The organism is Actinoallomurus rhizosphaericola, assembly GCF_024055675.1.
Lineage (GTDB): Bacteria > Actinomycetota > Actinomycetes > Streptosporangiales > Streptosporangiaceae > Actinoallomurus > Actinoallomurus soli.
Map to the genome: position 1 here is coordinate 1 of NZ_JAMXMW010000011.1, position 115,343 is coordinate 115,343.

General features: G+C 72.3%; 93 protein-coding genes, 2 tRNA genes and 1 pseudogene (1 of these 96 running past the window's edge). 47 read left to right on the plus strand and 49 right to left on the minus strand.

The window, feature by feature from the left end; all coding sequences use genetic code 11:
• From NE234_RS23620 to NE234_RS23635, 4 genes and pseudogenes are all read left to right on the plus strand, one after another.
• Positions 1-796 (plus strand): annotated as a pseudogene (locus tag NE234_RS23620) (hypothetical protein); the annotation flags it as partial.
• Positions 797-997: 201 nt separating this feature from the next.
• Entirely contained in the window at positions 998-2,233 is a 1,236-nt protein-coding gene (locus NE234_RS23625; protein WP_252782689.1) for an NAD(P)/FAD-dependent oxidoreductase, read from the plus strand.
• A gap of 23 nt (positions 2,234-2,256) precedes the next feature.
• Positions 2,257-3,117: an RNA polymerase sigma factor SigJ gene (sigJ, locus tag NE234_RS23630; RefSeq protein ID WP_252782690.1), complete on the plus strand. Its 861-nt coding sequence runs from the start codon at positions 2,257-2,259 to the stop codon at positions 3,115-3,117.
• Between the two features lie 87 nt (positions 3,118-3,204).
• On the plus strand, positions 3,205-3,645 hold the full coding sequence (locus NE234_RS23635; RefSeq protein ID WP_252782691.1) for a carboxymuconolactone decarboxylase family protein: 441 nt from the start codon (positions 3,205-3,207) through the stop codon (positions 3,643-3,645).
• Between the two features lie 54 nt (positions 3,646-3,699).
• On the opposite strand, the gene NE234_RS23640 is transcribed toward NE234_RS23635, so the two are convergent.
• Positions 3,700-4,968, minus strand: a complete 1,269-nt coding sequence (locus NE234_RS23640) for an ABC transporter ATP-binding protein (RefSeq protein ID WP_252782692.1) — start codon at positions 4,966-4,968, stop codon at positions 3,700-3,702.
• 316 nt (positions 4,969-5,284) lie between these two features.
• On the opposite strand from NE234_RS23640, the gene dnaG reads away from it, so the two are divergent.
• From dnaG to NE234_RS23675, 7 genes are all read left to right on the plus strand, one after another.
• Entirely contained in the window at positions 5,285-7,171 is a 1,887-nt protein-coding gene (dnaG, locus tag NE234_RS23645; protein ID WP_252782693.1) for a DNA primase, read from the plus strand.
• A gap of 71 nt (positions 7,172-7,242) precedes the next feature.
• Positions 7,243-8,385, plus strand: coding sequence for an RNA polymerase sigma factor RpoD (rpoD, locus tag NE234_RS23650; protein ID WP_252783085.1), 1,143 nt, complete (start codon positions 7,243-7,245; stop codon positions 8,383-8,385).
• A 246-nt stretch (positions 8,386-8,631) separates the two neighbouring features.
• Complete coding sequence (gene efeO / locus NE234_RS23655) at positions 8,632-9,759, plus strand: iron uptake system protein EfeO (RefSeq protein WP_252782694.1); 1,128 nt, start codon at positions 8,632-8,634, stop codon at positions 9,757-9,759.
• Positions 9,756-10,985: an iron uptake transporter deferrochelatase/peroxidase subunit gene (gene efeB, locus NE234_RS23660; protein ID WP_252782695.1), complete on the plus strand. Its 1,230-nt coding sequence runs from the start codon at positions 9,756-9,758 to the stop codon at positions 10,983-10,985. The genes efeO and efeB overlap by 4 nt, the downstream gene beginning before the upstream one ends.
• Before the next feature lie 162 nt (positions 10,986-11,147).
• Positions 11,148-12,434 carry an MGH1-like glycoside hydrolase domain-containing protein gene (locus NE234_RS23665; RefSeq protein WP_252782696.1) on the plus strand — a complete coding sequence of 429 codons (1,287 nt, stop codon included), beginning with the start codon at positions 11,148-11,150 and terminating at the stop codon, positions 12,432-12,434.
• 11 nt (positions 12,435-12,445) lie between these two features.
• Complete coding sequence (locus NE234_RS23670) at positions 12,446-12,910, plus strand: hypothetical protein (RefSeq protein WP_252782697.1); 465 nt, start codon at positions 12,446-12,448, stop codon at positions 12,908-12,910.
• Between the two features lie 112 nt (positions 12,911-13,022).
• Positions 13,023-13,481 carry a hypothetical protein gene (locus NE234_RS23675; protein WP_252782698.1) on the plus strand — a complete coding sequence of 153 codons (459 nt, stop codon included), beginning with the start codon at positions 13,023-13,025 and terminating at the stop codon, positions 13,479-13,481.
• Between the two features lie 148 nt (positions 13,482-13,629).
• Here the strand turns inward: NE234_RS23675 and NE234_RS23680 are convergent, their stop codons facing one another.
• Positions 13,630-13,953 (minus strand): YtxH domain-containing protein, encoded by a 324-nt coding sequence (locus tag NE234_RS23680; RefSeq protein ID WP_252782699.1) that lies wholly within the window; start codon positions 13,951-13,953, stop codon positions 13,630-13,632.
• Positions 13,954-14,088: 135 nt separating this feature from the next.
• Here NE234_RS23680 and NE234_RS23685 point away from each other — a divergent pair.
• Positions 14,089-14,164, plus strand: a tRNA-Asn gene (locus NE234_RS23685).
• 147 nt (positions 14,165-14,311) lie between these two features.
• Entirely contained in the window at positions 14,312-14,818 is a 507-nt protein-coding gene (locus NE234_RS23690; protein WP_252782700.1) for a hypothetical protein, read from the plus strand.
• On the opposite strand, the gene NE234_RS23695 is transcribed toward NE234_RS23690, so the two are convergent.
• The gene (locus tag NE234_RS23695; RefSeq protein ID WP_252782701.1) at positions 14,772-17,873 is read right to left on the minus strand and encodes an AfsR/SARP family transcriptional regulator; all 3,102 of its coding nucleotides are present in this window, start codon (positions 17,871-17,873) and stop codon (positions 14,772-14,774) included. The genes NE234_RS23690 and NE234_RS23695 overlap by 47 nt on opposite strands.
• A 332-nt stretch (positions 17,874-18,205) precedes the next feature.
• Between NE234_RS23695 and sigE the strand changes: the two genes are divergently transcribed.
• Positions 18,206-18,823: an RNA polymerase sigma factor SigE gene (sigE, locus tag NE234_RS23700; protein WP_252782702.1), complete on the plus strand. Its 618-nt coding sequence runs from the start codon at positions 18,206-18,208 to the stop codon at positions 18,821-18,823.
• Positions 18,824-18,844: 21 nt separating this feature from the next.
• On the opposite strand, the gene NE234_RS23705 is transcribed toward sigE, so the two are convergent.
• Together NE234_RS23705 and NE234_RS23710 are read right to left on the minus strand one after the other, a co-directional pair.
• Entirely contained in the window at positions 18,845-20,017 is a 1,173-nt protein-coding gene (locus NE234_RS23705) for a sulfite oxidase (RefSeq protein ID WP_252782703.1), read from the minus strand.
• A gap of 437 nt (positions 20,018-20,454) precedes the next feature.
• A complete protein-coding gene (locus tag NE234_RS23710) occupies positions 20,455-21,618 on the minus strand; it encodes a MalY/PatB family protein (RefSeq protein WP_252782704.1) in 1,164 nt (387 codons plus the stop codon).
• A gap of 82 nt (positions 21,619-21,700) precedes the next feature.
• Here NE234_RS23710 and NE234_RS23715 point away from each other — a divergent pair, with 82 nt between their 5' ends.
• Complete coding sequence (locus tag NE234_RS23715; protein ID WP_252782705.1) at positions 21,701-23,086, plus strand: FAD-binding oxidoreductase; 1,386 nt, start codon at positions 21,701-21,703, stop codon at positions 23,084-23,086.
• A gap of 594 nt (positions 23,087-23,680) precedes the next feature.
• Here the strand turns inward: NE234_RS23715 and NE234_RS23720 are convergent.
• The 4 genes from NE234_RS23720 to NE234_RS23735 form a co-directional block, all read right to left on the minus strand.
• Positions 23,681-26,365 (minus strand): FAD-dependent oxidoreductase, encoded by a 2,685-nt coding sequence (locus NE234_RS23720; protein WP_252782706.1) that lies wholly within the window; start codon positions 26,363-26,365, stop codon positions 23,681-23,683.
• Positions 26,362-27,519, minus strand: a complete 1,158-nt coding sequence (locus NE234_RS23725; protein ID WP_252782707.1) for an alpha/beta fold hydrolase — start codon at positions 27,517-27,519, stop codon at positions 26,362-26,364. The genes NE234_RS23720 and NE234_RS23725 overlap by 4 nt, the downstream gene beginning before the upstream one ends.
• A 91-nt stretch (positions 27,520-27,610) precedes the next feature.
• Complete coding sequence (locus NE234_RS23730) at positions 27,611-30,514, minus strand: helix-turn-helix transcriptional regulator (protein WP_252782708.1); 2,904 nt, start codon at positions 30,512-30,514, stop codon at positions 27,611-27,613.
• A 183-nt stretch (positions 30,515-30,697) separates the two neighbouring features.
• Entirely contained in the window at positions 30,698-31,237 is a 540-nt protein-coding gene (locus NE234_RS23735; protein WP_252782709.1) for an ATP-binding protein, read from the minus strand.
• A gap of 609 nt (positions 31,238-31,846) precedes the next feature.
• Here NE234_RS23735 and NE234_RS23740 point away from each other — a divergent pair.
• Together NE234_RS23740 and NE234_RS23745 are read left to right on the plus strand one after the other, a co-directional pair.
• Positions 31,847-32,746 (plus strand): TNT domain-containing protein, encoded by a 900-nt coding sequence (locus NE234_RS23740; RefSeq protein WP_252782710.1) that lies wholly within the window; start codon positions 31,847-31,849, stop codon positions 32,744-32,746.
• 4 nt (positions 32,747-32,750) lie between these two features.
• Positions 32,751-33,161: a hypothetical protein gene (locus NE234_RS23745; protein ID WP_252782711.1), complete on the plus strand. Its 411-nt coding sequence runs from the start codon at positions 32,751-32,753 to the stop codon at positions 33,159-33,161.
• Here NE234_RS23745 and NE234_RS23750 read toward each other — a convergent pair.
• On the minus strand, positions 33,140-33,817 hold the full coding sequence (locus tag NE234_RS23750; RefSeq protein ID WP_252782712.1) for a response regulator: 678 nt from the start codon (positions 33,815-33,817) through the stop codon (positions 33,140-33,142). The two genes, NE234_RS23745 and NE234_RS23750, sit on opposite strands and share 22 nt — an antisense overlap.
• A complete protein-coding gene (locus tag NE234_RS23755; protein WP_252782713.1) occupies positions 33,814-35,439 on the minus strand; it encodes a sensor histidine kinase in 1,626 nt (541 codons plus the stop codon). Before NE234_RS23755 ends, NE234_RS23750 begins: the two co-directional genes overlap by 4 nt.
• Before the next feature lie 133 nt (positions 35,440-35,572).
• Here NE234_RS23755 and NE234_RS23760 point away from each other — a divergent pair, with 133 nt between their 5' ends.
• Entirely contained in the window at positions 35,573-36,964 is a 1,392-nt protein-coding gene (locus NE234_RS23760; RefSeq protein WP_252782714.1) for a cation:dicarboxylate symporter family transporter, read from the plus strand.
• A gap of 100 nt (positions 36,965-37,064) precedes the next feature.
• Positions 37,065-37,138 (plus strand) — tRNA-Ile (locus NE234_RS23765).
• Between the two features lie 95 nt (positions 37,139-37,233).
• Here the strand turns inward: NE234_RS23765 and NE234_RS23770 are convergent.
• Together NE234_RS23770 and NE234_RS23775 are read right to left on the minus strand one after the other, a co-directional pair.
• Positions 37,234-38,094 (minus strand): LLM class flavin-dependent oxidoreductase, encoded by an 861-nt coding sequence (locus NE234_RS23770; RefSeq protein ID WP_252782715.1) that lies wholly within the window; start codon positions 38,092-38,094, stop codon positions 37,234-37,236.
• A 74-nt stretch (positions 38,095-38,168) separates the two neighbouring features.
• Positions 38,169-39,098, minus strand: a complete 930-nt coding sequence (locus NE234_RS23775) for an alpha/beta hydrolase family protein (RefSeq protein WP_252782716.1) — start codon at positions 39,096-39,098, stop codon at positions 38,169-38,171.
• Between the two features lie 155 nt (positions 39,099-39,253).
• On the opposite strand from NE234_RS23775, the gene NE234_RS23780 reads away from it, so the two are divergent.
• On the plus strand, positions 39,254-39,841 hold the full coding sequence (locus NE234_RS23780) for a TetR/AcrR family transcriptional regulator (RefSeq protein ID WP_252782717.1): 588 nt from the start codon (positions 39,254-39,256) through the stop codon (positions 39,839-39,841).
• 98 nt (positions 39,842-39,939) lie between these two features.
• Here the strand turns inward: NE234_RS23780 and NE234_RS23785 are convergent, their stop codons facing one another.
• Positions 39,940-40,590, minus strand: coding sequence for a choice-of-anchor C family protein (locus tag NE234_RS23785; RefSeq protein WP_252782718.1), 651 nt, complete (start codon positions 40,588-40,590; stop codon positions 39,940-39,942).
• Between the two features lie 527 nt (positions 40,591-41,117).
• Between NE234_RS23785 and NE234_RS23790 the strand changes: the two genes are divergently transcribed.
• Complete coding sequence (locus NE234_RS23790) at positions 41,118-42,023, plus strand: helix-turn-helix domain-containing protein (protein ID WP_252782719.1); 906 nt, start codon at positions 41,118-41,120, stop codon at positions 42,021-42,023.
• A gap of 19 nt (positions 42,024-42,042) precedes the next feature.
• Here NE234_RS23790 and NE234_RS23795 read toward each other — a convergent pair whose 3' ends face one another.
• Positions 42,043-42,891 (minus strand): helix-turn-helix domain-containing protein, encoded by an 849-nt coding sequence (locus NE234_RS23795; protein WP_252782720.1) that lies wholly within the window; start codon positions 42,889-42,891, stop codon positions 42,043-42,045.
• Between the two features lie 194 nt (positions 42,892-43,085).
• On the minus strand, positions 43,086-43,934 hold the full coding sequence (locus tag NE234_RS23800; RefSeq protein WP_252782721.1) for a siderophore-interacting protein: 849 nt from the start codon (positions 43,932-43,934) through the stop codon (positions 43,086-43,088).
• 190 nt (positions 43,935-44,124) lie between these two features.
• Here NE234_RS23800 and NE234_RS23805 point away from each other — a divergent pair, with 190 nt between their 5' ends.
• The gene (locus tag NE234_RS23805; protein WP_252782722.1) at positions 44,125-44,622 is read left to right on the plus strand and encodes a PH domain-containing protein; all 498 of its coding nucleotides are present in this window, start codon (positions 44,125-44,127) and stop codon (positions 44,620-44,622) included.
• 62 nt (positions 44,623-44,684) lie between these two features.
• Positions 44,685-46,172 carry a PH domain-containing protein gene (locus NE234_RS23810; RefSeq protein WP_252782723.1) on the plus strand — a complete coding sequence of 496 codons (1,488 nt, stop codon included), beginning with the start codon at positions 44,685-44,687 and terminating at the stop codon, positions 46,170-46,172.
• Between the two features lie 100 nt (positions 46,173-46,272).
• On the opposite strand, the gene NE234_RS23815 is transcribed toward NE234_RS23810, so the two are convergent.
• Positions 46,273-47,430, minus strand: coding sequence for an MFS transporter (locus tag NE234_RS23815; RefSeq protein ID WP_252782724.1), 1,158 nt, complete (start codon positions 47,428-47,430; stop codon positions 46,273-46,275).
• Between the two features lie 43 nt (positions 47,431-47,473).
• The gene (locus NE234_RS23820; RefSeq protein ID WP_252782725.1) at positions 47,474-49,042 is read right to left on the minus strand and encodes an amino acid permease; all 1,569 of its coding nucleotides are present in this window, start codon (positions 49,040-49,042) and stop codon (positions 47,474-47,476) included.
• Positions 49,043-49,280: 238 nt separating this feature from the next.
• On the opposite strand from NE234_RS23820, the gene ggt reads away from it, so the two are divergent.
• The 3 genes from ggt (at position 49,281) to NE234_RS23835 (ending at position 52,437) form a co-directional block, all read left to right on the plus strand.
• A complete protein-coding gene (gene ggt, locus NE234_RS23825; protein WP_252782726.1) occupies positions 49,281-51,101 on the plus strand; it encodes a gamma-glutamyltransferase in 1,821 nt (606 codons plus the stop codon).
• 66 nt (positions 51,102-51,167) lie between these two features.
• Complete coding sequence (gene cutA / locus NE234_RS23830; protein ID WP_252782727.1) at positions 51,168-51,491, plus strand: divalent-cation tolerance protein CutA; 324 nt, start codon at positions 51,168-51,170, stop codon at positions 51,489-51,491.
• Positions 51,492-51,597: 106 nt separating this feature from the next.
• On the plus strand, positions 51,598-52,437 hold the full coding sequence (locus tag NE234_RS23835; RefSeq protein ID WP_252782728.1) for an oxygenase MpaB family protein: 840 nt from the start codon (positions 51,598-51,600) through the stop codon (positions 52,435-52,437).
• Positions 52,438-52,494: 57 nt separating this feature from the next.
• Here NE234_RS23835 and NE234_RS23840 read toward each other — a convergent pair whose 3' ends face one another.
• The 5 genes from NE234_RS23840 to NE234_RS23860 all read right to left on the minus strand — a co-directional run bounded on the left by NE234_RS23840 (position 52,495) and on the right by NE234_RS23860 (position 57,971).
• Positions 52,495-53,067 (minus strand): histidine phosphatase family protein, encoded by a 573-nt coding sequence (locus NE234_RS23840; protein ID WP_252782729.1) that lies wholly within the window; start codon positions 53,065-53,067, stop codon positions 52,495-52,497.
• A gap of 71 nt (positions 53,068-53,138) precedes the next feature.
• Positions 53,139-54,254, minus strand: coding sequence for an alanine dehydrogenase (gene ald / locus NE234_RS23845; RefSeq protein WP_252782730.1), 1,116 nt, complete (start codon positions 54,252-54,254; stop codon positions 53,139-53,141).
• A 100-nt stretch (positions 54,255-54,354) separates the two neighbouring features.
• A complete protein-coding gene (locus tag NE234_RS23850) occupies positions 54,355-55,830 on the minus strand; it encodes a potassium/proton antiporter (RefSeq protein WP_252782731.1) in 1,476 nt (491 codons plus the stop codon).
• Positions 55,831-55,896: 66 nt separating this feature from the next.
• Positions 55,897-56,526 carry an FMN-binding negative transcriptional regulator gene (locus tag NE234_RS23855; protein WP_252782732.1) on the minus strand — a complete coding sequence of 210 codons (630 nt, stop codon included), beginning with the start codon at positions 56,524-56,526 and terminating at the stop codon, positions 55,897-55,899.
• Between the two features lie 17 nt (positions 56,527-56,543).
• A complete protein-coding gene (locus NE234_RS23860; RefSeq protein WP_252782733.1) occupies positions 56,544-57,971 on the minus strand; it encodes an NCS2 family permease in 1,428 nt (475 codons plus the stop codon).
• A gap of 600 nt (positions 57,972-58,571) precedes the next feature.
• On the opposite strand from NE234_RS23860, the gene NE234_RS23865 reads away from it, so the two are divergent.
• The 4 genes from NE234_RS23865 (at position 58,572) to NE234_RS23880 (ending at position 63,804) form a co-directional block, all read left to right on the plus strand.
• Entirely contained in the window at positions 58,572-59,870 is a 1,299-nt protein-coding gene (locus NE234_RS23865) for a helix-turn-helix domain-containing protein (protein WP_308206918.1), read from the plus strand.
• 347 nt (positions 59,871-60,217) lie between these two features.
• Entirely contained in the window at positions 60,218-62,245 is a 2,028-nt protein-coding gene (locus NE234_RS23870) for a cytochrome c oxidase assembly protein (protein WP_252782735.1), read from the plus strand.
• Positions 62,246-62,356: 111 nt separating this feature from the next.
• A complete protein-coding gene (locus NE234_RS45445; protein WP_252782736.1) occupies positions 62,357-62,935 on the plus strand; it encodes a retropepsin-like aspartic protease in 579 nt (192 codons plus the stop codon).
• A gap of 68 nt (positions 62,936-63,003) precedes the next feature.
• Positions 63,004-63,804, plus strand: coding sequence for an SDR family NAD(P)-dependent oxidoreductase (locus NE234_RS23880; protein WP_252782737.1), 801 nt, complete (start codon positions 63,004-63,006; stop codon positions 63,802-63,804).
• Between the two features lie 89 nt (positions 63,805-63,893).
• Here the strand turns inward: NE234_RS23880 and NE234_RS23885 are convergent, their stop codons facing one another.
• The 5 genes from NE234_RS23885 to map all read right to left on the minus strand — a co-directional run bounded on the left by NE234_RS23885 (position 63,894) and on the right by map (position 69,309).
• A complete protein-coding gene (locus NE234_RS23885; RefSeq protein ID WP_252782738.1) occupies positions 63,894-64,943 on the minus strand; it encodes a S1C family serine protease in 1,050 nt (349 codons plus the stop codon).
• Positions 64,944-65,133: 190 nt separating this feature from the next.
• Complete coding sequence (locus NE234_RS23890) at positions 65,134-65,871, minus strand: metal-dependent hydrolase (protein ID WP_252782739.1); 738 nt, start codon at positions 65,869-65,871, stop codon at positions 65,134-65,136.
• A gap of 179 nt (positions 65,872-66,050) precedes the next feature.
• Positions 66,051-67,304 (minus strand): cytochrome P450 family protein, encoded by a 1,254-nt coding sequence (locus NE234_RS45450; protein ID WP_252782740.1) that lies wholly within the window; start codon positions 67,302-67,304, stop codon positions 66,051-66,053.
• A 147-nt stretch (positions 67,305-67,451) separates the two neighbouring features.
• Positions 67,452-68,429 (minus strand): DNA polymerase ligase N-terminal domain-containing protein, encoded by a 978-nt coding sequence (locus NE234_RS45455; protein ID WP_252782741.1) that lies wholly within the window; start codon positions 68,427-68,429, stop codon positions 67,452-67,454.
• 31 nt (positions 68,430-68,460) lie between these two features.
• A complete protein-coding gene (gene map, locus NE234_RS23905; protein WP_252782742.1) occupies positions 68,461-69,309 on the minus strand; it encodes a type I methionyl aminopeptidase in 849 nt (282 codons plus the stop codon).
• 58 nt (positions 69,310-69,367) lie between these two features.
• On the opposite strand from map, the gene NE234_RS23910 reads away from it, so the two are divergent.
• The gene (locus tag NE234_RS23910; protein ID WP_252782743.1) at positions 69,368-69,544 is read left to right on the plus strand and encodes a hypothetical protein; all 177 of its coding nucleotides are present in this window, start codon (positions 69,368-69,370) and stop codon (positions 69,542-69,544) included.
• A gap of 14 nt (positions 69,545-69,558) precedes the next feature.
• Here NE234_RS23910 and NE234_RS23915 read toward each other — a convergent pair whose 3' ends face one another.
• Positions 69,559-70,143 (minus strand): hypothetical protein, encoded by a 585-nt coding sequence (locus NE234_RS23915; RefSeq protein WP_252782744.1) that lies wholly within the window; start codon positions 70,141-70,143, stop codon positions 69,559-69,561.
• 77 nt (positions 70,144-70,220) lie between these two features.
• Here NE234_RS23915 and ppgK point away from each other — a divergent pair, with 77 nt between their 5' ends.
• The 4 genes from ppgK to NE234_RS23935 are packed head-to-tail and all read left to right on the plus strand — an operon-like array spanning position 70,221 to position 73,446.
• Complete coding sequence (gene ppgK / locus NE234_RS23920; protein ID WP_252782745.1) at positions 70,221-70,970, plus strand: polyphosphate--glucose phosphotransferase; 750 nt, start codon at positions 70,221-70,223, stop codon at positions 70,968-70,970.
• A 24-nt stretch (positions 70,971-70,994) separates the two neighbouring features.
• A complete protein-coding gene (gene npdG, locus NE234_RS23925) occupies positions 70,995-71,675 on the plus strand; it encodes an NADPH-dependent F420 reductase (RefSeq protein WP_252782746.1) in 681 nt (226 codons plus the stop codon).
• Complete coding sequence (locus tag NE234_RS23930) at positions 71,672-72,634, plus strand: ketopantoate reductase family protein (protein WP_252782747.1); 963 nt, start codon at positions 71,672-71,674, stop codon at positions 72,632-72,634. Before npdG ends, NE234_RS23930 begins: the two co-directional genes overlap by 4 nt.
• The gene (locus NE234_RS23935; protein WP_252782748.1) at positions 72,631-73,446 is read left to right on the plus strand and encodes a helical backbone metal receptor; all 816 of its coding nucleotides are present in this window, start codon (positions 72,631-72,633) and stop codon (positions 73,444-73,446) included. The genes NE234_RS23930 and NE234_RS23935 overlap by 4 nt, the downstream gene beginning before the upstream one ends.
• Positions 73,447-73,488: 42 nt before the next feature.
• Here NE234_RS23935 and NE234_RS23940 read toward each other — a convergent pair whose 3' ends face one another.
• From NE234_RS23940 to NE234_RS23965, 6 genes are all read right to left on the minus strand, one after another.
• Positions 73,489-74,358: an SCO6745 family protein gene (locus tag NE234_RS23940; RefSeq protein ID WP_252782749.1), complete on the minus strand. Its 870-nt coding sequence runs from the start codon at positions 74,356-74,358 to the stop codon at positions 73,489-73,491.
• Between the two features lie 145 nt (positions 74,359-74,503).
• Positions 74,504-75,076: a hypothetical protein gene (locus tag NE234_RS23945; protein WP_252782750.1), complete on the minus strand. Its 573-nt coding sequence runs from the start codon at positions 75,074-75,076 to the stop codon at positions 74,504-74,506.
• 126 nt (positions 75,077-75,202) lie between these two features.
• The gene (locus NE234_RS23950) at positions 75,203-76,138 is read right to left on the minus strand and encodes an asparaginase domain-containing protein (RefSeq protein WP_252782751.1); all 936 of its coding nucleotides are present in this window, start codon (positions 76,136-76,138) and stop codon (positions 75,203-75,205) included.
• 365 nt (positions 76,139-76,503) lie between these two features.
• Positions 76,504-78,573 carry an ATP-binding SpoIIE family protein phosphatase gene (locus tag NE234_RS23955; RefSeq protein WP_252782752.1) on the minus strand — a complete coding sequence of 690 codons (2,070 nt, stop codon included), beginning with the start codon at positions 78,571-78,573 and terminating at the stop codon, positions 76,504-76,506.
• An 89-nt stretch (positions 78,574-78,662) separates the two neighbouring features.
• Positions 78,663-79,271 (minus strand): TetR/AcrR family transcriptional regulator, encoded by a 609-nt coding sequence (locus NE234_RS23960; protein WP_252782753.1) that lies wholly within the window; start codon positions 79,269-79,271, stop codon positions 78,663-78,665.
• A 14-nt stretch (positions 79,272-79,285) separates the two neighbouring features.
• Positions 79,286-80,845: an MFS transporter gene (locus NE234_RS23965; RefSeq protein WP_252782754.1), complete on the minus strand. Its 1,560-nt coding sequence runs from the start codon at positions 80,843-80,845 to the stop codon at positions 79,286-79,288.
• A gap of 197 nt (positions 80,846-81,042) precedes the next feature.
• Here NE234_RS23965 and panB point away from each other — a divergent pair, with 197 nt between their 5' ends.
• Positions 81,043-81,885 (plus strand): 3-methyl-2-oxobutanoate hydroxymethyltransferase, encoded by an 843-nt coding sequence (gene panB, locus NE234_RS23970; protein WP_252782755.1) that lies wholly within the window; start codon positions 81,043-81,045, stop codon positions 81,883-81,885.
• A gap of 106 nt (positions 81,886-81,991) precedes the next feature.
• On the opposite strand, the gene NE234_RS23975 is transcribed toward panB, so the two are convergent.
• The 3 genes from NE234_RS23975 to NE234_RS23985 all read right to left on the minus strand — a co-directional run bounded on the left by NE234_RS23975 (position 81,992) and on the right by NE234_RS23985 (position 86,257).
• Entirely contained in the window at positions 81,992-82,927 is a 936-nt protein-coding gene (locus tag NE234_RS23975) for a DMT family transporter (protein WP_252782756.1), read from the minus strand.
• A 208-nt stretch (positions 82,928-83,135) separates the two neighbouring features.
• Positions 83,136-84,980, minus strand: a complete 1,845-nt coding sequence (locus NE234_RS23980) for an NAD+ synthase (RefSeq protein WP_252782757.1) — start codon at positions 84,978-84,980, stop codon at positions 83,136-83,138.
• 59 nt (positions 84,981-85,039) lie between these two features.
• On the minus strand, positions 85,040-86,257 hold the full coding sequence (locus tag NE234_RS23985) for an MFS transporter (RefSeq protein WP_252782759.1): 1,218 nt from the start codon (positions 86,255-86,257) through the stop codon (positions 85,040-85,042).
• Between the two features lie 273 nt (positions 86,258-86,530).
• On the opposite strand from NE234_RS23985, the gene NE234_RS23990 reads away from it, so the two are divergent.
• On the plus strand, positions 86,531-87,925 hold the full coding sequence (locus NE234_RS23990; RefSeq protein ID WP_252782761.1) for a glycoside hydrolase family 16 protein: 1,395 nt from the start codon (positions 86,531-86,533) through the stop codon (positions 87,923-87,925).
• Positions 87,926-88,113: 188 nt separating this feature from the next.
• On the opposite strand, the gene NE234_RS23995 is transcribed toward NE234_RS23990, so the two are convergent.
• The gene (locus NE234_RS23995) at positions 88,114-89,343 is read right to left on the minus strand and encodes an MDR family MFS transporter (protein WP_252782762.1); all 1,230 of its coding nucleotides are present in this window, start codon (positions 89,341-89,343) and stop codon (positions 88,114-88,116) included.
• Between the two features lie 69 nt (positions 89,344-89,412).
• Here NE234_RS23995 and NE234_RS24000 point away from each other — a divergent pair, with 69 nt between their 5' ends.
• The 6 genes from NE234_RS24000 (at position 89,413) to NE234_RS24025 (ending at position 95,507) form a co-directional block, all read left to right on the plus strand.
• The gene (locus tag NE234_RS24000; RefSeq protein WP_252782764.1) at positions 89,413-90,456 is read left to right on the plus strand and encodes a DUF5937 family protein; all 1,044 of its coding nucleotides are present in this window, start codon (positions 89,413-89,415) and stop codon (positions 90,454-90,456) included.
• An 80-nt stretch (positions 90,457-90,536) separates the two neighbouring features.
• Positions 90,537-91,376: an ABC transporter substrate-binding protein gene (locus NE234_RS24005; RefSeq protein ID WP_252782765.1), complete on the plus strand. Its 840-nt coding sequence runs from the start codon at positions 90,537-90,539 to the stop codon at positions 91,374-91,376.
• 95 nt (positions 91,377-91,471) lie between these two features.
• Positions 91,472-92,998 (plus strand): penicillin-binding transpeptidase domain-containing protein, encoded by a 1,527-nt coding sequence (locus NE234_RS24010; protein ID WP_252782767.1) that lies wholly within the window; start codon positions 91,472-91,474, stop codon positions 92,996-92,998.
• Positions 92,999-93,072: 74 nt separating this feature from the next.
• Positions 93,073-93,882, plus strand: a complete 810-nt coding sequence (locus NE234_RS24015; protein WP_252782770.1) for an ABC transporter substrate-binding protein — start codon at positions 93,073-93,075, stop codon at positions 93,880-93,882.
• Positions 93,883-93,912: 30 nt separating this feature from the next.
• Positions 93,913-94,734, plus strand: coding sequence for an amino acid ABC transporter permease (locus NE234_RS24020; protein ID WP_252782772.1), 822 nt, complete (start codon positions 93,913-93,915; stop codon positions 94,732-94,734).
• The gene (locus tag NE234_RS24025) at positions 94,731-95,507 is read left to right on the plus strand and encodes an amino acid ABC transporter ATP-binding protein (protein ID WP_308206919.1); all 777 of its coding nucleotides are present in this window, start codon (positions 94,731-94,733) and stop codon (positions 95,505-95,507) included. The genes NE234_RS24020 and NE234_RS24025 overlap by 4 nt, the downstream gene beginning before the upstream one ends.
• Positions 95,508-95,598: 91 nt before the next feature.
• On the opposite strand, the gene NE234_RS24030 is transcribed toward NE234_RS24025, so the two are convergent.
• The gene (locus NE234_RS24030) at positions 95,599-97,050 is read right to left on the minus strand and encodes an alkaline phosphatase family protein (protein ID WP_252782773.1); all 1,452 of its coding nucleotides are present in this window, start codon (positions 97,048-97,050) and stop codon (positions 95,599-95,601) included.
• Between the two features lie 418 nt (positions 97,051-97,468).
• Here NE234_RS24030 and NE234_RS24035 point away from each other — a divergent pair, with 418 nt between their 5' ends.
• Positions 97,469-98,830 (plus strand): glutamine synthetase family protein, encoded by a 1,362-nt coding sequence (locus NE234_RS24035; RefSeq protein ID WP_252782775.1) that lies wholly within the window; start codon positions 97,469-97,471, stop codon positions 98,828-98,830.
• Here the strand turns inward: NE234_RS24035 and NE234_RS24040 are convergent.
• On the minus strand, positions 98,812-99,381 hold the full coding sequence (locus NE234_RS24040) for a TetR/AcrR family transcriptional regulator (protein ID WP_252782777.1): 570 nt from the start codon (positions 99,379-99,381) through the stop codon (positions 98,812-98,814). The genes NE234_RS24035 and NE234_RS24040 overlap by 19 nt on opposite strands.
• Before the next feature lie 120 nt (positions 99,382-99,501).
• Between NE234_RS24040 and NE234_RS24045 the strand changes: the two genes are divergently transcribed.
• Complete coding sequence (locus NE234_RS24045) at positions 99,502-101,088, plus strand: MDR family MFS transporter (protein ID WP_406567058.1); 1,587 nt, start codon at positions 99,502-99,504, stop codon at positions 101,086-101,088.
• A 77-nt stretch (positions 101,089-101,165) separates the two neighbouring features.
• Here NE234_RS24045 and NE234_RS24050 read toward each other — a convergent pair whose 3' ends face one another.
• From NE234_RS24050 to NE234_RS24060, 3 genes are all read right to left on the minus strand, one after another.
• Positions 101,166-101,747, minus strand: a complete 582-nt coding sequence (locus NE234_RS24050) for a hypothetical protein (RefSeq protein ID WP_252782781.1) — start codon at positions 101,745-101,747, stop codon at positions 101,166-101,168.
• Positions 101,748-101,755: 8 nt separating this feature from the next.
• A complete protein-coding gene (locus NE234_RS24055) occupies positions 101,756-105,532 on the minus strand; it encodes a DUF6531 domain-containing protein (protein ID WP_252782782.1) in 3,777 nt (1,258 codons plus the stop codon).
• A 152-nt stretch (positions 105,533-105,684) separates the two neighbouring features.
• On the minus strand, positions 105,685-107,031 hold the full coding sequence (locus NE234_RS24060) for an FG-GAP-like repeat-containing protein (protein ID WP_252782784.1): 1,347 nt from the start codon (positions 107,029-107,031) through the stop codon (positions 105,685-105,687).
• 181 nt (positions 107,032-107,212) lie between these two features.
• Between NE234_RS24060 and NE234_RS24065 the strand changes: the two genes are divergently transcribed.
• Entirely contained in the window at positions 107,213-110,212 is a 3,000-nt protein-coding gene (locus NE234_RS24065; protein ID WP_406567059.1) for a bifunctional [glutamine synthetase] adenylyltransferase/[glutamine synthetase]-adenylyl-L-tyrosine phosphorylase, read from the plus strand.
• Between the two features lie 161 nt (positions 110,213-110,373).
• Positions 110,374-111,894 carry a N,N-dimethylformamidase beta subunit family domain-containing protein gene (locus tag NE234_RS24070; RefSeq protein WP_308206925.1) on the plus strand — a complete coding sequence of 507 codons (1,521 nt, stop codon included), beginning with the start codon at positions 110,374-110,376 and terminating at the stop codon, positions 111,892-111,894.
• A 30-nt stretch (positions 111,895-111,924) separates the two neighbouring features.
• On the opposite strand, the gene NE234_RS24075 is transcribed toward NE234_RS24070, so the two are convergent.
• The 5 genes from NE234_RS24075 to NE234_RS46050 all read right to left on the minus strand — a co-directional run.
• Positions 111,925-112,746, minus strand: a complete 822-nt coding sequence (locus NE234_RS24075) for a phosphatase PAP2 family protein (protein WP_252782786.1) — start codon at positions 112,744-112,746, stop codon at positions 111,925-111,927.
• 13 nt (positions 112,747-112,759) lie between these two features.
• A complete protein-coding gene (locus tag NE234_RS24080; protein WP_252782787.1) occupies positions 112,760-113,587 on the minus strand; it encodes a phosphatase PAP2 family protein in 828 nt (275 codons plus the stop codon).
• 311 nt (positions 113,588-113,898) lie between these two features.
• Positions 113,899-114,306, minus strand: a complete 408-nt coding sequence (locus NE234_RS24085; protein ID WP_252782788.1) for an OsmC family protein — start codon at positions 114,304-114,306, stop codon at positions 113,899-113,901.
• Positions 114,307-114,332: 26 nt separating this feature from the next.
• Positions 114,333-114,833, minus strand: coding sequence for an HAD domain-containing protein (locus NE234_RS24090; RefSeq protein ID WP_252782789.1), 501 nt, complete (start codon positions 114,831-114,833; stop codon positions 114,333-114,335).
• Between the two features lie 102 nt (positions 114,834-114,935).
• Positions 114,936-115,343 carry the final stretch of a GNAT family N-acetyltransferase gene (locus NE234_RS46050; RefSeq protein ID WP_406567060.1) on the minus strand. 564 nt of this gene lie beyond the right edge of the window, so only the last 408 of its 972 coding nucleotides appear in the window; its start codon lies off the right edge, out of view; its stop codon occupies positions 114,936-114,938.

Below are 115,343 nucleotides of genomic sequence, written 5' to 3' on the forward strand. Positions count from 1 at the left end.
TGGCCGCGGAGCGAGTGAGGAGGGCGAGCGACCCGTCAGCGGGAGCGAACCCGACGCAGCGAGTGGAGTGGGTGCCGAGGGACGAGGTGGCCGCGGAGCGAGTGAGGAGGGCGAGCGACCCGTCAGCACGAACGGCTCGCGGCTGTGCTTCGAGGCGCAGGTCATGGACTGGGCCGACGACGTCGCCTACTCCGTGCACGACCTGGAGGACGGCCTGCACGCCGGGCACATCCGGCTGGAGCGGCTGGCCGACCCGGCCGAGCGCCGGGCCGTCTGCGAGCTGACCGCCAGGCTCTACTGCGACGCGGAGATCGCCGAACTGGAGGAGCGGTTCACCGAGCTGCTCGCCGAGCCGTACTGGCCGCGCGCCTACGACGGCTCGCTGCGCGCCGCCGCGGCGCTGAAGAACCTCACGAGCGAGCTGATCGGCAGGTTCTGCCGGGCGGCCGAGCACGCCACGCACGACGCGTACGGCACCGGGCCCCTCACGAGGTACGCGGGCGACCTGGTCGTGCCGCGCGGACGGCGGCTGGAGTGCGCCGTGCTCAAGGGGATCGCGGCGCACTACGTGATGGGCCGCGCGGACCACGGCGCGCTGCAGGCCCGCCAGCGCGAGCTCATCGCCGAACTGGCCGACGCGATCGTGCGGGCGGCCCCCCGGGTCCTCGACCCGGTGTTCCGCGGGTTCTACGCCGAGGCCGCCGACGACCGCGCGCGGCTGCGCGTCGTCGTCGACCAGATCGCCTCCCTCACCGACACCTCGGCGCTCGCCTGGCACCGCGAGCTCCTCGGCTGACGGCCGCACACGACGCCGCGACCTCTCTCGGCCGGCCTCGCGGTGTACCGGGATCTCCCTCGGCCGGCGGTGCCGGTCGGCTTCGCGGTGTACCGGGGTCCCCTTCGGTCGGCGGTGCCGGTCGGCTTCGCGCGCCACGCCCCCTGACGCCGGTCGCGCGGAGGATACTGAGGTCACCCTGAGCCGACCGTGGAGGTACGCATGCCCGTCCCCGAGACCTACGTGATCGTCGGTGCGAGCCTGGCCGGCGCGAAGGCCGCCCAGACGCTGCGGGAGGAGGGCTTCACCGGGCGCGTGGTCCTCATCGGCGAGGAGAGCACGCGGCCGTACGAACGACCGCCGCTGACCAAGGGCTTCCTGTCCGGCAAGGACCCCTTCGACACGGCGTACGTCCACGAGGAGTCCTGGTACGCCGACAACGACGTGGAGCTGCGCCTCGGGGTCCGGGCGACCGGGATCGACCGCGCCGCCCACGAGGTCCGGCTCGCCGACGGCGAGCGCGTCGGCTACGACAAGCTGCTCATCACCACGGGCGCCTCCGCCCGGCGGCCCGCGGTTCCCGGCGCCGACCTCGACCACGTCCACTACGTACGGGACGCGTCCGACTCCGAGCGGCTGCGCGCGGCGCTCGAGTCCGGGAACCCGCGCGTCGTGGTGATCGGCGCCGGGTGGATCGGCCTGGAGACGGCCGCCGCCGCCCGCGGGTACGGCAACGAGGTACGGGTGGTCGCGCCGTCCACGCCGCTGCGCCGCTCGCTGGGCACGGAGCTCGGGGAGGTCTTCGCGGCCCTGCACCGCCGGCACGGCGTCGAGTTCGTCACGGGCGAGGTCGCCAAGATCACCGAGTCGTCCGTCGTCACCACCGACGGCGTGGAGACGCCCGCCGACGTCGTCATCGTCGGCGTGGGCGCGGTGCCGAACACCGCGCTTGCGGAGGAGGCGGGCCTGGAGGTGGACGACGGCATCGTCGTCGACGCGTCGCTGCGCACCTCGGACCCGGACGTCTACGCGGCCGGTGACGTCGCGAAGGCGGACCACCCGCTGCTGGGCCGGCGGATCCGGGTCGAGCACTGGGCGAACGCCCTCAACGGCGGTCCCGCCGCGGCGCGCTCGATGCTGGGGCGGCCGGTCGTGTACGACCGCGTCCCGTACTTCTACACGGACCAGTACGAGCTGGGCATGGAGGCCTCCGGCGCCTGGGTCGGCGCCTACGACCAGGTCGTGTACCGGGGGACCGACCCGGCGGCGTACGTCTCGGGCGACACCGGCGAGCTGGAGTTCGTCGCGTTCTGGCTGTCGGGAGGCAAGGTCGTCGGCGGCATGAACGTCAACGTCTGGGACGTCACCGGTGACATCCAGGCGCTGATCCGGTCGGGCCGCCCGGTGGACCCGGCGCGGCTGGCCGACCCGGCGGTACCCCTCGCCGAGCTCCTCTGAGCGCTCCCGGGTACGGTCGGCGCGTGACCGAGGAGGAGTGGGCGGAGCACCGGCCGGCGGTGTTCGGAGTGGCGTACCGGCTGCTCGGCAGCGTCGCCGACGCGGAGGACGTCGTCCAGGACGTCTGGCTGCGCGCGGCGGCCGCCGACCTGTCCGACGTGAAGGACCGGCGTGCGTGGCTGGTGACGGTCGCGGCGCGCCGGTCGTACGACGTCCTCCGCTCCGCCCGGGTCCGCCGGGAGACCTACGTCGGGCCCTGGCTGCCGGAGCCGCTGCTGACCGGCCCGGACGCCGCCCAGCCGGTGCTGGTGGACGAGTCGGTGAGCACCGCGATGCTCCTCGTGATGGAGGAGCTGACGCCGCCGGAGCGGGTCGCGTTCGTCCTGCACGACGTGTTCGAGGTGCCGTTCGGCGAGGTGGCGGGCGTGCTCGGGAACACCCCCGCCGCGAGCCGGCAGCTCGCCTCGCGCGCGCGCCGCCGGGTGGCCGCCGCCAAGGAGCGGCCACGCGCGAGCAGGCCCGAGCGGGAGCGCGTGCTCACCGCCTTCCGCGTCGCGTACGAGACCGGGGACCTGGAGGGGCTGGTGAGGCTCCTGCACCCGGACGCCGTCTACGTCACCGACGGCGGCGGCAAGGTCTCGGCGGCGCGGAAGCTCATCGTCGGCGGCCGTCGCGTGGCCGAGGTGCTGCAGCGCGTCCGCGGCCGCCACGCGCTCGGGCACGCGGTTCCCTGCGAGGTCGGCGGCGAGCCGGCCCTGGCGGTCTTCCGGGACGGTGTGGTCACGGTGATCGACACGTTCGAGTTCGGGGCCGACGGCCGGATCATGGCCGTCCGGCGGGTGCTCAATCCGGACAAGCTGGCGCACGTCACCCTGGCGCCCTGAGATTTCCTCCCGGGAACCCGTCACACCGGGCCGTGCCGTCTCGTCTCCTTGGCGTCAAGGAACCACCCACGGAGAAGGGTCGACACGATGTCGCGCTTGAACGTCGCCGCACTGGCGCCCGAGGTCTACAAGGCGTTCCTCCAGGCGGAGCAGGCGATCCGCAAGGGGCCGCTGAGCGCCACGATCCGCGAGCTCGTCAAGATCCGCGCCTCGCAGATGAACGGCTGCCTCTTCTGCATCGACATGCACACCCACGAGGCGCTCGAACTCGGCGAGAACCTGAACCGGATCATCCAGCTCCCCGCCTGGCGGGAGTCGCGGCTGTACACCGAGGAGGAGCGGGTCGCGCTGGCCTACGCCGAGGCCGCCACCCATGGGCCCGAGGCGGTCTCCGACGAGATCTGGAACGCGGTGACCGAGGCGTTCAAGGAAGAGGAGGCGGCGTTCCTCGTCGCCCAGGTCGCCCAGATCAACCTGTGGAACCGCGTCGCCGGGACCATGCACACCCCGCCCCCGAACCGGGACTGACGCCCTCCCGCCGGGCCGGCGCGCCGTCCACGGGGCGGCGCGCCACCGGGCCGCTCACCGGCGCACGGGGTCGACGCGGCGGCCGTCCTCACCGAACAGCAGCATGCGGTCCGTGTCGACGGCCAGCCGGACGACGTCGCCCGCCGACACGCCGGACCGCGATTCGAGCCGGAACACCACGTCCGACCGGCGGTGATGGCCGTCGTGCTGGACCGGCTGCGGCGTCGGCTCCTCGGCGAAGAGGCCGGCGGTCCGCAGGAGCCGCCGCAGCAGTCCCCGCCCGGCGCCGTGCTCCTGCTCCGGGCCGATCCACGCCGGATCGTTCCCGTACGGGGCCTCGGCGTCGACGTGCGGCAGGCCGGCCTCCGCGTAGGCGAGCCACTCGGAGCCGTGGAACTCCAGCGCCCGTACCCGGCCCGTGATCAGGCCGTCCGGCGCCGGCCGCAGGGCGTCGGCGCGGACGCCGACCGTGATGTACCTGCCGTGGTGCGCCACGAGCGACGGCGACCGGGGGTCGGTCCACGGCAGGACCAGCCGCTGGTTGCCGAGGCCGAGGATGATCCCCTCCTGCTGGTCCGCCCAGACGCCCGTCTTGATCAGGTTGATCGGCGGGGCGCTCAGGAACGCCGCCACGAACATGGTGGCGGGGTCGTCGTACACCTGCTGAGGGGTGCCGACGTCCTGGAGGACGCCCTGGCGCATGATCGCCAGCCGGTCCGCCAGCGTGAGCGCCTCGGTCTGGTCGTGGGTCACATACAGCGTCGTGACGCCGAGGGTGCGGACGAGGGCGCTGATCTCCATGCGGAGTTCGGTGCGCAGGCCCGCGTCCAGGTTCGACAGGGGCTCGTCCATCAGGAAGATGCCGGGTTCGCGGATCAGCGCGCGGCCCATCGCGACGCGCTGGCGCTGGCCGCCGGACAGGGTCGAGGGCAGGCGGTGCAGCGTCTCCTCGATGCCGAGTGCCCGCGACAGTTCGACGATGCGCTCGTGAGAGGCCGGGGAGTCGTCCCCGGAGATCTCCAGCGGGAACGAGATGTTGCCCCGGACGTCACGGTGCGGGTAGAGCGCGCCGTTCTGGAACACCATCGCCAGGTCGCGGTCGCGCGGCGGAAGGTCGTTGGCGTACTTGCCGCCCAGCCACAGCTCGCCGGAGGTGATGTCCTCCAGGCCCGCGACCATGCGCAGCAGGGTCGACTTGCCGCAGCCGGACGGGCCGAGGAGCACGAACAGCTCGCCGTCGGCTACGCGCAGGCTCATGTTCCGTACGGCGTGGAAACCGTCCGGGTAGACCTTGTTCACCGCGTCGAGGACGACTTCGGTCATCGTTCCACCTTGTGTCGCCGGCACGGCCCATGGCGGCCCTCCGTCGCTCGCGCGTGCTCGTCGCGGCCCCCGAACCACTCGATGCCGAGTGACGGCGGCATCCGCCACTGCCGCCGAAGTTGAGTAAGTACACCGCGTCATTCCGTGATTTGTCCAGAGTGCCGGCGCGCTTATCGATCAGGTTCTTTCAGCCCGTTCCGGGCCGTCCGGTACGGCGTGCGCGGCCGGGCCGGGATGGTCCGGATGCGGCCTGCGGTCCGGCCGGGGCTGTCCAGGTACGGCCTGTGGTGTCCGAGGCCCGGACTAGACTGCCGACGTGGCAGGCCGGATCCGCGATGAAGACATCGCCCTCGTACGCGAACGGTCGCCGATCGACGCGGTCGTGGGGGAGTACGTCCAGCTCCGCAACGCCGGCGGCGGCGCGCTCAAGGGCCTCTGTCCGTTCCATGACGAAAAATCGCCGTCTTTCAACGTTTCGAACGGAATGTTCTACTGCTTCGGCTGCGGCGAGGGCGGCGACGCGATCGGCTTCATCCAGAAGATCGAGCACCTGTCGTTCGCCGAGGCGATCGAGCGCCTGGCGGCGAAGGCCGGTGTACAGCTCCGCTACGCCGACAGCGGCTACGTCCCCGGACGGCAGAAGGGCGAGCGCACCCGGCTGCTGGAGGCGCACCGGGCGGCGGCGGAGTTCTTCGCCGAGCAGCTGCTCACCCCGGCGGCCGAGCTCGGCCGCCGCTTCCTGGCCGAGCGCGGCTTCGGCCGGGAGGACGCCGAGCGCTTCGGCGTCGGCTACGCGCCGAACGAGTGGGAGGCGCTCGTCCGGCACCTGCGCGGCCGGGGCTTCACCGACAAGGAGCTCGTCACGGGCGGGCTGGCCAGCCAGGGACGGCGCGGGCCGATCGACCGGTTCCGCGGTCGGCTGATCTGGCCGATCCGCGACCTCACCGGCGACGTCATCGGGTTCGGCGCGCGCCGGCTCGAGGAGCGCGACGACGGCCCCAAGTACCTCAACACCCCCGAGACGCCGCTGTTCAAGAAGGGCTCGGTGCTGTACGGCGCCGACCTGGCGAAGAAGGACATCGCCAAGCGGCGGCAGGCGGTGATCGTCGAGGGCTACACCGACGTCATGGCCTGCCACCTGGCGGGCGTCGGCACCGCGATCGCCACCTGCGGCACCTCCTTCGGCGACGAGCACATCAAGATCCTGCGCCGGCTGCTGCTCGACCAGGACGAGGCCAGCGGTGAGGTGATCTTCACCTTCGACGGCGACGCCGCGGGCCAGAAGGCCGCGCTGCGCGCCTTCGAGACCGAGCACCGGTTCGCCGCCCAGACGTTCGTCGCCGTGCAGCCGGACGGCCTGGACCCGTGCGACCTGCGGCTCCAGCACGGTGACGCGGCAGTGCGCGACCTGGTCGCCGCCCGGGTCCCGCTGTTCCGGTTCGCCATCCAGGCGACGATCGCCAGGTACGACCTCGACACCACCGAGGGCCGGCTCGCCGCGATCGACGCGGCCGCGCCGATCATCGCGGGGATCAGGGACCGGGGCATGCGCGAGCGCTACGCCATCGACCTGGACAAGTGGACCGGCTTCCTCGACGAGCAGTTCGTCCTCCGCCGGGTGCGCGAGCACGCCTCCGGCCGTCCGGGCGAGGGCCGGCGAGGCGACGCGCGCGGGCGGCGGCCCGAGCCGGCCCAGGGGCCGGCCCCGCAGCGCCCGGCGTACGACCCGAACGACCCGGTGGTCCAGGTCGAGCGCGAGACGCTGAAGCTCGCGGTGCAGCGGCCCGCGCTGCTCGGGCCGGCCTTCGACGCGATGCCCGCCGAGGCGCTGACCGTCCCGGGCCACACCGCGGTCCGGTCGCTGATCGCGGAGCTCGGCGGAGTGGCGAGCGCGCGGAGCGGCCCGGAATGGGCCGGGCGGCTGCGGGACGCCGCGCCGAACGACGAGGTCAGGGCCCTGGTCACCGCTCTCGCCGTGGAACCGTTGCGTTTCACCGGAGATCCGGATGACCGATATGCCGCCGCAATGCTGTCCAGATTGCAGGAGATCCAGGTCACGCGGGAGATCGCGAAACTGCAGTCCAAACTCGGACGGCTGAATCCGGTCGAGCACCGCGAGGAGCACAACCGCCTTTTCGGCGACCTGATGGCCCTTGAGCTGCAGAGAAAGGTGTTGCGGGAGCGAGCCATCAGTTCTCTGTGACTGCTGGGACGCAAAAATAGGTCCCCCGGAATACGGGCCCCTTGCCGCACACTGTCACCGTGGGCCCTTCGGTGCTGCCTAGCGAGACGCCATCGGTTGACCAGGTGGCGGACCTCGTCGCACGTGGCAGAGAACGTGGAATAACGGTGGACGACGTCGCCGCCGCGATCGATCGTTCCGACCTGCCGGCGGACTCGGCCGACCGGGTCGTCCGGATGCTCGCGGAGCAGGGGGTGGAGGTTCTCGAGTCCCCGAGCGGACACGAGGACTCAGCGCGAGCTGATGGCGATGACCTCGGGAGGCGGGCGCCGACTAGCGACCTGGTCCGGATCTACCTGCGCGAGATCGGACGCGTACCGCTGCTCACGGCAGAAGAAGAAGTAGAACTCGCGAAATCGATCGAGGCGGGCCTGTTCGCCGAGGAGAAGCTGGCCAAGGCGGCCATCATCGCTCCCGCCGAACGCTCCGACCTCGAACTGCTCGCCCATGACGGAGTACGGGCGAAGCAACGACTGATCGAGGCCAATCTGCGCCTGGTGGTGTCCATCGCCAAGCGTTACGTCGGCCGCGGAATGCTGTTCCTCGATCTGATCCAGGAGGGGAATCTCGGGCTGATCCGTGCGGTCGAGAAATTCGACTACACGAAGGGGTACAAGTTCTCCACCTACGCGACCTGGTGGATCCGCCAGGCGATCACACGGGCGATCGCCGACCAGGCCCGGACCATCCGGATTCCGGTCCACATGGTGGAGACCATCAACAAGCTGGTGCGCGTGCAGCGTCAACTCCACCAGGATCTCGGCAGGGAGCCGACTCCCGACGAGATCGGGGTGGAGATGGGCCTGCCGCCCGACCGGGTGGTCGAGATCCAGCGGGTCGCGCAGGAGCCGGTGTCCCTGCAGTCGCCGATCGGCGAGGAGGACTCCGACCTCGGTGACTTCATCGAGGACGCCGACGCCGTCGTTCCGATGGAGGCGGCGGCGTTCATCCTCCTGCAGGACCAGCTCGGCGGCATCCTGGGGTCGCTGTCGGACCGGGAGCAGCGGATCATCCAGCTGCGCTTCGGCCTGACGGACGGACATCCGCGGACCCTCGAGGAGGTCGGCCGGGAGTTCGGCGTGACGCGGGAGCGCATCCGGCAGATCGAGTCGAAGACCCTGGCGAAGCTGCGGCATCCGACGCGCGCGCAGATGCTCCGCGAGTACCTGGAGTGAGTTCTGCGGGCCGCCCTCTTCCGGCGGGCGGCCCGAACGGTCCCGAGCGGGGCCGGCGTGGTCACGCCGGCCCCGCTTCCGCTTCTCGGCGTGGCGATGTTCACAGGGCGCGGGCCCCGCTCGCGCTTGACGAAGTGAGGTTAGGTAAAGCTAAGTTAGGTACGCCTAAACAGGTGTGCCCGCCTTCGTCCGACCCGCCTTCGTCCGAAAGGGCGCCTGGCCGTCCTTCGCCTCGCTGGAGACCGCATGCGTCCTGTCCACGTGCTCGCCGCCGCGGGCGCCGCCCTCGTCTCGCTGTCCGCGCTCTCGGCGTGCGGGAAGAACGACGACGCGGCCGCCAAGGGCGGATCCGGCGCCATCGAGGTGACGGCCACCGACTCCTCCTGTGAGGTCGGTGCCAAGAGCACGTCGGCGGGAGCGGTGACGTTCAAGGTCACCAACAAGGGCTCGCAGGTGAACGAGCTGGAGATCCTCGCCCCCGACGGCAAGATCGTCAGCGAGCGCGAGAACATCGGGCCCGGCACCGGCGCCGAGGTCACCGTCCAGCTCTCCGCCGGCACGTACAAGGTCATGTGCAGCGCCGGGATGACGGGCAAGGGCCCCTCCCAGGCGCTCACCGTCACCGGCCAGGGCAAGGCGGTCGACCCGCGCCTGGACCAGGCCGTCGCCGCGTACCGGACCTACGTCGCCGCGCAGGTCGACGACACCCTGACCAAGGCGACGAAGTTCGCCGCCGCGGTCAAGGCGGGCGACGTCACGAAGGCCAAGGAGCTGTACGCCCCGTCCCGCGTGGGCTGGGAGCGGATCGAGCCGGTCGCCGAGTCCTTCGGCGACATCGACCCGAAGGTCGACCTGCGCGAGGCGGACCTCAAACAGGGCGACAAGTGGACCGGCTGGCACCAGATCGAGAAGGCGCTGTGGAAGACCGGCTCGCTCCAGGGCGAGGGCCCCTACGCCGACCAGCTCGTCAAGGACCTGCAGACGCTCAAGACCAAGGTCGGCACCGCCGCCATCACCCCCACCTCGATGGCCAACGGCGCCAAGGAGCTGCTCGACGAGGTCGCGACCGGCAAGGTCACCGGTGAGGAGGAGACGTTCTCCCACACCGACCTGGTCGACTTCAAGGCCAACGTCGACGGCGCCCAGAAGGTCTACGAGCTGCTCAAGGCCATCGTCAAGGAGCGGAACCCCGATCTCGCGACCACGCTCGACGACGAGTTCGCCAAGGTGCAGAAGATGCTCACCAAGTACGAGAAGGGCGACGGGTACGTCGCCTACGACACGGTCGGCGCCAAGGACCGCAAGGACCTGTCCGACGAGGTGAACGCGCTCGGCGAGCCGCTGTCGAAGCTCGCGGCGGTGGTGGCCAGGTGACGGCGGGCGTCAGCCGACGCCGGCTGCTCGGCTACTCCGGCGCGACGCTCGCGGCCGGTGCCGCCGCCGGCGCCGGTCTGGTCAGCGTCGCCCAGGCCGGTGCGGACCACGGCTCCGCCGACGACGCGGCCGTCCCCTTCCACGGCGCGCACCAGGCCGGGATCTCCACCCCCGTCCAGGACCGCCTGCACTTCGCGGCGTTCGACGTCATCACCGACGACCGCGACCGCCTGGTCCGGATGCTCAAGGAGTGGACCGCGGCCGCCGCCGCGTTCACCGGCGGCCACCCGTACGGCTCGGCCGCCGGCGGGCTGGGGGAGGCGCCGCCCGACGACACCGGCGAGGCGCTCGGCCTGCCCCCGGCGCGGCTGACCCTGACGATCGGGTTCGGCCCGACCCTGTTCGAGAAGGACGGCAAGGACCGGTTCGGGCTCAAGGCGAAACGGCCGGCCGCCCTGATCGACCTCCCGCACTTCCCCGGCGACGATCTCGACCCGGCCCGCAGCGGCGGCGACCTCTGCGTCCAGGCCTGCGCCGACGATCCGCAGGTCGCCGTGCACGCCATCCGCAACCTCGCCCGCATCGGGTTCGGCGTCGTCTCCGTGCGCTGGTCCCAGCTCGGCTTCGGCAAGACCTCCTCGACGACCCCGGACCGGCAGACGCCGCGGAACATGTTCGGGTTCAAGGACGGCACCCGCAACATCGCGGGCACCGACACCAAGGCGCTCGACGAGCACGTCTGGGCGTCCCCGGCCGACGGGCCGTCCTGGATGGCCGGCGGCTCGTACGTCGTCGCCCGGCGCATCCGCATGCACATCGAGACCTGGGACCGCACCTCGCTCCAGGAGCAGCAGGACACCTTCGGCCGGACCAAGGGGGAGGGCAACGCGTACGGCGCGAAGCGCGAACACGACCCGGTGCCGCTCGACAAGCTGCCCGCCGACTCGCACGTCCGGCTCGCCCACCCCGACGGCAACGGCGGGGTGCGCATCCTGCGGCGCGGCTACTCGTTCACGGACGGCACCGACGGGCTCGGCCGCCTCGACGCGGGCCTGTTCTTCATCGCCTTCCAGCGCGACCCGCGCAAGCAGTTCGTCCCGCTGCAGAGCAAACTGGCCGCCTCCGACCACATGAACGAGTACATCCAGCACGTCGGCTCGGGCATCTGGGCCTGCCCGCCCGGCGTCCGCAAGGGCGGCTACTGGGGCGACGGCCTGTTCTCCTGAGCCCGCCGCCCGAAAACCGCACCCCGGGCTCGCCGCCCGAAAACCGCACCCCGGGCTCGCCGCCTGAGACCGCACCCCGGGCTCGCCGCCTGAGCCGCGGTCCGGCGGAGATGGCCGAGGCCGGGCATCGCCGGGAGCGCCGCGGAGCCGTACGCTGGCTCAATGGGGCCACGGCTCACCGGCGACGAGACGGCCCTCTGGGTGGCCGCCGCCCGCGTGCTGGACGCGAACTGGACCGGCGCGGCCACGGTCCCGTGTCCGGGTCTGTACCCGCACCAGTGGAGCTGGGACTCCGCCTTCATCGGCATCGGCCTCGCCCACCACCGTCCCGACCGGGCCCGGACCGAGTTCCTGTCCCTGTTCCGGGGCCAGTGGGCGACCGGCCTGCTCCCGCACATCGTCTTCAGCGTCACCGAACCACGGGACGCCTACTTCCCCGGCCCCGAGCTGTGGCGCAGCTCCGCGCACTCCGCCGCACCGCGCGGCGTGCACACCTCCGCGCTCACCCAGCCGCCACTGCACGCCCTCGCGGTGCTGCGGATGGTGCAGGCGTCCGACGGCGCGGACCGGGGGTTCCTGACCCCGCTGTACCCCTGTCTCGTCGCCCAGCACGCCTACCTCGCGCGGGACCGTGACATCGGCGGAGGCGGGCTGGCGAGCCTCTGCCACCCGTGGGAGTCCGGGCTCGACGACAGCCCTGCGTGGGACCCGCCGCTGGCCCGGGTCGACCCGCGCGGCAGGACGTACAACGGGGGAGACCACGACCGGTACGTCACGCTGGTGAAGGGGATGCGGGCCGCCGGCTACCGCGCGGAATACCTCCGGGACGAGCATCCCTTCGTCGTCGAGGATCCGCTGTTCAACGCCGTCTACCTGGCCTCCACGCACGCGCTGGCCGAGCTGGCCGCCCTCGCCGGGGCCGACCCGCGCCCGCACCGGGAGGCCGCGGAGCGCATCCACGCCGCCCTCCTGGACCGCCTGTGGGACGAGTCGGCCGGCTGCTTCCGCGCCCGCGACCTGCGGACCGGGCGCCTGATCCCGGAGACGACCGTGGCCGGCTTCGCGCCGCTCATGGACCCGGAGCTGCCGGCGGCCGTCGTGCGCGTGCTGACCGACCTGCTGCTGTCGGCCCGCTTCGCGGGCGCGGCCGGGTACCCGGTCCCGACGTGCGACATCCAGTCGAGAGCGTTCGACCGCGGGGCCTACTGGCGCGGGCCGACCTGGATCAACATCAACTGGCTCCTGTGGTTCGGCGCCTCCGCCCAGGGCCTGGGCGGGATCGCGGACCTGCTGTTCGGCTCCACGGCCCGGCTGGTGCGCCAGTCCGGCTTCCGTGAGTTCTTCGACCCGTTCGACGGCAGCGGCCAGGGCGACCACGACTACAGCTGGTCGGCCGCGCTCCTGCTGGACCTGCTGGCCGCGCGCCGGGGCACCGGCCGGGCGCTGTAGCGTGACATGCCATGCGACTGACGTGGCGGAAGAAGGTGCCGGACGGCGTCGTCCTCGAGCGGGGCGAGCGCGTCCTGGCGATCGGTGGTGAGACGGTCGCGACCGACGCCGCCCTCTATCTCCCCGGAGCCGGCGAGGGCACCCGCCTGCCGTGGGAGCGCGTGGAGCAGGCCACCTGGCAGGAGGGCGTCCTGGTCGTACGGGAGGTCGGCGGCCGGCGGCACACCGTGCCGCTCTCCGAACCGGGATCGGTGCCCGAGGCCGTACGGGAGCGCGTCACCGCCACCGTCGTCGTCAGCACCTACGCCAAGCTCCCCGCCGGAGGGGTGCGGATCGTCGGCCGCCGCCCGCCGCGGGCGGACGGAGAGTTGCGCTGGTCGTTCGTCTTCGACCGTGGCCTCGACCCCGCCGATCCGGGCCTGCTGGCCCAGGCCGAGCAGGCCCTGGAGGAGATCCGCCGCCAGACGGGGCTGTGAGGGCCCACCGCCGCGTCAGGGCCTGTCTCAAAGCCGCGGCAGGAGGACAGCGGGGCTTTGAGACAGGCTCTAAGGTCGTCGGAGGTGTTCGGGCGGTGAGAGGGCGGGTGTGATGGCCGGGTACCACCCCGACGGATCTCGCGCGGGCGCCGCCGGGCGGCTGGTCCTCGGGCTGGTCTTCCTGGCCGCGACGGTGCTCGTGGCGAGCCTCGTCCTGCCGGACCTCGGGCCGAACCTGCGGGCGGCCCGTGGTGACGGCCGGCCCGGCGTGTTCACGGCCGAGCGGCTCGACTGCGCGAAACGGTGCCTGTGGTACGGCACGTTCCGTCCCGACGCGGGGAGCGGCTCCCGCGCGGACGTCTGGCTCGAGGGCGCCCGGCACGGCGACGTCGGGACGGGCGCGGCCGTTCCGGCGGTCGACACCGGAGCCTCACGGTACGTCTTCTCCGCCGGTGGCTCGCCGCACTGGGCGGGGATGATCGGCGGCTCGGCGCTGACGGTGGTGTTCGCCGCCGGGAGCCTCCATCTCGTCGTACGGGGCCTCCGCGGCCTGGTCCGTCGCCGCGGGTGATCCGGCGGCCGCCGGTCGAGACCGGGGTCCGCTCCGACGTGCTCGGTGCCGGCGGGCACGGTCGGCGTGTCGCGGTGCGCGTCGAAGAGTGTTCCGGAGACGAGCGCGCCCGGACCGGCCCTGCCGGCCCGGGCGCGTAATGGGACGGTCAGGTGATGTCGGCGGGCGTGCTGCCGGGAGGGGTGGCCTGGCCGGTCGAGTCGGCGGCGCCCGTGGTCGCGGAGGGCTCGCCCCGGCGCATGCCGGGGACCTTCTCGCTCATCGTCTGGACCTTGCCGCCGAACCTGCTCCGGGCCGACTCGGCGATCTCACCGGCCTGGGCGCGCAGCACGCCGGCGGCCTCCTGCACCCTGGGATTCTCGGCGACACGCCGGGACATCCGTTTGATCTGCTCGTAGCGCTCCTTGCCGGCGCGCGTTCCCAGTACGTACCCGGTCGCCGCTCCGGCGAGGAACACAGCGCGGTGTTTCATGGTCGTACTCCTCTGCTGAGTCGCCGTAGGACATACCCCGATGAGGACGGGCCAGTCGGCGAAACGAGCACGTGCGAAATGCGCTAACCTTATGCGCGATGGGGCGGCCAGTGGTCGGGGTGGCCTCTCGTGTGATCCCCCGTAGCTCAATTGGCAGAGCGTCCGGCTGTTAACCGGCAGGTTACTGGTTCGAGTCCAGTCGGGGGAGCCAGCCGAACGGGCCGGTCTCGACGAGACCGGCCCGTTCGCCGTCTCCGGGGTTCTCCGGACCCGTGGGTTCCGGGCGCACAAGCGATGTGCAAGCGGCGGTTGCGACGCTCTTCGACGCATGTCCCCCTCAACCCCTGGAGGTTGGCAGATGCGTCGTCCTTCCCGGCTCCGGCTGCGCGCCGGAGCCGCACTCGTCCCCGCCGCGTTCCTCATCGCCGCCGGCGTCCCGGCGACCGCCCACGCGGCGCCCGCCCGTACCGCGGCCGCCGCCGCCGTCTCCTCGGCCGGGCAGGTGTCGCCGCTCAGCGCCGGCGACGGCACCCCGGCCGGCGCGGTCCAGTGGATGAAGAACCACGTCGGCAGCACCGCCTGGCAGGGCTACTGCGAGAAGGCCGTGGAGAACGCCTACGGCACGACCGGAGTGTGGGCCTCGGCGATCGCCCACTGGAACGGCGCCCCGCACCACAGCGGCACCAAGCCTCCGGCCGGGTCCTTCGTCTACTGGAACATCAGCTCGTACGGGCACGTCGGCATCGCCGACGGCAACGGCGGCTTCTACTCGACGAGCATCAACGGCAAGATCGGGCACGCGTCGAGCGTCAGCTACTTCAGCCACTACCTCGGCTGGACGCCCGGGGCGGTCCCGCATCGGTGACGGTCACGGGGAGGGAGCCGTCGGCGGGGTCGGCTCCCTCACCGCGCACCGCCGCCAGCCGGGTACGGGTGCGCGCCTCCCACAGCGGCACGTCGAGCCGCCGGAAAAGGGCCAGGGCCTGCTCCAGGCACGCGACCGCCCGTACGGTGTCGCCGCTCGCGTGGGCGGCCTCGCCGAGGGCCCACAGCGTGGACGCCTCGCCGAACAGGTCGCCCTGCTCCCGGAAGGACGCGAGACAGCGGTCCAGGAGGTCGGCCCCGGCCCGCGCGTGCCCCTCGGCCGTCAGCGCCATCGCCAGCAGGCGCAGCGACCTCATCTCGGCGAGACCGTCGCCGAACCGCCGGAACAGCCCGATCGCGCGCGTCGCGTGCCGGCGCGCGGCCGTGAGGTCCGTACGGGAGTGGTAGTGTGTCGCGGCCAGGAAACGCAGGACGTGCGCCTCCCCGTACTCGTCGCCCGCCGAGCGGAACGTCGTCAGCGCCCGGTCCAGGTGGGCGAGTGCGGCGGCCGGGTCGCCCCGGTCGCGGTGGACCAGCCCCAGGTTGAGCAGCCCGTTGGCCCGCCCCGTCAGGTCACCGTGCCGGTCGGCGATCTCCAGGGCCTCCTGGAAGCAGGAGAACGCCTCGTCCAGCCGGTCGCAGATGTGGTGGACGTCACCGAGCGCGCCCAGGGCCCGTGCCGCGCGGACCGGCGCGCCGAGCCGCCGGCTGCCGGTGACGGCGGCGGACAGGTGCGCGGCGGCGTCCCGGTAGCGGTCCTGGGCGGTGGCGAGGAGGCCGAGACCGTAGCGCATCGCCGTCTCTCCCCACCGGTCGTCACAGGCCCGGGCGGCCGCCAGGGCGACCTCGTGGGTGCCGCGCCAGTCGTCCCAGTACCCCCGCAGGTCGAGAAAGCTCAGCAGCGAGGCGGCCAGCCGCCAGGACGGCTCGGCCGCCCCGGCGGACGCCGCGCGGTGCACGGCCGTGGTCAGCGTCTGGCGGTTGGCCTCGAACCACGCGAGCGGCTCCGCCGGCGCCGCCACGGCCGGCGCGGTCGGATCTGATGCGCGAAAACGCAGCACGGCCTGGCTTGAATCCGGGCCGGACGCCCGGGGGTCGGCCCGGCGAGGCTCGGCCTGCTGCGGGTCGGCCTGCTGCGGGTCGGCCTGCTGCGGGTCGGCCTGGCGCGGGCCGGGCGTTCGCGGGTCGGGGAGGCGGAGCCGGCGGCTCGGCAGGGCGTCGTCGGCCGCCTCGGCCAGGTCCAGCAGAGCCCACAGCACCCGGGAGACGGCCGCGTCCCGTACCTCCGGTGGTTCGGAATCGAGGGCCTGCTCGCGGGCGAACAGCCGGACCAGGTCATGGCAGCGGTAGTGCGGCCCGTCGGGGCCGTCCGCGCGGCCGGGGTCCAGCAGGCGGGCGTCGACGAGCGCGTCGATGACGTCCTCGGCCTCGGCGACCGGCCGGTCGAGGAGGGCGGCGACCATCCAGGGCGTGACCTCGGGCAGGTCGAGCAGCCCGATCAGGTGGAACGGCCGCCGGTGCGCGGGCTCCAGGGCGTCCTGGCTCAGCGCGATGCTGGACCGCACCTCCAGGTCCCCGGCCGCCAGGCGGTCGAGCCGCCGGTGCTCGTCCGCGAGCTGGTCGGCCAGCCGCTCCAGGGGCCACTCGGGACGCCCGGCCAGCCGCGCCGCGGCGATCCGTACCGCCAGCGGCAGGTGCCCGCACTGGGCGACGAGCGTGCGCGCGCGGTCCTGTTCCGCCAGGGTCCGCTGCCGGCCGATCACCCCGGCCAGCAGGTCGACCGCCTCATCCGGCGCGAGCACGTCCAGGTCGATCAGCTCGGCGTACTCCAGTCCGATGAGCCGGGCCCGGCTGGTGATGAACGCCGCGCAGCCCGGCGTACCGGGGATCAGGGGCCGTACCTGCGCCTCGTCGACGGCGTTGTCGAGGACGAGCAGGACGCGGCGGCCCGCCAGCCGGTCGCGCAGCAGGGCCGCGCGATCGTCCACGCCGCCCTTGATCCGGCCGCCCCACACGCCGAGCAGGCGCAGGAACCGGTCCAGGGCCACCGCCGGACCCATCGGATGCCCGGTCGTGCCGCCGAGGTCGACGTGGATCCGCCCGTCGGGGTACCGCTCGGCGAGCCGGTGGGCGGCGTGCACGACGAGCGAGGTCTTCCCGACTCCGGCCATGCCCGCGACGGCGCACACGGCGGGGCCGGCGTCCGTGGGCGGGTGGGCGAGCAGCCGCGCCAACTCGGCCTGGCGGCCGACGAAGTGCGGGACGTCGGGCGGCAGCGCGCAGGGGCTGTGCTCCACCCGTGGCGCCGGATCCAGGTCGGGATCGGCGGTCAGCACGGCCTGTTCCAGTCGCTGCAGCCGTGGCCCCGGCTCGATCCCGAGCTCTCGGGAGAGGACGGCCCGCGTGTTCCGGTACGCCTCCAGGGCGTCCGCCCGGCGGCCCGCCCGGTAGAGCGCGAGCATCAGCTGGGCGCGGAACTCCTCCCGGTACGGATGGGCCGCGACGAGCGCCGTCAGCTCGCCGATCAGTTCGAGGTGCCGCCCGAGGCGGAGGTCCGCGTCGACGCGCCGCTCGATGGCGCTCGCCCGCAGCTCGGCCAGCCGGCCGGCCTCCTCCCTCCGGAGGGCGTCGGAGCCGACGTCCGCGAGGGGCTCACCGCGCCACAGCGCGAGGGCCTCGCGCAGCAGTTCGGCCTCCGCGGCCGTGTCGCCGCCCGCCGCCGCACGGGCCGCGTCATCGAGCAGGCGCGTGAAGCGGTGCGCGTCGATCCGGTCGGGGTCGACGCGCAGCAGGTATCCCGCCGGCTCGGTGCGGATGGCCAGGCCGGGGACGGACGCCAGGGCGCGGCGGACCCGCAGGACGTATCCCTGGAGGGTGAGCCGCGCGCTCGCCGGCGGATCGTCCCCCCACACCAGCGCGGCGAGTTCGTCGGTCGGCACGACCCGGTTGGCGCGCAGGACCAAAGCGGTGAGCACCGCGCGCTGCTTGGGCGCGTCGATCGGCACCCGTCGTTCGCCGTCGATCAACTCGAACGGACCGAGAATGCGAATCTCCATCGCCGCTCCCGGGGCGGCCGGCGGGGGACGCCGCCCGCGCCCAGGATGACCGACCCGGCGAAGTTGATCAAGACGGTCCGCTGGGCCGGTTCCTCCCCCCTGAGGATGAGGAGGCCCTCCCCGTCTCCGCCGCGCGGCCGACACCGGAACGCGCGTACACCCATCTGGGGGGCGACGTCGTACGGGCGCCGGACTGCCATGCTGGACAGCGTCGGAGGAAGGGCGGGCCGGAGGGCCGCGGAAGGAGCGATCCCATGGCGGACTTCTCTTACACCGTTCTTACCCCCGACGGGACAGACTTTGACCGCGAACAGTGATATCGGGGGTGACTGGTGAAGGGTGACACGGTGGCGTGGACGCCGCCCAGCTGGGACGACATCGTGCGTGAGCACTCCGCGCGTGTCTACCGCCTCGCCTACCGGCTGACCGGGAACCAGCACGACGCCGAGGACCTCACGCAGGAGGTCTTCGTGCGCGTGTTCCGTTCGCTGTCGAACTACACGCCGGGGACGTTCGAGGGGTGGTTGCACCGCATCACCACGAACCTGTTCCTCGACATGGTCCGCCGTCGGCAGCGCATCCGGTTCGAAGGCCTCGCCGATGACGCGGCCGAGCGGCTGCGGGGCCGCGAGCCGAGCCCCGCGCAGGCGTACGAGGACCGGCACTTCGACGACGACATCCAGACGGCCCTGGACGCCCTCGCGCCGGAGTACCGCGCCGCCGTGGTGCTGTGCGACATCGAGGGACTGTCGTATGAGGAGATCGCCGCGACCCTCGGCGTGAAGATGGGCACGGTTCGCAGCCGCATCCACCGCGGTCGCGCCCAGCTCCGCGACGCGCTCGCCCACCGGGCCCCGGACCCGAAGGTGTCCGAGGAGCGCGCCGCCCGCCGCAAGCCGCGCCGGAGCGCGGGCCGCATGCGCACCAACCCGGCCTGGACGACCCCCTGACCGACCGGCGCGGACCGATCCTCAGATCACCGTGACCGGATGACGCGCGACGGCCCCGAACAGGTAGCCGAACGTGTTGTACGGCGCGACGTCCGGCTGCGCGGTTCCGGTGCGGTCGGTGGCCCGCGCCAGCAGCTCGTACGATCCCGGGCCCGGCGGGCGCCAGGAGATCTCCCAGCGGACCCAGCCGAGGGAGTCGCGGTGCCCATGAGGCGTGGCCTGCCGCCAGACACGGCCGCCGTCGGTGCTGACCTCGACCTGGCGTACGGCCCCTTCGCCGGACCATGAGCGGCCGTGCAGCCGGATCGTGCGCCCGGCGTCGAGCCGCGCGTCCCACGGCAGCTCGAAAGCGCTCTTGAGCACCTGCCGCGTCAGCGGGGCGCTGCCCTCCGGCGGATAGCCGGGGCCGAACATCCGGTAGTAGATGGTGTTCCAGGGGGAGGACAGCGGCGTCTCGGAGACCTCGATGTCGCCGACCCACTTGATCGAGGCGATGCCCACCCAGCCGGGCACCACGAGGCGGACCGGGAATCCATGGTCCGGGGGCAGCGGCCGGCCGTTCATCTCGTAGGCCAGGATGACGTCGTCGAGGGCCTTGGCGACCGGCAGCGGCCTGCGCACCCGCCCGAGGTTCTGTCCGCCGTCGACGAAGTCGGGGTCGAGGCCGCGCGGCATCACGTCCACGGCGCGGTGGGTCAGCCCGGCGCGTTCGAGAACGTGGGCGAGGGGCACCCCGCGCCAGCGGGCGACGCCGACGCCGCCCAGCCGCCACGGCGTGCCCGAGACGGTCTGGTGCTGCTGCGTCGTGTAGAGGCTCCGGCCGTTCCCGGTGCACTCGATGAACGCGTCGATGGTCCGGGCCGGCATCCCGAGCAGGTCCTCGTAGGAGAACGCGACCGGCCGGCCGAGGGTGGGGGAGCCGCGCAGGCCGCTCCCGAACAGGCGGAGCCGCCACGTCCGCACGTCGATCGAGGGGGTGCGGGTGTGGTTGCGGACGAAGAAGCGGTCGGTCGGCGTGAGGTAGCCCTGCCCGCGCATCGCCTCCCAGCGCATCTCGGCGTTCGTGCCGTACACGATGAACAGCTCGGGCGGCAGTGGCTTGACGATCGGCCCGTCGTCGGCGCGGGCGGTGCCGGTGGCCGTGGCGGTGGCCGTGGCGGCCATCGCCGAGCCCAGGCCCAGCCCGGCGGACATGCGAAGAATCGTGCGTCGTGACGGCAGACAGTCGCCTTCTCCGATTACGCCCATGCGCGGCTCCGTTCTCCGATGTTTCCGACCAAGATAGTCAAGAAATCGGATGGGCTCCAGTGCCCGGGCCGTTGCGAGACGGTCGCGATCCCGGTCACCCCGAGGCGCGGCCGCGGCGCCCGCTCAGGCCACACGGTCACCCGGCCGACCCCGCGCCCGCCTCGTCCCGCGCCGGTCTCATCCTGCGCCGTGTCGTCGCGCGCCCGTTTTCGTCGCGCGTTGGCGTCGTCCGGCGCCGGCCTCGTCCCGCGCCGGCCTCGTCCCGCGCCCGCGTCATCGCGGGCCGCCTCAGCGCGCGCGGGCCACGTTTCTTGCCCGCCTCAGCGCGCGCCGGCCACGTCCGGTGCCCGCGTCATCGTGCGCCGCCTCGTCCGGCGCTCGCGTCACCGCGTGCCCGTCCCGTCGAGGGCGGCCGCCATCCGCCGTACGGCCTCGGTGACGCGGTCCGGCGCCGTGCCGAAGTTGAGCCGGGCGAAGCCCCGGCCCACCTCGCCGAACGTCGGACCGGGCGACAGCGCGACCTTGCCGTGCCGCAGGAAGGCCTTGGCGGGGTCGTCGCCGAGACCCAGCGAGCGACAGTCCAGCCAGGCCAGGTACGTGGCCTGAGGCGGCCGGTAGCCGACGCCGGGCAGGTGGGCGGCCAGCAGGTCGCCGAGGAGCCGGCGGTTCAGGTCGAGCCCGGCGAGCAGGTCGGCGAGCCACGGACGGCCGTGGGTGAAGGCCGCCTCCGCGGCGATCACGCCGAACAGGCCCGCGCTCTCGCTCACCTCCTCATGGATCGCGGCGACGTCGGCGCGGGCGTCGGGCCCCGCGACGGCCAGGGCCGCCTTCAGACCGGCGAGGTTCCACGCCTTCGACGCCGAGGCGAGCACGATGGAGCGGGCGGCGGCCGGGGCGTCCAGCGAGGCGAACGGAACGTGCCGCGCGCCCGGATGGGTCAGCGGCGCGTGGATCTCGTCGGCCATGATCCGCACGTCGTACCGGTCGGCGAGATCCGCCACGGCCAGCAACTCGTCGCGGGTGAAGACCCGGCCGGTCGGATTGTGCGGGCTGCACAGCAGGTACGCCCGCGCCCCCGCGGCGAAGTCGCTCTCGAGCCGGTCCAGGTCGATCCGGTATCCGTCCGGGCCGCCGATCAGCGGGTTGGGGACGACCTGGCGGCCGATCCGCTCCAGCCAGTAGAAGAACGGCGGATATCCGGGGGAGTTGACCACGATCCGGTCGCCGGGCGCGGTGATGATCTCCAGGACCTCCTTGATCCCGGACATCACGTCGGGCACCAGGCGCATCGCGTCCGGCTCGGGACGCCAGCCGTAGCGGTCGGCTGCGAAGTCCGCGAACGCCTCCGGCAGCCGGCCCGCGATCGCGTATCCGGTGTCGCCCCGGGCGATCGCCCTGGTGAGCGCCTCGGCGACGGGCTCGGCGAGCGGAGTGTCCATCTCCGCCACCCACATGGGCAGCACGTCGGACGGGTACTCACGCCACTTGACGCTGCGCCGTTCGCGCAGATCGGTCAGCTCGTACGCGGTGAGGGGATTCGCGGGCATGGCACCACCTTCGCTCTCGGTCGTCATCGTCAGTCTGCCCGTCGCCGTTCCCAGAGATCACGCCGGGCGTAGGGTGCGGCATATGACGGCGATTCCGGACGAACTGGCGGTGGAGCTGGACCGGGCACTTCCCGACGGCAGGGTGGTCCGCGACCCGGACGTGGTGGCGTCCTACGCGCACGATGAGGCGGAGTGGGCGCCGTACGGCAGGCCCATCGCGGTCGTACGGCCCCGGGAGACCGCTGAGGTCCGCGAGGTCGTCGCCCGGTGCGCGCGGCTCGGCGTGCCGGTGGTCGCGCGCGGAGCCGGCACCGGCCTGTCCGGCGGCGCCAACGCGATCGACGGCTGCGTCGTGCTGGCGTTCGAGGCGATGAACCGGATCCTCCGGATCGACCCGGACGAGCGGATCGCGGTCGTCCAGCCCGGCGTCGTCAACGACGACCTGCGCAGGGCCTGCGCCGAGCACGGCCTCTGGTACCCGCCGGACCCGGCGAGCGCGCCGTGGTCGACCATCGGCGGCAACGTCGCCACGAACGCGGGCGGGCTGTGCTGCGTGAAGTACGGCGTGACGCGGGACTACGTCCTCGGGCTCGAGGCCGTCGTCGGACGCGGCGACGTCGTACGGCTGGGCCGGCGCACCGCGAAGGGCGTGGCCGGGTACGACCTGACGGGTCTCATGGTCGGCTCGGAGGGCACCCTCGGCGTCATCACCGAGATCACCGTACGGCTCCGGGGCGCCCGCGCGGCCGAGCGCACGATCGTGGGGTACTTCGACTCGCTGGTGGCGGCGGGGGAGGCGGTCAGCGCCGTGACCGCGGCGGGAGTGGTGCCCAGCGCGCTCGAACTGATCGACCGGCACTGCCTGCGCGCCGTCGACGAATGGCGGCACATGGGACTGGCCGACGAGGGCGACGTGCTCCTGCTCGGCCGCACCGACAGCCCCGGTCAGGCGGGTGAGGAGGAGGCCGACGCCATCCTGGCGTGCTTCGCGGCCGCGGGTGCCACGTGGAGCGCGCGCTCCACCGATCCGGAGGAGGCGGAGGCGCTGTTCGCGGCCCGCCGCCTCGCGTACCCGGCGGTCGAGCGGCTCGGTCCGGTCCTCACCGAGGACGTCTGTGTGCCGCGCATGCTGGTGCCGGAGATGCTCGGCCGGATCGAACGGATCGCCGCCGAGCACGACATCCGCATCGCGAACGTCGCGCACGCCGGGGACGGCAACCTCCATCCGTTGATGATCACGTCGCCGGACGACGACGCCGCGCGGGAGCGCGCCCAGGCCGCGTTCGAGCGGATCGTCGACGAGGCGATCGCGCTGGGCGGAACCGTGACGGGCGAGCACGGCGTCGGCCTGCTGAAGCGCCGTGGTATGGCCGAGGAGATCGGGCCGGCCGTGATCGGGATGCACCGCGCGATCAAGCAGGCCCTCGACCCGGCCGGCATCTTCAATCCGGGCAAGATCTTCACCTGAGCCGTTCGCGGGCGACCCGGAGCAAGGGCCCTCGCGCGTGCAACAGGCCCGGGGACACCCTGGAGGGCAGCCGGGATCGGGATGATCGGCCCGGCTTTGAGCTCGTGCCACGCGGCGTTCCCCGAGCGTTATGCCCACCCCGGCCCTCAGACCGGCAACGGAAATCCTCGCCGCCACTTTGACGCGACAATCCGGCCATTTCCACCATCCGAACGGCCGCACCGGCGGCAACGTGTCACCAGTGAAGGCTCCGTCGAGCCGGGGATGCGGCGCGGGCGGCCCCGTCTCCGCTCGCGCCGCACCCGTCTCCATGCCGCCCGGCCCCCGTCCCCCGGCCACCGAGCCCTCGCCCCGGTCTCCGGCCGTCCGGGCCCCCGATCCGGCCACCGGACCCCGGACCCCGGACGCGGCTACCGGCCACCGGGCCCCCGACCTGGTCTCCGGCCACCGGACCTCTCACCCGGCCCGCCCGCCGGTCGGGCCGGGTGAGAGGACGGCGTCCTGTGGCCACGACACGGCGGCGGAATCATGGCGACACTCCCCGTCGCGGGATCCCGTCCGCCGCGTCGTGGGGTCCCTTCGCAGCGCCGGCCGCTAGGCCGGGCTCGGTTCGTTGCCCGCCGCGGCGGCTTCGGAGTCCGTGGCGGCCTGAGCCTCTACGTCGGCCTGGAGGCCTGCGGCGCCGGCCCCGGAGTCCGCGGCGATCTCCGGCACTGCCACGGCATCGAAACCTGCGGCGGCCTGAAGCCCGTCCGCGGCGCTCTTGAGGTCCGCGGCGGCGTGGAGGCCCGCGGCGGCCTGAGCCTCCACGGCGGCCTGGAGCCCGGCGACGACCTCGAGGTTCGCGGTGGCCTGAGACTGCGCGACGGCCTCGACGCCGGCGGCGGTCTGGACGTGGTCTCCGGTGTCCCGTGCGTGTCCGTTCAGCATCTTCGGGCGGTAGACGTCCCACAGCTCGCTCAGGAAGAAGTGGCCGAAGCGCTCCAGGGCGGCGAGGCCGTCGGGCCCCTCCGTGCGGAACGTGGTGAGCTGCCGGGCGAAGTCGTCCAGGCCCAGGCGGAGGATGCCGGCCCCCGCGATGGCGGCGCCGTCCTCCTCGTCTTCCATCACGTGTCCTTCGAAGACGCGGAAGAACAGTGTCGTGGTGTCCGGCCAGACGCGCGTCGCCGCGCGGTGGCGGATGTCCTTCCACCCGGAGAGGGTGCGGGGCCGGCCCGTGGAGTCGGTGAAGTGCAGGCGATACCGCATGAGCTTGCGGTCCGGCGCACTCCCCGGACAGAACAGGTTGAACCAGCCCCGCTGGATCTGACACCGGCCCCCGCAGACAGCGGCGTCGATCCATCCCTCGGCCCGTGCCGTGTGCTCGGGCTCCTCCAGGAAGCGGTTCACGTCGTCGACGGTGATGGTGAGCCGGAACCCGAGTCGGTCCCCGTGCTGCCGGCCCGCCTGCTCCCCCGCCCCGGGAGCGTGCTCACCCTCGGCGTAGAACCCCTTCATCTCCTCGGTGAACGACAGCGACGTGAGCTCCGCGGCACCCCTGCCGACCTGGGGAGCACTCGCCGTGCCGTTCACCGCCCCTCCGACCGGGCGCGTCCCGTGAGCGCGCCCGGCGTTCTCCAGCAACCGCGTGCACATCCGGTCGGACAGCGCCGCGATCGTCAGCGACGGGTTCGGCCCGACCGCGCCGGGCAGCGCCGCCCCGTCCGCGATGTACAGACCGGGGAACCCGTGCACCTCCCCGAACGGATCGCAGACCCCCTCGGCGGGGGTGCGTCCCATCGGCGCCCCGCCCCCCGGGTGCACCGTGATGATGCGCTTGCGGAACCACATCGGGTTGTCGGCGTAGGTCGCGCCGAGCACGGCCGCGATCCGCTTCATCGTGGAACGCAGCCGCATGAAGTACTCCTCGCTCGTCTTGGTCGTCCAGTCGGCGTCCAGCCGCCCGTCGCGCAGGCGCAGCACGCCGTCCGGGACGTCGCGGCCCATGCCGAGCAGCGGCAGCGAGCTGACCGACAGCGCCCCGTCGCCGATCAGCTGGGACAGCTCACCGGACAGGTTGGTGTCCGGCGCGTGAGAGATGAACGAGACGAACCGCTCGAATATCAGGCGGACCACCCGCGAGATCTCGTGCGCGACGTCGGCCTGCTCCACCATCCAGCCGACGAAGTTCGGATAGCCGCCGTCCTCGATGTACGCGCCGCGCCCCGCGCCCGGCACGCCGTCGACCTCGTCGGGGAGCCGGATCGCGCTGGTGATCGTCGGACCCCGGCTGGCGTCGAGCGGCCGGATCCGGTCCCGGTCGGTGGCCCGCAGCAGGAAGGTCAGCAGGTCGCCGTTGCCGGTGAACCGGGTGCCGAGCGCGTCGCTCAGGCCCGGGAACCGCTCCCGGTCGCGCAGCAGCAGGTACGTCGTGCCGTACGCGCCGGCGGCCAGCACCAGGCGATCGCACGAGATGGTCCCCGGCTCCGGACCGCGGTCCTTCGTAAGAGGGTCGTGGCGGACGTAGTCGACCTCGTAGCCGCCCTCCGGGCGCGGCCTGATCCCGCGCACCTCGTGCAGGGTGCGCAGGTCCGCGCCGTGATGCCGGGCGGCCGACAGATAGGTGTGGTCCAGGCTGTTCTTGGCCCCGTCGTTGCAGCCCAGGTAGCACTCGCCGCAGAGGCGGCAGGTGCGGCGTTCCACGCCGTGCAGGTTGCCGAACCGGGGCTCGGCGATGGGCAGCCCGAGCCCGGGCTCGGCCCCCGGCGTCGGTGCGAAGCTGACCGCCAGTGACGGCAGCTGCCAGTCGAGCCCGAGCTCGGCCGCCGCGTCCTGCATCGCGTGGGCCTTCGCGGTGTTCGCGAAGGCGGGGTGGTCCAGCGGGTAGGGCGTGCCCCCGAGCATGCCCTCGACCGCGTCGTAGTGCGGGTCCAGCTCCGCGCGGCTCACCGGCCAGGTCTCGCACCCGCCCCCGGGCAGCGCCTGGTCCTTGACGAACCACTCCTCGTCCTTGCGCAGCAGGACGTTGGCGTAGATCAGCGAACCGCCGCCCAGGCCGCTGGAGACGACGGAGTCGAACCCGCGGAACCCCCACACGTCGTACAGCCCGTACAGCCCCTCGCCCGGGTCCCAGAAGGCGCGGCTCATCTGCGCCGGGGTGCGGGCGAAGGTGCCGGGCGGGTAGTCCTGCCCCCGCTCGAGGAGCACCACCGACAGACCCGCCTCCGCCAGGCGGTAGGCGGCGACGGAGCCGCCGAAGCCGGAACCGACCACGACGACGTCGGCGTGTTCGCTGCTCATGAGACCTCCTTCGTCGGAGGGGCGACCAGGGGCGCTGCGTTCATCGGCTCACTCGCCCGCGAGGCCTGCCGCTTCAGGAAATCGAGGATCTTCGGGAAGACGTCGACGTGGGCGTTCTCGCCGATGAAGGGATCGATGTGGCCGTAGCCGGGGAGGGAGACGAACTCCTGCAGCCCGGGCCGGGCTCGTTCGAGCGCCTCGTGACAGGCGGCGTTCGCCCCGGGGAAGACGCGGTTGACGTCCCCCGACAGCAACAGGACCGGGGTGGTGACCTCGCCGGCCCGTGTCAGGTAGGCGTCGGGCAGGGCGGCGTGGCGTGGGTCGGCCGGGTCGTACTTGACGGCCTGACCGGCCGACACCATCTTGCGGATGTGCCGGAAGTAGTGGACTCCGGTCGGGCCGAGCAGGTCCGCGATTCGCCGATGGGTGACGGGCGAGAGGTTCTCGTGCTGGTACAGGGCCGGATGACCGCTGCCCCACATGAAGCTGATCATGTGGCAGTCGCGGACGTCGCACTCGCGGTGGAAGAGCGACACCAGGCGGGAGAGCATCCAGCCGCGGGTGAGCGGCGGTGCCTCGCCGAAGCGCGAGTCCAGGAACGACAGGCCGATGAGGTACTCCGACAGGCCCGGGCCGGCCGCGAGCTTGCACCGCGACCAGGTGGGCACGCGGGGGACCAGGGAGACGCTGTTGCTCACGAAGCTCGCGACTCCGTCCAGGGCGCCGCCGAAGAGGCTCATCGAGAACGACAGCGACCCGAGGCAGTGCGCGATCACGTGCACCCGCCGGTCGCCCACGTGCCGGCGCAGCTCGCGCAGGGCGGCCGGATGGTCCCAGTCCGCGATGTCGTCGAGCGTGTAGCGATGCGTCTCGGCGTCGTACGGCAGCCGTGAGCTCATGCGGAAGTCGAGCGCCCAGACGTCGGTGAACCCGTTGTCCAGCAGGACGCTCACCAGGTTCCGGTGCTCGGGCATGACGAACATGTCGATGGACGCCGTGAGCCCGTGCAGCAGGAGCACGACGTCGTCGCAGTCGCCGCGCCGGAAGCGCGTCAGGTTGAGACCGAGGCCGTCTTCCGTCGAGAACGGATGCACGGACACGTCGGCGTCGGTCACGCCCTCGAGGGTGTACCGCGCCGGGACACGTCGCTCCATGCCTCTCACCTCCTGCCTCCGGACACACAATGGCAGGCGCGAGGGTGCGCGCGGCATCGTGGTAAACCCTGATTCCGCCCTTACGGGGGGACTAAGGGTTCTGGTTCAGCGCGCTGACGATACCGACCCGGGACGACACTCCGAGCTTGGCGAAGATGTGCGACATGTGCGTCTCGACGGTCCGGATGCTGAGGAACAGGCGCTCGGCGATCTGCTGGTTCGTGCACCCTTCGGCGACGAGCGTCGCCACCTCGAACTCGCGCCGCGACAGTCCGTGCGGACCGCCCGCCCGGCCGGTCGCCCCCGGCACGCGGACGCCGACCCTGCGCTGCGCCTGCACGGCCTGCGCGTGGAGGGTGCGGGCGCCGCACGCGGCGAAGATCTCCGCGGCGGCGCCGAGCTCGGCACGGGCCTGGGTGCGTTCGCCGGCGGCCGTGTAGGCGATGCCGGCGCGGAGCCTCGCCCGTCCGGCGTGGATCCGCATGCCGCCGTTGTCGAGGATGGCGGCCGCGGCCTGGGCCTGCTCGGCGGCCACGTCCGGGGCGGACGCCGTCAGCGCGTGCGCGCGGGCCAGCATGGCGAAGCCGCCGTTCGTCTCCAGGCCGGGCCGGGCGAGCACGTCGGCGCGGTCCGCCCAGGCCATGGCGTCCTGCGTCCGTTCCCGCGTGGCGTCCACGTCGGCCAGCGTCTCGCAGCAGGCCATCAGCGTGCCGGGATCGAGCTGGGGGTCGTCGAAGTCGCCGCAGGCGGCGATGAGCTCCTCCGCGCCCTCGTCCAGGCGCCCGGCGTGGATGAGCGCCATCCCGCGGGCGTACCGGGCCACGGCGGCCCACCACTCCCGGCGGCCGAGGCTCAGGCCGACCAGGTCCTCGCCGAGGCGTACGGCGGACTCGTGGTCGCCGGACCAGGTGGCGGCCAGGCACTGCTGTGTCATCGCGAAGCCGAGCGACTCGTTCGAGCGCAGGAGGCGGGCCACCTCCGCGGCCTCCTCGATGGCGGCGGCCGCCTCCTGCAGCCGCCCGAGCATGGTCAGGGTCTGCGCCTGGCCCGCCGACATGTACGGGAGCAGCGAGCTCTGCCCGGTGTTGCGGGCCACCGTCAGGAAACGACCGAAGTGCTGCAGGGCGTCGGAGTACCGGCCCATCATCAGCTCCAGCCAGCCGAGCCAGATGTGGGTGTCGAGCCAGTCGGCGAGATGGTCGTCCGGCGCCACCGCCATGAGGTCGGCGGCCACCGTCGCGTAGCGCGCGGCGTCGTCGATCAGCCCTGCGGCGTACGCGGGCATCGGGCGTACGGCGGCGACCGCCAGCACCAGGCTGGGCTCCCAGCCGTCGGCGCTCTCCGGCATCAGGTCCAGTACGGCCTGGGCGGCGCGGAAGTCGCTGCGCCTCAGGCTCTCGGTGACCAGCCGTACGCGGAGCTCGACGGCGGCCGGCGCCTGGGTGTCGGGGATCCGCCGGAGCTCGTCGAGGAGGAGCGCGCGTGCCTCATGGGGCCGGTCGAGCTGGCGCTCCATGATGCCGCAGAGCCGGGCCGCGCGGGCACGGCGCGGGAAGTCGTCGGGCGGCAGCAGGCGGAGCAGCTCCCGCGCGGTGTCCTTACCCTCGGCGAGCCGGCCGCTGACCGCCTGCGCCCGCGCGAGCTCCAGCAGCAGCCCCAGTCTCATGTCCGGGTCGTCCGGGCCGAGCCGGAGCGCCTCCTCCAGCCAGTGCGCGGCGGTCGCGGGGGCCTGCGCGGCGACCGAGCGGGCCGCCTCGACGAGTGTCGCGATCGCCGCCTGATCGCCGACTCTCGCGGAACGCTCGACGTGCGGGGCGCGCACCCTCGCCGGGGCACGCAGGTCCGCCAGCCGGGCGGCGATCCGGGCGTGCACGGCGTGCCGCCAGCCCGCCGCCGCGGATTCGTAGGCCGCGTGCCGCACGAGGGGATGCCGGAATCGGAACCGGCCCGGCGCCGACGGCCGTACGACGTCGCGGGCGACCAGTTCGTTGATCGCCTGGAGGGCGAGCTCCTCGGAGGTCTCGGCCGTCACCGCGGCGAAGGCGGGTTCGAACTCGTCGCCGGCGACGGCCGCCGCCCGCGCGACGAGCAGGGCGGTCGCGGACAGACCGCTCAGCTCCATGCCCAGCGCCGCCCGCACGGCCGGGGGCAGCTCGCCGATTCCCGCGGGTTCGCCGGTGCCGTCGGGGGTCCCGGCGCCCGTCTCCATGCGGGCGAGCGCGTCGAGATAGAAGGGGTTCCCGCCGCTGGCCTCGTACAGCGCCCTGCGCCGGGCGTGGTTCACCTTCGGGCCGAGGAGCTCGCCGACCTCCGCCTCGCTGAGCGGATCGACAGGGATCCGCGTCGCGATCTCCATCAGCGCGGCCAGTCTGGGCGAGGACTGGGCCGGCCGGTAGGCCACCGCCACCAGCAGCCGCCCGGGCGGGGGGTGACGGGCCAGGTGGTCGAGCAGCTCGACCGTCGCCTCGTCCGCCCAGTGCACGTCGTCGAGGATCAGCACCAGACCTTCGGGCGCGGCCAGCTCCTCCAGCAGCCGCCGGACGGCGCGGTAGAGGTGGTACCTGCCGGTGGCGGACGCGAACGCGTCGGCGTCGCCGGTCGCGGTGACCGAGAGCGCGGGGAAGATCGTGGCCAGGAGCCCGGCCGCCGGTGCGCCGAGCCGCTCGGGCAGCTCCTTCGCGACCGTCTCCAGGCGGTCGTCCAGCGCGTCGAGCACGGCGCCGAACGGCATCTCCTCGAACTCGGTGGCCCGCCCGGACAGAACGGGCAGCCGGCGCCGGGCGGCCTCGGCGGCCAGCTCCTCGAGCAGCCGTGTCTTTCCCGCACCGGGATCTCCGGCCAGGCCCACGAAGCTGAACGTGCCGTCGGCCGCGTCGTCGAGGAGCGTGGTGAAGCCGTCGAGGACGTCGCGGCGCCCGACCAGGGGTGGGTCGATCTCTCCTGTCATGCCCGCGGTCGACGATGCACCGGTCGAGGCGCCGACACGACGATCCATACCGTGTCCTTGGAGGTGGCGGTGATTCGGCCCTGCTGCGACCCAAGGGGCCGCCACCGGCAGTTTACCGAGGTCGGCCTTTTCGCGTCCTCGCCGGCGTTTCGCACTTCACCTGGTCAACCGCATGTCAGGAAATCGGTAATCAGATTGTTACTCCAATAGGCACGTCGGCGGAAGAAAGCTTCACGCCTGCGGGACGGTGAGGGCGGCCCACACCGCCTTGCCGGCCCTGGGCAGGGGCGTCCAGCCCCACGTGCAGCTGAGGGCCTCGATGACGTGCAGCCCGCGGCCGTTCTCGGCGATGTCGCACGGGTCGCGGACGAGGGGCTCCTGGCGGCTGGCGTCCGCGACGACGCACACGACGAGCGAGCCGTGCCGGACGAGGGTCAGCCTGATCGGCCGGTCGTCGGTGGTCGTGAAACCCGCGGGCAGGCCGTAGCGCAGGGCGTTGGTGACCAGTTCGGAGACGATGACCGTCGCGTCGTCCGCCAGGTCGGCCAGCCCCCAGGCCCGCAGCGTGGCGATGGTGAACTCGCGCGCCATTCCGGGCGCGGCGCCGTTGGCCCGCAGGGGGCACATCGCGTCCTGTGAGTGGCCGAACACCGGACCGTAGGCCGCGAGCCGGGGCAGCACGTAAGCACTGTCGCGCACGCTCGCCGGTGAGGGGGGCTCCTCGGCGAGTTCGTGCCGGGCAGAGGTACAGCTCGTGCGATAGGGGGGCATCTGGCGGCCTCCAGACGACTCGGGCGGGCCGAGTAGGGCTTGATCGGCTATCTTCCCCCGGAGCGCGAGCGGATGCAAGAACTGATGCACAATCAGATGCACGTGCAAATGCGCGTCCCAATCGCACCGTCAGTGCGCTCCCGGCCCACGGCCCGACAGGCCGGACCGGCTGCGGTACGGCCGGAGACGCACGACGGCCACGACGACGCTGCGCCACCCCGGCGACGGCGCGTCCGCAGGCGACCCGGGCTCGCGTCGCCGTCCTCAGATCCCGTAAGAGTGATTCGCGTGACCGTCCTCCTCCCTGCGCGGGCGTCCTTATTCGGACGCGTCCATGGATCGCGCGGCGAACACTGATCGCCGGAATTCGGGGGAATTCGCCGCGAGCCTTTGCCGGTCGATTGCCGCGTGCGGTGATCTTCCATTTGAGGGGCCGGGTAATCACTCATCGGCGAACGACCGCGGACGCGGTCCGGCGGGAATAACCCTCATTCCTGGCATCTGCCGTTTGCAGTGCCGTACGCCGTGAAGAGGCCGTGTCCGGGCCAATGGTCGACTCGCCGAGGTCATTCCCCGGAACAGGGGACCGGTGACGTAATAGGAGAGTCGATGCAGTTCTCGCGACAACCGGCATGGGGCTTCCGCAGGGGGGCGACCGCGGCGGCGACGTTCGGTCTCACGGTCATGCTGGCCGTGAGCGCGGCGCCCGCCGGCGCGGACACCGCGCGTCCCGAAGCGGTGTCACCGAGCGTGCCCTGCGCCTCCGCCGACCCGCTGCACTCGCCCATGGGCACCCTGGCGAACCAGGACGACTGCCCGTCCTCGCCGGTCGCCTCCGTGAGCGGCGGATCGGACGGCGTACCGCCTGTCAGAGCGACGTTCGAATCCGACGACGAAGGGGAGGGGAGCGGCCAGTCGCAACGGATACGCCGCCGCCCGGCGTCTCCCGCCCCGGCCCGCGGGTTCCTATGCGGCCCGCCCTTCGTGAAGGGCAACCCTCTCCTCGGCCCGGTCTTTCTCCCGAGGAAAGGACTCATCGGCTCACTCCTCTTCAACTACATTCGCTACGGGGGGCTGACGCCGGAGCAGTTCCTTGCCAAATATCGGTCCGCCACCGGCTGGATATTCCCGCCGGACGACGGATTCGCCCGGAACAGCCTGGGTCAGCTCCTGCGTTTCCGGGTGACGCTCTTCCCCAAGCAGTACATCGACCGATTCGGTAACGAGTTCGGCCGCTTCCTCGGCGCCGGCGGGACCTGGTTCATCGAGCGCTCGCTTCCGCCGGACAGCCTGAACACCCCGGCGGACGACCCGGCGCACATCTGCAATTACCACCTCTACCGGGTCCTCAAGTCCTTCGACGTGGACGGCGGACCGGCCGCGCCCTGGTTCGAGCAGCCGGGCGGTGGCCTGCAGTACGCCATCAATCCCGCCTACCTGCCCGCCGGGGCGACCGCACCCTTCATCCCGTGGCTGGTGGACAACGGGTACCTGCAGCGGGTCGTCTGACGGCGTGAACCGACGGGAACTCGCGGCGACACTGTCCCGCGCCGGTCTCCGGGAGTACCAGATCCAGGGCGTGCACGAGCCCGACTGGCTCCCGGAGGCCTTCCCCTATCTTCGCGGGGAGGCGGGCCGATGGATCGTCGGGATCTGCGAGCGCGGCACGTACACGCCGATCCGTGACTTCCGCGAGGAGGACACGGCCTGCCGCTTCTTCCAGTCGCTCATGCGGCACGCGACGCCGCCTCCGCCGCCGGCCGGGATCTTCGATGAGGAGGCGCCCGGCCTGCTGAAGAGAATGGAGCGGTGGGGGCGCGTGGCGTGGTCCGAATACCGGCGGGCACGGCGCCGATCAGGCGGCGGCGGTTCCGGCCGCGGCGGATCCGGCCCGCCCGGACCTCATCCGGGTGACCAGCGATAGTGCAGTTCGGGCCGGCCGACCTGGCCGTACCGCGGGGTCCGGGCCGCCCGCCCGCCGTCGACGAGGTACTCCAGATAGCGGCGGGCGGTGATGCGTGACAACCCCGTGGCGGCCGCGACCGCGCCGGCCGTCAGCCCTTCCTCCGCGGTCCGCAGGGCGGCCGTCACGGTCTCCAGCGTCGAGGCGCTCATCCCCTTGGGCAGCGCGGGCCGGTCCGCACTCCGAAGGGTGGCGATCGCCCGATCGACCTCCTGCTGGTCGGCCGCATTGCCGGACCCGGCGACCGTCGCGTGGAAGTGCGCGTAGCGTTCCAGTTTGGCGCGGAGCGTGGCGAAGGTGAACGGCTTGAGGAGGTACTGCACGACGCCGATCGAGACCGCCGCGCGTACGGTGGTCAGGTCACGGGCCGAGGTCACGGCGATCACGTCCGCCAGGTTCCCGGCGGCGCGGAGGCGTCGGCAGAGCTGCAGCCCGTGGCAGTCCGGCAGGTAGAAGTCCAGAAGCAGGAGGTCGACAGACCGGCGGTCCAGCGCCCGGAACGCCTCCGCGCCCGAGTGGACGACGCCCACGACCTCGAAGCCGGGCACCCGCTCGACGTACATCCGATGCGCGTCCGCGGCCACCGGATCGTCCTCGACCACCAGGACGCTGATCACGCCATCGCCTTCCGCGTCAACGGCAGTGTCACGGTGAACACCGCGCCGACCTCCCGGCCCACCTCGATCCTTCCGCCGTGGCGGCCGGTCACCTGGGCGACCAGGGCCAGGCCCAGTCCGCGTCGGGCGGGGCGTGCCCCGTCCTTCGTCGACCAGCCGCGCTCGAAGATCTCCTCCGCCGCCCCCACTTCGACACCGCCGCCCGTGTCGGCGACGCGGAGCAGCAGCCGGTCGCCCGAGACACGGGCGGTGACGAAGACGCGGGGAGCGTCACCACCCGCCTCCATGGCGGCGTCGACGGCGTTGTCGATCAGGTTGCCCAGGATCGTCACCAGGTCCCGGGAGCCGAGCGTTTCGGGGATCGCGGTGTCGTCGATCTCGGTGTCCGGCGTGACGACCAGTTCGACCCCGCGCTCGTTCGCCTGCGCGGCCTTGCCGAGCAGCAGTGCCGCCAGCACCGGCTCCGCGACCGCCCCCACGACCCGGTCCGTGAGGCGCTGGGTCAGCTCCAGTTCGGCCGTGGCGAACCGGATCGCCTCCTCGGGCCGGCCGAGCTCGATGAGCGAGACGACCGTGTGCAGGCGGTTGGCCGCCTCATGGGTCTGGGATCGCAGCGACTCGGCGAATCCGCGCACCGAGTCCAGTTCGCCGCTGAGCGCCTGCAGTTCGGTGTGGTCCCGCAGGGTCACCACGCTGCCGAGGTCGCGCGTGCCCGAGGTGACGGCCGACTTGTTGACCACGACGACGTGCTCCCGGGTCACGTGGATCTCGTCCACGCACGGGCCGCCGGAGGAGAGGGAGGCCCGCAGGCTCTCCGGCAGGGGCAGCTCGTCGACCGCGCGTTCCTCCACGTCCTCCGGCAGGCGGAGCAGTTCCCGGGCGGCGCCGTTGGCGAGGGCGATCCTGGCGTGCGGATCGAGCAGGAGCAGCCCCTCCCGTACGGTGTGCAAGATCGCGTTGTGGTACTCGTACATGCGGCTCAGCTGCGCCGCGTCCATCCCGTGGGTGTGCCGCCGCAACCGCGCGTTGACGAAGTACGTTCCGGCCCCGCCCACCCCGAGCGCGAGCAGCGCGAGCAGGACCAGCGCCAGCAGCTGGTCGCGGACCTGACGGTCGAGGATCCGCACCGTGATTCCCGTGCTGACCAGCGCAGCGACCCGATGCGCCCGGTCGAACACGGGGGCGACGCTCCGCACCGACGGCCCGAGCGTCCCGGTGAACGTCTCGGTGAAGGCGCGGCCGGCCAGCGCCGGCTCGGTGTGGCCGAGGAACGGCCGGCCGATCATCTGGGGGTTGGGATGGGTGTACCGGATGCCGGCCGGGCTCATGATCGTCACGAAGGCCACGCCGGTGTCCCGGCGTATCCGCTCGGCGTACGGTTGCAGGACCCGCGACGGATCCGGGTTCTCGACGGCGGCGACGACGGCGGGCGAGTCCGCGACACTCGCCGCGACGGCCGTCACCTGCCTTCGCGCCGCCTCCTCCGTGCTCTCGGCGGCGTACAGATAAGCGAGCACCGCGCCGCCCGCGACGACCGCGGCGACGACGATGATCTGCATGACGAAGAGCCGGCCGGCCAGGCTCCGATGTCGCCGACCGGCAGGCCGGGAGACCCATCGCATGCACGCAAGTGTGCACTGTGGGTTTCGATGGTGTGAACGGCGACTTCCATGAACGAAATGAACGAAACAGTGACGTGGGCCACGGACCTGCGCATAGTCCTGGCAGATTTCCCCCGCTGAGAAGGAGACGGACATGTCTGCCGAGGCCCAGGGCCGCGCACCCGGACGACGCCGCGAACGGACCCATCTGCTCTACCTCACGGTGATCGCGGCCGTGATCGCCGGCATCGTCGTCGGGCTGGCCGCACCGAAGTTCGCGGTCGAGCTGAAACCGCTGGGAACCGGCTTCGTCAACCTCATCAAGATGATGATCAGCCCGATCATCTTCTGCACGATCGTGCTCGGGGTCGGCTCGGTGGCCAAGGCCGCCAAGGTCGGCGCGGTCGGCGGCCTCGCTCTCGGCTACTTCCTTCTGACGTCCACCGTCGCGCTGGCGATCGGGCTCATCGTCGGCAACCTGCTGCACCCCGGCGCGGGCATGCACCTCACCGCGGCGCTCCGCCAGTCCGGCCACGCGCAGGCGTCCGGGGCGAGTGAGGGAGCGGTCGACTTCCTGCTCGGCGTCATCCCGAAGACCCTGCTGTCGGCCTTCACCGAGGGCCAGGTCCTGCAGACGCTGCTGATCGCGCTGCTCACCGGCTTCGCCCTTCAGTCCATGGGGCGCTCCGGCGTGCCGATCCTCCGCGGCATCGAGCACCTCCAGCGGCTGGTCTTCCGGATCCTGGCGATCGTGATGTGGGCCGCCCCGATCGGGGCGTTCGGCGCGATGGCGGCCGTCGTCGGCGCCACCGGCCTCGACGCGCTCAAGAGTCTCGCCGTGATCATGATCAGCTTCTACCTCACCTGCGCCATCTTCGTCTTCGTCGTCCTCGGCGCGGTGCTCTGGCTCGTGGCGCGGATCAACGTCTTCTCGCTCCTGCGCTACCTCGGCCGCGAGTTCCTGCTGATCGTCTCCACCTCCTCCTCCGAGACCGCGCTGCCGCGCCTCATCGCGAAGATGGAGCACCTCGGCGTCGGCCGGTCCGTCTCCGGCCTCACCGTCTCGACCGGCTACTCCTTCAACCTCGACGGCACGGCCATCTACCTGACGATGGCGTCGCTGTTCATCGCCACCGCGACCGGCGCCCCCATGTCCGTCGGCCAGCAGATCTCACTGCTCGTCTTCATGATCGTGGCCTCCAAGGGCGCCGCCGGTGTCACGGGAGCGGGCCTGGCCACCCTGGCGGGCGGCCTGCAGTCGCACCGGCCCGACCTGGTCGACGGCGTCGGTCTCATCGTCGGCATCGACCGGTTCATGTCGGAGGCCCGCGCCGTCACCAACTTCGCCGGCAACGCGGTCGCGACCGTCGTCATCGGAACGCTGACCAAGGAGTTCGACCGCGAGCGCGCCCGCGAGGTCCTGGCCGGGCGGGCGCCGTTCGACGAGACGACACTCCTGGACGACCGGCGGCCGGCCGAATCCGGCACCGTCTCCCCGCCGGCGGTGTCGGGGGAGACGGCGACGCCCGCGCCGGCGAACGCCTGAGGCCGGCTTCCGCGAAGCGCCCGCGCACCTCGGCTGTGTCCGAGTTGCGCGGGCGTCTGCGGGCAGGCAAGGTAGTGGGGCTTGATATCTCGCTACCCTCGGGGCGGTAGCTCAGCCGGTTAGAGCAGGGGACTCATAATCCCTTGGTCGTGGGTTCGAGTCCCACCCGCCCCACCGATTCAGTCACTGTGCAGAAGCAGCCTGGTGGTGCCGATCGTCACCCTCCGGCCCGGGGATCACTGGTAACTCCCTTTCGGGAAGTATTGGTGTTAGACCGACGCGGTGACGAGTTCGTCGGCGACCCATCGCGCGACACCGGCGGGGTACGGCGCCGGCAGCCCGAGGACGATGTGCCCGAAACCGGCGGCGGCCGCCTCGGCGATCGCCGCCCGGGTCGTCCGGGGCTGCTCGTAGGAGACCGGCAGATGGATCGAGCGGGTGATCGAGGCTGGGTCGCGGCCGATCTCGGCGCAGTAGCGGTCCAGTAGCGCGCTGCGGCGGATGACGTCGTCGATGTCGCCGCCGGGAATGTTCCACAGGTCGGCGTGCTCGGCGACCACGCGCAGCGTCGCGGACGAGCGGCCACCGATCAGGATCGGCGGGTGGGGGCGTTGCGCCGGCTTGGGGTTGCAGAAGGCCCCGGTGAGCCGAACGTGGGCGCCACCGAAGTCGAACGGCTCGGTCTCGGTCCACAACCGCCGGATCACCGTGCACGCCTCGGCGAGGCTCTCCACCGAGTGTGCGAAGTCGTGAAAGGGCAGGCCGTGAGCCTCGTACTCGCGGCGGGCCAGCGGGTGGCCGGGGCGTGAGCCCGCGCCGATGCCGAAGTCGAGCCGCCCGCAGGAGACGACGTCGACCGTCGCGGCGATCTTGGCCAGCATGGCGGGCGGCCGGAAGCGGTTGCTGGTCACGAGCAGGCCGAGACGCAGCCGGCGGGTCTGGGCCGCGAGAGCCGACAGCAGCGTCCAGCCTTCGTAGGCCGGTCCGGCCGGGTCGCCGCCGATCGGCATGAGGTGGTCGAACAGCCACGCGTGCTCGATCTCGGGGATGGCGTCCGCGTCCTGCCAGACCCGCAGGACGTCCTGGTAGCCGACCTGCATGGGGGCGGTCATGATTCCGAAGCTGGGCATGGGGCGGTGAGGTCCTTTCCGTAGGGCGCGGGCCGGCCGCCCGCCGGGGGCGGCCGGCGCGAGTCTTCAGAGCGTCACTTCGATTCGATCCGGCCCAGCGGATCGATGTCGTCCGCCGGCGTGGCGCTCGCCGCCGACCAGCTCGGGTCCTCGGGGCGGAGCGCGCTGCGGAGGTAGGCCAAGGTGAGCCGCTGGATCAGGGCGACCCGTTCGGGGCTCTCGTCCGTGGTCTCCGCGGAGGCGTAGCCGGTGATCCCGCCCAGCGAGTGCTCCGCCCCGAACAGGGTGAGCAGGCTCTTGGGCCCCGGACTCAGGAAGTAGGCGTCCGTGAACCACTCCGGGCCCCGGACACTCAGGGCCGACTGGTCCTTGTCGCCCGCGACCACCAGGGCCGGCGTGGTCATCCCCGTGAAGTCCGGGTTCATGAAGGGGAAGTGCTCGGCGGCGAACGGCGTCAGGTCGGCGCCGCCCGTGCCCGCCGCGGCGAGCAGCACACCTGCCTTGATCCGTGAGTCGGACTCGTCCTCGCCCGGGACGCCCTCGGCGTCGAGGACCCGTGCGCCGAGCAGCATGCTCGCCGTCTGGGCGCCCCAGGAGTGCCCGGCGACGGCGATCCGGTCGCGGTCGAGGCGTCCCGCGAGGCCGGGAAGGGAGGCTTCGACGAGGTCCAGCCGGTCGACGACGCGTGTCAGGTCCTCGACCCGGAAGCGCCAGATCTCCGGGTACCGGGGATCCTCGGGCGTGACGTTCAGCGTCCGCGAGTCGAGGTGGGTGGGCTGAACGACCACGAAACCGTGGGCGGCCCAGAAGTCGGCGAGCGGGGCGTAGCCGTCCAGCGACTGACTGAAGCCGTGCGAGAAGACGATGATCGGCAGTTCGTCGCCGGTCGCCGGGGCCGACACCCGTACCAGCAGGTCATCGCCGCGGCCCGGTGCCGGCAGCACCACCGGGCGTACCGAGATGACGGGAGCGGGCGTGCCGACGACTTCATCGAGGTGGCGCATGAGCGTTTCTCCGTGAGTGATGGCGGGAGTGCCGATGCGGGGCATGGCTGCGAACGGCCGCCCGGCCTGGCATCATGAAAGCGGAACAACGTTCCGCCCTCAACATACGGAACAATGTTCCGTTTTGCAAGGCGAGTGACGGAGGCAACGGCGCAGTGGCCGACATCGGCAGCCGATCAGACACGCGGGCTCCCCGTAAGCGGGCCGACGCCCGGCGCAACGAGGAGACCCTCCTGGAGGCGGCCGCCGCGGCCTTCATCGCCTCCGGGGTCGACGTGCCCGTGCGCGACATCGCGGCCAGGGCCGGCGTCGGCGTCGGCACGATCTACCGCCACTTCCCGACGCGGGCCGATCTCATCGTCGCCGTCTACCGGCACCAGGTCGAGGCGAGCGTCGAGGCGGGCCCGGCACTGCTGGCGGACAGCGACTCACCGTTCACCGCTCTGACGCGGTGGATCGATCTCTTCGTCGACTTCCTGGTGACCAAGCACGGCCTCGCCGAGGCACTGCGGTCCGACGACGCCGCCTTCGCGACCCTGCACGCCTATTTCGTCGACCGCCTCATGCCCGTCTGCGCCGAGCTGCTCGACGCCGCCGCCGAGGCGGGCCAGATCCGTTCCGACATCGGGGCTCTTAACCTGATGCGCGGCGTCGGCAACCTCTGCATCGGCGCGGACACGGACCCGGAGTACGACGCCCGTCGCCTGGTCGGACTCCTCCTCGCCGGACTGCGCCTCCACTGACCGGCGCTCGCCCGGCCGCGTACGGCGAGGCGCCCCGCGGCGGCATTGGAGAAGGCCGCCGCGGGGCGCCGGGTGTCGGAGGTGGCGGAGGACGAAGGTCAGTTGTGGCCGAGGCGGCAGTCCATCGGGTGGGCCGGGGTGACGGAGACGGCGTCGATGACCGGTCCGAAGGCCCCGGCGGTGGAGCTCCCGAACGCGAGGGTCACCGCGGGGCCGAGGGCGCGGAACCTGAACCGCTGCGGGACGTATCCCATGTCCATCCGCGTCTTGCCGGTCGTGTCGAAGGCGAAGCTGCGCTGGCCCGCCGGGCGGTTCACGCCGTGCTGTGTCACCCGCAGGAAGCCCTCCTTGACCGCGGGTCCGCCTTCCGGGTTGCCGGCGAGGGAGAACGTGAGGGTGTAGCAACCCCCGGGGCGGGTCGGGACCGACTGCTCGATCGTGCCGCTCACGTCACCGTCCAGGTCGACGGACTGGTTCCCCTCCGCGGCCTGCCAGAAGCCGGAGCCGACCAGGTCGACGTTCCCGGAGACGACCTTCCAGGCGCCGAGGCGGTCTCCGGTGATGAAGGTCGTGAAGGCGTTCGCGGGGACCACCGGGCTCTCGAAGCCGCCGTTGGAGAAGGACGGCACTTCGGTGCTCCGCGCCTGTGCGGGCCGGGCGGCCGTCACGCAGAGGGCGAGGGCGGCCGCGGCCGGAAGCGCGGTGACCGCGCGCGCGGCGCGCGGGCTGAGGGTCGATGGAAGCATCATCGCTTCTCTCCTGGATGTCGGCTGGTCGTCGGTAGAGGTGCGCGGCGTATCGATTGGCCGGAATGGGCATGGACGCGCCCGATCGAATTCGCCCGTTCACTCACTGTAATTAGGTGATCTTGTTCTGTAGCCGGGTGGACGGGCGTTGGACGGGATATCGGGGCTTCCTTGCCCGTCGTTTACGGCTCCGCGTCCCCGGTGACCCGAGTGGTTCGCGGCGATCGACCGGTTCTGTTTGGCCGGATGTGGCCAGGAGAGGAAGTAATAACCCGCTGTCGGTGAAGCGTCGCGCCGACGGCGCGCCGGCGGCGGCATCACGGGCCGGATTCCGTCACCGCGCAGTTCGCGGGGGCATTCCCGTCCGTATCCCGGTTCTCAGTGATCGCCGCCGGTCACGTACGAATCGGACCGAGTACGTACCGGGCTCGATGTTCTACGCCGTTGCGCCGGAGCGACGCTACTTTGAGGCTTGTATCCGTCACTGCGCGTGGGACACTTGGCGGATTCCGGTGTCCTGAGGGGAGCGCATGATCGGTTCTGCGCCTGATGGCGAGAAGGCCGTGAGCAGCATGTTCGGTCATCATCGTGGTGGGCCGACGGTGCTGCGTATTGTGCTGGGGGCGCAGTTGCGGCGGTTGCGTGAGGCGCGGGGGATCACGTGTGAGGAGGCCGGTGAGGCGATCCGGGCGTCGCATTCGAAGATCAGCCGGATGGAGTTGGGGCGGGTTCGGTTCCGGTCGCGGGATGTGGCGGATCTGCTGAGTTTGTACGGGGTTGCCGATCAGGAGGAGCGGTCGGCGATGCTGGCGTTGGCGGAGCGGGCGAATGAGGCGGGGTGGTGGCATTCGTACTCCGATATTCTGCCGGGCTGGTTTGAGGTGTACATCGGGTTGGAGGAGGCGGCGTCTCGGATCCGTGCGTATGAGGTGCAGTTCGTTCCTGGGTTGTTGCAGACCGAGGATTATGCGCGTGCGGTGACGTTGCTGGGGCATCCGGATGCGCCGGGGCATGAGGTGGAGCGGCGGGTGGGGTTGCGGATGCGGCGTCAGTCGTTGCTGTCGGGGGAGGATCCGCCGCATTTTTGGGCGGTGGTGGATGAGGCGGCGTTGCGGCGGCCGTTGGGTGGGGTCGCGGTGATGCGGCGGCAGTTGGAGCACCTGATCGAGGTGACGGAGTTGCCGCATGTGACGTTGCAGGTGGTGCCGTTTCATCTGGGGGGTCATGCGGCGGCGGGTGGGCCGTTCAGTATTTTGCGGTTCGCGGAGCCGGATCTGCCTGATGTGGTGTATTTGGAGCAGTTGACCAGCGCGTTGTATTTGGACAAGCGTGAGGATGTGGATAATTATCTGGCGGTGATGGAGCGGTTGTGCATCGACGCCGAGCCCGCCACCCGCATCCGCGACACCCTCGGAGCGATCCTCCGCGACCTCTGACCTCCGCGGCCTCCGACTCTCAGAGCTCGCGCATGATCTTGCTGATCAGATCCATGGACTCCTCCGGCGAGGCGCTCTGCACGCACAGGCGCTCCATCGCCGCCGTGTAGTGGTCCATGTCGTCGTCCTTCTCCAGGTACATCGCGCCCGTCAGCTGCTCGATGTAGGCGATGTCGGGGAGTTCCGGCTCGGGGAAGCGCAGGATCGTGAACGCTCCTGCCTCACCGGCGTGACCGCCCACCCGGAACGGCATCACCTGCACCGTGATGTTCTCCCGTCGCGCGGCCTCGTGCAGCGCCCGCAACTGGGCGCGGGTCACCTCCACGCCGCCGATCGGTCGCCACAGCGCCGCCTCGTCGATGACGGCCCACAGGCGAGGCGGGTGCGGCTGATACAGGATCCGCTGCCGGCGCATCCGCAGCTCGACCCGGCGCTCGACCTCGTCCGCCGACGGATCCGACATGCCCTGCATGACGACCGCGCGGGTGTACTCCGGAGTCTGCAGCAGCCCGGGGATGAACTGCACCTCGTAGGTCCGGATGACCTGGGCCGCCTCCTCCAGATCGACGTAGGGGCGGAACCAGGCGGGCATCGCGTTGTTGTACGCCTGCAGCCAGCCGGGCCGGCTGGCCTCCCGTACGACGGTCAGGAGGGCGTCGCGCTCGCCGCGGTCGTCGATGCCGTACAGCTTGAGCAGGGCGACGACGTCGTCCTCGTCGAGACCGGCGCGGCCCTGTTCGAGTCGGCCGATCCGGCTCTCCGTCGCGTTGATGGCCTCGGCGGCCTCCTTGCGGCTCGTCCCGGCCGCCTCCCGCAGGCGGCGGAGCTGTGCTCCCACGATCCTGCGGCGGACGGTGGGCCTGCTCACCGAATGCACCGCCACGGCCACGGGTTCCCACCTCCGATCACCATAATGCGGGCAGAGTCTGCCATCGATGACCACCGGTGAACAGACCTCAGGGCCTACTGAGACCGAAATAGCCTTTGAAATCTTTCCCTTTACGGCGGATCGGTCCAATAGGCCGGTCGTCGGCGGGTGCCCGCGCGGCCTCTCCCGGGCGCTCAGACCGTCGCGGAGGCCTCTTCCTCCTCGATCCGGCGGTTCCAATCCGCCTTGCTCGCCCGCCAGCCCTCGTCGTCCGCGCCGAGGCGCCAGTAGCCGGAGATGGACAGCTGGTCCATGGACAGCCCGCGCTCCAGTCGCAGGTGCCGCCGCAGCCGTTTGACGAATCCCGCCTCACCGTGCACGAACGCGTGGACCTCGCCCGGCGGGAACTCCAGGTCGCGTACGGCCTCGACGAGCGCGTCGCCGACCTCGGCGGTGCCGCGGTGCAGCCAGACGATCCGCGTGTCGCCCGGAGCGTCGAGCGGCACCTCTTCCTCGGCGCCGGCCACCTCGACGAAGACCCGGGCGGTGGCCCCCTCCGTGAGCCGCTCCAGCGAGGCGGCGATGGCCGGGAGGGCGCTCTCGTCACCCACGAGCAGGTGCCAGTCGGCCTTCTCGCTCGGCGCGTACGCCCCGCCGGGCCCCAGGAACAGCACCTCCTCGCCGGGCTTGACCCGGGCGGCCCAGGGGCCGGCCAGACCGTGGTCCCCGTGATACACGAAGTCGATGGTCAGCTCACGGGCCTCCGCGTCCCACGAGCGCACCGTGTACGAGCGCAGCCGCGGCCACTGTTCGCGCGGAAGGTCGCGGTGGACGGCCTCCATGTCGAACGGCTCGGGGTACTCCACGCCGGGCACCGGAAAGAGGATCTTCACGTAGTGGTCGGTGTACTCGCCGGCGGAGAAGCCGGCCAGCTCCTCGCCGCCGATCACGACGCGGATCAGGTGCGGGGTCAGCCGCTCGACGCGCTGGACGCGGCCGTGGTTCACTCGCCGGCCTCGCCGGGCGGGCCTGTCGTTGGTCATGTGACCCTCCTTATTAGGTGAGCCTAACTTTAAGCGGCGGCGCCTCTATCACCTACCCGGCGTGAGCGGGATCACCGTCCGGCGGCTCCGGTGCCGCGGGGCGGCGCACGGCCACAGTGACATCTGTCATCGGAGAATCGGTGATAGCGCGCTCTGTGGCGACGACGGGGGCTCTGCGAGGATCGGCCCTGTGGAGGCAACGGAGGTGCGGCTCAGGCCGCCACGTCACCTGGTCAGCAGGAAGGCCATCGGCTACTGGACCCTGCGCGCGCTGGGCGGCTGGCTGCCCATCCCCGCCGCTCAGGTCATCTGGACGCTCGGCGACGACGGTCACGTTCCATGGCATCTCGCGGGGCTCGTCCTGACCGGGGTGCTCGGCGCGGCGCACGTCATCGTCATGCCCCAGTGGCGGTTCCGCGTGCACCGCTGGGAGGTGACGCCGGAGGCCGTCTACACGCAGTCCGGCTGGTTCGACCAGGAGCGGCGCATCGCCCCGATCTCCCGCATCCAGACCGTCGACAGCGAGCGCGGACCGTTCGAGCAGCTGTTCGGCCTCGCGAACGTCACGGTGACGACGGCCTCGGCGGCCGGTCCGCTGAGGATCCGCGGACTCGACCGGGAAGCGGCGGAGCGGCTCGTCGACCACCTCACCGAGGGCACCTCGGCCGACCGGAGCGACGCGACGTGAGCGAGCAGCGAGCGGATCAAGAGCACAGCGTCTCTGGTCACCCCTCCGTCGAAGGAGGGCACATGAACGCCGAGCCAGGACCGGGGGACTGGCGGCGGCTGTCCACCCGCATGCTCCTCGTCCATCCGGTGCAGGAACTCCTGCGGGCCTGGCCGGTGCTGGTGGGCCTCGTGGTGGCCGGCAGCGCCGGCGGGCACGGGTCCTGGTGGAGCCTGGCGGCCACGGCCGCCGTCATCCTCGGCGGGTTGCTGCGCTGGTTCACGACCTCCTACCGCGTCACCGCCGAACAGGTCCAGGTCCGCAAGGGCCTCCTGCGGCGGCAGGTCCTGACCGTCCCGCGCGACCGGATTCGTACGGTCGACGTCACGGCCCACGCGCTGCACCGCTCTCTCGGCCTGGCCAAGGTCGAGGTGGGCACCGGCCGTACCGACCGCAAGAACGACGGGGTGAAGCTCGACGCCCTGCACACGGCCGAGGCCGCCCGCCTGCGCGATGAGCTCCTGCACCGCGTGGCGGCCTCCGCCACGCGGCCGGCCGAGCGGCCCCGCGAGACGCTTCTGGCCCGGATGCGGCCGGAATGGGTGCGGTACGGCCCGTTCACGCTGACGGGATTCGTCACGGTCGGGGTCGTCGCCGGAGTCGTGTGGCGCTCCCTCAACGAGGCGCACGTCGACCCCAGGCGGATCCGGGCGCTGAGCGCGCTGCTGGACCGGTTCGGGCGGACCTCGCCGGCCGTGGACGTCCTCATCGTCGCCGTCGCGCTCCTGGTGGTCGTGGCGGCGGCCTCCACCCTCGGGTACGTCCTGGCCTTCCACGGCTTCCGGCTCACCCGGGGCGACGCCGGCACCCTTCACGTCACCCGCGGTCTCATCACGACGCGGGCGATCACGATCGAGGAGCGGAGGCTGCGCGGCGTGGAGTTCAGCGAGCCGCTGCTGCTGCGAGCCGTCGGCGGGGCGCGGTGCATCGCCATCACCACCGGGCTGCGCGTCGGGCGCGGCGCCGAGCGCGGCGGGTCGCTGCTGCTGCCGCCCGCACCGCGCGCCGAGGCGCTCCGGGTGGCCGGCGCGGTGCTCCGGGACGACGTCCCGTTCAGCCGGACGCCGACCGGGCACGGCCCACGTGCGACACGCCGCCGCTTCTCCCGTGCCGTCGGCGTCGCCCTCCTCGTCGTGGCCGCCGCTGCCGCCCTGTGGGCCCTCGGCGCGGTGCCCGCGTGGACCTGGCAGGTCGCGTTCGTCCTCGTCCCGCTCGCCGCGCTCGTGGCCGCCGACCGCGCGCGGGCCCTCGGGCACACGGTCGTGAACGGGGCCCTGGTCAGCAGCCGTGGCTCGCTCGTACGGCGCCGGAGCGTGCTGTCCTGCGAGGGGATCATCGGCTGGAACCTGCGACGGTCCTTCTTCCAGCGGCGGAGCGGCCTGGCCACCCTGGTCGCGACGACCGCGGCCGGACGCCAGCGGGTGGAGGTCCAGGACGTTCCGCTGCCGCAGGCCCTCCGGATCGCCGAGGAGGCGCTCCCCGGCCTGCTGACGCCGTTCCTGGAACGCTGAACGCCGGGACGGCGCCGGCTCGGCGCAGGGTGAGGGCCTCTAATGCGACGCGGGGTGACGGCGTCCGGTGCGGGGTGACGGCGCCCGGCGCGGCCGGGCGTCACTGTTCGCGCAGGGCGCCGGCGGGCAGGGCGATGAGGGCGGTCATGACCGCGACGAGCGCGAGCGCGGTCGTCAGCGAGGTCGCCTGCGCCACGAACCCGATGACGGGCGGCGCGATCATCCATCCGCCGTACCCGACCGTCCCGACGGCGGCCACGGCGGTGCCGGGGTCACGGCCGGGGGTACGGCCCGCGGCGCTGAAGGTCAGGGGGACGACCGTCGCCATGCCGAGCCCGAGCAGGACGAAGGCGACGACGACCACCGGCGTGACGGGCACGAGGAGCCCCGCGGCCAGCCCGACGGCGCCGATCACGGCCGCCGCGCGGACCACGCGGGGTGCGCCGAACCGCCCCACGACGCGGTCCCCGACGAGGCGGGCGGCGGCCATGGACAGGGAGAACCCCGCGTAGCCCCACGCGGCGACGCCGGGCGTCGCGTGCGCGGCCGTGCGGAGGTACACCGCGCTCCAGTCGGCCGCGGCGGCCTCCCCGAACAGGCTGCAGAAGGTGATGACGCCGAGGATGAGCAGGGCGCGGTCCGGCCGGGCGAAGACCTTCCCGGCCGCCGTCGGCGGCGCGGGCGTGAGGCGCGTGCCGCACAGGACGCCGACCACCGCGATGACCACACCGACGGTCAGGAGGTGCCCCGGCGCCGCGACGCCCGCCCGCGCGACCAGCCCGGCGCTCGCCGAGCCGATGAGGCCGCCGGCGCTCCACAGGCCGTGCAGGCCCGACATGATCGACCGGCCGTAGCGCTCTTGGACCGTGACACCCTGGGCGTTCATCGCCACGTCGAGGATGCCGCCGGCGGCACCGGACAGGAACAGCGCGGCGAAGATCACCGGCAGGGTCGGCGCGAAGGCGGGGAGCGGCAGGGCGACGGCGACGGCGAGCGTCATGACGCGGGTCAGGGTGCGGCTGTCGACGCGCGCGCTCAGCCACGCGGCGATCGGCATCCCCGAGAGTCCGCCGATCGCCGCGCCCATCAGCGCCAGCCCCAGGCCGGCGGAGGACAGGTGCCGGGCCTCCTTGACCCAGGGGATGCGGGCGGCCCAGCTCCCCGCCGCGATGCCGTGCAGGGCGAACACGCAGGCGACGGCGAGGCGGGCCTGGCGGTCCCGTTGCGTGGGGCCGCCCGAGACGGACGTCGAAGACATCCCACCATGATCACCTACGCGTTCCGGCGGGCGATACCCTCCGTCAACGGCGGTGCCGGCCGGGGTCGCGGACCGGATGGCCGTCGAGGAGATGGCGCAGGCGGCTGTTGGTCCGCCCGTACAGCAGGTAGACGACCAGCCCGAAGGCCATCCAGAGGCCGAAGTACTCCCAGGTGCGCAGGCGCAGGTTGAGCATGAGCCAGCCGACGGCGGCGATGGCCAGGACCGGTGTCACGGGCACGCCGGGCACGCGGAACCCGCGCGGCAGGTCCGGGCGGGCGCGGCGGAGCACCGGCACGCCGGCCGACACGAACAGGAAGGCGAACAGCGTCCCGATCACGATCATCTGCTGGAGCGTGAGGACGCTGACCTTCCCGAACGTCCAGACGTCGACCTGGGACAGCGCGATCGCCGTGCCTCCGACCAGGAGCGCGGCGCGGGTCGGCACCTTGTACCGGCGGCTGAGCACGGCGAGCGGCGCGGGCAGCAGGCCGTCGCGGGCCATCGCGAAGAGCACGCGGGTCTGGGCGACCATGACGACGAGGATGACGGTGGCCAGGCCGATGACCGCGCCCACGTCGATGACCAGGCCCATCCCGTCCGACCCGACGGCGGTGAACGCGTCGGCCAGCGGCGTCGCCGGGTTCAGCCGGCCGTACGGGACCATGCCCACCATCGCGACCGCGACGCCGATGTAGAGGGCGATCGCGATGAGGAGGCTGACGATCATCCCGGCCGGCACCCGGCGGGGGGCGTCCCGTGTCTCCTCCGCGGCCGTGGCGATGAGGTCGAAGCCGAGGTACGCGAAGGCGATCGCGGACGTGGCGGCGAAGATGCCGAACAGGCCGAACGCGTGCGGCGCGCCGCCCGTGACCAGGTCCAGGACGGTCCGGTCGCCGTCGGGGGCGGGCAGGGGCCGGGCGGGCGGCACGAACGGCCTGAGGTTGGCGGGATGGAAGAACAGGAGCCCGCCGGCGATCACCAGGCCGATCGCGATGACCTTCGCCAGCACCATGAACCACAGGGTGTAGAGGCTGAGCCGCGCGCCGCTGGCGACCACCAGTGTCAGCACCGCGAGGAGCAGCAGGGAGAACAGGTCGAACCCCGTCTCGTGCCCCACGACGCCCGCGATCGCCGAGGGGACGTGGACGGCGGAGACGCCGGACAGCGTGCGGACGTCGCCGATCAGCCGGGTCGCGTACAGGGACCAGGCCCGGCCGACGACGGCGGCGGTGAGCTGGAGTTCCAGCAGGAGCGCCCAGCCGATCACCCAGGCCCAGATCTCGCCGAAGGCGACGTAGGCGAACGAGTAGGCGCTGCCCGCCACCGGCATCGTGGACGACAACTCGGCGTAGGAGAGCGCGGACAGCAGGCAGGCGAGGCCCGCGATGACGAAGGAGACGATGACGGCGGGGCCCGCCGTCGTCGCGGCCTGCTCGCCGGCGACCCGGAAGATGCCGGCGCCCACCATCACGCCGAGGCCCAGCACGATCAGGTCGCGCGTCTTGTAGATGAGGGACAGCCGGTGGCGGCCGCCGTAGTGCGGGCCGACGGTCTCCTCGACCGGCAGCCGGCGGAGCACGTTGTTGCGGAACGGTGCCTGGACGCTCAACTCGTGTCGTCCCCCCAAAAAGGTGTCTCGGCCGGTCGAGCCCCCCACCGCCTATGGGTTCTAGGGCACCCAAGGATGTCCGAGTTGATGGTGGATAACAAGGTCACAGCCGTTAAATGGGTTTTCGGAGATACGCGACACTTCGGCCGTGTCCGGCCGATCTCCTGGAACCCCGCGCGGCCGGGTGGCATGGTGGGGGCAAGCGTTCCAAGCGTTCACCGTGGGTCAGGAGAACCGCATGCGCCGCAGACACGCCGTCATCGGGCTCGCCGCCCTCGCCCTGGCGACCCTCACCGTGCCGGCCCAGGCGCGGAGCCTGCCCGGCCACCCCCCGGCCGTCGCTCCGCCCCAGGGCAAGCAGGCGGTCGCGGTCGGATACGGCGGCGCGGTGTCGAGCGTCGACCTGGACGCCACCCGCGCCGGCATCGAGGTGCTGCGGAACGGCGGCAACGCGGTGGACGCGGCCGTCGCCGTCGCCGCCACCCTCGGCGTGACCGAGCCGTACGTCGCCGCGATCGGCGGCGGCGGCTTCTTCACGTACTACGACGCGCGGACGCACAAGGTCTCCACCATCGACGGCCGCGAGACCGGCCCGGCGCGGATGACCAAGGACATCTTCATCGACCCGAAGACCGGCAAGCCGCTGTCGTTCGACGAGGCCGTGACGAGCGGCCTGTCGATCGGCGTCCCCGGCACGCTGGCGACGTGGGACAAGGCGCTGCGCAGCTTCGGCACCCGCCGCCTCGGCACGCTCCTCCAGCCGGCGATCAGGGTGGCCGAGCACGGCTTCACCGTCGACCAGGAGTTCTACGACCAGACCGCGGTCAACGCCGACCGGTTCAAGGACATCGTGCCGACGCGCGAGCTGTTCCTGCCGGGCGGCCGGCCGCCAGCCGTCGGGTCGACGTTCCGCAACCCCGACCTGGCCGACACCTACCGGCAGATCGCCCGGCGCGGCCTCGGCTGGTTCTACGGCGGCGGGCTCGGCGCCGAGATCGCCCAGACGGTGCGCAAGCCGCCCGTCGATCCGAAGGCCACCCGGAACGTACGGCCCGGCGTCATGGAGACCTCGGACCTCGCCGGCTACCACGCCGTGGGCCGCGCCCCCACCCACGTGAACTACCGGGGGCTGGACGTCTACGGCATGGCCCCGCCCTCCTCAGGCGGCTCCACCGTGGGCGAGGCGCTGAACATCATGAAGAACTTCCACTTCAGCGACCCCGTCCAGGCGCTGCACACCTACCTGGAGGCGTCCCGGCTCGCCTACGCCGACCGGAACGCCTACGTCGGCGACCCCGCGTACGTCGACGTGCCGCTGAAGACGCTGCTGTCCGACGGGTTCGCGAGCTCCCGCGCGTGCCTCATCAAGCCCGACGAGGCGGCCACGAGCCCGGTGCCGCCGGGCGACCTCAAGGCGCACGGCTGCGCGGCCCCGCAGGGCAAGGCCCAGAACCTCCCGTACGAGGGGCCGCAGACGACGCACCTGGTCACCGCGGACCGCTGGGGCAACGTCGTCTCGTACACCCTGACGATCGAGCAGTTCGGCGGCAGCGGGATCACCGTGCCGCACCGCGGGTTCCTGCTGAACAACGAGATGACGGACTTCGACTTCACGTCCTCGACCCCGGCGGGCTACCCCGACCCGAACCTGCCCGCGGCGGGCAAGCGGCCGCGCAGCAGCATGGCGCCCACGATCGTGCTGCGGAACGGGCGGCCGTACCTCGCCGTCGGCTCCCCGGGCGGGTCCACCATCATCACCACGGTCCTGCAGATCCTGCTGAACCGCGTGGACCTCGGCATGACGCTGCCGCAGGCGGTGGCGGCGCCGCGCGCCACCCAGCGCAACACGCCGCAGACGTTCGCCGAGCAGGCGTTCATCGACCGGTACGGCGCGGCGCTCAAGGCCAAGGGACACGACCTCGCGTTGTTCCCCGGGCCGCCGGCGGGCGTGATCGGCGCGGCGGCCGGCCTGGAGTTCCTCGGCGGCGGCGTGCTCCAGGCCGTCGCCGAGCCGGTCCGCCGGGGCGGTGGCAGCGCGATGGTGGTCCATCCCAAATGATTACGTGATCGCTGGGCGAGGCCGACGCACGTCAGGGCTACCATCGAGCAGGGGAGGGAGTCGCCCATGGCCGAGGCGTACGTCCAGGTGACGACGACCACCGACTCGCGTCATGAGGCGGCCGAGATCGCCCGGTCCGCGGTCGCCGAGCGCCTCGCCGCGGCCGCCCAGCTCGTCGGCCCCATCGCCAGCACCTACTGGTGGGAGGGCGAGATCGAGTCGGCCGAGGAGTGGATGGTGGTCTTCAAGACCACCGCCGAGCGCTTCGAGGCCCTGGCCGGCCGGATCGCCGAGCAGCACTCCTACGACACCCCGGAGATCATTGCGACCCCCGTCGTCGCGGGGAGCGGTGACTACCTCGCCTGGGTCCGCGAGCAGACCACGATCTGAGGGCACGCCAGGTGTGATCTGTCCGTAATTGGGCAATAATCACTCACTTGCGCCGTGGCGTCTCCCCGCGCCCGTGCTCCGGTCCGGTCTCTCAAGGCGGTGACGGATGAGCGAGGATTACGGGCTGTTCGGCCCCGGATCCGTGACATGGAAGGTGATGGGGGAGCCCGTCCTGATCATCGGTGGCTTCCGCGCGCTCATCCTGCAGGCGCTGCACCCGCCGTCCATGTGGGGTACGGCGCAGAACTCCGAGCTCATGGATCCGCACGCGGCCTGGAGCCGGCTCGGCCGCACGATCGAGTTCGTGCGCGTCCGGACGTACGGCACGCTGGACGAGGTCGAGCGGGCCGGCCGCCGGGTCCGCCGGATCCACTCCCGGCTGACCGGCTTCCATCCCTACACGGGCGAGATCTTCCGCGTCGACGAGCCCGAGAACCTCCTATGGGTGCACATGGGGGAGGTCGACTCCTACCTCGACATCGCGTGGCGCTCCGGAGTCCCCCTGACACCGGAGGAGGCCGACGCGTTCGTCGACGAACAGCGCCGCGCCGGCGCGGTCGTCGGGCTCGACCCTGCCGACATCCCCGCCTCGGTGGCCGAGATGCGGGCCTACTACGCGGAGATCCGCCCGAAGCTCTTCGCATGCAAAGAGGCCAAGCAGGGCCTGCGGCGGCTGTACAACCCGACGGTTCCGCGCCGGATGCTGCCGCTCAAGCTCGCCGCCCCGAGCATCGCGACGCTCGTCGTGGCGACGCTGCCGCGCTGGGCGCGTCGCATGTACGGCCTGCCGGCCACGCCGCTGGAGGACCTGTGGGCCACGACCACGCTGAAGGCGCTGTACCACGGCACCCGCGTCGTCCCCGAGCAGTGGCGTTACTCACCCGACGCCCGCCGCGCACGGCACCTGACCCGCGAGGCGGGCCCGGACATCGCCGCCGTGTCCTGACCCGGCGGGCGTGCGTGGCCGAGGTCGGCGAGTTCGAGATCGCGTATGCCCCTGAATCTAACGGGCGGGGACGTTCCAGGAGCTGATGACGGGACGGTCGTGCTCGGTGCCGAGAGCGGAGACGGTGCCGGTGTCGAGGCGGAACAGGCGGCCGTCCTCCGGCGGCAGGCCCAGCCACCGCGCGGTGAGCACGCGGAGCACGTGTCCGTGCGCGACGAGCGCCACGTCGCCCGTGGCGAGGTGCGGACGGACGCGCTCGATCACCGCGTCGGTCCGCGCGCCGACCTGCCCGGCGGTCTCGCCCTCGGGTACGCCGTCGCTCCACAGGTACCAGCCGGGCCGGTCCTGGCGGATGTCCGGCGTCGTGCGCCCCTCGTACGCGCCGTAGTCCCACTCCCAGAGGCGGTCGTCGACCTCGGTGACGGTCAGCCCGGCCAGCTCCGCCGTCCGGCGGGCGCGCTGCGCGGGGCTGGTCAGGGTGAACGCGATGTCGCGGGCGGCGATCAGCGGGGCGAGCGCCTTGGCCTGCTCCTCGCCGCGCGAGGTCAGGGGGAGGTCCGTACGGCCGGTGTGCCTGCCCGTCCGGCTCCATTCGGTCTCACCATGACGCAGCAGTATCAATTCCCCCATGAGAGCACAATACGGGAGACCTGTGGAACGCTCCCCACCGCCCCGCGGACCGGGGGAGCGTTCCGGGCGGGTCAGACGAGGACGTCGTCCAGCGCGGTCACCTGGAGGCCGTGCGCCTCGGCCACCGGCTCGCTGACCAGGGCGCCGTCGTGGGTGCTGAGGCCGAGCGCCAGGGCGCGGTCGTCGCGCAGCGCGGCGCGCCAGCCCTTGTCGGCGAGCGCGACGGCGTACGGCAGCGTCACGTTCGTCAGCGCGTAGGTCGAGGTGTTCGGCACCGAGCCGGGCATGTTGGCGACGCAGTAGAAGACCGACTCGTGCACCTTGTAGGTCGGGTCGGCGTGCGTCGTCGGGTGGGAGTCCTCGAAGCAGCCGCCCTGGTCGATGGCGATGTCCACGAGCACCGAGCCCGGCTTCATCCGGGACACCAGGTCGTTGGAGACCAGCGTCGGAGCCTTGGCGCCGGGGATCAGCACCGCGCCGATGACCAGGTCGGCGCCGAGCACCTCGCGCTCGATGGCGTACGCGCTGGACACCAGCGTCTTCAGCCGCCCCTGGTAGATCGCGTCGATGTACCGGAGCCGGTCGACGTTGACGTCCATCACCGTGACGTCCGCGCCCATCCCGACGGCGATCTGCGCGGCGTTCAGGCCGGAGACACCGCCGCCGACCACGACCACCCTGGCCGGGGCGACGCCGGGCACGCCGCCCGGGAGGACGCCGCGGCCGCCGTTGAAGCGCATCAGGTTGTACGCGCCGACCTGCGGGGCGAGCCGTCCGGCGACCTCCGACATCGGGGCAAGCAGCGGCAGGGACCGGTTCGGCAGCTGCACGGTCTCGTACGCGATCGAGGTGACGCCGTTCTCCAGGAGCGCGTCCGTGCACGGGCGGGACGCCGCCAGGTGCAGGTAGGTGAAGAGCGTCTGGCCCTTCCGCATCCGGGGGTACTCCTCGGCGATCGGCTCCTTCACCTTCAGGATCAGGTCACCGGCCGCCCACACGTCGTCGGCGCTCTCCAGGATCTTGGCCCCGGCGCCGATGTAGTCCTCGTCCGGGATGGACGAGCCCGCGCCGGCGCCGCGCTCGATCAGGACATCGTGGCCGTGCCGGACCAGCTCATGCACGCCCGCGGGCGTGATCGCCACACGGTATTCATGGTTCTTGATCTCGCGGGGTACGCCGACCTTCACGTTTCCTCCTCATGGTGCTTCCACCCCTAAGGGTGGCCGTGAAAGGCCCACGGTGACCGGCGCAACATGTATCCGCATCGGCAAGCTTGCTGACATCATGTCAGCAGGTCGCGGGGCCTCCCCGGTGCCGGGAGAACACCGCGTCCAGATCGGGGCTGTCCGTGGCGAGGACCAGCACCTCGTCCCCCGCTCGCATCAGCGTGTCCCCGCGCACCGGCACCAGGCGCCCGTCCCGGATCACGAAGCTGATCCAGACGTCCTCACCGCACGGGAGGTCGTCCACGCTCATGCCGTCGGCGGGCGAACCCGCCTGCACCTGGTAGCGGTGCAGGCCCTCGGGCTCCTCCTGGAACCGCACCCCCAGGCTCCACGGCTCGGGCTCGACGACGCGCAGCGGGATCCTGAGGCGGCGGGCCAGACCCGGCACCGAGCCGCCCTGCACGATCACCGAGAACGCCACGACCACGAAGATGATCTCGTACGCGCGCCGGGCCCCGGGCAGGCCCTCCTGCAGGATGAACAGGCCGAGGAGGATCGGAACCGCCCCCTTGAGCCCGGTCCACAGTACGAAGATCCGCTCGTTGCGTCGCAGGCGCACCGGCCACAGCAGCAGGCCGACGAACAGCGGGCGGATGACGAAGGCCAGCGCCACCGCGAGGACCAGGCCGATCCACCACGCGCCGCCGTCGCCCAGGCCCCGCAGGCTGATCGTGAGACCGAGCATGGTGAACGCGACGATCTCCGCGAGGCTCGCCAGCGAGGAATGGAACCGCTCGATCTCCCGCTTGTACGGCGCGCGTTCGTCGCCGAGCACGATCCCGGCGACGAGCACGGCGAGGAAGCCCGAGCCGTGCGCGACCGTCGCCAGCCCGTACACCGCCAGCGCTCCGAACAGGACCCGCAGCGCGTACAGGCCCTCGCTGGGCAGCGGGACGCGCCGCATGAAGGCCAGCAGGAGCATTCCTCCGGCGACGCCGATGACGCCGCCGATGGCCATCTGCTCGACGAAGACGACGGTGACGTGTCCGATCGCCGACACACCGCCGCCCGTGGCGCCCAGGACGGCGACGAGGAGGGCGATGCCGACGGGGTCGTTGGCCCCGGACTCGCCCTCCAGGAGCGTCCCGGTGCGCCCGGCGATCTCCCTGCGGCCCAGGACGGAGAACACCACGGCCGGGTCCGTGGGTGAGAGGGCGGTGCCGAGCAGCATCGCAAGGCGCCAGTCGATGCCGAGCCCGTAGTGGGCGAGCAGGGCGACCGCCGCGCCGGTGACGAGCGTTCCGGCGACACCGATCCAGATCGTCGCGCCGGCCGCGGACCGGAACCTCCGCCGGCCGATGTGCATCCCGCCGTCGAACAGGATCACCGCGAGCGCCACGGTGACGACCTTCTGGATCGTCGGGATCGAGACCGCGCCGAGACGGGGCCACAGGTCCGAGGCGACCGCCGCGCACAGCAGGAAGATGGCCGGCGCGGGGATCCGCGTGCGCTCGCTGAAGCGGTTGGACAGCACCGCCACGGTGCCGACGAGCGCGATCAGCAGGATCGCCAGCCCGAACCTCTCGACGCCTGACACGGCCACTGCCTCTCTAAGGGGATGACAAAGACAGAGCCGACCAGACTTCCCGGCACACCTGAGGTCCTACGTTATCGATACGCGCCGCAACAGGTGACCACGCGCCGCGAGGTCCGCGCGCCCGCCGCGCTCCTCGAGACGGGCGGCGATCGCGTACCGGTGCTCGACCTCCTTGTTGCCGCCGTACTTGAACTTGGCGCGGACGTCGGTGACGGTGAGCTCGATGCCGCGGATGCCGGGCAGCTGCCGCCGGTCCGGGTCGTCCTCGGCGGACACCGGCAGCCGTCCGGAGCCTGGCTCGAAGTGGCCGAGCTGGCGGTTCAGCAGCTCCGCCTTCTCGGCCGGGTCGTCGACGATCCGCACGTCGCAGGCGAGCTGCACGGTCGCGTAGTACGACGTCGGCACGCCGCGGCCGTCCGGCGTCGACGCGCCGGCGTTCCACTCCGACCGTACGTAGGTGTAGTCGTCGACGACGGTGAGCAGCGCACGGGGGTTCTCCTCCAGGGCCGCCCAGACCGGGTTGGGCCGGGCCAGGTGGAGCCACGCGGTCCGTACGCCGTCGAACGTGAAGTGGGTGGGCACGACGATCGGCACGTCGCGCCCGCGCCCGGCGGCGATGAGCTGACCGAAGTCGTGCTCGCCGAGCCAGGCGCGCCACTCGTCCTCGTCGGCCGCGTCCCAGGGATGGATGAGCATGGCTCCACCTCGCTCTGTCAGGAGATGCCGAAGATCTTCTCGATGACGGTGATGCCGAAGTAGGCGACGAAGACCACCGAGATCAGCCACAGCAGCCAGCCGGCCCACCGGCCGCGGGCGGTCTGGATCACGGTGTAGGCGATGACGCCCGCGCCGACGCCGTTGGTGATCGAGTAGGTGAAGGGCATCACCACGATCGCGAGGAACGCCGGGATCGCGATGTCCAGGTCGGACCAGGCGATCTTGGCGACCTGGGTCATCATCAGCGCCCCCACGATCACCAGCGCGGGCGCGGCCGCCTGCGCGGGCACGACGGCCGCGATCGGGGTGAGGAACAGCGTCAGCGCGAACAGGATGCCGGTGACGATGTTGGCCAGGCCGGTCCGGGCGCCCTCGCCGATCCCCGCGGCCGACTCGACGAACACGGTCCCCGCGGAGGAGCTGGTGAGCCCGCCGGTGATCGCGGCCAGGCCGTCCACGGCGAGGATGCGGCCCAGCTTGGGAACCCGTCCCTCCTCGTCGAGCAGTCCGGCCTCCTCGGTCAGGCCGAGGATCGTGCCCATCGCGTCGAAGAAGCCGCTCAGCACGAGGGTGAACAGCAGGACCAGCGCCGTCAGCACGCCGGCCTTGCCGAAGCCGCCGAACAGGTCGACCTTGCCGATCAGCCCGAAGTCCGGGGTCGAGACGAGCTTGGAGGGCAGCTTCGGCACGACCGTGCCCCACGCCTTGGCCGCGATCGTGGCGTTGCTGTTGATGATCACCGCCAGCACCGTCGCCACGGCGATGCTCAGCAGGATCGCCCCGGGGACGCGGCGGACGTACAGCACGATCATCAGCAGCAGGCCGATGACGAACACGAGCACGGGCCAGCCTGCCAGGTGGCCGCCGGTGCCGAGGTTCAGCGGGGTGCCGTCGCCCGGGCTGACGAAGCCGGAGTCGACCATGCCGATCAGCGCGATGAAGGCGCCGATGCCCGCGGCGATGGCGTGCTTGATGGCCAGCGGGATGGCGTTCATGATGCGTTCGCGCAGCCCGGTGACGGCCAGGACGACGATGATGACGCCCTCGAGCACCACGAGGCCCATGGCCTGGGGCCAGGTCATGTGCGGCGCGGCCTGGAAGGCGATGACCGCGTTGATGCCCAGGCCGGACGCCAGGGCCAGCGGCGCGTTGCCGACCAGGCCCATGATGATCGTGGAGATCGCCGCCGCCAGCGCGGTCATCGTCGTGAGCTGGGGGATCGACAGCTTCGCGCCGGTGACGTCCGTGGCCCCGCCGAGGATGATGGGGTTCAGCAGGATGATGTAGGCCATCGCGACGAACGTCGTGACGCCGCCGCGTACCTCGCGTGCGACCGTGCTCCGGCGCGCGGTCAGCTCGAAGAAGCGGTCGAGGGGACCTCCGGAGCGGTCGAGGGGACCTCCGGCCTCCAGCCGCGTCGTCATTCGGGGGCTCCGTTTCGCAGGACTGGGCGTACGGCCTCCGACGAATCGATCGGGCGAGGGGATCGTCAGGGTCTCGGGCCGTAAGGGGGACGGGGGAAGACTAGCCGCCCGGGCGGCGTTCCGGACCACCCGGTATCGATGTAACACATCGGTCGTATGCAGGTAACACGCCCGTCGTGCGGGGGGACGGCGGCGCGCCGGGCGGCACGTGCCGGCGGTGCAGGGGTGTGGTTCCGTGATGGATGGGTATTGGGGTGAATCGCGCTCAGGCTTTGCGGAGATCGGCCGTGAAGCGCGTGTCCGCGCGCGGCGATCCAGGCGCGGTCGGCGCCGCAGGTTTCGAAGTCCGTAAAAAGGTCTTCTGTAAGAAGACGGGGAAAACTATCCTTTCTGGTACAAGTATTGTCAGCGACGGGGGACGGCCGGCATGGGGGCGGCCGGTTCGCCGCTGATGAGAGGCGTGATCGTTGAACTGTCCTGGTTCACGGGGGAACCGCACCCGTGTCGAAGGCCGTGCCGTACGGCCCTTCGTGAGCCGCGACCCGGAGTCGACCACTCCTCCTGATTCTCTGTTGATTGTTTCGGTAAAAGTGGGTCAATGTGGACAGTCACCAATCGCTCGGGCAACGCATCCGCTGGGCACGGATGCGTAAGGGTCTTTCGCAGGCGCAACTGGCCCTCCCCGAGCTGTCCGACAGCTACGTCTCCCTGATCGAGAGCGGCAAGCGCACCCCCACCCCGGAGGTCGTACGGCTCCTGGCACGCAAGCTCGGCTGCTCGGCGTCCTACCTGTCCAGCGGCATCGACGAGGCCACGCAGGACCGGCTGCAGACGACGCTCGACGAGGCGGAGTCCGCGCTACGGGGCGGCCGGGCGGCGGAGGCGCGGGACCGCTTCGCGGAACTGCTGGCCGACCCGGCGCTGACCAGCCTCCCCGAGCCGGCGCGCCGCGCGCACTGGGGCCACGCCCTCGCCCTCGAGGCGGCCGGCGCCATCGAGGAGGCGCTGCGCGAGTTCGCCGCCCTCGGATCGACGCTGTCGCCGGAGTACGACACCGATGAGTGGATCCGGGTCAACGTCGCCGCCGCCCGCTGCCACCGGGACAACGGGAACCTGGCGGAGAGCGCGGCCGTGGCCGAGCGCGCGTTCGCGCGGGTCACCGCGAAACAGGGGCCGTGGAGCGACGAGACGGTCAAGCTCGGCGCCACCCTCGTCGGCGTCTACCTGGAACGCGGCGACCTCGTCAGCGCCCGGCAGCTGACCGAGAGGCTGGTGGAGCACGCCGAGGCGACGGGCAGCCCCGTCGCCCGGATCGCCGCCTACTGGGAGGCCGCCCTGGTGGCCCAGCACAAGGCGGACTTCGGCGCGGCCGTGACGTACGGGGAACGGGCCCTGGCCCTCCTGGGCGAGGTGGCCGACCTGCGCGACGCCAGCCGGCTGCGGGGGGAGTACGCCACCCTGATGCTGCTGGCCCGGCCGCAGGACGCGCGACGCGCCCGCGACGAGCTCGAACGCGCCCTCCACGAGCGCACCGCGACCGGGGCGGCCGACGTCGACATCGCCTGGTGCCTGACCGAGCTCTCCCGCGCGGAGCTGGCGGTGGGCGAGCCGCAGCGGGCCGCCGACCGGGCCCACGAGGCGCTGGAGCTGCTCGGCGACGAGCCCCGGCCGGCCACCGCCGGAGCCCTCATCGCGCTCGCCGAGGCGACCCTGCGGCTGGGCCGTACGGAGGAGGCCACGGCGACACTGGACCGGGCGATGACGTGCCTCCGGGGCATCGGCCCCTCCCGCGAGGCGGCGCAGGGCTGGTTCCGGCTCGCCGAGCTGCTGTCGGACGCCGGCTCCCCGCAGCAGCGGGCCGACGCGTACCGGCAGGCACTGGCCTGCGCGGGCCTCTGAGGTACCGGCAGGCGCCGGCCTGCGCGGGCCTCTGCGGTACCGGCAGGCGCTGACCTGCGCGGGCCTCTGAGAGCGGACGGCCGCCCTGCCCCATACGCCGGTCCGTATCCCCGCGACGCCCTACGGTGAATAAGCTGAGGGGGTCCGGAGAGCGATCCCGGCGAGCGGGCGGGCGGCCGAGGAGGCCGCGTGCCGGTCACGTCGTGCCGGGAGCGATCCGGGATACCTTCCGATCCGGAGAGACCACCGCCTCGCCATGATGAACATCCCGCCCGCGCACCGCTCCGGTGCCGCCGCCCACGCCGGTGCGCCGAGCGCAGCCGTCCTCCTCTCGCGGTCGGTCTCCCGTGCGTAGTCACCGGCCGTACGCCGTCGCGGTGCTCGTCGGGCTCACGAGCCTCGCCGCCCTCCTGATCGCGCTGGTCGCCGGCGGTGCGGTCCGCGAGAAGGTGATCAGCGGGCTGGCCGACGCGGGCACGCTGACCCGCTGGGGCCTGCCGGTCGCCCGCCTGGCCATGGACCTCGGCGGCGCGCTCACCGTGGGGACCCTGCTGTTCGCCGTGACGATGCTGCCCTCGGCGAAGGGCGTCATGGACCCCCAGGCCGTGCGCTACATCCGCGCCACGTCCTGGATCGCCGCGGTCTGGGCGGCCGGCGCCGCCGCGACCCTGCTCTTCACCGTCTCCGACGTCCTCGGCGAGCCGGTCGGGAAGGTGGCCGGCGGCAACGAGCTGTCCAGCTACGTCGGCCAGCTGCCCCAGGGCACCGCGTTGATGATCGTGGTCCTGCTGACCGCGATGATCGCCCTGCTGACCCGGACCGCGGCCACGCTCGGCGGTGCGGCGGGACTGCTCGTCGTCGCCCTCGTCGCGCTGCTGCCGCCGCCGCTCACCGGCCATTCGGCGACCTCGCCCAACCACGAACTGGCGATCAGCGGGCTGGCGATGCACGTCGTCGCGCTCGCGCCCTGGGTGGGCGGCCTGCTGGTGCTCACCTGGCACGCCGTTCACGACGGCGACCATCTCGGCGTGGCCGCACACCGCTTCAGCCGGATGGCGCTGTGGTGCTTCATCGCGGTCGGCGTCAGCGGTGTCGCGAACGCCGTCTCCCGGCTGCCCGACCCCGCCCAGCTGTTCAGCAGCGACTACGGCCGGCTGGTCCTGGTCAAGATGGTGCTGTTCGTCCTCCTCGGCGTCGCCGGGTGGCTGCACCGCGAGCGCACGCTGCCCGCCGTCATGGCGCACAACCCCAAGGGCTACACGCGACCGCCGGTCGGCCGCCCGCCGTGGCCCCTGGTGCGCCTCCTCGCCGCCGAGGCCTTCGTGATGGCCGCCACGATGGGCGTCGCGGTCGCGCTCGCCCGCACCGCCCCTCCGGCGCCGTCCGCCGAGGAGTCGCCGATCCGCAGCCTGCTCGGCTTCGACATGCCGCCGCCGGTCACCCTCGGCCGGCTGGCGACGATGTGGCGGCCGGACCTGTTCTTCGGGGCCCTCGTCGTGGTGATGGGCGGCCTGTACCTCGCCGGGGTCACGCGGCTGCGCCGGCGCGGCGACCGGTGGCCGGTGGGCCGGACCGTCTCCTGGTTCGTCGGCCTGGCCACCGTGGTCGCGGTGACGATGACCGGCGCCGCGACCTACGCGCCGGTGCTGTTCAGCGTGCACATGGTGCAGCACATGACGCTGTCCATGCTCACCCCGATCTTCCTCGTGCTGGGCGCTCCGGTGACGCTCGCGCTGCGCGCGCTGAAGCCGGCCGCGGTCCGCGGCGACCGGGGTCCGCGCGAGTGGCTCGCGGCGATCCTGAAGAGCCGGGGGGCCAAGTTCATCGGCCATCCGGCCGTCGCCACGGTCATCTTCATGGGCAGCACGTACGTGCTGTACTTCACGCCGCTGTTCGGCTACCTCATGCGCGCCCACGTCGGCCACCTGGCGATGCTCGTCCACTTCATGGCCGCGGGCAGCCTCTTCTTCTGGGTGCTCATCGGGGTCGACCCGACGCCGCGCCGGCTGCCGTACATCGCCCGGATCCTCCTGCTGTTCGTCACCATGCCGTTCCATGCCTTCTTCGGCATCGCGCTGATGGAGCTCGGCAAGCCCATCGCGGAGGGCTGGTACAACTCGCTGCACCGGTCGTGGGGGCCGTCGATCCTCGTCGACCAGCAGACCGGCGGCGGGATCGCGTGGGCGTTCGGGGAGATTCCGACGTTCATCGTGCTGCTCGCGATCGTGTTCCAGTGGTTCGTGGCGGACCAGCGCGTGGCACGCCGCCAGGAGCGCCGCGCCGACCGGGCGGCGGCGCGCAAGGAGGACGACGAGCTGGCCGACTACAACGCCTACCTGGCGTCACTGGACAAGCGGGCGCACAGCCAGGAGTGACCGTTTCGCCCGGCGCGCGTCCGTGCCGCCGGGCGTTCGATCCGGCCGGCCGGCCTGCCCGCCTGGCGGCTGCCACGGTTAGCCGGCCTGCCTGCGGGAACGTCCGTCCGTGTGTCCCGCACGATGATCACCAGGCTGCTGTTGGCGGCCCTGCTGCCGCTTGCCGCCGGTTGCGCCGAGACACGCGCCCGGCCGGCCGCCGACCTCACCGTCGGAACGCCCGCCGGGTCCGCCCGCATGCGGACGTCTCCGGTGCGGTCGGCGCCCGTCTCTCCCGGCGTGCCCGACCCGTTCGAGACCGGCAAGAGCTTCTCGCTGCCGATGCGAGTGATCCACAGCGGTGACGGCACCCTCCTCTTCGTCCCGGTGCGGGTCAACGGCACGGGCCCGTACGACTTCGTCCTGGACACGGGATCGTCCAACTCCTCCGTCGATCGCAGCCTCGTCCGGCGGCTGCGGCTGCCGCGCACGGGACAGGAGCACCGCGTCCAGGGGGTGACGGGCAGCGGACTGGTTCCGATCGTCAAGATACGGCGCTGGACGATCGGCGGCGTTCCGCTGCGGGCGACGTCGCTGGCGGTGGTCGACCTCGGCATGGGCGTCGCCGGCCTGCTCGGCTCGGACGAGCTCCGGCACTTCAGCAGCGTCACCCTCGACTTCCAGCACGACCGCATCGACTTCCGGCGTTAGGTGGTGGCCGCGATACCAGGTCGGGCGAGACCTGGCACCGCACCGCCGCCGCGTACCAGGATCGGATCATGACCACCGTACTGATCACCGGATCCACCGCCGGGGTGGGACGGTATCTCGCCGGCCGCCTGGCCGAGCGGGGGATGACCGTTCTGCTGCACGGCCGTGACCAGGGCAAACTGGACAAGCTCGCCGCGGAGACCGGCGGCCGGCCGTACCTCGCCGACCTGTCCTCACTGGCGGAGGTGCGGGACCTGGCGGCCCGGGTCCGCGCCGACCTCGCCGCGGAGGAGGCCGGGCACCCGGAGGGCGCCCGGCTGGACGTCCTGATCAACAACGCCGGCGTCGGCAGCGCCGGGGGCCGCCGGATCACCACGGACGGCCACGAATTGCACTGGGCCGTCAACTACCTCGCGCCCGTCCTCCTCACTCGTCTGCTGCTGCCGGCGCTCGGCCCGGGCTCCCGGATCGTCAACGAGGGCTCGCTCGGCCAGGACGTCATCGACTTCGACGACCTCACGATGGAACGCCGGTACACCGGGACCCTGGCCTACTGCCGCAGCAAACTCGCGCTCGCGGCGTGGAGCTTCGACCTGGCCGCGGAGCTGGACGGCATCGCGGTCAACTGCGTCCACCCGGCGACCTACATGGACACCGCCATGGTCCGGGAGGCGGGCATCACCCCGTGGTCGACGGTGGAGGAGGGCGGTGACGCGGTCCTGCGGCTGGTCACCGACGAGACCGGGACGGGCCTGTTCTTCGACGGCATGACGCGGTCCACGGCGCACCGGGACGCGTACGACCCGAGCGTCCGCCGCCGGCTGCGCGAGGTCACCGACCACGCGCTGGCGGCGGTCGACCGGCCCTGAACGTACGGGCGGAGTGCGAGGCCGGCTGATCCGGACGGTGCGGGGGCACGGCGGAACCCGTCGCCGGCGCCGGGCGTGGCCGCGTCCGGTCAGCCGGGCAGCTCGCCGAGCGTGATCCGGGCGGTGGTCTTGGTGCCGTCGGGGTGCTGGACCACGATCGGGACGACCTGCCCGGGCTTGAGGACGGCGAGGACGTCGGACAGGTCCGAGGTGCTCGGCGTCTTGGTGCCGTTGAGCGACACGATGATGTCGTTGGTGCGGATCCCGGCCTTGTCGGCGGGACCGTCCCTCGTCACCGACACCACGCCGACGCCGACGACGTTGCCCGACAGGTCGGCGACGTCCCGGACGGTCACGCCCAGCGCCGCCCTGCCGGAGTTGGTCACCCGGCCCGACTTGATCAGCTGATCGGCGATCAGCTTGACCGTGTTGCTCGGGATCGCGAATCCGATCCCGGCGGCCGCGCCGCCGATCTGCGGGTCGGTGGCGGCCAGCGCCGGGATGCCGATGACCTCGTTCTGCAGCGTCACGAGCGCGCCACCGCTGTTGCCGGGGTTGATGGGCGCGCTGGTCTGCACGGCCCCGGCGATGGTCGCGCCGGGGAACGCCCCCTCGCGCTGGGAGGAGACCGTACGGCCCACCGCGGAGATGATGCCGCTCGTCACGCTGCCCGACAGGCCGAGCGGGTTGCCCATCGCCAGCACGATCTCGCCCACCGCCACCCGGCTGGAGTCGCCGAACCGCGCGGGCCGCAGCGACGCGCCGTTCACCCGGACGACCGCCAGGTCGTCCGGGGCGTACTGGCCGACGAGCGTCGCGGGAAGCGCCTTCTTCCCCGTCGCCGTCGTCACCGTGAACCGGTTGGCCCCGGCCACGACGTGGGCGTTGGTGATGATGTCACCCTTGTTGTCGTAGACGACCCCGGAACCGAGCCCGGTGTCGGTGTCGATCTGCACGACCGAGGGCAGGACCGTCTTGACGACCCGCTCGTAGTCCTGCTCCAGCCGCAGCCCGGCGGCCTGGCCCGGCGGCCCGGGCGGCGTCGTGGTCGCGGCCGTGTTCGTCTTGTTCGCGTCGCCGCCTCCGCACCCGGCGACCAGGACGAGCGCGGTGATCATGGTGACGCCCCATCGCGTCATGTGTCCCACACCACTGCTCTTCCCAGCCGGTCGGCGGGTGAAGCGGCACGGCGCCCCGAGGTCCGTCATGTCTCCGCCGGGCCGGGGGACGGCCCGCCCGCCGGGCCGGCGGAGGGCCGAGGCGGACGGGCCCGGGGAGGGCTCGGGCCGGGTGGCCGCGCGGGCCGGGTGGCCGCGCGGGCCGGCGAGGTCAGCCGCCGTTGTGCTCGAGCCAGTGCGCCGCGAAGGACCCGGCCGAGGAACGGACGCCGAGGATGACGATGCCGAGCGTGAGCAGGGGCGTGACCACCCACTTCTCCACCGTGCCGTTGGTGCTGCCCACCAGCGGGATCGCGAGGCGCCAGGGGACCGGCCAGAAGACGGGGCAGCCCTGCGGCGTGATGCCGTCGGTGACGACGTGCGCGAGGCAGCCGAGACCCACGGCGAACCCGGCCCACCCCAGCGTGAACCCGTGCGTGCCGAGGCCGGGCCCGGCGAAGTGCATGCCCGCCATGAGGAAGGTCAGGCCGCCGGCGATGGCGGCGTTGAGCAGCGCGTCGAAGTGCTCACGTTCCGGGACGCGGATTCCGATCCCCCGGAGTCCGAGGCCGATGATCAGGAACAGCATCACCCACCACGCCTGGACCAGGTGCTCCGACAGCCAGTCGGCGCCGAGGGCCATGCCGATGCAGAACAGCAGCGAGTGGGTCGCGTGCCGGTGCCCGCCCGACACGACCGCGATGCCCTTGCACAGGGCGCGGGTGACCGGCCCGAACGTGTTGGCGATCGTGCCGTCGTGATGGTCGAGGTCGGGCAGCAGCGCCGCTCCGGCGCAGACGACCGCTCCGGCCGCCATCTGACCGGGGGTCATCCGCATCCCGTAGTCGGCCAGGAACGGCACGGTCCCGAGCCAGGCCGCCGCCCCCGCCAGCGCATGCGTATGGCCCATCATGTGAAGATCACCCGCTTTGTTGCCACGCGCGGACTGTAGCCCGCTTCGGGATTAACGGACGCGCGACGCGCCGGTGCGGTTCCCGCGATCGACGCGAATCCGACCGCCGCCTGAGAGGCCCATGACCCCGTACCCGGAAGGGCCCGGGCACGGGATCGATCCGTGCGGATCACGTGTCAGGCGGGCTCGGGCGCCGGCCGCCCGGCGGGCCGGTCCTCGATCCGCCCGAGGCGCACCGGCAGCGCCATGGGCCCGTGGGTGATGAGGGACGGCGTGTACGGGATGGCGGCGGGGTCCACCGCGAGGCCGAGTTCCGGGAATCGGCCGAACAGCGCCCGCAGGGCGATGCGCGCCTCCAGCCGGGCCAGCGGCGCCCCGATGCAGAAGTGCGGGCCGTGGCCGAACGCCAGGTGCCCGGTCTGCTCACGGGTGATGTCGAACCGGCCGGCGTCGTCGCCGTACCGCGCGGCGTCGGTGCCCAGGTGCGCGTAGCTCACCCAGAGCGCCTCACCGGCGGGGATGTCGACCCCTTCCACGGTCGCGTCCGTCACGGTGTACCGGAAGGGCGATCCGATCACGGAACTGCGGTACCGCAGGGTCTCCTCCACGACCTCCGGCCACAGGTCACGGGAGACGGCCAGCGCCCGCTGCTCCGGGTGGGCGCACAGCGCCACGATCGCGTTGCCCAGCAGGTGGACGGTGGTCTCGTGGCCCGCGATGAGCATCACCCACAGGGCGCTGACCAGCTCGCCGTCCGACAGGCGGTCCTCTTCGTCGTGCGCCCGTACGAGGCCGGTGGTCAGGTCGTCGCCCGGTTGCCGGCGCTTGAGCTCCACCAGCGCGGCGAGGTAGGAGAGCAGCTCCCCGTGGGCCGTGGCCGCCTCCTCGCCCGTGCTCGTGTGCGAGAGGATCGCGACGGTCCAGCCGCGCAGCCGGGCGCGGTCCGGGACGGGCACGCCGTACAGGTCGCAGATGACCGACATCGGCAGCGGTTCGTTGAACGCCGCCACCAGGTCGACCCCGTCACCCGCCTCCGCGATCTCCTCGATGAGCGCGGCGGTGATCTCGGCGATCCGCGGGGCCAGCGCCTCGACCCGCGCGGCGGTGAAGGCCCGCGCGATCAGGCCCCGCAGCCGCCGGTGGTCGGCGCCGTCCTTCACCTGCAGGTGGTCCCCGGAGACGAGCGGCAGCATCGGCCAGTCCGGCGGTACCGCGCCGTCGCGGAGGGCGTTCCAGTGCCGGGGGTCACGGGAGAACACCTTGTTGTCCCGCGCGAGGAGGTCCGCGACCCCGGCGTAACTGTTGACCGCCCACGCCGCCACGCCGCCGGGAAGCTCGATGGGGACGACCGGGCCGGCCTGCCGGAGGCGGTCGTAGGTGTCGAGGATCGGCTCTCCCGGCATGGGGAAGAGAAAGCGGGAACCGCTCACGGAATGCCTCCAGACGCGTGCGTACGACCCGCCGTAGCGTAGAGAGCCGCCGACCCGGAGGTGCGGCGCTCTCCGATCTTCCTCAGAATCGCCGTCGAGGCGGAGGTATCGCGTCCTCGGGCCCGGTCCGGGAGACGGTTCGGGAGGTCACGGCCCCGGGACCGGGATGAGACGCCAGTCGGCCTTCTCCTGCCGGTAGGGGGCGTCGAGACGCTTGGCGACCACGCCCGGCAGCCCCTGCTCGCGCGCCGCCGCGCGTACCGCCTCGCCGTCGTCGAAGCAGGGCGCCGTCTGCCAGCGCGGCCCGGCGAGGCCGAGTCCGTCGAGCAGCTCCCGCCGCCGCCGGTACGGCTCGTCGAGGAGCGTGCGACCGTCCAGATGGAGCAGGTCGAAGACCATGTACGTCTCGCCGCCGTCCACGCCGGCGAGCTCGCCGTCGAGGACGACCCGGTGGGCGGAGATCGTCTCCCCGAGGCCGGACGGGGCCTTGGCGGACCTCCCGTCGCCGTCCTGGGCGCGCATCGTGCCGCGGTCGGAGAAGACGATCAGCCGGCGGCCGCCCCAGGCGAACTCGAAACCGTACGCGTCCGCGCGCCGGGGGAGGCGCTCCCGCCGCTCCGGGCGTACGGGGTCGACGCGCTCGGGCATCGGCGCCGCGTCCGGGTCGACCGGCGGATCCATCCGGTGGATCATCCAGTTCTGACCGTGGGTCGGGAACAGGACGTACCGGCCCGAGACGCGACTCCCGTGCAGGACCACCTTGACCTCGCGGTCGGTCCACTTCTCCGTCTCGTACGTGCCACGGTCCCAGATGGTGACCTGGCCGCCGCCGTACTCGCCCTTCGGGATCTCCCCGGCGAAGGACGCGTACTCCAGCGGATGGTCCTCGGTGTGCACCGCGAGGTGGTTCGTCCGCGGATCGTCCGGCAGGCCCTTGGGCAGCGCCCAGGAGACGAGCACCCCGTCGCGTTCGAGTCGGAAGTCCCAGTGCAGCCGCCGCGCGTGGTGCTCCTGGACGACGAACGTGTCGTCCTCGCCGTGCGGGAGCGGCCCCTCGCCGGGGACCGGCTCCGGCGTGCGGCTCGCGTCGCGCTTCTGGCGGTACGTCCCGAGTCTGTCGGCCACGGCGCGGTACGTACCCGCGAGGAGGTCTATCTCACGGGAGAGTGAGGATCTCCGTGCCGGAGTCCGTGACGAGGATCGTGTGCTCGAACTGCGCGGTGCGCTTGCGGTCCTTGGTGACGACCGTCCACTTGTCCGGCCAGATCTCGTAGTCGATCGTGCCGAGCGTAAGCATCGGCTCGATCGTGAACGTCATGCCCGGCTCGATCACGGTCGTCGCGTGCGGGTCGTCGTAGTGCGGCACGATCAGCCCGGAGTGGAACGTCGTGCCGATGCCGTGCCCGGTGAAGTCGCGCACCACGCCGTAGCCGAACCTCTTGGCGTAGGACTCGATGACCCGGCCGATGACGTTCAGCTGCCGGCCCGGGCGGACCGCCTTGATGCCGCGCATCATCGCCTCGTGCGTGCGCTCCACGAGCAGGCGGGACTCCTCGTCCACCTCGCCGACCAGGAACGTCGCGTCCGTGTCGCCGTGCACGCCGTCCTTGAACGCGGTGATGTCGATGTTGATGATGTCGCCCTCGCGGACGACCGTGTCATCGGGGATGCCGTGGCAGATCACCTCGTTCAGCGAGGTGCACAGCGACTTGGGGAACCCGCGGTACCCCAGCGTCGAGGGGTATGCGCCGTGGTCGAGCATGAACTCGTGCCCGATCCGGTCCAGCTCGTCGGTCGTGACACCCGGCCGGATCTGCTTGCCGACCTCCTCCAGCGCCTGCGCGGCGATCCGCCCGGCCACCCGCATCTTCTCGATGATCTCGGGAGTCTTGACGTCCGGCTCTCCGGTCCGCGGCGTCTTCTTGCCGACGTACTCCGGCCGGGGGATCTCCGCCGGCACCTTGCGCATCGGGGAAACGTGACCGGGCTGGAGTTGCGTCGTCATGCTGTTGGAGTGTAGTCAGCCAGCCGGGGCACAGATGACACCATGATCGGAGGTCGCGATGAGTGACGAGGGCAAGTGGTTCTTCTGTCTCAAGCACCAGCGGGTCGAGCACGGGCCCGGCTGCCCGGACCGGGACCGGATGGGTCCCTACGCCAGTGAGGACGAGGCGGCTCACGCCCTGCAGCGGGCCGCCGAGCGCAACGAGCAGTGGCGCCGCCAGGACGACGACTTCTAGGACCGTCCCGGCCGTCAGGGGACGGTGGGGCCGCTGATGGTCTCCAGGAGGCGGGCCAGGCGGAGGCGCAGGCCGCGTTTGAGCTGGGGCTCTCCGGCGGCGGCGCTGACGAGGTGCTGGGCGGCGTCGAACGACACGAGCCGGTCGTCGGCCGGCACCGTCAGCGCCTCGTGCGCGAGGCCCTCCAGCTCGCGGTCGCCCGTGTCGACCGCGAGGATCGTCGCGCCGACGCGGCGCGCGTCGTCCACCCGCTCCAGCAGCGGCGCGGGCGACTCGTCCTCCTCGGACACGACGATGAGCGTCTCGCCGCGCCGGGCCGCCTCCAGGCGCTCCAGCCCGACCCGCAGGTGCGGCGGAGCGCCCGGCGGGGGCTCCCAGCGCACCAGCGTCGGCGTCAGCTCGGGTAGGCCGCCGAGCCGGCTCTCGTCGTCCAGGTGCGCGGCCAGGTGCCACGGCTCGTCGTCGGGCGGGCCGAAGACGAGCAGGCCGCCCGGCGTCCGGGCGGACGAGCGCAGCGCCCGGGCGAACTCCCGCGTCCGCTCCGGCCAGCCGGTCGTCGCGAGCAGCTCTCGCAGAGCCGCCACCTGACTCGCGTCCATGGCGTCCATCGTGCCGCACGGATCGTGAGATCACGTGCACTTTGTTAGGTGTCGGCGATCTCAGGTAGGTATTGCCCATGGAGATTCTGGGGGTCGACATCGGCGGGTCCGGCATCAAGGGCGCGCCGGTCGACGTGGACAGGGGCGAGTTCACCCGCGACCGGCTGCGCCTTCCCACTCCGGACGGCGCGCAGCCCCGGGACGTGGCGGGGGTCGTCGCGCAGATCGTCTCGCACTTCCGCTGGACGGGGCCGGTGGGCGTGACCTTCCCGGGCGTGGTCGTCGACGGCGTCGTCCGTACGGCGGCCAACCTCGGCGACGCCTGGATCGACCTGGCCGCGCGCGACCTGTTCGCGGAGGCGAGCGGGGTGCCCGTGACGCTGCTCAATGACGCCGACGCGGCGGGAGTCGCGGAGATGACCTTCGGCGTGGGGCGCGGCCGGCCGGGCACGGTGCTCATGCTCACGCTCGGCACCGGGGTCGGCAGCGCCCTGTTCCTCGACGGCAGGCTCGTGCCGAACACCGAGCTCGGGCACATCGAGATCCGCGGCAAGGACGCCGAGCGACGCGCCTCCGCGCACGCCCGTGAGGTCCACGACTGGAGCTGGCACGACTGGGCCAAGCGGCTGGGGGAGTACCTCCAGCGGATCGAGGACCTGCTGTGGCCGTCGCTGATCATCCTGGGCGGCGGCGTCAGCAAGAAGGCCGATCACTTCGTGCCCCTGCTGAAGGACGTCCGGACCCCGGTCGTCCCGGCCGAGCTGCACAACGACGCGGGCATCATCGGCGCCGCCATGGCCGCGGTACCCGGCGCGGGACGGTCCTGAGGACGCCTGGCAGGATCGTCCACTATGAGCACTCAGCACGCGGAGCTGCCCGACGTCAGCGGTCTGTCCATCGGCATCCTGGGCGGCACCGGCGACCAGGGGAAGGGATTGGCGCGCCGGTTCGCCCTCGCCGGCCACGAGGTGATCATCGGGTCGCGTAAGGCCGAACGCGCCCAGCAGGCCGCCGAGAGCCTCGGGCACGGCCTGACCGTCCGGGGCGCGGAGAACGCCGCCGTCGCCCGCGAGGCCGACCTCGTCATCGTGGCCGTGCCGTACGACGGCCACAAGGCTCTCCTGGAGTCCCTCCGCGAGGAACTGGCCGGCAAGATCGTGGTCGACTGCGTCAACCCGCTCGGCTTCGACAAGCGGGGCGCCTACGCGCTGCCCGTCGAGGAGGGCAGCGCCGCCCAGCAGGCCGCGGCCGCCCTGCCCGACAGCACCGTGGTCGCGGCCTTCCACCACGTCTCGGCCGTGACGCTCCTCGACCCGGCCGTCGAGGAGGTCGACCTCGACGTCCTCGTCCTGGGCGACGACCGGGAGGCCACGAACACCGTGCAGGCCCTCGCCGGCCGGATCGGCGGCGTGCGCGGTGTCTACGGCGGGCGGCTCCGCAACGCCTGCCAGGTCGAGGCGCTGACCGCCAACCTGATCTCCATCAACCGGCGCTACAAGGCCCACGCGGGCCTGCGGGTCACCGACGTATGAGATTCGTCGTCTACGGCGCGGGCGCGGTCGGCGGCGTCATCGGAGCCCGGCTCTTCCAGCACGGGCACGACGTGACGCTCATCGCCCGCGGCGCACACTACGAGGCCCTACGCGACCGGGGACTGCGCCTCGACACCCCGGACGAGAGCGTCACCCTGCCGGTCCCGGTGGCCGACCGGCCGTCGAAGGTGACCTTCCGGCCCGATGACGTCGTCCTGCTGGCGATGAAGACGCAGGACACCCTGCCGGCGCTGGCCGAGCTGGCGGCCGTCGCACCGCCGGACGTCGCCGTCGCCTGCGCCCAGAACGGCGTGGAGAACGAACGCCTCGCCCTCCGGCGGTTCCCCCGCGTGTACGGCGTCTGCGTCCTGCTGCCGTCGGCGTTCCTCGAACCCGGCGTCGTCGAGGCCTACGCCGTCGCCAAAACGGGCGGCCTGGACGTCGGCCGGTATCCCGGGGGCGTGGACGGCACGGCGGAGTCCCTCGCGGCGGCCTTCGCGGGCGCGACCTTCGTGTCAGAGGCACGGCCGGACGTCATGCGCTACAAGTACGGCAAACTTCTGATGAACCTGGGCAACGCCGTCGAGGCGGTCATCGGGCCCGGCGAGCGGGGCGCGGACATCGCCCGCCTCGCCCGGGACGAGGGCGAGGCGTGCCTGCGAGCGGCGGGCATCGACGTGCTCGGCGGCGGAGGCTTGCCGTTCCAGACCCGACCGATCCGCGGGCGCGAGCGCGGCGGCGGCTCGTCCTACCAGAGCCTGCGCCGGGGGACCGGCACCATCGAGGCCGACTACCTGAACGGTGAGATCGTCCTCCTGGGCCGAGAACACGGCGTGCCGACCCCGGTCAACGACCTGCTGCGGCGGCTGGCGAACCGGATGGCCCACGAGGGCCTGCAACCCGGCCTGATGACGCCGGAGGAGTTCCTGGCCGCACTGGACGGGCCCGCGCCGGAATGACCGCACGGCCGCGCGGCGCCCCGGTCCGAGCGGACGACCTCGGCGTCCCGTTCGATCCCGTTCGGGACGTCCGCCGCGTGGTGTCCCTCGTGCCGTCCCTCACCGAGGCGATCGCGCGTACGGCCCCGGGCCTGCTGGTGGGCGCCACCGACTGGTGCGTGCAGCCGCCCGGCCTCGGGGTCGCGCGCGTCGGCGGCACGAAGAACCCCGACGTGGGCCGCGTCGTCGAACTCGCCCCGGACCTGGTCGTGGCCAACTTCGAGGAGAACCGCCCGGCCGACCTCGACGCGCTGCGCGCGGCCGGGGTGCCCGTCTGGGTGACCGTGATCCGTACGCTCCCGGAGGCGCTGACGAGCCTCGAACGGATGCTCGCCGCGTGCGGCCAGGACCCGCCCGGGTGGCTCGCCGACGCCCGTACGATGTGGGCGGACGCCCTCGGCCCGCCCCCGCCGCCCGAGGTGACGGCGGTGGTCCCGATCTGGCGGCGGCCCTGGATGGTGCTCGGCCGGGACACCTTCGCCGGCGACCTCCTCGCGCGGCTCGGCGTCGCCAACCTGTACGCCCACGCCGACGAGCGGTATCCGAAGGTCACCGTCGCGGAGATGCTGGGCCGGCGGCCGGACCTGGTCGTCCTGCCGGACGAGCCCTATGCCTTCTCCGCGGCCGACGGGCCCGAGATGTTCCCCGGCGTTCCGGTGGCGCTGGTGAGCGGCCGGCACCTGGAGTGGTACGGGCCGTCGCTCACCGAGGCGCGGCGAGTCCTCGGCGCGACGCTGCCGCGCTCCGGCCCCGCCTCCAGTCCACGGCCATGATCGTACGGGCGGCGGCGAGCGGCATCAGCCTCGCCTCGGACCTCAGCCCTTGCCGAAATGGGCTGCGGGGAAGGCGCCCGCTGCTCTGAGGGCGGTGGTGAAGCGGCCGGCCAGTTCGGTGAGACGGGCGGTGGCATCCGGGCCGAGGTGGTCGTAGGGCGCGGCGTCGAGGCGGTCGGTGAGGGCCTCGACCTCACCCCGCAGGGCTGCGCCGGATCCGGTGAGGTCGCCGGCCTCGTCCAGCAGGCCGCGTTCGCGCAACCGGTCGCGGGCGGTGGTCCACTGCAGGGCGGACCAGCCGCGGGTCCGCATGAACAGCGCCGACGTCGGCGCCTTGCCGGTGGCGTTATGCAGGACCAGCGCCTCGATTCCGGACAGGCCGGCGATCGCCAGGGCGGCGAGGTGACCGTCGCCCCGGTGCTCGCGTAGCAGCGTCGCGGCGTGCCACAGGGCCAGGTGCGGTGCCTCGGGCACCGGGAGGTCGGCGTTGGCTGAGTAGAGCGGCCGGGCCTCTCGACGGCACCCTTGGGCGGCGCGCAGCGCCAGCTCGGCCGCCTCGGCCATCTCCGGGGAAGTGAGGGTCTCCTCCCCGAGCAGCCGCCGCAGTGTTCGGTCCGCGCCGCGCAGCCGGGCCGCCAGCACGGATTCCGGGGTGGTGACGGTCCACGCGGCGGGGATGTACCGCCGCACATGCTCGTGGTTGAAGTTGTAGAACGTGGCCGTGACGGCACCCGCGTCGACCATCCCGAGCGGGGCCGCGCGGCCCGCGTAGTAGGTCATGGGCCCGCGCTCCAGGCCGAGCGCCGCGATCTCGTTCTGGTGCTCCGGCGCGAAGTACACACACGAGTGGAGGGGAGCGAGGACGTCGTGGCAGCGGCGGCCTGCGCTCTCGCGGACGACCGCCAGGCTCACGTCCTGTTCTCCGGCGGGGTCCTGTGGTCGGAGGGGGCCATCGGGGGCGCGGTCCCCCCGCGTGATCGCGTCCCGAAGGCGTGCATGGACCTGATCGGAGAGCATTCCCGATGCGGGCGAGGTGCCGGATGTCTGACTCATGGCCTCAATGATAGGCGATGTCATCGATTATCGGCTCAATAATCGATTTTCGTGCCGCACTCCGGCCCCGCCTCCAGTCCACGGCCATGATCGTCCGGGCGGCGGCGAGCGGCATCAGCCCGGCGCACACCTTCTTCCGCAGCGCGTTCTCGACCTCGTCCTTGTCGGCGGCGGTGCCCCCGCCGGCGTCGTAACGGGGCTCCGGCCACAGGTTGCGCGGATCGCGCGGCGCCCCGCCGAGCTCCAGCGGGATGAGGTGGTCCTCCTCGTAGTCCGCCGGGTTCGTGTCGGCGTAGCCGTACTCGGCGATCTGCCGCACCTTGAGCGCGTTCGTGTACGCGACCGGCGGCCGTACGGTCCTGGTCCACCCGGCCACGCAGATCGTGGAGCCGATGGTCTCCTGCGTGACGTCCGGGTTGACCGCCCCGGGCTGACAGGCCGGATCGGGCAGCGGCAGGTACGCCTGAGAACAGGTCCCCCGGGCGGTGCCCCTGGCGGGGGCGGCCACGGCGGTGGGAACGGCGGTCGCGCCGAGGGCGGCGGTCGCGGACAGGGCGATGACGAAGACACGCGGCATGGGAGTGCCCTTCGGAAGGCGGGGGTTCGCCCCGCCATCCGGGCACTCGTCCCTGACGGCTCGGACCGGTCGTCGGCTGTGGCGTTACGGGGGAGCGGAGATCACTTACCCACGCCCGGACGATCTTCAAAACGCGGCCGGTGGAGGGGGCGTGGCGGTGCTTCCCTCCAGCGCGGCGAAGGCGGTCAGCACGGCGGCACGGTCGTGGCCGGCGTCCAGCAGGAGATGCATGAGGACGCGCGCCTTCAGCGGGTCGAGGCGGGTGACCGCCAGGCCGGCGGGCGGCGCGGCGGGGGAGTGCAGGACGACCGGGATCCGGGCGGCCGCCTCGGAGACGGCCGGAAGGAGCGCGGCGAGAGCGGCCTGCCCCGCGCGGGTGGCCACGATCAGTCCGTCACAGTCGGCGGCGAGCGTCCGCAGCAACCGGCCGTCGTCGCCGAGCGCCACGACGTGGAGCCCGACGCGCGGCGGCCGTCCCGCGAAGGGGCCGCGCACCGTGAACCTCTCGGGCGGACGCCCCAGCAGCCGCGGGATCCCGCCGATCACCTGGCCCAGCGGCCCCGCGCCCGGCGAGGCGAACGCCGGAGCCGCGATCCCGGTCGCCGTGACGTGGCGGGCCGCGTGGATCTCCCCGTGCGCCACGACCGCGCAGCCGAGCCACTGCGGCCCGGCGGCCGCGACCGCGATGGCGTCCGCGAGGTCGGCCGGACTGCCCGAGGCGGCGACGAAGACGACGCGCGCGTCTCCCTCATGGAGGAGTTCCAGCGCCCAGGCGGTCTCGGCGAGCGTCTCCGCGGGATGCACGATCACGGCGCCGATCGCCCCGTCGCCGATCGCCCGGCCGACCGCACGGGCCAGTTCGCCGACCCCGGCGAAGGTGGAGACGGGACCGGCGGCCGGGCGGCGCTCCACCCTGACCCCGTTCGGCGGCGACGGCGTGGCACCGGTGACCGGCGCGGGTCCCTCGGGCGCGAAGACGACGACGAGGCGGGGCGGGGCCTCCGGCCGGGCGCCGGACGGGCCGTCGCCGGTCTCCTCCCCGGCCGGGCCCGTGCCGGTCACGGGGGGAACCGAGGGCGTGGTCGCCGGCGAGGCGGCGCCACCGGGGGACGCCGGCTCGGCCTCTGATTCGCGCCTCGGTAGCGTGACCTGCCACGACGGCGGAATCGGCCACGGCGGCGGGCTCAGGGAGGCGGTCATTCTCGGCACCCTTCAGGCGTCACGCGGCGCCGACGGCGTCCGCCTCATGATCACACGACGGACGAAACCTAATGCATCGCGATCCTTCGCGGGGTGACTTGTCGCGAATAGGAGAGGCCGAACCCGGCCCCGCGCCGAGTGGCGCTGACAGCGCGCCGTGATCCCTGGCGGGTAGTGCGTTCTATCGGCGGCACCCGCCAGGGATCACGGCGACGGACTCCTTCCGGTCAGGTGGGGAGGTGGTGGGCCTCGCCGGGCCAGGCGCCGTCGACGTCGTCCTCCTGGCCGGGCAGCTCCAGCTCGCACCAGACGACCTTGCCGTCACCCGAGGGACGGGCGCCCCAGCGTTTGGCGAGCCGGTGCACGACCTGAAGGCCGCGGCCGCCCTCGTCGTCGTCGGCGGCCTGACGGGCCCGGGGGAGCGCGTCGGAGTCGTCCCGCACCTCACAGACCAGCGTTCGGTCGCGCAGCAGCCGCAGCTCGATGTCGCCCGAGGCGTAGCGCAGCGCGTTCGTCACGAGCTCCGACACCGCGAGTTCGGTGCTGAAGGACAGCTCCGCGCAGTCCCAGCGTTCGAGCGTCTCGCGGACACGGACCCGGGCCTCCCGTACCGCGGACGGCAGGGCGGGCAGCCGCCAGGAGACGACATGGCCGGCGGGCAGGCGGCGCAGGCGGGCGATGAGCACGGCGATGTCGTCGCGGTCGTGGTCGGCGTAGGCGCTGTCGAGGGTGGCCTTGGCCAGCTCCTCCAGCGGCCGGAACAGCGCGTCGGCGCCGAACAGCCCCTGCAGGCGGGACAGGCCGTCGTCGATGTCCTGGCCGCGGTTCTCCACGAGCCCGTCGGTGTAGAGGACGAGGACGCTGCCGTCCCCGATGGTGAACGTGCGCGTCTCGATCATCCCTTCGCCGACGCCGAGCGGCGGGGCGGGCGGGACGTCGAGGAACTCGCTGGTGCCATTGGGGCGCAGCAGCAACGGCGGCAGGTGCCCCGCCGAGGCGATCTCGCAGGTGCCGTCGGTCGCGTCGTACACGGCGTACACGCAGGTGGCGAAGGCGGGCTCCCGCTCGCCGATCTCGCGCATCAGCGCGTCGAGCTGCTGCAGGCCGTCCGCGGGGGAGAGCTCGAGGTTGACGATGGTCCGCAGGGCGGTGCGCAGCCGGCCCATCGTCACGGCGGCGCGCACGCCATGACCGGCGACGTCGCCGACGATGAGGGCGACGCGGCCGCCGGGCAGCGCGATCGACTCGTACCAGTCGCCGCCGACCTCGATCAGCTGGTTGCCCGGCAGGTAGCGGTGCCGGACCGCGACGCTGGACGGCGCGGTCAGGCCGGTGGGCAGCATGCTGCGCTGGAGGGTGAGCGCGGTCGCGCGTTCGCGGCTGTAGTGGCGGGCGTTGTCGATGTAGAGCGCGGCGCGGGCGGCGAACTCCATCCCGAGCTCGACGTCGTACGCGTCGAACGCCCGGTGGGCCGAGTTGCGCGTGCAGACGACGAACCCCAGCGTCGTGCCCCGCGCGATGAGCGGCAGCACGACCATGGAGGTGTCGGCGAGGAGCCGGGCGACGGGCTTGCGCCGCCACAGCCGGGCCGTCCGCTTGGCGACCTTCCCGTCGAGGTGGGGCACCAGCACCGGCTCGCCGGTGGCCATGCAGCGGGTGTACGGGGTGTCGGGCGGGTAGGTGAGGACCTCGCCGGTCGGGAAGGCGGCGTTCCATCGGGGGTCGGACTCGTCGGAGGCGAGCGCGACCCGGCGCAGCACCGTGGTGCCGTCCGCCGCGATCGAGGGCTGCTCGTCGGCGGCGACGATGGCCTCCTGGATGAGGACGCCGGCCGAGTTGCAGAAGTGGGGGACGACGACGTCGACGAGCTCGCGGGCCATCTGGTCGAGGTCGAGCGTGGCGCCGATCCGTACGAGCGCGTCGTCCAGCATCGCCCGGCGCATCAGGGCCGGGTCGGTGAAGCGTTCGAGGTCCGTGACGGCGACCCGGATCATCATCAGGTCGACGGGGTCGGCGGCGGTCGTGTGCATCGGCTGGACGGTGACGACGGCGTTGGGCGCGGGGCCGTCCGTGGCGCACAGGCCGAGGACGGCCGTCCGTTCGTGGCGGTCGGCGAGGGCGTCGAGGAGCCCGGCCAGGGCCTCCTTGCTCTCCTCGGTGAACAGGCCGGTCACGTCCGTGCCGACGACCTCCTCCGGGGAGCGGCCCAGCACGCCGGAGGAGTTCTGCCCGCACTGGAGGACCTGGCCGCCCCGGCCGATGCCGAGCACCAGGGTCCTCGCCGAAGAATCGGCCATCCGCCGGAGTCCTTCCTGTGGACCGTCTTCCCCCGGAGTAAAAGTATGACCAAAGCCGCTCCGAGGAGGAAGATCATTGCCGCGCAGGTTCAGCGTGGCGCGAGACCCGTCAGGAGGGCGTCGACGACCCGCTCCGGGAAGTCCTCCGGAACCGGGCCCGCGTCGGCGGCCCGCGTCCGGTGGGTGATCGCCCCCGTGAGCATCCACAGGGTCAGCTCGACGTCCAGGTCGGGCCGCAGATCGCCGGAGGCGGCGCCCCGCCGCAGCACCTCCCGCATGACCTCGCGCCGGGGCTCCATGATCTCTCGGGTGAACCGGTCCATCAGCTCCGGATAGCGTTCGGCGCTGCCGAGGACGCTCCAGTAGCAGTCCACCCGTTTCTTGTCGCTCTTGTCGGCGACGAAGGCCCGGGCCAGGGCGATCAGGTCCTCGCGGACCGACTCGCCGCGCGGCTCGGGCAGCGGCTCCTTCAACGCGGCGAGCGCGTCGATGATGAGCGCCTCCTTGTTGGGCCACCGGCGGTAGATCGTCGTCTTGCCGACGCCCGCCCGCGCGGCCACCGCCTCGATGGAGACGCCCGCCACCCCGCCCTCCTCGGCGAGGAGGTCCAGGGTGGCGTCGACGATCGCCTTGTCCGCGCGCTCGCTGCGCGGCCGCCCGGGCGGCCGCGCGGAGCACGGTTCAGTGGTGTGCGTCATGACGCTTCACCGTCTCACACCTCGACGGCTTCGCGCTGTTCGACCTGGGGAATGTCGGGCGCGGCCGCCGGCCGGCCCGGCATCCACTTCAGGACGACGAGCGCTCCGAGGAAGGCCACCGCGGCGGAGACGGCGGAGGTGATGTGCATCGCGTGGACGAACGAGTCGTGCGCCGGCGGGAGGAGCGCCCGGCCCGCCGTTCCGAGCTTCTCCGCCACCCCGGTGGTGGCGCCGATGTCCGACCCGGCGACGGAGCGCAGCCCCTGGGGCAGCCCGGTCAGGTGCGGCTTCATACCGCTCCGGTAGATCGAGGCGACCAGGGAGCCCAGCAGGGCGGTGCCGAGCGCGACCGAGACCTGACGGGCGATGTTGTTGATGGCCGAGCCGGACCCGGCCTGCTCCCGCGGCAGCACCGACATGACGGCGGTGGTGGCCGGGGTCATCACCAGGGCCATGCCCGCGCCCTGCACGAAGAACGTGATCTCCAGGGTCCAGATCGGGTTGTGCACCGCGGCGAAGTGGTAGCTGAGCAGGGCGAGCGCGACCATCGTCAACCCGGTCGCGGCGACCGGCCGCGCGCCGAACCGGGCGACGAGCCCGGCGCTGCGCGGGGAGAAGATCATCTGGCCGGCGGCCAGCGGCAGCGTGAGCAGGCCCGCCTGGAGCGGGGTGTAGCCGCGGACGTCCTGCAGGTACAGCGAGATGAACAGGAAGACGCCGCCCAGCGCGAAGAACACCAGGGCGATGGCGCCGACGGACGCCGACAGCCGGCCGTCGCGGAACAGCCGCACGTTGAGGGACGGGTGCTCGATCCGCGACTCGTACCAGACGAACACCGCGAGCAGCACCACTCCGGCGAGCACGGAGCCGTACACGGTCGGCGCGGTCACGGTCGCCTTGTCGCCGCCCTCGATGATCCCGTAGGTGAGCAGGATCAGGCCGGCGATCGACAGGAGCACGCCACCGAAGTCGATCTTCGCGCGGATCGGGTTCCGGGACTCGGGGACGAGGAGCGCGATACCGATCACGCCGGCGATGACGACCGGGACGTTGATGAGGAAGACCGAGCCCCACCAGAAGTGGTCGAGGAGCAGGCCGCCGGTGATGGGGCCGATGGCGACGCCGATGCCGACGGCGCCGGCCCACAGGCCGATGGCGCGGGCGCGCTCGTGCGGTTCGAAGACGTTCGTGATGATCGACAGGGTCTGCGGCATGACCGCCGCGCCGCCGAAGCCCATCGCCGCGCGGGCGAGGATCAGCTGGTCGGGGGTCTGTGCCAGCGAGGACAGCAGCGAGGCCAGGCCGAACAGCGTCATGCCGATCATCAGCATGCGCTTGCGGCCGATCCGGTCGCCGAGCACTCCGAACGTGAACAGCAGGCCGGCGAACACGAGCGTGTAGGAGTTGATGGCCCACTCGAGCTGGCCCTGGGTGGCGCCGAGGCCGTCGCGCGGGTCCGCGATCGTCTTCAGGGCGACGTTGAGGATCGTGTTGTCGAGCACGATGACGAGCAGGCTGACGATGAGGACGCCGAGGATGCTCCAGCGTCTCCTCTGAATGGTCTGGGGATCCATGAGGCCCTTCGAAGAGGAATAGATACGAGTCCGTGTCGTTTCTTAACAAGCACAGCCTAGGACGGATTGTTCCGATACGCAACCGTACCGTTTCGAAACCCGAGGGGAAGGTCCGGGCTGTACGACTTGTTGACCTCGTGGGATCATCGATCTCGTCCGGGGACGCCACCGTGGCGCCTCGAGGCTGGAGGTTTCGCATGTCTGTTTCGAGCAGTCGGCCGACCACCCTGTACGGCGGCCAGACCGGACGCCGCGTGACCGTACGCGACATCGCGGCGGCCAAGGAGCGCGGCGAGAAGTGGCCCATGCTCACCGCGTACGACGCGCTCACCGCGCGGGTCTTCGACGACGCCGGGATCCCGGTGCTCCTCGTCGGCGACTCCGCCGGAATGGTGGTCTTCGGTCACGAGTCCACGATCCCCGTCACCGTCGACGACCTCATCCCGCTGACCGCGGCGGTCGTGCGCGGCACCTCCCGCGCCATGGTCGTCGCCGACCTGCCGTTCGGCGCGTACCAGGCCGGCGTGGCCGAGGCCCTGCACACCGGCGCGCGGTTCCTCAAGGAGGCCGGCGCGCACGCGGTCAAGCTCGAGGGCGGCCGGCGGGTCCTCCCGCAGGTGGAGGCGCTGGTCGCGGCGGGCATCCCGGTCATGGCGCACCTCGGCCTCACGCCGCAGTCCGTGAACGCCTTCGGCGGCTACCGCGTCCAGGGACGCGGTGAGGACGGCGAGCGTCTCATGGCCGACGCCAAGGACCTCGAGGCGGCCGGAGCCTTCTCCGTCGTGCTCGAATGCGTGCCCACCGAACTCGCCGACCGCGTCACCGCCGCGCTGTCCATCCCGACGATCGGCATCGGTGCGGGTCCCGGCACCGACGCGCAGGTGCTGGTGTGGCAGGACATGGCCGGCCTCACCCCGCACACCGCCAAGTTCGTCAAGAAGTACGCCGACGTGGCCGGCGTGCTGCGCGGCGCCGTCGAGGAGTACGCCGCGGAGGTCGTCTCGGGTGCCTTCCCCGGCCCCGAACACGGCTACCGCTGATCGCCCGACCGCTTGACCGCCGCCGTCCGCCCGGGTCCGCCGGGCCGGGCGGCGGCGCCTTCTCGTCCGGGTCCGCCAGGTGAGCGGCGGTGCCTCGTCCGGGCGGTCACCGCGGGCTCGGCACGTCATCGCCGCGGGCGACCTCCGGCGCGGAGGGCTCGGCATCGCGTTCGGAGAACAGGAAGATGCCGCCGAGGATGAGGGCTGCGCCGAGGAACCGCCACCGGTCGACGCCCTCGCCGAGGGCGAGCACCGCGGTCGCCAGGCCGAACAGAGGGATGACGTTGAGGATGACGCCCGCGACGGCGACCGTGATCCGGGTGATGGCGTGGTTGTAGAGCAGGAACGCGACCGCCAGGCCGCCGCCGCACACGACCGCGGCGACGAGCCAGTGCCGGGGGCGCGCGGCGGGAGCGGCGATCCCGGCGCCCCACGCCCACTGCCAGAGCATCAGGGGCAGCGTGAAGACCAGGCCGAAGGTGAACTGGTAGGTGGTCACGACCAGCGGCTCGACGTTCGCGACGACGCGGTCCGCCAGGACGGAGTAGCCCGCGGCCGACAGCGAGCCGAGGAGCACCAGCAGGTCGCCGGCCGTGAGCCGTGCCTCCGGATGGGCGCCGCCGAGCGCGGCCACCCCCGCCGTGGCGAGGACGACCCCCGCGACTCCCCGGCCGGTGGGGAGCCTGCGCGCGGCGATCGCGGCCAGCACGACGACGAAACATGACTCGGTCCCGGACAGCAGCGCCGCCTGAGCCGCCTCGATCGAGGTCAGCCCGAGCCCGATCGCGCCATAGCCGATCATCGGCTCGAGCAGGCCGAGCAGGGCCAGGGCGCCCAGTCGCCGCCCGGCCGGGCGGCGATGCCCCTTCGCGAGCAGGACCGCCCAGAGCAGCGCGGTGGCGGCCGCCAGAGTCACGCCGAGCATGGTCATGACCGGTAGGCCCCGCAGCGCGTACTTCTCCCCGGTGGACCAGCAGCCCCAGATCGCCGAGGCGAGGAGCAGCGGCGGTACGCCGCTCCGCCGGCCGACCGCGCTCCCCATCACCCGGCCTCCCCGCTGGGCGGTCCGGCCGGTTCCCGGCCCGATCACCAGGGACGCCGCGGCCGTCCTCTCCGCCCCTGCGGCGGGTCCGTGTGATTCTCGGCGGTGCGCGCTGAGCCGGGCAAGCGATTAACGCGATCGCCGAGGGCGCTCCGGCCCTCGGCGATCGGCCGGGACGGCCCTCGATGATCGGGCGGGACGGCGTCGGTCAGGCGTTCTCGGCGGTCTGCCTCTTCGCGACGCGCGCCGGGTCGGCGGTGCCGGGGGCGACGATCTCCCGCCACTTGTTGGTGATGGGGAGACGGCGGTCGCGGCCGAAGTTCTTCGGGGTGATCTTCGGGCCCGGCGGGTACTGGCGGCGCTTGTACTCGGCCGCGTCGACCAGCCGGATCACCCGCTCGACCAACTCGGGGTCGTGACCGGCGGCGATGAGGCCGTCGCGGCCCATGTCCTTCTCGACGTAGTCGTCCAGGAGCGCGTCGAGGATGTCGTACGGCGGGAGCGAGTCGGTGTCGAGCTGGCCGGGACGCAGCTCGGCGGACGGCGGCTTGTCGATGATGTTCTGCGGGATCGGCGGGGTCTCGGACGGGCGCGTGAACGGGTGGGCTCCGTCGGTCCGCTCGTTGCGCCACGTGGACAGCGCGAAGACCGTGACCTTCGGCACGTCCTTGATCGGCCCGTATCCGCCGGCCGAGTCGCCGTACAGCGTGGAGTAGCCGGTGGCCAGCTCGCTCTTGTTCCCGGTGGTCAGGACCAGGTGGCCGTGCTCGTTGGACAGGCCCATGAGGATGTTGCCGCGGACCCGCGCCTGGAGGTTCTCCGCGGCCAGGCCGTGCAGCTCCAGCTCCGCCTCGTACGCGTCGACCATGCCGCGGATCGGCACCGTACGCGAGTGGATGCCCTGCCGCTTGACCAGGTCCTCCGCGTCGGTGATCGAGTGGTCGCTGGAGTAGCGGCTCGGCATGAGGACGGCGTGCACGTTGTCCGGGCCGATCGCGTCGGCGGCGATCGTGGCCACGAGCGCGGAGTCGATGCCGCCGGACAGGCCGAGGATGACCGAGCGGAAGCCGTTCTTGCGGACGTAGTCGCGCACGCCGAGCACGAGCGCGCCGTACACCTCGCCGAGGTCGCCCAGCGGCTCGGCGCAGGGCGGCTCCTCCGGGGTGTACGCCGGCAGCGGGTCCGGAGACAGCAGCACGCGCTCGATGGTGATGGTGGTGCCGTCGCGCCCGTCCGCGGGCGTCTCGCCCGGCGTGAACTCCGCCGGGGCGGCGGGCAGATCCAGGTCGGCGACGAGCAGGTCCTCGGTGAACTGCGGGCCGCGGGCGACCAGCCGGCCCTCGCCGTCCACGATGACGGAGTCGCCGTCGAAGATGAGCTCGTCCTGGCCGCCGACCAGGTTGACGTAGGCGAGCGCGCACCCGGCCTCGCGGGCACGCCGCGCGCACAGCTCCAGGCGCACGTCGTCCTTGTTGCGCTCGTACGGCGAGGCGTTCGGGGTGACGAGCAGCTGGGCGCCGGCGTCGCGGGCCACCGCGACCGGCCCGCCCTCCTGCCACAGGTCCTCGCAGATCGCCACGGCGACGTCGACGCCGTGGAACCGGAAGACGGGCAGCCGGTCGCCGCGGACGAAGTAGCGGTACTCGTCGAAGACGCCGTAGTTCGGCAGGTGGTGCTTCGCGGTGCGCACGACGACCCGGCCCTGGTACAGCACCGCCGCCGCGTCCAGGGGCGCGCCGGCGGGCTGGCCGACGCGGTCCACGACGTCGCCGCGCCGGTCGAGGTAGCCGAGCACGACGGCCAGCTCGCCGAGACCCTCGTCGGCGAGCCGCCGGGCGGTCGCCTCCAGGGTGGCGATCGACGCGTCCACGAACGACTTGCGCAGCGCGAGGTCCTCCACCGGGTAGCCGGTGAGGAACATCTCGGGGAAGACGACGAGGTGCGCGCCGCGGTCGGCGGCGCGCCGGGTCCATTCGACGGTCAGGTCGGCGTTGCCGGTGAGGTCGCCGACGGTCCCGTTCACCTGAGCGAGTGCGATACGAAGCTGTGCCACGCCTTTGAGACTAGACGGGACGTACGGGGCGGTGTTCCCAGGGACCGGAGGGCCGGGTGTCACGTCCGGCGGTCGCGCGGCGGCGACGCCAGCATGCGCACCTCGGGGAACAGCAGCGGGACGAGGACGACGAGGACCTGCAGGGTCCCGGCGGTCCAGAGCGTCGTCCGCAGGCCGAAGCAGCCCGCCACGGGCGCCACCAGCGCCAGGCCGAGGGGCTGGCAGGCGAGCGCCCCCGCCCACTCGTAGGCGCAGACGCGCGACAGGGCCGTGGCCGGGATGTGGTGCTGCAGGGCCGTCTCCCACAGCGTGTTGAAGACCATGAGGACGAGCCCGCCGCAGAACGCCGCGATCGCGATGCCGGCCACCGTGAGCCCGGCGGCCAGGGCGAGGGTCGGGCAGGCGAACATCACCATGATCGCCACTCCGGAGCGCAGCGGGTACCGCGGCCGTACGCACAGCGCGATCGCGCCGCCGCCGAGGCAGCCCGCGCCGAACGTCGCGGAGATCAGCGCCCACGCGCCCGCGCCGCCGAACGACCGGGCGCTCACCGTGGGGCCGAGCACCGAGAAGGCCCCGTACAGCAGGTTCACCAGGGAGGCGGCCACGATGACGCTCCACACCCACCGCCGGGAGCGGAACTCCCGCCAGCCGTCGGCGAGTTCGCGGGCGAACCTCTGCGGCCGGTCGCCCCCGGCCCGCCGCAGCCGCAGCCGGGACAGGCACGCGGCGCTGACCGCGAACGTCGCCGAGTCCGCGGCGAGCGCCCAGCCCGGGCCGGCGCCGACGACCAGGGCACCGGCCAGCGCGGGCCCGGTGAGGAGCGACGTGGACAGCGCCAGGACCCGCAGGGCGTTGGCGGGCTGCCGCTGCTCGGGTCGCGTCGTCGCCTGCACGACCCCGGCGACGGCGGGCCCGGAGACCGCGGCGGCGATCCCGTGCACCGCCTGGAGGACCACGAGATGCCAGATCCGGGCGGCGCCGCTGATCAGGAGGGTTGCCGCGACGCCCTGGATGACGGCGCGGACGAGGTCGGAGCCGAGCATGAGCGAGTGGCGAGGCAGGCGGTCGGCGATGACGCCGCCGATCAGCGTGAACAGCACCTCTGCCGCCGAGCCGGCGGCGAGGACGACCCCGAGGTCGAGGGCGCGCCCGGTCAGGCCGAGGACGGCGAAGGCGAGGGCGGGGGCGACCATCCCGTCGCCCAGCATGGAGGTGCACTGGCCGAGGAAGAACCAGCGGAAGTCACGCTCCCGGAGCACGGACAGCCCGCGCACCAGGCCACAGGACCTCGGACCCTGCACCATTCAGCTCGTACGCCGCCTCGAAGGGGGTTAACCTCCTGAAGTTAGACATTTCACAACATTCGGTCAATCCCTAGCGTGCTCGCGCCGACAGGACCAGGCGTTCATGAGTTGAACGCATAACTCCGAGCCGAGCCGATTACGTGTTCATGCCTTGACCGAATCGCTTACGCGAGGGACAGTGAGGCCGCAGCCTCCCGACTGCGCGCTCATGGCTCCGCCCCCGCTCTCGGAAGAGAGGTCCCTATGAGTGCGACCCCCGCCAGGCGAGGCAGGCTCCGCCTGCGAGCGACCCTCGCCCTGCTGTCCTCCCTCGTCGTCGCGGGCGCCGTGGCGACCGTCACCCCCGGCGCGGCCCGCGCCTCCGTGCCCGATCCTCCCTCCGGCTGGACGACCGTGTTCAGCGACGACTTCAACGGCGCCGCGGGCTCCGGCGTCGACACCGCGAACTGGCAGTACACGACCGGGACGAGCTACCCCGGCGGCCCCGCGAACTTCGGCACCGGGGAGGTCGAGACGATGACCTCCTCGACCTCGAACGTCTCCCTCGACGGCGCGGGGAACCTGCGCATCACCCCGCAGCGCGACGGCGCCGGGAACTGGACCTCCGGCCGGATCGAGACCCGGCGCTCGGACTTCCAGCCGCCCGCCGGCGGGAAGCTCCGGGTCGAGGCGCGGATCCAGATGCCGGACGTCACCGGCACGGCGGCCCACGGCTACTGGCCCGCGTTCTGGATGCTCGGCGCCCCGTACCGCGGCAACTGGTGGAACTGGCCGGGCATCGGCGAACTCGACATCATGGAGAACGTTCAAGGCATCAACAACGAGTGGGCCACGATGCACTGCGGCACCAGCCCCGACGGCCCGTGTCACGAGACGAACGGCATCAGTGGCCAGCGCGCCTGCTCTCCGACGACCTGTCAGGCCGCGTTCCACACTTACGCCCTCGAATGGGACCGCAGCACCAGCCCGGAACAAATGCGGTTCTACCTCGACGGCGTCAACTTCCACACCGTGCGCGCCGACCAAATGGACGCCACCACCTGGGCCAACGCGACGAATCACGGCTACTTCGTCATCCTGAACCTCGCGATGGGCGGCGGGTTCCCGGCGGCGTACGGCGGCGGCCCGGACTCCGGCACCGTCCCCGGCCACTCCATGCTGGTCGACTACGTGGCGGTCTGGCAGACCGGTGGCGGGAGCACGCCCCCGCCGCCCCCACCGGGGAACCGCGACGCCTACACGCCGGTCCAGGCCGAGTCCTACGACCAGCAGTCCGGCCTGGCCACGGAGACGACGACCGACAGCGGCGGCGGCCAGGACGTCGGGTGGGCCGCGAACGGCGACTGGGCGCTGTACAAGGGCGTCGACTTCGGCTCCACGCCCGCGACGCAGTTCTACGCGCGGGTCGCGAGCGGCGCCGCCGACGGCGTGAGCGGGCTGGTCGAGGTGCGTCTCGACAGCCGGTCCAACGCGCCGATCGGAAGCTTCGCCGTCGGGAACACCGGCGGCTGGCAGAGCTGGCGCACGGTCCCGGCCAACATCGCCGGGGTCACCGGCACGCACGACGTGTACCTGACCTTCACCAGCGGCCAGCCCGCCGACTTCGTCAACGTCAACTGGTTCGACTTCGGTCACTGAGACGTGCGGGCGCGGGGCGTCCACCGGTTTCCCGCCCCGCCCGCCTCGCGCCCGCACCCTTTCCGGCCGATCCCCTTCCACTGCGCCAGGGCTCGTCGTCCCTCCTACGACGCCGGCGCCCGTCGCCCCGCCTACGGTGCCGGGGCCTGTCGTCTCTCCTACGGCGCCGGGCCTGTGTCGTCCCGTCTTCACGGCATCAGGGCCCGTCGCCGCCGGACCGCGGGGCCGAGCGCGAGCGCGCCGCAGGCGGCGACCCCGCACAGGACGGCGCAGGCGAGCCACGGCGACCAGGGGGCCAGACCGAGCAGCCCGCCGCCGAGCGGCGGGCCGAGCAGGGACGCGGCCGCGAACGCCGTGCCGTACAGCCCGCTGTAGCGCCCCCGCAGGTGCGCGGGCGCCAGGTCCGCGATGATCGCGGTGGACACCGCCGCGAAGAGGACCTCGCCCAGCGTCCACACCAGGACCGTCGCCCCGAACGCCCAGGCCGACGACGCGAACGCGGTCAGCCCGAACCCGGCCCCGACCACGGCCATGCCCGCAGCCAGGACCCGGCTGTGGTCACGGCGGCCGAGCCAGGCGCCGAGCAGCGGCTGGACGACGACGATCCCGATGCCGTTGAGGGCCATCGCGAAGCCGTACGCCGACGGCGGGAGCCCCGCGTGCCGCATCGCCAGCGGGAGCGTCGAGTAGGACTGCATGTAGACGATGCCGTAGCAGAGGACGACCAGCACCGAGGCGACGGCGACGCGGTCCCGGAGGACGTCCACGAGCCCGCCGGGTTCGCGCTCCGCGCGCCGGCCGCGGGTCTCGGGCACCGCCCGCCAGACCAGGAGACCGCACATCACGGACGTGGCCGCGTCGATCCAGAACAGCCAGGAGAAGCCGGCGCGCGACAGCGTCCCGCCGAGCACCATCGCGACCGCGAAGCCCAGGTTGATCGCCCAGAACAGCAGGCCGAACGCGCGGGTCCGCTCGGCGGGCCCGACCAGGTCGGCCAGCAGCGCCTGCGAGGCCGGGCGGAACGCGTCGATCGTCAGGCCGAGCACGAACACCAGCACGATCAGGACCGGGGTCGCGGTCGTGTACCCGAGCGCGAGCATCGCGGCGGCGGTGGCCAGCATCCCGCCGGTCAGCGTGGCCCGCCGCCCGACCCGGTCGGCGAGCACTCCGCCGACGACCTGGGAGATGATCGAGCCGAGGCCGAACAGCGCGAGCACGAGCCCGGTCGCGCCGGCCGACAGGCCGCGCACCCCCGTGAGATAGAAGGCGAGGAACGGCTCGACCATCGTGCCGAGCCGGTTGACGAAGCTGCCGGTCCACAGCGCCCAGAAGCCCGGCGGCAGGCCACCGACCCGCGTGTGCAGGAACGCGGGGAGCCGGGTGGGCGGCGGAGCGGGCTTCTCGTCGACGGAGGTCATGGCGGAATGGTCGACAACACCGGCGCCCGGCTGGAACTCTTTTAGCGGTGCCTGAATGATCGAAGCCTGATGATCGAATTCCTCTTCGCCCCGGACGACGTCGCGCGCGTCCGGTTCGCGTTCTCGCCCCTCTGGGAGCTCATGCACAGCCTGCGCGTGCTGGCCGACCCGTCCCGGCGCGCGTTGCATCTGCCGTGGGTGCGCGCCGTACGGCCCCGGCTGCGGGGGCTCGACCTGACGCCGTTGCACGCGCTCGTCCCCGCGGACGGGTACATGCCCGACTTCCTGACCCCGCCTCCGGCGTCCCCGCTCCCGGACTTCGCCGCCGAACTGGCGCGGGTGCGGGCCACGCCCCCCGGCCGGGTCGCCGTGGAGATCCGGGACGTCGGGAGGCGGGCCGTGGAGCCGGCGTCGTTGCGCGCGCGGCGCCGGGCGATGGCGGAGGAGCCCGAGCGCGCCCTCGCCCAGGTGGCGGACCTGATCGCGGCCTACTGGGAGGCGGCGCTGGAGGACTCTTGGCCGAGGATGCGGGCGCTGCTGGAGGCCGACGTGCTCCGGCGGTCCCGCGCCATGACCGAGCGCGGGGCGGAGGGGCTGTTCGCCGGCCTGCACGAGGCGGTGCGCTGGCACGGTGACCGGCTCGCCGTCCAGCGCCGGTGGCACCATCGCGGTCCGCTGGCCGGGCGCGGGCTGGTGCTGGTGCCGAGCGCGTTCGTCTGGCCGGCCGTCTCGGTGATGACCCCGCCGTACCAGCCGATGCTGAGCTACCCGGCGTACGGCGTCGCGACGTTGTGGGAGACCGCTCCGGCGGCGCCTCCGGACGCCCTCGCGGCACTGATCGGGCGGCGTCGCGCGTCGCTGCTGCTCGCGCTGACGGTCCCGGCGTCGACGACGGAGCTCGCCAGGCGCCTGGCGGTGACCCCCGGTGCGATCAGCCAGCACCTGGGCGTCCTGCGCGCCTGCGGTCTGGTGACCGGCCACCGGGTCGGCAGGCGCGTCCTGTACTCGCGCACGGCGGCCGGCGACGCGCTCGCGGAGGCGGGCGGCGCGGCCCATGGTGACGCGCTCGATGGCGGTGGCGGGGGAGACGTCGCGGGCGACGGCCCGCGATGACGCGCCGCGGGAGCGGATGGCGCGATCGGCATGGACGTGACGGTGCGCAACTGGTTGACTCTTCCGAGTGAGTGGGACGGATGGAGCGTCGTACCCCCCTCGGAGGCACCGTGCACCTGTTCACTCTCTCCCGGGCGTGCGCCGTGCCCGCGACGGCGGTGGCCGCCTGCCTGTTCGCCGGGTGCGCGCCGCCCGGTCAGACCGTGCGGGGCGTCCACCTGGTCGCCCGCGGCAGGCTCACCACCTGCACGCACCTGCCGTACGCCCCGTTCCAGTTCCAGCGGGGCAGGGCGGTGGTCGGCTTCGACGTGGACCTGATCGACCTGGTGGCCCGGCGGCTGGGCGTGCGGCAGAAGATCGTCGACACGCGGTTCACCGCCATCACCTCGGGCGAGGTGTTCGCGGTCGCGGCCTGCGACGTGGCGGCCGCCGGCACGACCATCGACCCGCGGCGGGCCGCCGTGATCGACTTCTCCCGGCCGTACTTCGACTCCGGGCAGGTGCTGATGGCCCGCCGTGACGCGCGGATCACCCCGGACGCCCTGGGGCCGAACGGGCCGCGGGTCGGTGTGGTCGTCGGCACGACGGGGCAGGCGTACGCGCGCCGCCGGGGATGGCAGACGAAGGGCTATGAGAACGCCACGACGGAGCTGGACGCGCTGCGCACCGGTCAGGTCGACGCGCTCGTCCAGGACGATCCGGTCGTGCGCTACTGGCTCACCGACGAGGCCAACGCGGACTTCACGCTCGTCCCGGGGATGCTCACCCACGAGAAGTACGGCTTCGCCGTGCGCAAGGGCCACAACCCGGCGCTGCTGCGGCTGATCGACGACGTCATCGCGCAGATCCGGCGGGACGGCACCTACCGGCGGACGTACGAGCGCTGGATGGGCCCGATGCCGCCCCAGACCACCGCGTGACATAGCCGGGATGAGCCGGCGGCCGGAATCGGCCATGCCGTCGTCGCCGCGTCGGAGACCATGATCGACTTAGAGGTCGCCGATGGGGGAGTCCGATGCGCAGAGTGGCCGTCATCGCGGCCGGCCTGATCATCCTGGTGGCGGCGGCCGCGTTCTCGTGCGCCGCCTTACGAGGACCGAGCGGTCCGGCGACGCCGGAGGAGGCCTCGCGCGCCTACTTCCGCGCCTGGAGCTACGGGGACTTCTCGGCGATGCGGCGGCTCGTCGACGACCCGCCCGGAGACTTCGCCGACCGGCACCGCGCCCTGTCCCATGCGCTGCGCGTCGACGCGGTGGACTTCACCCCCGGCCGGCTCGTACGGCAGGGCGACGAGGCGTCCGTCGACTACGGCGTCACCCGGCACCTGACCGGAGTCGGCGACTGGAGCTTCCGCGCGACCCTCCGGCTCGCGCGCCGCGACGGCGCGTGGCGGGTCCTGTGGTCGCCGGCCACGCTGCACCCCGCCCTGGTCGACGGCGGCGCGTTGGCCCTGACCCGGTCCGACGCCGCGTCGGGAGCGCCGGTCGCCGCGGACGGCCGGCCCCTGCCCGACGACAGCGGCGCCCAGCCGTACCTCGCCGACGTCGGCGGACGGTACGGCGAGGATGACGGCGTCCCCGGCTGGGTGGTGCAGGTCCGGAACCCGGGACGGCCGGCGCGGCAGCTGAAGGTCTTCCCCGGTCATGGCGCGGAACCCGTCCGTACGACCATCGACCGGCGCGCGCAGGCCGCCGCCGACGCGGCCGTGGGATCGGCGTCGGCCGCACTCGTCGCGATCCGCCCCTCGACGGGGGAGATCGTGGCGGTCTCCGACCGGCTGCCCGACGCCGAGAGCGCGTTCCAGGGGCTGTATCCGCCGGGGTCGACGTTCAAGGTGGTCGTCGCGGCGGCGCTGCTGGACGGCGGGATGACGCCGGCGAGCGCGGTCGACTGCCCGGCCGTGACGGTCGCCGGGCAGCGCACGATCCACAACCACGGCGGGCTGGCGCTCGGCCGGGTCCCGCTCGCCGACGCGTTCGCGGAGTCCTGCAACACGACGTTCGCGAAGCTCGGGGTGGCGGCGGGAACGGACCGGATCCGGCAGAGCGCCACGGCGTTCGGCTTCGGCGCGCACTTCGACACGGGGACCGACACGGCGTACTCCGGTGACTTCCTGGACCCGGGCGGCGACAACGGGCTGGCCGAGGCGTCGATCGGGCAGGGCAGGGTCCAGGCGACCCCGCTCGCCATGGCGGTCGTCGCCGCGGCCGTGGCCGACGGCTCGTACCGGCCGCCGAGGATGGTCCCCGCGCATCTCGTGCACGCGGGAACGGCCCGGCCGCTGCCGTCCTCGGTCGTCGGGGGGCTGCGGTCGATGATGCGCGCGGTCGCCACCCGGGGCACCGCGGCCCACGCCGGACTTCCGGCGGGCACGGCGGGCAAGACGGGGACGGCCGAATATGATGCCCAAGGCCATACGCACGCGTGGTTCATCGGCTACCGGGGCGATCTGGCCTTCGCCGTCTTCGTCCTCCACGGCGGGGACGGCGGGCAGGTGGCCGGGCCGGTGGCGGCTCGCTTCCTTGCTTTGATCAAGTCGTGACCCGCTGACGTTTCCGCAGGTGGCGAGCGATATGACATAGTCGGACAGTTATTTGTCCTGGTTATGGAGGAATTGTGGCTATCAGTCGTCGGCTCGCCGCCGCCACCGCCGGGCTCTGCGCGGCCGCCCTCGCCCTCACCGCCTGCGGTGGCGGAGGCGGCGGAGCGACGGTCCAGGGCGCCAAGCTGGTGAAGAAGGGCAAGCTGACCACCTGCACCCACCTGCCGTACCCGCCGTTCCAGTCGGCGCAGGGCGGCAAGGTCGTCGGCTTCGACGTGGACATCATCGACCTGGTCGCCAAGAAGCTCGGCGTGACCCAGCAGGTCGTCGACACCCCGTTCGAGACGATCAAGTCGGGGACCGCACTGAACGCCGGCAAGTGCGACGTCGCCGCCGCGGGCATGACGATCAAGCCGGAGCGGGCGAAGTACATCGACTTCACCAAGCCGTACTTCAACGCGACTCAGGCGCTCATGGCCAAGAAGGGCGTGACCTACGCGTCGCTGGACGACGTCAAGGCCAAGAAGCTCAAGGTCGGCTCCCAGGCGAGCACCACCGGTGAGGACTACGTCCACTCCAAGGGCATCGACTCGAAGTCCTTCAAGGACTCCGCCAGCCTCCTCAACGGGCTGCGCAGCGGCCAGGTCGACGTGATCATCGAGGACTACCCGGTCGTGCAGGGCTGGCTGAAGGACCCGGCGAACTCCGCGTACGGCGTCGCGGCCAGCCTCAACACCGGTGAGCAGTACGGCTTCGCCGTCCGCAAGGGCAAGAACCCCAAGCTGCTCGCGCTGATCAACCAGACGATCGACGAGGCGCGCCAGGACGGCGACTACAAGAAGATCTACGAGAAGTGGATCGGCCCGATGCCCGCGAACGCCTGAGCCCGGTCCTGACCGATCCGAGAGGCCGCAATGACTGAACACGCGGAGGCGGCGCCGCGGCTGACCCGCAGGCAGCGCCGCCGGATGATCCTGGGCGGCGAGTACGGCATCTTCATCGTCGCCGTCGTGCTGGTCGTGTCCCTGGCGAACTGGGGGGCGCTCAAGACCAACTTCGCCGAATGGCGGGTCGCCAAGACGCTGTTCCCCGACATCATCACGGTCGCGCTGCGCAACACCCTGCTGTTCACGGTCACCGGGTTCGCGCTCGGCCTGGCGGCCGGCCTGGTGCTGGCGCTGATGCGGCTGTCGTCGGTGCCGCCGTACCGCTGGTTCGCCATCGCCTACATCGAGGTGTTCCGCGGACTGCCCGCGCTGCTCATCTTCATCTTCGTGGGCACCGGCGTCCCGCTCGCCTTCCCGGGGGTCAACTTCCCCGGCGGCGTGTACGGCCAGGCCGCCCTCGCCCTGGGAGCGGTCTCGGCGGCGTACATGGCCGAGACGATCCGGGCCGGCATCGAGGCCGTGCCGCGCGGCCAGATGGAGGCGGCGCGCACGCTCGGCATGTCGCACGGGCGCGCGATGCGCTCGATCGTCATCCCGCAGGCGCTGCGCATCGTGATCCCGCCGCTGACCAACGAACTGGTCCTGCTGTTCAAGGACTCGTCCCTGGCGCTGTACCTGGGCGTCACGCTGCAGCAGCGGGAGCTGTCCAAGCTCGCCCAGGACGTGACCGGCCAGCAGGGCAACACCACGCCGATCATCGTCGCCGCCCTCTGCTACCTCATCATCACCATCCCGCTCGGCCACCTGGCGCGGCGGCTGGAGGCCCGGCAGAAGAGGGGGCAGCGGTGACGACCGTGAACACCACCGCGGCGGTCCAGGTCGCCGGGCTGCAGAAGGCGTTCGGGGACCTGGAGGTGCTGCGCGGCATCGACTTCGAGGTCGCGCGCGGCGAGGTCGTGTGCATCATCGGGCCGTCCGGGTCCGGCAAGTCCACGCTCCTGCGCTGCGTCAACCTCCTGGAGGAGCCCACCGCCGGGCAGGTGTACGTCGGCGGCGTGGAGCTGACCGACCCGGACGTGGACATCGACGCGGCGCGCCGCCGCGTCGGCATGGTGTTCCAGCAGTTCAACCTGTTCCCGCACCTGTCGGTGCTCGGCAACGTCACCATCGCCCAGCGCAAGGTGCTGCGGCGCTCCGCGGACGAGGCCGACCGGATCGCGCGCGACAACCTCACCCGCGTCGGGCTGGCCGACAAGGTGGACGCCTACCCCGCGCAGCTGTCCGGCGGCCAGCAGCAGCGGGTCGCCATCGCCCGCGCGCTGGCCATGGGCCCGGACGTCATGCTCTTCGACGAGCCGACCTCCGCGCTCGACCCCGAGCTCGTCGGCGACGTGCTCGGCGTCATGCGCAGGCTGGCCATCGAGGGCATGACGATGCTGGTCGTCACGCACGAGATGAGCTTCGCCCGCGAGGTCGCCGACCGGGTCGTCTTCATGGACGGCGGCGTCATCGTCGAGGAGGGGCCGCCGTCGAAGGTCATCGGCGACCCGACGCACGATCGCACGCGCAGGTTCCTGTCCCGCGTGCTCGACCCGGCCGCCGCCGAGGTCGAGGAAGCGTAAGCGAGCAGGCGGTGACGCGTGGGAGCATCGGCTGCTCCCGCGCCTCACCGCCGACGTTCCCGCCGGGAGGACGGCCGGTCTCAGGCGGGCGTCAACGGGGCAGCGGGCTGGTGCCCTCGATGCGCACGGACCGCAAGGCGTCGGGCCGGAGGCCGAGCAGCGTCAGGATGCTCGGCGCGATCTGCGTCGTGCGCACCTGCCGGGCGATCGTTCCGTTCCGGAACCCCGGGCCCGCGGTGACCAGAGCGACGTGCGTGTCCTCCGGGTTGAAACCACCGTGCTCGGCGATCTTGCTGCCCGGCTTGGTGTAGACGACGCCGGGCTTGGTGATCACGACGAGGTCGGGCACCCGGGGGTCACGGCGCGGGTCGCCGAATCGCCGGACGATGTCCTTGCCGACGAGCACCTTGGCGATCCCGGCCTTGGCCGCCTGCTTGCGCAGCGCCGCCGCGGCGGCGGGTGCCTTGGACTGGTCGGTCAGCCAGAGCAGCGCCCCGTCGTCCTGCGTCGCCTGGGCGACGAGCCCCGGCTTGACCGCGTTGACGATGCCGGGCAGGACGTCCTTGCCAACGATCTTCAGCTTGCTCTTGTCGATCGGCGACTGGCCGTGCTTCGCGGTCACGATGACGTCGGTCGAGCCGAGCAGGTGCTGACGCCCCAGTTCGGTGACCATGCGGCCGATCGAGGCGTCGGTGTGGTCGAGCGCCTCGGCGAGCTCGGGGCCGGGCGTGCCGCCGGCCTGGTAGCCACCGGCCGGGTCCTTCTGGGCCACGCTGACGGCCTGGAAGTTCATGCCGAAGACCGCCGGTACCGCCGCGCGGTGGGCGCCGGTGTGGTCGTACCCGTCGATCTCGTGGACGATCCCGGTGACCTTCAGGTCGTCGTTGCCCGCGGTGCCGGACGCCGGCACCGAGGCGACCTCGGGCGTGTAGAGGTCGTCGACGCCCTTGCCGGACGGGCCGTTGACGAGGTCGTAGGCGAGGTGCTTGTCGCTCCAGGCGGTGCGCAGACCGGCCTTCTTGACCACCTCGAAGATGGTGTTGACCCGCAGGTAGGAATGCGGGGCGACCGGCGCGCAGCCCTTCGCCGGGTCGCGGGGGAACTTCGCCGGGTCGAGGCCGCCGCCACCGTCCACCTTCGTCGAGTCGCGGTCGATGGTCTCGTCGTACAGGACCTCGGTGCCCTTGGTCGTGCAGTTCGACCCGGGGGCGGCCAGGGAGCGGTCGTAGCTGTCGTCGTAGTAGACGCCGGTGCTACGCGGCGTGCCGCCGGTCACCATCGACAGCAGGCCGGGGAAGGAGTCGGACGGGCTGGTGGTCGAGGCGTTCGCGTACGACGTGCCGCGCCGCAGCAGCCCGGCGAGGGCGGACTTCGGGTGCGCGGCCGCGTAGCGGACCAGGTCGGACTGGTGCAGGCCGTCGATGCTCAGCAGCAGCACGTGCCGGGCCGCGGGCGTCGCAGGGGCGGCCTGTGCGGTCATCGGCACGACGACCGCCGCCGCGGCGAGCCCGCCGAGCGCACCGGCGATAAGGCGTTTCCTCAATGACACTCCTTTGATGAGGGCCGGAGATCGGCCATACCTACATCTAGGGGCGGGAAGCGGACGTTCAGGGTGCGGCGCCCGTCCGGAGGTTGAACTCCGTCCGGAAGAGCCGTGTACGGCGGGTCAAAGCACGGCAAACCAGGGGCTCGCGCGCATCGACTCGGGGAACGAACGCGCCGGATGCTCGGTGATGGCCGAGTCCTGCCCGGGCGAATGCCGGAAGTGCCGCGCCGGGACGCCCTTTGCCGAGCATGCCGCTCGCCAGAGCGCCCGATGAGGCCTGCCTCGGGCGCAGAGGTCGGGAGGTGTCCTCGGGGAGCGTTCACAGGTCGCGACCTTGTAACGTGACCGAAACATGGGCGCGGCACACTGATAGAACGCCAGAGTTGTCGTTCGAAGGTCACAAAGGGGATCGGTTTTGGACCGTCAGCAGGAGTTCGTGCTCCGCACGCTCGAGGAGCGCGACATCCGCTTCATCCGGCTGTGGTTCACCGACGTGCTCGGATTCCTCAAGTCCGTCGCGGTGGCCCCCGCCGAGCTGGAGCAGGCGTTCGCCGAGGGCATCGGATTCGACGGCTCGGCCGTCGAGGGGTTCGCTCGCGTGTATGAGGCCGACATGCTCGCCAAGCCGGATCCGTCGACGTTCCAGGTGCTGCCGTGGCGGGCGGAGTCGCCGGGCACCGCCCGGATGTTCTGCGACATCCTCATGCCGGACGGCTCGCCGAGCTTCGCGGACCCGCGTTACGTCCTCAAGCGCACTCTGGGCCGCGCGGCCGACCTCGGGTTCACCTTCTACACCCACCCCGAGCTGGAGTTCTACCTGCTCGGCAAGGCGCCGGACGACGGCAGCGAGCCGACGCCGGTCGACCTCGGCGGCTACTTCGACCACACGCCGCACCGCGCCGCGCACGACTTCCGGCGCAACGCCATCATGATGCTGGAGTCGATGGGCATCTCCGTCGAGTTCAGCCACCACGAGGGCGGCCCGGGCCAGCAGGAGATCGACCTGCGCTACGCCGACGCGCTCACCACGGCCGACAACATCATGACGTTCCGCCTGGTGATGAAGGAGGTCGCGCTCGAGCAGGAGGTGCACGCCTCCTTCATGCCGAAGCCCTTCACCGAGTACCCGGGCTCGGGCATGCACACCCACATGTCGCTGTTCGAGGGCGACCGCAACGCCTTCTACGAGCCGGGCGCCGAGTACCAGCTCTCCAAGGTCGGGCGCGCGTTCATCGCCGGCCTGCTCCGGCACGCCGCCGAGATCACCGCGGTCACCAACCAGTGGGTCAACTCCTACAAGCGCCTGTGGGGCGGCGTCGGCGCGTCCGCCGGGGCCGGCGGCGAGGCCCCGCCGTACATCTGCTGGGGCCACAACAACCGCTCCGCGCTGGTGCGCGTGCCGATGTACAAGCCGCAGAAGGGGCACGCGACCCGCATCGAGTTCCGCGCGCCGGACACCGCCTGCAACCCCTACCTCGCCTTCGCCGCGATCCTGGGCGCAGGCCTGCGGGGCATCGAGCAGGGCTACGAGCTCCCGCCGGGCGCCGAGGACGACGTGTGGGCGCTGACCGCGGCCGAGCGCCGTGCGATGGGCATCGAGCCGCTGCCGCAGAGCCTGGACGAGGCCATCACCGCCATGGAGCGCAGCGAGCTGGTCGCCGAGGTCCTCGGCGAGCACGTGTTCGACTTCTTCCTGCGCAACAAGCGCGCGGAGTGGGAGGACTACCGCCGCCAGGTCACCGAGTACGAGCGCCGCCGCTATCTGTCGGTGCTCTGAGGCGTTCCGATCATCTCCATCGCGACGGCGAGGCCCGTCGTGCGGCGCTGCTCGTCGGTGATGTCGTAGTCGTCGAAGGCGAAGAGCGCGATGTTCAGCCCGAAGATCGCCATCGCCGACTTGAGCTGCTCGGTGAGCGGGGCCTTCCGGTCGGCGAGCAGCTCGATGAGGGCCCTGACCCGGCACTTGAGCTTCTCGCCGACCGCCAGTTCGCGCATGGTGGTCTGGTTCTCGTGCGCGAAGCGCATGATTCCGGGCGCCGAGGTGTACAGGTGGTCGGCGTAGCGGCGCACGATCTCCTGCCGCGTCTCCACGGTCGGCGGCTGGGCCTGACCCCAGGCGATGAGGTCGTCGAGCCTGGCGAGGGCGTCGTCGAACAGGCTGACGATGATGTCCTCTTTGGTCTTGAAGTGGTAGTACAGCGCCGCCTTGGTGACGTGCAGCCGCTCGGCGATCTCCCGTAGGGAGGTCTTCTCGTATCCGTGTTCGGCGAACAGCTCCAGCGCAACCGCCTGGATCCGCGCCCGGGTGTCGCCGCGGGGTTCGCCCATGATGAGACTCCGTCCAAACCAAACTAACTTGACGACCGGCTAGTTCCTAACTTACCGTACGGCAGGTAAAGAAACTAGCCGGTCGACAAGTAAGCAGTCGGCCACAGAGAGAGGTTACCGATGGCGGGGACGAACACGGCGGAGTCAGCGCCACCAGGCGCGGCGGAGCCGAGAAGCACGCGATCCATCTACATCGCGATCATCGGCCTGATGCTCGGCATGTTCCTCGCGATGCTCGACAACCTGATCGTCGGCACGGCGCTGCCGACGATCGTCGGCGACCTCGGCGGTCTCAGCCACCTCGCCTGGGTCGTCACCGCCTACACTCTCGCCACCGCGGCCGCGACGCCGATCTGGGGCAAGCTCGGCGACCTGTACGGCCGCAAGGGCATGTTCATGGCGTCCATCGTCGTCTTCCTCGCGGGCTCCATGCTGTCCGGGCTGTCGCAGAGCATGGGCCAGCTCATCGGGTTCCGCGCGCTGCAGGGCCTCGGCGCCGGCGGCCTCATGGTCGGCGCCTTCGCGATCATCGGTGACCTGGTCCCGCCGCGCGAGCGCGGCCGGTTCCAGGCGATCATCGGCGGGATGATGCCCATCGCCTTCGTCGGCGGCCCGCTGATCGGCGGGTTCCTCACCGACCACCTGAGCTGGCGCTGGACCTTCTACGTCAACGTGCCGCTCGGCGCGCTCGCCCTGCTGGTCACCGGTGTCGGCATGCGCCTGCACACCCCGCACATCAAGGCGAAGATCGACTTCCTCGGGGCGTTCCTGCTGACCGTCGGCGTCGTCTCCCTCACCCTGGTCGCGAGCTGGGGCGGCACCGAGTACCCCTGGGCCTCCTGGGAGATCATCGGGCTGGCGGTCGTGGCGGTCGTCACCCTGGTGCTGTTCGTGCTCGCCGAGGCCCGCGCCGCCGAGCCGATCCTGCCGCCGCGGCTGTTCCGCAACAAGAACTTCACGGTCGCGCAGATCCTGAGCTTCCTCGTGGGCGCCGCCATGTTCGGCGCGGTGAACTTCCTCCCGCAGTACATGCAGGACGTCCAGGGCGCCTCCGCGACGGCGAGCGGCCTGCTGCTCCTGCCGCTGATGTTCGGCATGCTGGTCGTCATGCTGACCACCGGTCAGCTGATCGCCCGCAACGGCCGCTACAAGCTCTACCCGATCATCGGCGGCGCGGTGATGACCGTCGGCATGCTCGTGCTGCTCCTGCTCAAGGTCGACACCAGCACGGCGGTGAGCTCGGCGCTGACCGCCGGCGTCGGTCTCGGCATGGGCTTCATCATGCAGAACACCATGCTGATCACCCAGAACAGCGCCGAGCTCCGGGACATGGGCGCGGCGAGCGGCTCGGTCACCCTGTTCCGTACGGTGGGCGGCTCGCTCGGCGTGGCGCTGTTCGGCTCCATCTTCACGAACCGCCTGGAGCACACCATCTCCGACCGGCTCGGCCCGCAGGTCGCCCACAGGATCTCGTCGGGCGGCGCGCACGTGACCCCGGCGCTGCTGCACACGCTGCCCGTGCCGGTGCAGGAGGCGTTCAAGTCCGGCGTCACCAACGGCCTGCACGGCACGCTGATCGGGGGAGCGGTCGTCGCCTTCGCGGCCTTCCTCCTCGCCTGGTTCGTCCGCGAGGTGCCGCTCCGCGGCTCGGCTCCCGGAAGCCCGAAGCAGCAGGCCGAGGAGACCCTCACCGAGCCGGTCATCTGATCGGGCGTCGATCGATCACGGGTCCCCGGTCCGCAGGAGGCGGACCGGGGACCCGTGACGTACGGCCTTCGAGGCGGTCACGGAATACGGTCGGCCAGCGACCACCACTCCTCCGCCTCCCGGCGTAGATCCTCGTCGGTCAGATGGCCGGCGATGAGACGCAGGGAGCCCAGGGCGTCCTTCACGCGCCTCATCCGGAACGCCCTGGGCAGCAGGGCGGGATCGCCCCGGCGCACCCGCAGCTCGTGCTCCAGCTCCCGGCTCTCCTCCCGCACCTCGTCCCGGGATCTGCCGATGTCGTCGAGGAACCCGGTCACCATCAGCTCCGGATCGAGGACCGGGTCCTGCTTCGACGGCCCGAAGTAGTGCAACATCGCGGCCTGCACCATGAGTCTCCGCTGCAGCGCCTGTTCCGGCTCGAGGGCGCCGGCCCGCCGGGCGACGCCGAGCGCCGTCAGCAGGATCGCCCCCCAGGTCCTGCCGTCCGGACTCCCGGACTCGGTGCCGAGCAGGCCGGTGTTGCACACGGAGAGCAGCACCGTCCACCACTCGGCGGGCGCGTCCGCCAGGTCGGAACGGGCCAGGACGCACTCCACCTGGGCCGGAGACATCCCGGTGAGTTCGGCGGTGCTCGGGAGAGGCGACGATTGGGTGTTCATGCTCCACCTCAGTAGGTGTTCGAGACGATGACGTCGATGCCCGCCCGTTCGAACGCGGCACTGCCGATGCCCATCGTCTCCGGTCCCGGCTCGAAGTGCCCGCTCGCCCGGTTGATGGACGCCGGGAATCCCTCCATCAGCACGGATCCGGAACCTGCGGCGTAGACGCGGCCACCGGGTCCCGCGAGGATCGTGTGCGCCATCTCCACCCTGTTCCAGCCGCCGGCGCCGTAGTTGAAGGGCATCACGCGCAACTCATGCGCCCCTCCCTCGCCGGGGACGACCGCCCACTTGAACTCGGTCTCCCCGCGGAGCGCGGCGATGAGACTCTCCATCCCCGCGTCCTCCCGCAGGGTCACGGGGGTGAGGCCCCGGTCCCGCGCGGCCTTCATCTCCATGTTCTGCTCCCACATGCTCCTGTTGTTCTCGAGCAGGTACGGGGCGAGGCCCAGCGGATCGGTGGCGGCGGTCGGATTGTGGACGTACGCGTGCGGGTCCGGCTGCGGGGTGATGCCGAGGGGGTCGCCGCTCTGGTAGCGGCCGCCGACCGGGTCGTAGTAGCGCCAGTGGTTGTACTCGAGGCCGGTCTCGGGGTCGTGGTACTGCCCGGGAAAACCGAGGGGGCACGGCCTCGCGTCGTTCCCGAGGCCGGCTCCCCAGAGGTTCGTCGCGGGCTGAGGCATGACCCGGCCGGAGGCGTCGACGAGCTCGGCGGGCCTGCCGACCAGATCCGTGATGATCGCGTGGAACCGCTCGTCGACCCGTCCCCGGCGAGCCCCGTGATCGGGCGAACGCTCCGTCTGGGTGAGCGGTTCGAAGGTGCCCGGCCGGTGTTCCCAGGTGATGGTGCGGCGCGCCGGCCCGCCCGGTCGTCGCACCGTGCGGGTCTGCTCCGCCAGGACCGGGCCGTCCCAGGTGAAGTCGGTCCGTTCGATCACACCGTCGGGGCCGACCAGCCGCTTCTCGACGCGCCGTCCGAGCGGGTCGTACCGGTAGTGCCACTCCCGGCCCTCCGGAGTGATGACGGATCTCAGCCTGTCATCACCGTTCCAGGTGAATCTCCAGGTACGGACCTTGCCCGACAGGGTGCGGTGGCGGCGCGACACCACCCGACCGTGAACGTCGTGTTCGTAGTGGACCCGCCCGGCCCGGCGTAGCAGAGTGCCCGAGTACTCCCGGTCGCCGAAGGCCTCATCGTCGGCCGGGGCGGTCCCGGACGTGGCCGGCCAGAGCGCGTGGGTGACGTTTCCCGCCGTGTCGTAGGCGTAGCGTTCAGACCAGCCGGTGGCCCGGACGGCCGTCACGCGCCCCGCCGGATCGAGGTCCAGCGCGCGTACACCGTCCCGTTGGTCGGAGATTCCCGTGAGGTACCCGTCGGCCCGGTAGGCGTAGGCGCGGTGCTGCAGCAGGGAGGGCGCCGGTGGTGTCCCGGGCTCCGGCGTGGCGGCGGCCGGACCGACGCCGGGTGCGGCCCACAGGGTCTGCGCGGTCAGGCGGTGGTCCGGATCCCACTGCTGAGCGAGCAGGACGCCGTCGCCGATCCGGCGTTCGATCTCTCGCCCGGCGGGGTCGTAACCGAAGCCGAGCGTCAGTGCGCCCGTCCTCAGACCGATCGGCCGGCCCGCGGAGTCGTACGCCCACTGGGATTCGGCGCCGCTCGGCGTACGACGGTGGATCCGCCGACCGCGTGCGTCATAGGTGCTGGTGACGGTCGCGCCATCCCGTGTCTCGGCGACGATCCGGCCGAGCCGGTCTCGCCCGAAGACCACCTCCGTGTCCGGACCGGCGGCGCGGATCAGGCGGCCGGCGGCGTCGTACGCGAGGGTGACGACGCCCCCGTCGCCGGTCCGGGCGGTCACCCGGCCGAGCGGGTCCCGGGTGAATCGGACGGCCTCGCCGGTCCGGTCCAGCCGGGAGACCAGCCGGCCGGCCGCGTCGTACGCGTAGGTGAGGCGGCGCCCGTTGAAGTCCGTCTCGCCCACGAGCCGTCCGGCGGCGTCATAGTCGTACCGCCAGACCAGGCCCTGCGCGTTGGTGACGGAGATGAGGCGCGCCTCCGTGTCGTAGCCGAACTCCAGACGTGCCCCGTCCGGTCCGGTACGCGCGACCGGGAGATCGAAGTGGGTGTACTCGGTCCGGGTCGTACGGCCCAGGGGGTCCACATGGGCGACCGCGTTGCCCTCTCCGTCATGGATCCAGCGTTCGACCGCACCACCGGGCAGGGCCCGCCAGGCCGGTCGTCCCTCGGTGGTCCAGCCGTACCGCGTCACCCCGCCGACCGGGTCGGTGACGGCGGTAACCAGGCCGAAGACATCGCGCTCCACCCGGAGGCGCGCGCCCGAGGGGTCGGTGACCTCCATCGGGAGCCCGGCCGGGTTCGGGACCACGCGAGTGGTGCCGCCGGCCGCGTCCGTGATCGCGGTGAGGCGGCCGCGGTGATCGTAGGCGCGGCGGGTGGTGCGGCCGAGCGGGTCGGTGACGGCGGTGAGGTTGCCGCGCTCGTCGTACTCCTGCCGCCAGGTCGTCTCCCGGTCCGCCTCCACCAATGTGACGGGAAGGTTCAGCTCGTTGTAGCGGCTGATGATCCGATGGCCGTCCGGGCGGAGGATCGCGGTGACGTTCCCCGCCTCGTCGTAGGTGTATCGCGTCGTGTGGCCGAGCGGATCGGTGCGGGCCAGGAGCCGGTCGTAGCGATCCCACTCCGAAACGGTGCGGTGCCCGTGCGGATCGGCCTCGGCGATCACCTGGCCGAGGTCGTTGAAGTGGTAAGTGGTGACGTTCCCGAGCGAGTCGGTCACCCTGGTACGGCGGCCGTCGGGGGCGTACTCGACGCGGGTGTTCAGGAAGCCGCCCGAACCCTCGCCGCGGACACCGCGCCCCTGCTCATCGTAGGTGTAGCGGTACCAGGAGCCGTTGCGGTCGAGCCATCCGGTCATCCGCCCGGCGTCGTCATAGGAGAACCGGAGCGGTCGGCCCGACGAGTCGATCACCTCGGCGAGGTGGCCGGCCTGGTCATAGCCATAACGCACCAGGTCGACGGCGTCATCGCCGCTCTCCTCGGTCAGGAGGCGCAACATCCTGATGCGTCCGTCCACGATGTCGACGGCGATCCGGTATCCGCCTGAGTGCCGCACCTCGGTGAGGGCGGCCGTTTCGTCGTAGACCAGCGTGATCCGGTTGCCGTTGCGGTCCGTGACGGCCGTCAGCGGGAGATTCCCGGGACGCGCGGGATCCGTCGCGGCGAAGTGACGAGTGACGCCGGTCCGCGGATCGGCGACGGTGTATCCGCCGCCGGGTACGGGAGAGAGCGGCCAGCGCGGCCCTTCCAGCGGCCAGACCGTCGTGCCGGCGGTCGGGGGAGGGTAGACGAGCAGCATGCCGTCTTCGGCGGCGAAGGTCATCCCCGAGGCGTCGGCCGTCAGCCGCTGGTCCAAGGTGGAGGCCCAGGACGGCCCCAGGAGCGAACCCGACCGGTACGACGACACGTGGGTCCGCTCCAGCACGAGCGGGAGCACGCCGGCCAGTTCGACGTCCGTCTGCCGCAGCACCACCTCGCCGGTGGCCACGTCGATCGGGTCCTTGGTGGTGACCCGGGACCAGAGGCGGCGGGACGTGGCGCGCAGACTCGCCAGACTCGAACCCTGGGCTCGCTCGGCGACGTGGCCGGCGTCTCCCGCCGCACGGCGGACGGCGGTCCCCGTCGCGGGCAACCGCAGGAAGTGCCCGACCGCGCCGAACAGCCGTGTCCGGCTGAGCGCCTCACCCACGGCGCCTGGCAACCCCACCGCCGTTGACCACCCTTCGCCCGCCGACGTTCCGACAATGATCACCGATATTGACGCCGGCCGGCGGACATCGGTGCCGTCATCGGCCGGCCGATCCCGGTCCTCGGCGTGAGGAACCAGAGGGCCCGCAGGGAGCCCCCTGGTCCTTCCAATCAGCGGGGGAGCGTACCGAAGTGGGCGCCGGCGCCGAGGCCGAAGGCGCTCGCCTTGATCAGCTTCGTGCCGGACGCGTCGATCCCGGAGGCGGTGCCGGGTGTCACGGCCACCGCCCCGGCGAAGTCGTCGAGCCCCGGGATCCCCGTGATCAGTTCGGCGCGGCCGTCGCCGTTCACGTCGGTCAGGGCCAGCGAGTTCCCGAACCAGTTGTTCTGGTTCGGCGAAACGCCGACGCTCTTCTCCGTGATCGTGCGAACGTTCGAGGACAGACCCTTCGCGGAGCCGAGACGCGTCGCCACCAGGGCGTCGCCGTCCTCGGGCGACAGCTCGGACGCGACGTCGGCGTACCCGTCGCCGTTGACGTCCCCGACCGCGACCGGGTCGCTGCCCTCGGTCCAGGTCGTGCCGTGCGCCTCGTCCATCCCGTTCCTGGTGCCGGGGTAGACCCGGTACCCGTCGCCCTCGTACCCGCCGATGACGACGTCCGCGCGGCCGTCCTTGTTCAGGTCGCCGACGGCGACGTCGTTCGTGTCGCCGAGCTCGATCGTGGGGCCGACCTTCTTGCCCAGGCCCTTGGCCGATCCGGCGATCACGCTCGTGGTGCCCTGGTCGGCCGGGTCGTCCCACCACCAGCTCACGGCCAGGTCGGCGTAGCCGTCCCCGGTCACGTCGCCGGCGGCGAGCGTGTCGACCTCGCCGTCCTTGCCGGGGCTGATCCCGATCGCGCGCGGCGTGGCGGAGGTCGTGCCCCGGATCACCCAGATCTTCGTGCCGTTGACCGCGGCGGTCGCGAAGTCCGTACGGCCGTCCTTGTCGAAGTCGCCGGCGGTGAGCGTGTTGCCACCGACACCGTCCACCGCGACGGCCTTGGTCGACAGGCCCTTCTTGGACCCGAACACGATCGTCAGCGACCCGGCGTCCTTCTTCTTGCCGATGTCCTCGCCGGGCGCGCCGATCGCCAGGTCGGAGTAGCCGTCCCGGTTGAAATCGCCGACGGCCAACTGCTGGCCGAAATGGTCGCCCTTCTCGGCGGTGCCGGGGATCCCGGCGCTGTTCTGGCTGATGACCTGGCGTCGCGCCGTGCTCAGGCCGTTCTTCGACCCGTACGCCACCGCGACGGCACCCGCCTTCGTCGCGGTACCGACCTTGGCGTCCGGGGCGCCGATGGCCAGGTCACGGTAGCCGTCGCCGTTGAAGTCGCCGGGCGTGGCCGGTTTCACGGCCGCCCGTACACCGGCCGGCGTCACCGGCTGACGCGGCGCGGCCGCGATCGCCGCCGAGGCGAGGCCGGCCGTCGCGGCGACGGTCACCATGGCGATGGTGCCCGTGGCGAGGATTCTCACTGACTGACTCCTTACTGACAGTTGCCGTAAAAGAGGAGACGCGTCGTTCCGGGCGAGAGTTGGCAATCGGCCGTGATCTTTCTTGGGCGGGAGCGATCGCGGTGAGCGAGCCGGCGTCGCGTCGGGCCGCCGATCCGACACGCCCGTACGGTCCACCGGAGGCTCGTGATTACCTTTGATCGTGAGCGAACGCCGTACGGAGAGCACCACCGCCCGGCTGGCCCGCCTCGGCATCACGGACGTCGCCGAGGCCCAGCGCCGTCTGGCGGGACAGCGGCTCGGTGACGACCTGCTCGATGTCCTCGGCTCCGCCGCGGACCCGGACCTGGCCCTCACCGGTCTGCTCCGGATGCTGGAACGGGCCGACATCCGCGACGAACTCGCCGCCGACCCGGACGCCCTCCGCAGGCTGATCGCCGTCCTGGGCGTCAGCGCCGCGCTCGGCGACCACCTGGCGCGCCATCCCGGCCACTGGCGCGTCCTCGCCGGTCCCATGGCGCTGCGGCGCCCCACGGCCGGGGAACTGCGGACCGCGCTGCTGACCGCCGTCGGCGCCGACGCGGCCGACCCCGCCCCCCGTGCCGGGGGAGCGGAGCCGGCGGTCGCGCTCCGGGTCGCGTACCGGAGGGCGCTCCTGCACCTGGCGGGCCGGGACCTGACCGGCGTGACGGACGTCGAGGACGTCGCGGCCGAACTCGCCGACCTGGCCGCCGCCGCGCTCGAGGCGGGCCTGGCCATCGCCCGCGCCGAACTCGGCGACCAGGCCGGCACCTGCCGGCTCGCGGTGATCGGCATGGGCAAGTGCGGCGGGCGGGAGCTGAACTACGTCAGCGACGTCGACGTCGTCTTCGTCGCCGAGCCGATGCCCGGCCAGGACGAGACGGCCGCGCTGCGGGCCGCGACGCGGCTGGCGTCCGGGATGATCCGGGCCTGTTCGGCCAGCACCGCCGAGGGCGCGCTCTGGGAGGTGGACGCGGCCCTGCGGCCCGAGGGCAAGGCGGGCCCTCTCGTACGGACGCTCGCCAGCCACCGCGCGTACTACGAGCGCTGGGCCAAGACCTGGGAGTTCCAGGCGCTGCTCAAGGCCCGGCCGGTGGCGGGGGACCGGGAGCTCGGCGAGGAGTACGTCGGGGCGCTCGCCCCGCTGGTCTGGCGGGCCGCCGAACGCGACAACTTCGTCGAGGACGTCCAGGGCATGCGCCGCCGGGTCGAGGAGCACATCGACCCGGACCAGGCCGGGCGGCAGCTCAAGCTCGGCCCCGGCGGTCTGCGCGACGTGGAGTTCGCGGTGCAGCTGCTGCAGCTCGTGCACGGCCGTACGGACGAGGAACTGCGGGGTTCCAACACGCTGAACGCCCTGAAGAAGCTGTCCTGGGGCGGGTACGTCGGCCGGGCCGACGCCGCCGCGCTCGCGAACGCGTACCGCTTCCTGCGGCGCGTCGAGCACCTGATCCAGCTTCACCGGCTGCGCCGGACGCACCTGGTGCCCGAGGACCCCGCCGACCTGCGGCGCCTCGGCCGCGCGCTGGGGTTCCGCACCGACCCCGTGGCGGAGTTCACCAGCGAGTGGCGGCGGCACGCCCGTGAGGTCCGGCGCCTGCACGAGAAGCTGTTCTACCGGCCGCTGCTGGTCGCCGTGGCCCGCCTGCCGGGAGAAGAGGCGCGCCTGACCCGCGAGGCGGCGCGTGCCCGCCTGGAGGCGCTCGGCTACACCGACCCGGACGGCGCGCTGCGGCACCTGCAGTCGCTCACCGCCGGAGTGTCCCGGCGCGCCTCGATCCAGCGCACGCTGCTGCCCGTCATGCTGGGCTGGTTCGCCGACGGCCCCGACCCCGACGCCGGGCTTCTCGGGTTCCGTCAGGTCAGCGACGCGCTCGGCACCACGCCGTGGTATCTGCGCCTGCTGCGCGACGACGTCACCGTGGCCGAGCGGATGGCGCACGTGCTGTCCTCCAGCCGCTACGCCACCGACCTGCTGCTGCGCGCGCCGGAGGCCGTCTCCCTGCTGCGCGGCGACGCGGAGCTGACGCCCCGCCCGGCCGGTGCGCTGCGCGGGGAGGCGCTGGCCGCCGTGGGCCGGCACATGAGCGCCGTCCCCGTCCGCCTGCAGCTCGACCCGGCGGCCGACGCCGTCACCGCCGTACGCGGGATCCGGCGCCGCGAGCTGCTGCGCGTCGCGGTCGCGGACCTGCTCGGCCGCCTCGACGTGGGCGAGACCGGCGAGGCGCTCACCGCCATCGCCCTCGTCACGATCGAGGCGGCGCTGCGGGCCGCGATCGAGAAGATCGAGATGGAGCGCCGGTCGCCGCTGCCGACGAGGTTCGCGATCGTCGCGATGGGCCGCCTCGGAGGGTATGAGCTCGGGTACGGCAGTGACGCGGACGTCATGTACGTCCACGACCCCCTGCCGGGCGGGGAGGGGGAGGCGGCGCACGCGGCGCACTCGGTCGCCGAGGAGCTGCGGAGGCTGCTCGCCCTGCCGGCGCCCGACCCACCGCTGGTCATCGACCCGGGACTGCGGCCGGAGGGGCGCCAGGGCCCGCTCGTGCGCACCTTCGACTCGTACGCCTCGTACTACCGGCGCTGGTCCTCGCCGTGGGAGAGCCAGGCGCTGCTGCGCGCGGCGCCCGTCATCGGCGACGAGGAGCTCGGCGCGCGCTTCCGGACGCTGATCGACCCCCTCCGGTGGCCCCAGGGGGGCATCGACGACCGTGCCCTGATGGAGATCCGCCGGCTCAAGGCGCGGATGGAGGCCGAGCGGCTGCCCCGCGGCGTGGACCGCCGCCTGCACACCAAGCTCGGGCCCGGCGGCCTGTCCGACGTCGAGTGGGTGGCCCAGCTCCTGCAGCTCCGGCACGCGTACGACGTTCCGGAGCTGCGGACGACGCGGACGCTGGCGGCGCTCGACGCGGCTGCGGCGGCCGGTCTGCTGGACCGCGAGGACGCCGTACGGCTCGCCGACGCGTGGCGGCTCGCCACGCGCATCCGCAACGCCGTCATGCTCGTACGGGGGCGGGCCTCGGACCTGCTGCCGACCGAGCACCACCGTGAACGCTCCGCCGTGGCCCGGGTGCTCGGCTACGACGCCTCCGGCGAGATGCTGGAGGACTACCGGCGCCGCGCCCGCCACGCCCGCGCCGTCGTCGAACGCGTCTTCTACGGCGACGTGGCGGGTTCGTAGGGGAGCCGCACCTCGCGGGCTCTTGAGGGAACCCCGCCTCGCGGCTCGTGAGGGAGCCGGGGCCCGCGCGACCGGATGCACGGAAACGCCGGGCGGAGGTCAACGCATGGTCATGCCCGCGCCGAGGCGGGCGGCGATGCGCGAGAATCCTCGTCGTGATCATGAACCGGTCCGTCGTCGCCGTCGCCGTCCTCCTCCTGGTCCTCGCCGGATGCGGCGGCGGTGGGCATCGCAGGGCCGCGGGTCCGTCCAAGGCACGATCCGCTCCGTCGCCCGCGGTGGCCGAGAACGGCAGGCCGGGGAACGCGGACTGGAAGGTGCGCAAGACCGGCGCCGAGCACGCCATCGAGGGCTTCGCCGACCGCGTGAGCGTGCTGCCCGGCGAGTCGTTCCGGCTGTTCGTCTCGACGACGGCCAAGGGCTACACCGTCAGCGCCTTCCGCATGGGCTGGTACGCCGGGGCCCAGGCGAGGAAGGTCTGGACCGCGCCGCACCAGGCCGGGCGGCGGCAGGGGGCCGCGAAGACGACCGGCAAGACGCACACGGTCACCGCGCCCTGGCAGCCCTCGCTCACCGTCTCCACCCGCGGCTGGCCGGAAGGCTCCTACCTGCTGCGCCTCGACGCCGACTCGGGGGCCCAGCGGTTCGTGCCGATCACCGTACGGTCGGCGAGCACGGCGGGCAGGGTCGTGGTCCTGAACGGGACGACGACCTGGCAGGCGTACAACATGTGGGGCGGCCGGGACCTGTACCAGGGGCCGGGCGGCTTCGACGGCCGGTCCCGCGCGGTCAGCTTCGACCGCCCGTACGACGGGAACGGCGCGGTGAAGTTCCTGGCCTTCGAACAGCCCGCCATCGCGCTCGCCGAGAAGACGGGGCTGTCCCTCGCGTACGAGACCGACAACGACCTGCACCACGACCCGCGGCTGCTCGACGGCGCACGGGCGCTGGTCACCCTCGGCCACGACGAGTACTGGTCGACCGCCATGCGCGACGAGACGACGAAGGCCCGCGACGCCGGGATGAACATCGCGTTCCTCGGGGCCAACGCGGTCAATCGGCACATCCGGTTCGAGCCGACCGCCCTCGGCGCCGACCGCCTCGTCGTCTGCTACAAGAGCGCCGACGAGGACCCGATCAAGGATCCGGCGGAGAAGACCCAGGACTGGCGCCTGTCGCCCAAGCCGCGCCCGGAGAGCGCCCTCATCGGGATCATGTACACCTGCTTCCCCGCCGACGGTGCCTGGAAGGTGTACCGGCCGGACGCCTGGATGTTCGCCGGCACCGGCGTGCGCGAGGGGGAGGAGTTCCCCGGCGTGATCGGGCCGGAGTCGGACGCGGTGACCTCGGGCGGCCCGACCCCGCGGCCCATCGAGGTGCTGGCCCACTCGACGATCCACTGCGGCACCTACACGACGACCAGCGACGCGACGTATTACACGGCCAAGAGCGGGGCCGGGGTGTTCGCCACCGGGACGATGCGCTGGGTCTGCTCGATGCGCGGCCGGGCCTGCGGCCACGGGGTGACCGGCAAGGCGGCGTCCTTCGTGTCCAAGGTCACCGAGAACGTCCTGCGCGCCTTCGCCGCCGGTCCGGCCGGCCGGGCCCACCCGGTGCGCGACAACCTCGGGAAGATCCGGCCGGCCAAGACCGGCCTGGCGCAGGGCGCGGACCTGGACTGAGGCGCGGACGGGAGGCGGGCCGTGGCGCGGTCAGTTGACCGTCGAGCCGCCCGTGTCGGTGGAGAAGACGCGGGAGACCGGGCCGAGGCGCGGGACCACGACCCGTACCGTCCGGGTCGCGGCGTATCCGGCGCCCAGGGTGACGACGCCGCCGATGGCGTCGAGCACGTAGTGATTGGCGGTCCCCAGGATCACGAACACGGTCGCGGCGGGGTAGCAGTACGCCAGCCACCGGAACCGGCTGGGCCGCGCCAGGTCGGCGATGGCGATCGCGCACCACAGGGACCACCCCGTGTGCAACGACGGCATGGCGGCGTACTGGTTGGACACCGAGGCGACCGGCGAGGCGCTGGACTCGTACAGGCCGGTGGTGTGGAACGAGAGCACCGTGTCGACGAACCCGGGGATCATGCGCGGCGGCGCCAGCGGGTACAGCCAGAACCCGACGAGGGCGAGCACCGTGGTCGCGAAGATCAACCGCCGGTAGAACACGTAGCGGTCCGCATGGCGCACGTAGAGCCAGACGAGCACGCCGATCGTGATGATGAAGTGGAGGCTCGAGTAGTAGTAGTTCGCGCTCACTCCGAGCCAGCGCTGTTCCGTGAACAGCCGGTTGATCGACAGCTCGACGTTCAGGTGGAGCAGGTGCTCCAGGTGGAGGATGTCGTGCCCGCGGCTCAGCGCCGCCGTGTGGTTGCGCGGCACGAGGTCGCGCACCAGGGAGTAGGCGCCGTAACAGAGGGCGATGAGCAGAATCTCGCGATAGAACCGGGGGCGCCCGGCGGCGCGCCCGCCAGCCTGCTCCCCCGTCAGGTCGCCCGTGGCGACCGGCACCACGGCCGACCTTGACATGATCCCTATGTTCTCAGATCGAATCGGGTGACCCGTCGGTATTGCTTGTCTTGTTTGTCACTTTGTGATCTTTCATCGGACCGATCCTCGTCATCTTCGCCAGGGACAGCCTGCCGATGAGCAGCGCGGACGCGGTGATCACAACACCCGCCACCGCGTCCACCACGTAATGATTGGCGGTCGAGAAGATCACCAGAATTGTCACGACCGGGTAAAGGGCGGCGATCGCCCGTACCCAGGGACGCTTCGAAAGCGTGACGACCGCGACCGCGCACCACAATGCCCATCCGGCGTGCATTGACGGCATCGCCGCGAACTGATTGGTCAGCGAACCGGCCTCCGGCGACGAATAGAGGCCGAAGCTGTGCAGCGCCACCACCGGGTCGACGAAGCCCCGGCCGCCGAGGAAGCGCGGCGGCGCCAGCGGGTACAGCCAGAAGCCGAGCAGCGCGATCCCGGTGGCGACCATCAGGGCCGTGCGCAGCCGGTGGAAGTGCTCCGGCCGCCGCCGGTAGAGCCACACGAGCACGGTCAGGGTGACCGCGAAGTGAGCGGTGGCGTAGAACCAGTTCGCCGGCTTGGCCAGTGACGGCGCCCGCAGGAGGGCGTGGTTGAGGTCCAGCTCGACGTCGATGCCCAGCGTGTGCTCCAGCCGCAGAACCTGTGACGCGTGCGCGTACGCGGCCGTCTCGTCGTGCGGAATCAGCAGCCGTACCAGCGTGTACGCGCAGTAGAAGGCGGCGGCCAGCGCGAGCTCGCGCCAGAGCCTGAGCGCCGGCGAGCGTACGGACGAGACGGCGGGCTGCTTGTCGACGGGACGGGGGGCGGCTAGCTGGGCCATGCTGTCAATCTTCGACGAGCCGCATCCCTTTGTGATCATCTTCAGGAATGGTCTGCGACTCGCCCCAGGAGACTATGGGCCTAGTCCTCAGGGGGGATGCCGTCTCCACCGGGTCCTACGTGATCGTGACCAGCGTAAGCCACGTTCGAGCGTGCGAGGAACGCCGATCCGGCCGCCGCCCCGGCCGGCGCCCGCGGGCACCGGCCGGGGCGGGACACCCCGCGACGGCCGGGCCACCGGGCGGTGTGCCGCGGCGCCCCGGCGCGTCGTCGATCAAGACCCGGCCGGGCGTGCGCGCGGCTCACGGGGCGTCAGGACAGCGGGGGCAGCACCTGCTCGGACGGGGTGCCCTCGCGGAGCGCGCGGCCGACCGTGCAGTGGTTCTCGTGCACGCGGTGCGCGACCTCGGTGAAGATCTGCGGCGCCTTGTCGTCGCCCTCCGGGAACTCGACGTCGTACGTGACGGTGATCGTGCCGAGCTTGGTCGGCGCGACCTTCTCGGCATCCACGCGCGCGGCGAGCCTGACGAGCCGATGACCGCGTTTGGCGGTGAGCGGCTCGACCGTCACGATCTCACAGCCGCCCAGCGCGGCCAGCAGCAGTTCGACGGGGGTGAAGACCCCGTCCTCATCGGAGCCCCCGACGGCGACCTCCGCGCCGCGGTCGTTCCGGGCGACGAAGCCTCCGTCGTCGGTGCGCTCCACCCGAACCGAAGCCATGGTGCCTCCTCTGTAGGTCGCTGTGCCTAACCATGGTCCCGGACGAGTTGTTCCAGCCAGGTACGGGCCTGGTCCACATGGTCCTCGGCGAGCCCGTGCAGCGGATCCACCGGCACGATGAGGTGCGGGCCCAGTCCGCCCGCTCCGGCGAGGGCCTCGGGCACATCCGGTTCGTCCTCCAGCCAGACGAACGGCCGCTCGCCCACCCAGGCGGCCACGTGCCGGGCCTTCCACGCTCCGAGGGAGAACTCCGGATCGTGGCGCGGGATCGGGACGTACCGCAGGGTGGACGGCAGCCCGATCCGCGGGCTGATCCAGTCGTTCGCCGCGTCCCTCCAGTAACTCGCCCAGACGATCTCCGCGCCGGTGTCGGCCGCGAGGCCGGTCAGGAGCGGCCCGTGCAGCGGGTTGAGCAGCAGCCGGTAGACCACCCCGTCGGGTGAGGCCCGGTACCGCTGATAGCCGGGGGAGCGTTGCAGGGGATTGAGAACACCGTCCACGTCGAGCAGCACCAGCGGCGTGTCCATGAATCGGACGCTATGTCAGCCGATGCGCTCCGGCCAGGGTTCGGCGGGAGAAATGATCGATCAAATTTCATTTTCCCGTGCGCGGGAGCCGGGTCCTGCCCGTCAGGAGGTCCCGGTCGCGGCGCTGCGCCGTTCGATGAGGACGACGTCGCGCCAGCGGTCGTGGTGCCGGCCGAGACGCTCCCGGACGCCGACGGTACGGAACCCGGCCTTGGCGTGCAGCCGCAGGCTGGCCGTGTTCTCCGGGAAGACGCCCGACTGGATCGTCCAGATCCCGTCGGCCTCCGTCGAGTCGATGAGCGCCTGCAGGAGCGCGGAGGCGATGCCGCGACCGCAGTGATCGGGGTGGACGTACACGCTGTGCTCGACGACGCCCGCGTAGACGCAGCGGCCGGACACCGCGGTGACGGCCACCCAGCCGAGGATCCGGCCCGTGGCCGTGTCCGCGGCGACGTGCCGGTGCGCCGGCAGCTTGGCCCGGTCGAAGGCGTCCCAGGTCGGCGCCTCGGT

Bases quoted from the DNA above. Each gene is read 5' to 3' on its own strand.
- NE234_RS23995 (WP_252782762.1), bottom strand. From the start codon at position 89,343: ATGACCTCCGTCGACGAGAAGCCCGCTCCGCCGCCCACCCGGCTCCCC.
- NE234_RS23640 (WP_252782692.1), bottom strand. From the start codon at position 4,968: ATGACCGAAGTCGTCCTCGACGCGGTGAACAAGGTCTACCCGGACGGT.
- NE234_RS23990 (WP_252782761.1), top strand. From the start codon at position 86,531: ATGAGTGCGACCCCCGCCAGGCGAGGCAGGCTCCGCCTGCGAGCGACC.
- NE234_RS23840 (WP_252782729.1), bottom strand. From the start codon at position 53,067: ATGGGGGAATTGATACTGCTGCGTCATGGTGAGACCGAATGGAGCCGG.
- NE234_RS23860 (WP_252782733.1), bottom strand. From the start codon at position 57,971: ATGACGACGCGGCTGGAGGCCGGAGGTCCCCTCGACCGCTCCGGAGGT.
- NE234_RS23800 (WP_252782721.1), bottom strand. From the start codon at position 43,934: ATGACCAACGACAGGCCCGCCCGGCGAGGCCGGCGAGTGAACCACGGC.
- NE234_RS24020 (WP_252782772.1), top strand. From the start codon at position 93,913: ATGACTGAACACGCGGAGGCGGCGCCGCGGCTGACCCGCAGGCAGCGC.
- panB (WP_252782755.1), top strand. From the start codon at position 81,043: ATGTCTGTTTCGAGCAGTCGGCCGACCACCCTGTACGGCGGCCAGACC.
- NE234_RS24000 (WP_252782764.1), top strand. From the start codon at position 89,413: ATGATCGAATTCCTCTTCGCCCCGGACGACGTCGCGCGCGTCCGGTTC.
- NE234_RS23975 (WP_252782756.1), bottom strand. From the start codon at position 82,927: ATGGGGAGCGCGGTCGGCCGGCGGAGCGGCGTACCGCCGCTGCTCCTC.
- NE234_RS23675 (WP_252782698.1), top strand. From the start codon at position 13,023: ATGGCCGGGTACCACCCCGACGGATCTCGCGCGGGCGCCGCCGGGCGG.
- NE234_RS23835 (WP_252782728.1), top strand. From the start codon at position 51,598: ATGAGCGAGGATTACGGGCTGTTCGGCCCCGGATCCGTGACATGGAAG.
- NE234_RS24050 (WP_252782781.1), bottom strand. From the start codon at position 101,747: ATGAACACCCAATCGTCGCCTCTCCCGAGCACCGCCGAACTCACCGGG.
- NE234_RS23775 (WP_252782716.1), bottom strand. From the start codon at position 39,098: ATGCGCCACCTCGATGAAGTCGTCGGCACGCCCGCTCCCGTCATCTCG.
- NE234_RS23815 (WP_252782724.1), bottom strand. From the start codon at position 47,430: ATGTCTTCGACGTCCGTCTCGGGCGGCCCCACGCAACGGGACCGCCAG.
- NE234_RS24085 (WP_252782788.1), bottom strand. From the start codon at position 114,306: ATGGCTTCGGTTCGGGTGGAGCGCACCGACGACGGAGGCTTCGTCGCC.
- NE234_RS23935 (WP_252782748.1), top strand. From the start codon at position 72,631: ATGACCGCACGGCCGCGCGGCGCCCCGGTCCGAGCGGACGACCTCGGC.
- NE234_RS23960 (WP_252782753.1), bottom strand. From the start codon at position 79,271: ATGACGCACACCACTGAACCGTGCTCCGCGCGGCCGCCCGGGCGGCCG.
- NE234_RS23625 (WP_252782689.1), top strand. From the start codon at position 998: ATGCCCGTCCCCGAGACCTACGTGATCGTCGGTGCGAGCCTGGCCGGC.
- map (WP_252782742.1), bottom strand. From the start codon at position 69,309: ATGACGACGCAACTCCAGCCCGGTCACGTTTCCCCGATGCGCAAGGTG.
- NE234_RS24080 (WP_252782787.1), bottom strand. From the start codon at position 113,587: ATGGCCCAGCTAGCCGCCCCCCGTCCCGTCGACAAGCAGCCCGCCGTC.
- NE234_RS23680 (WP_252782699.1), bottom strand. From the start codon at position 13,953: ATGAAACACCGCGCTGTGTTCCTCGCCGGAGCGGCGACCGGGTACGTA.
- NE234_RS23690 (WP_252782700.1), top strand. From the start codon at position 14,312: ATGCGTCGTCCTTCCCGGCTCCGGCTGCGCGCCGGAGCCGCACTCGTC.
- NE234_RS23880 (WP_252782737.1), top strand. From the start codon at position 63,004: ATGACCACCGTACTGATCACCGGATCCACCGCCGGGGTGGGACGGTAT.
- NE234_RS23770 (WP_252782715.1), bottom strand. From the start codon at position 38,094: ATGCCCAGCTTCGGAATCATGACCGCCCCCATGCAGGTCGGCTACCAG.
- NE234_RS23725 (WP_252782707.1), bottom strand. From the start codon at position 27,519: ATGGAGCGACGTGTCCCGGCGCGGTACACCCTCGAGGGCGTGACCGAC.
- NE234_RS23740 (WP_252782710.1), top strand. From the start codon at position 31,847: ATGCAGTTCTCGCGACAACCGGCATGGGGCTTCCGCAGGGGGGCGACC.
- NE234_RS24070 (WP_308206925.1), top strand. From the start codon at position 110,374: ATGAACCGGTCCGTCGTCGCCGTCGCCGTCCTCCTCCTGGTCCTCGCC.
- NE234_RS23705 (WP_252782703.1), bottom strand. From the start codon at position 20,017: ATGTCCGCCGGGCTGGGCCTGGGCTCGGCGATGGCCGCCACGGCCACC.
- NE234_RS23695 (WP_252782701.1), bottom strand. From the start codon at position 17,873: ATGGAGATTCGCATTCTCGGTCCGTTCGAGTTGATCGACGGCGAACGA.
- NE234_RS23915 (WP_252782744.1), bottom strand. From the start codon at position 70,143: ATGGACGCGAGTCAGGTGGCGGCTCTGCGAGAGCTGCTCGCGACGACC.
- NE234_RS23810 (WP_252782723.1), top strand. From the start codon at position 44,685: ATGAACGCCGAGCCAGGACCGGGGGACTGGCGGCGGCTGTCCACCCGC.
- NE234_RS23890 (WP_252782739.1), bottom strand. From the start codon at position 65,871: ATGGGCCATACGCATGCGCTGGCGGGGGCGGCGGCCTGGCTCGGGACC.
- NE234_RS23760 (WP_252782714.1), top strand. From the start codon at position 35,573: ATGTCTGCCGAGGCCCAGGGCCGCGCACCCGGACGACGCCGCGAACGG.
- NE234_RS23715 (WP_252782705.1), top strand. From the start codon at position 21,701: ATGACGGCGATTCCGGACGAACTGGCGGTGGAGCTGGACCGGGCACTT.
- NE234_RS23930 (WP_252782747.1), top strand. From the start codon at position 71,672: ATGAGATTCGTCGTCTACGGCGCGGGCGCGGTCGGCGGCGTCATCGGA.
- NE234_RS24040 (WP_252782777.1), bottom strand. From the start codon at position 99,381: ATGGGCGAACCCCGCGGCGACACCCGGGCGCGGATCCAGGCGGTTGCG.
- NE234_RS23945 (WP_252782750.1), bottom strand. From the start codon at position 75,076: ATGCCGCGTGTCTTCGTCATCGCCCTGTCCGCGACCGCCGCCCTCGGC.
- NE234_RS23855 (WP_252782732.1), bottom strand. From the start codon at position 56,526: ATGCTCATCCATCCCTGGGACGCGGCCGACGAGGACGAGTGGCGCGCC.
- NE234_RS23670 (WP_252782697.1), top strand. From the start codon at position 12,446: ATGCGACTGACGTGGCGGAAGAAGGTGCCGGACGGCGTCGTCCTCGAG.
- efeO (WP_252782694.1), top strand. From the start codon at position 8,632: ATGCGTCCTGTCCACGTGCTCGCCGCCGCGGGCGCCGCCCTCGTCTCG.
- NE234_RS23910 (WP_252782743.1), top strand. From the start codon at position 69,368: ATGAGTGACGAGGGCAAGTGGTTCTTCTGTCTCAAGCACCAGCGGGTC.
- NE234_RS23790 (WP_252782719.1), top strand. From the start codon at position 41,118: ATGATCGGTTCTGCGCCTGATGGCGAGAAGGCCGTGAGCAGCATGTTC.
- NE234_RS23720 (WP_252782706.1), bottom strand. From the start codon at position 26,365: ATGAGCAGCGAACACGCCGACGTCGTCGTGGTCGGTTCCGGCTTCGGC.
- NE234_RS23730 (WP_252782708.1), bottom strand. From the start codon at position 30,514: ATGGATCGTCGTGTCGGCGCCTCGACCGGTGCATCGTCGACCGCGGGC.
- npdG (WP_252782746.1), top strand. From the start codon at position 70,995: ATGAGCACTCAGCACGCGGAGCTGCCCGACGTCAGCGGTCTGTCCATC.
- NE234_RS23755 (WP_252782713.1), bottom strand. From the start codon at position 35,439: ATGCGATGGGTCTCCCGGCCTGCCGGTCGGCGACATCGGAGCCTGGCC.
- cutA (WP_252782727.1), top strand. From the start codon at position 51,168: ATGGCCGAGGCGTACGTCCAGGTGACGACGACCACCGACTCGCGTCAT.
- NE234_RS23735 (WP_252782709.1), bottom strand. From the start codon at position 31,237: ATGCCCCCCTATCGCACGAGCTGTACCTCTGCCCGGCACGAACTCGCC.
- NE234_RS23885 (WP_252782738.1), bottom strand. From the start codon at position 64,943: ATGACGCGATGGGGCGTCACCATGATCACCGCGCTCGTCCTGGTCGCC.
- NE234_RS23955 (WP_252782752.1), bottom strand. From the start codon at position 78,573: ATGGCCGATTCTTCGGCGAGGACCCTGGTGCTCGGCATCGGCCGGGGC.
- NE234_RS24090 (WP_252782789.1), bottom strand. From the start codon at position 114,833: ATGGACACGCCGCTGGTGCTGCTCGACGTGGACGGTGTTCTCAATCCC.
- ppgK (WP_252782745.1), top strand. From the start codon at position 70,221: ATGGAGATTCTGGGGGTCGACATCGGCGGGTCCGGCATCAAGGGCGCG.
- NE234_RS23785 (WP_252782718.1), bottom strand. From the start codon at position 40,590: ATGATGCTTCCATCGACCCTCAGCCCGCGCGCCGCGCGCGCGGTCACC.
- NE234_RS23710 (WP_252782704.1), bottom strand. From the start codon at position 21,618: ATGCCCGCGAATCCCCTCACCGCGTACGAGCTGACCGATCTGCGCGAA.
- NE234_RS24075 (WP_252782786.1), bottom strand. From the start codon at position 112,746: ATGTCAAGGTCGGCCGTGGTGCCGGTCGCCACGGGCGACCTGACGGGG.
- NE234_RS24010 (WP_252782767.1), top strand. From the start codon at position 91,472: ATGCGCAGAGTGGCCGTCATCGCGGCCGGCCTGATCATCCTGGTGGCG.
- NE234_RS23665 (WP_252782696.1), top strand. From the start codon at position 11,148: ATGGGGCCACGGCTCACCGGCGACGAGACGGCCCTCTGGGTGGCCGCC.
- NE234_RS23635 (WP_252782691.1), top strand. From the start codon at position 3,205: ATGTCGCGCTTGAACGTCGCCGCACTGGCGCCCGAGGTCTACAAGGCG.
- NE234_RS23965 (WP_252782754.1), bottom strand. From the start codon at position 80,845: ATGGATCCCCAGACCATTCAGAGGAGACGCTGGAGCATCCTCGGCGTC.
- NE234_RS24045 (WP_406567058.1), top strand. From the start codon at position 99,502: ATGGCGGGGACGAACACGGCGGAGTCAGCGCCACCAGGCGCGGCGGAG.
- ggt (WP_252782726.1), top strand. From the start codon at position 49,281: ATGCGCCGCAGACACGCCGTCATCGGGCTCGCCGCCCTCGCCCTGGCG.
- NE234_RS24005 (WP_252782765.1), top strand. From the start codon at position 90,537: ATGGAGCGTCGTACCCCCCTCGGAGGCACCGTGCACCTGTTCACTCTC.